The organism is Lentzea sp. NPDC004789 (assembly GCF_053601075.1).
Window position 1 is genome coordinate 1 of sequence record NZ_JBSGBE010000025.1, and the last position, 115343, is coordinate 115343.

The 115343-nt window shown below is 69.0% G+C and carries 103 protein-coding genes and 3 tRNA genes (1 of these 106 running past the window's edge); 46 read left to right on the plus strand and 60 right to left on the minus strand.

Features of this window, described 5'->3' with window-relative positions; translation table 11 throughout:
- Nucleotides 1–144 precede the first annotated feature (144 nt).
- From ndk to ACWEIJ_RS39150, 13 genes are all read right to left on the minus strand, one after another.
- Nucleotides 145–555: a nucleoside-diphosphate kinase gene (gene ndk / locus ACWEIJ_RS39090; RefSeq protein ID WP_030468130.1), complete on the minus strand. Its 411-nt coding sequence runs from the start codon at nt 553–555 to the stop codon at nt 145–147.
- A gap of 73 nt (nt 556–628) precedes the next feature.
- The gene (locus tag ACWEIJ_RS39095; RefSeq protein WP_449842326.1) at nt 629–2071 is read right to left on the minus strand and encodes a DHA2 family efflux MFS transporter permease subunit; all 1443 of its coding nucleotides are present in this window, start codon (nt 2069–2071) and stop codon (nt 629–631) included.
- 40 nt (nt 2072–2111) lie between these two features.
- Entirely contained in the window at nt 2112–2594 is a 483-nt protein-coding gene (locus tag ACWEIJ_RS39100) for a MarR family winged helix-turn-helix transcriptional regulator (RefSeq protein WP_449842327.1), read from the minus strand.
- A 50-nt stretch (nt 2595–2644) separates the two neighbouring features.
- The gene (gene pulA / locus ACWEIJ_RS39105) at nt 2645–8044 is read right to left on the minus strand and encodes a pullulanase-type alpha-1,6-glucosidase (protein ID WP_449842328.1); all 5400 of its coding nucleotides are present in this window, start codon (nt 8042–8044) and stop codon (nt 2645–2647) included.
- 94 nt (nt 8045–8138) lie between these two features.
- Entirely contained in the window at nt 8139–9383 is a 1245-nt protein-coding gene (locus tag ACWEIJ_RS39110) for a hypothetical protein (protein ID WP_449842329.1), read from the minus strand.
- 21 nt (nt 9384–9404) lie between these two features.
- Nucleotides 9405–10913, minus strand: coding sequence for an alkaline phosphatase D family protein (locus ACWEIJ_RS39115; RefSeq protein WP_449842330.1), 1509 nt, complete (start codon nt 10911–10913; stop codon nt 9405–9407).
- A gap of 79 nt (nt 10914–10992) precedes the next feature.
- Complete coding sequence (locus ACWEIJ_RS39120) at nt 10993–11691, minus strand: ESX secretion-associated protein EspG (protein WP_449842331.1); 699 nt, start codon at nt 11689–11691, stop codon at nt 10993–10995.
- A 1-nt stretch (nt 11692) separates the two neighbouring features.
- On the minus strand, nt 11693–12988 hold the full coding sequence (locus ACWEIJ_RS39125) for a hypothetical protein (protein ID WP_449842332.1): 1296 nt from the start codon (nt 12986–12988) through the stop codon (nt 11693–11695).
- The gene (locus tag ACWEIJ_RS39130; protein ID WP_449842333.1) at nt 12985–13599 is read right to left on the minus strand and encodes a DUF3558 domain-containing protein; all 615 of its coding nucleotides are present in this window, start codon (nt 13597–13599) and stop codon (nt 12985–12987) included. Before ACWEIJ_RS39130 ends, ACWEIJ_RS39125 begins: the two co-directional genes overlap by 4 nt.
- A gap of 4 nt (nt 13600–13603) precedes the next feature.
- Nucleotides 13604–13909, minus strand: a complete 306-nt coding sequence (locus tag ACWEIJ_RS39135; RefSeq protein WP_449842334.1) for a PE domain-containing protein — start codon at nt 13907–13909, stop codon at nt 13604–13606.
- A 294-nt stretch (nt 13910–14203) separates the two neighbouring features.
- Entirely contained in the window at nt 14204–14596 is a 393-nt protein-coding gene (locus ACWEIJ_RS39140; protein WP_449842335.1) for a DUF4233 domain-containing protein, read from the minus strand.
- Nucleotides 14593–15924 carry a bifunctional tetrahydrofolate synthase/dihydrofolate synthase gene (gene folC, locus ACWEIJ_RS39145; RefSeq protein WP_449842336.1) on the minus strand — a complete coding sequence of 444 codons (1332 nt, stop codon included), beginning with the start codon at nt 15922–15924 and terminating at the stop codon, nt 14593–14595. Before folC ends, ACWEIJ_RS39140 begins: the two co-directional genes overlap by 4 nt.
- Before the next feature lie 31 nt (nt 15925–15955).
- Nucleotides 15956–18574 (minus strand): valine--tRNA ligase, encoded by a 2619-nt coding sequence (locus ACWEIJ_RS39150; RefSeq protein WP_449842337.1) that lies wholly within the window; start codon nt 18572–18574, stop codon nt 15956–15958.
- A 158-nt stretch (nt 18575–18732) separates the two neighbouring features.
- Here ACWEIJ_RS39150 and ACWEIJ_RS39155 point away from each other — a divergent pair, with 158 nt between their 5' ends.
- Together ACWEIJ_RS39155 and ACWEIJ_RS39160 are read left to right on the plus strand one after the other, a co-directional pair.
- Nucleotides 18733–19644, plus strand: coding sequence for a hypothetical protein (locus tag ACWEIJ_RS39155; protein ID WP_449842338.1), 912 nt, complete (start codon nt 18733–18735; stop codon nt 19642–19644).
- A 147-nt stretch (nt 19645–19791) separates the two neighbouring features.
- A complete protein-coding gene (locus ACWEIJ_RS39160) occupies nt 19792–22080 on the plus strand; it encodes an FdhF/YdeP family oxidoreductase (RefSeq protein WP_449842339.1) in 2289 nt (762 codons plus the stop codon).
- A gap of 66 nt (nt 22081–22146) precedes the next feature.
- Here ACWEIJ_RS39160 and ACWEIJ_RS39165 read toward each other — a convergent pair whose 3' ends face one another.
- Genes ACWEIJ_RS39165 through ACWEIJ_RS39175 form a run of 3 tightly spaced genes read right to left on the minus strand, consistent with a single transcriptional unit; the run spans nt 22147 to nt 25159 of the window.
- Complete coding sequence (locus tag ACWEIJ_RS39165; RefSeq protein WP_449842340.1) at nt 22147–24339, minus strand: glycosyl hydrolase family 28 protein; 2193 nt, start codon at nt 24337–24339, stop codon at nt 22147–22149.
- Nucleotides 24340–24399: 60 nt separating this feature from the next.
- The gene (locus tag ACWEIJ_RS39170) at nt 24400–24579 is read right to left on the minus strand and encodes a hypothetical protein (RefSeq protein ID WP_449842341.1); all 180 of its coding nucleotides are present in this window, start codon (nt 24577–24579) and stop codon (nt 24400–24402) included.
- Nucleotides 24580–24601: 22 nt separating this feature from the next.
- Nucleotides 24602–25159 (minus strand): winged helix-turn-helix domain-containing protein, encoded by a 558-nt coding sequence (locus ACWEIJ_RS39175; protein WP_449842342.1) that lies wholly within the window; start codon nt 25157–25159, stop codon nt 24602–24604.
- A 72-nt stretch (nt 25160–25231) separates the two neighbouring features.
- On the opposite strand from ACWEIJ_RS39175, the gene ACWEIJ_RS39180 reads away from it, so the two are divergent.
- Entirely contained in the window at nt 25232–25828 is a 597-nt protein-coding gene (locus ACWEIJ_RS39180; RefSeq protein WP_449842343.1) for a DUF2238 domain-containing protein, read from the plus strand.
- On the opposite strand, the gene ACWEIJ_RS39185 is transcribed toward ACWEIJ_RS39180, so the two are convergent.
- The gene (locus tag ACWEIJ_RS39185; RefSeq protein ID WP_355450346.1) at nt 25773–26264 is read right to left on the minus strand and encodes a hypothetical protein; all 492 of its coding nucleotides are present in this window, start codon (nt 26262–26264) and stop codon (nt 25773–25775) included. The genes ACWEIJ_RS39180 and ACWEIJ_RS39185 overlap by 56 nt on opposite strands.
- A gap of 59 nt (nt 26265–26323) precedes the next feature.
- Nucleotides 26324–27838, minus strand: a complete 1515-nt coding sequence (locus ACWEIJ_RS39190; protein ID WP_449842344.1) for a phytoene desaturase family protein — start codon at nt 27836–27838, stop codon at nt 26324–26326.
- A gap of 65 nt (nt 27839–27903) precedes the next feature.
- Between ACWEIJ_RS39190 and fdhD the strand changes: the two genes are divergently transcribed.
- Genes fdhD through ACWEIJ_RS39205 form a run of 3 tightly spaced genes read left to right on the plus strand, consistent with a single transcriptional unit; the run spans nt 27904 to nt 30769 of the window.
- On the plus strand, nt 27904–28731 hold the full coding sequence (fdhD, locus tag ACWEIJ_RS39195) for a formate dehydrogenase accessory sulfurtransferase FdhD (protein WP_449842345.1): 828 nt from the start codon (nt 27904–27906) through the stop codon (nt 28729–28731).
- Nucleotides 28718–29848 carry a CaiB/BaiF CoA transferase family protein gene (locus ACWEIJ_RS39200; RefSeq protein ID WP_449842346.1) on the plus strand — a complete coding sequence of 377 codons (1131 nt, stop codon included), beginning with the start codon at nt 28718–28720 and terminating at the stop codon, nt 29846–29848. The genes fdhD and ACWEIJ_RS39200 overlap by 14 nt, the downstream gene beginning before the upstream one ends.
- 39 nt (nt 29849–29887) lie before the next feature.
- The gene (locus tag ACWEIJ_RS39205) at nt 29888–30769 is read left to right on the plus strand and encodes an alpha/beta hydrolase (protein ID WP_449842347.1); all 882 of its coding nucleotides are present in this window, start codon (nt 29888–29890) and stop codon (nt 30767–30769) included.
- Here the strand turns inward: ACWEIJ_RS39205 and ACWEIJ_RS39210 are convergent.
- From ACWEIJ_RS39210 to tig, 7 genes are all read right to left on the minus strand, one after another.
- Nucleotides 30766–32067, minus strand: a complete 1302-nt coding sequence (locus tag ACWEIJ_RS39210) for a serine hydrolase domain-containing protein (protein ID WP_449842348.1) — start codon at nt 32065–32067, stop codon at nt 30766–30768. The two genes, ACWEIJ_RS39205 and ACWEIJ_RS39210, sit on opposite strands and share 4 nt — an antisense overlap.
- A gap of 18 nt (nt 32068–32085) precedes the next feature.
- A complete protein-coding gene (locus ACWEIJ_RS39215) occupies nt 32086–33405 on the minus strand; it encodes a serine hydrolase domain-containing protein (RefSeq protein WP_449842349.1) in 1320 nt (439 codons plus the stop codon).
- Between the two features lie 22 nt (nt 33406–33427).
- Nucleotides 33428–34006, minus strand: a complete 579-nt coding sequence (locus ACWEIJ_RS39220) for an RBBP9/YdeN family alpha/beta hydrolase (RefSeq protein WP_449842350.1) — start codon at nt 34004–34006, stop codon at nt 33428–33430.
- 86 nt (nt 34007–34092) lie between these two features.
- On the minus strand, nt 34093–35373 hold the full coding sequence (gene clpX, locus ACWEIJ_RS39225) for an ATP-dependent Clp protease ATP-binding subunit ClpX (protein WP_355442022.1): 1281 nt from the start codon (nt 35371–35373) through the stop codon (nt 34093–34095).
- Between the two features lie 241 nt (nt 35374–35614).
- Entirely contained in the window at nt 35615–36229 is a 615-nt protein-coding gene (locus tag ACWEIJ_RS39230; protein ID WP_154697940.1) for an ATP-dependent Clp protease proteolytic subunit, read from the minus strand.
- A 35-nt stretch (nt 36230–36264) separates the two neighbouring features.
- Nucleotides 36265–36849: an ATP-dependent Clp protease proteolytic subunit gene (locus tag ACWEIJ_RS39235; protein ID WP_030468158.1), complete on the minus strand. Its 585-nt coding sequence runs from the start codon at nt 36847–36849 to the stop codon at nt 36265–36267.
- A 186-nt stretch (nt 36850–37035) separates the two neighbouring features.
- Entirely contained in the window at nt 37036–38385 is a 1350-nt protein-coding gene (tig, locus tag ACWEIJ_RS39240) for a trigger factor (protein ID WP_449842351.1), read from the minus strand.
- Nucleotides 38386–38580: 195 nt separating this feature from the next.
- On the opposite strand from tig, the gene ACWEIJ_RS39245 reads away from it, so the two are divergent.
- Nucleotides 38581–39321 (plus strand): hypothetical protein, encoded by a 741-nt coding sequence (locus tag ACWEIJ_RS39245; RefSeq protein ID WP_449842352.1) that lies wholly within the window; start codon nt 38581–38583, stop codon nt 39319–39321.
- Between the two features lie 292 nt (nt 39322–39613).
- Nucleotides 39614–40513 (plus strand): LysR family transcriptional regulator, encoded by a 900-nt coding sequence (locus ACWEIJ_RS39250; protein ID WP_449842353.1) that lies wholly within the window; start codon nt 39614–39616, stop codon nt 40511–40513.
- Between the two features lie 149 nt (nt 40514–40662).
- Here ACWEIJ_RS39250 and ACWEIJ_RS39255 read toward each other — a convergent pair whose 3' ends face one another.
- Entirely contained in the window at nt 40663–41652 is a 990-nt protein-coding gene (locus ACWEIJ_RS39255; protein WP_449842354.1) for a LacI family DNA-binding transcriptional regulator, read from the minus strand.
- A 113-nt stretch (nt 41653–41765) separates the two neighbouring features.
- Between ACWEIJ_RS39255 and ACWEIJ_RS39260 the strand changes: the two genes are divergently transcribed.
- From ACWEIJ_RS39260 to ACWEIJ_RS39295, 8 genes are all read left to right on the plus strand, one after another.
- Nucleotides 41766–43031 (plus strand): ABC transporter substrate-binding protein, encoded by a 1266-nt coding sequence (locus tag ACWEIJ_RS39260; RefSeq protein WP_449842355.1) that lies wholly within the window; start codon nt 41766–41768, stop codon nt 43029–43031.
- Between the two features lie 10 nt (nt 43032–43041).
- Nucleotides 43042–43911: a carbohydrate ABC transporter permease gene (locus tag ACWEIJ_RS39265; protein WP_449842356.1), complete on the plus strand. Its 870-nt coding sequence runs from the start codon at nt 43042–43044 to the stop codon at nt 43909–43911.
- A complete protein-coding gene (locus tag ACWEIJ_RS39270) occupies nt 43908–44729 on the plus strand; it encodes a carbohydrate ABC transporter permease (RefSeq protein WP_449842357.1) in 822 nt (273 codons plus the stop codon). The genes ACWEIJ_RS39265 and ACWEIJ_RS39270 overlap by 4 nt, the downstream gene beginning before the upstream one ends.
- Before the next feature lie 6 nt (nt 44730–44735).
- Nucleotides 44736–45854: a glycoside hydrolase 5 family protein gene (locus ACWEIJ_RS39275; protein ID WP_449842358.1), complete on the plus strand. Its 1119-nt coding sequence runs from the start codon at nt 44736–44738 to the stop codon at nt 45852–45854.
- A 4-nt stretch (nt 45855–45858) separates the two neighbouring features.
- Nucleotides 45859–48768, plus strand: a complete 2910-nt coding sequence (locus ACWEIJ_RS39280) for an alpha-mannosidase (RefSeq protein ID WP_449842359.1) — start codon at nt 45859–45861, stop codon at nt 48766–48768.
- Between the two features lie 110 nt (nt 48769–48878).
- Nucleotides 48879–50363, plus strand: coding sequence for a PKD domain-containing protein (locus ACWEIJ_RS39285; protein ID WP_449842360.1), 1485 nt, complete (start codon nt 48879–48881; stop codon nt 50361–50363).
- A 15-nt stretch (nt 50364–50378) separates the two neighbouring features.
- On the plus strand, nt 50379–51842 hold the full coding sequence (locus ACWEIJ_RS39290; protein ID WP_449842361.1) for a hypothetical protein: 1464 nt from the start codon (nt 50379–50381) through the stop codon (nt 51840–51842).
- Between the two features lie 77 nt (nt 51843–51919).
- Nucleotides 51920–52096, plus strand: a complete 177-nt coding sequence (locus ACWEIJ_RS39295; RefSeq protein ID WP_449842362.1) for a hypothetical protein — start codon at nt 51920–51922, stop codon at nt 52094–52096.
- A 117-nt stretch (nt 52097–52213) separates the two neighbouring features.
- Here the strand turns inward: ACWEIJ_RS39295 and ACWEIJ_RS39300 are convergent, their stop codons facing one another.
- The 3 genes from ACWEIJ_RS39300 to ACWEIJ_RS39310 are packed head-to-tail and all read right to left on the minus strand — an operon-like array spanning nt 52214 to nt 56019.
- On the minus strand, nt 52214–53167 hold the full coding sequence (locus ACWEIJ_RS39300) for an ABC transporter substrate-binding protein (RefSeq protein ID WP_449842363.1): 954 nt from the start codon (nt 53165–53167) through the stop codon (nt 52214–52216).
- Nucleotides 53168–53179: 12 nt separating this feature from the next.
- Entirely contained in the window at nt 53180–55102 is a 1923-nt protein-coding gene (locus tag ACWEIJ_RS39305; protein ID WP_449842364.1) for an ABC transporter permease, read from the minus strand.
- Nucleotides 55102–56019 (minus strand): quaternary amine ABC transporter ATP-binding protein, encoded by a 918-nt coding sequence (locus ACWEIJ_RS39310; protein WP_449842365.1) that lies wholly within the window; start codon nt 56017–56019, stop codon nt 55102–55104. Before ACWEIJ_RS39310 ends, ACWEIJ_RS39305 begins: the two co-directional genes overlap by 1 nt.
- A 363-nt stretch (nt 56020–56382) precedes the next feature.
- On the opposite strand from ACWEIJ_RS39310, the gene ACWEIJ_RS39315 reads away from it, so the two are divergent.
- Nucleotides 56383–57327 (plus strand): ABC transporter substrate-binding protein, encoded by a 945-nt coding sequence (locus ACWEIJ_RS39315; protein ID WP_449842366.1) that lies wholly within the window; start codon nt 56383–56385, stop codon nt 57325–57327.
- On the opposite strand, the gene ACWEIJ_RS39320 is transcribed toward ACWEIJ_RS39315, so the two are convergent.
- Nucleotides 57324–59090: a hypothetical protein gene (locus ACWEIJ_RS39320; protein WP_449842367.1), complete on the minus strand. Its 1767-nt coding sequence runs from the start codon at nt 59088–59090 to the stop codon at nt 57324–57326. The genes ACWEIJ_RS39315 and ACWEIJ_RS39320 overlap by 4 nt on opposite strands.
- A gap of 19 nt (nt 59091–59109) precedes the next feature.
- Here ACWEIJ_RS39320 and ACWEIJ_RS39325 point away from each other — a divergent pair, with 19 nt between their 5' ends.
- Nucleotides 59110–59847: an alpha/beta hydrolase family protein gene (locus ACWEIJ_RS39325; protein WP_449842368.1), complete on the plus strand. Its 738-nt coding sequence runs from the start codon at nt 59110–59112 to the stop codon at nt 59845–59847.
- Nucleotides 59848–59926: 79 nt separating this feature from the next.
- On the opposite strand, the gene ACWEIJ_RS39330 is transcribed toward ACWEIJ_RS39325, so the two are convergent.
- Nucleotides 59927–60000, minus strand: a tRNA-Pro gene (locus ACWEIJ_RS39330).
- Between the two features lie 63 nt (nt 60001–60063).
- On the opposite strand from ACWEIJ_RS39330, the gene ACWEIJ_RS39335 reads away from it, so the two are divergent.
- Nucleotides 60064–60134 (plus strand) — tRNA-Gly (locus tag ACWEIJ_RS39335).
- A gap of 539 nt (nt 60135–60673) precedes the next feature.
- On the opposite strand, the gene ACWEIJ_RS39340 is transcribed toward ACWEIJ_RS39335, so the two are convergent.
- On the minus strand, nt 60674–61228 hold the full coding sequence (locus ACWEIJ_RS39340) for an NAD(P)-dependent oxidoreductase (protein ID WP_449842369.1): 555 nt from the start codon (nt 61226–61228) through the stop codon (nt 60674–60676).
- Nucleotides 61229–61285: 57 nt separating this feature from the next.
- Between ACWEIJ_RS39340 and ACWEIJ_RS39345 the strand changes: the two genes are divergently transcribed.
- Nucleotides 61286–61588, plus strand: coding sequence for a winged helix-turn-helix transcriptional regulator (locus tag ACWEIJ_RS39345; protein ID WP_449842370.1), 303 nt, complete (start codon nt 61286–61288; stop codon nt 61586–61588).
- Nucleotides 61585–61920 carry a VOC family protein gene (locus tag ACWEIJ_RS39350; RefSeq protein WP_449842371.1) on the plus strand — a complete coding sequence of 112 codons (336 nt, stop codon included), beginning with the start codon at nt 61585–61587 and terminating at the stop codon, nt 61918–61920. The genes ACWEIJ_RS39345 and ACWEIJ_RS39350 overlap by 4 nt, the downstream gene beginning before the upstream one ends.
- 13 nt (nt 61921–61933) lie before the next feature.
- On the opposite strand, the gene ACWEIJ_RS39355 is transcribed toward ACWEIJ_RS39350, so the two are convergent.
- Nucleotides 61934–62059, minus strand: a complete 126-nt coding sequence (locus ACWEIJ_RS39355; RefSeq protein WP_449842372.1) for a hypothetical protein — start codon at nt 62057–62059, stop codon at nt 61934–61936.
- Nucleotides 62060–62142: 83 nt separating this feature from the next.
- Here ACWEIJ_RS39355 and ACWEIJ_RS39360 point away from each other — a divergent pair, with 83 nt between their 5' ends.
- Nucleotides 62143–62490 carry a histidine triad nucleotide-binding protein gene (locus tag ACWEIJ_RS39360; RefSeq protein ID WP_449842373.1) on the plus strand — a complete coding sequence of 116 codons (348 nt, stop codon included), beginning with the start codon at nt 62143–62145 and terminating at the stop codon, nt 62488–62490.
- Here the strand turns inward: ACWEIJ_RS39360 and ACWEIJ_RS39365 are convergent.
- Nucleotides 62471–63118: an MBL fold metallo-hydrolase gene (locus tag ACWEIJ_RS39365; RefSeq protein WP_449842374.1), complete on the minus strand. Its 648-nt coding sequence runs from the start codon at nt 63116–63118 to the stop codon at nt 62471–62473. The two genes, ACWEIJ_RS39360 and ACWEIJ_RS39365, sit on opposite strands and share 20 nt — an antisense overlap.
- Complete coding sequence (locus tag ACWEIJ_RS39370) at nt 63115–63774, minus strand: 2-phosphosulfolactate phosphatase (protein ID WP_449842375.1); 660 nt, start codon at nt 63772–63774, stop codon at nt 63115–63117. Before ACWEIJ_RS39370 ends, ACWEIJ_RS39365 begins: the two co-directional genes overlap by 4 nt.
- Before the next feature lie 27 nt (nt 63775–63801).
- Between ACWEIJ_RS39370 and ACWEIJ_RS39375 the strand changes: the two genes are divergently transcribed.
- Together ACWEIJ_RS39375 and ACWEIJ_RS39380 are read left to right on the plus strand one after the other, a co-directional pair.
- Nucleotides 63802–64254: a ribose-5-phosphate isomerase gene (locus ACWEIJ_RS39375; RefSeq protein ID WP_449842376.1), complete on the plus strand. Its 453-nt coding sequence runs from the start codon at nt 63802–63804 to the stop codon at nt 64252–64254.
- Nucleotides 64247–65047 carry an Fpg/Nei family DNA glycosylase gene (locus ACWEIJ_RS39380; protein WP_449842377.1) on the plus strand — a complete coding sequence of 267 codons (801 nt, stop codon included), beginning with the start codon at nt 64247–64249 and terminating at the stop codon, nt 65045–65047. The genes ACWEIJ_RS39375 and ACWEIJ_RS39380 overlap by 8 nt, the downstream gene beginning before the upstream one ends.
- A 66-nt stretch (nt 65048–65113) precedes the next feature.
- Here the strand turns inward: ACWEIJ_RS39380 and ACWEIJ_RS39385 are convergent, their stop codons facing one another.
- The 5 genes from ACWEIJ_RS39385 to ACWEIJ_RS39405 all read right to left on the minus strand — a co-directional run bounded on the left by ACWEIJ_RS39385 (nt 65114) and on the right by ACWEIJ_RS39405 (nt 70194).
- Nucleotides 65114–65866 carry a hypothetical protein gene (locus tag ACWEIJ_RS39385; RefSeq protein ID WP_449842378.1) on the minus strand — a complete coding sequence of 251 codons (753 nt, stop codon included), beginning with the start codon at nt 65864–65866 and terminating at the stop codon, nt 65114–65116.
- 56 nt (nt 65867–65922) lie between these two features.
- A complete protein-coding gene (locus tag ACWEIJ_RS39390; RefSeq protein ID WP_449842379.1) occupies nt 65923–67137 on the minus strand; it encodes a GNAT family N-acetyltransferase in 1215 nt (404 codons plus the stop codon).
- Between the two features lie 41 nt (nt 67138–67178).
- Nucleotides 67179–68531 (minus strand): aldehyde dehydrogenase family protein, encoded by a 1353-nt coding sequence (locus ACWEIJ_RS39395; RefSeq protein ID WP_449842380.1) that lies wholly within the window; start codon nt 68529–68531, stop codon nt 67179–67181.
- Between the two features lie 170 nt (nt 68532–68701).
- Complete coding sequence (locus ACWEIJ_RS39400) at nt 68702–69547, minus strand: DNA-3-methyladenine glycosylase family protein (protein ID WP_449842381.1); 846 nt, start codon at nt 69545–69547, stop codon at nt 68702–68704.
- A gap of 38 nt (nt 69548–69585) precedes the next feature.
- Complete coding sequence (locus tag ACWEIJ_RS39405) at nt 69586–70194, minus strand: mycothiol-dependent nitroreductase Rv2466c family protein (RefSeq protein ID WP_449842382.1); 609 nt, start codon at nt 70192–70194, stop codon at nt 69586–69588.
- A 163-nt stretch (nt 70195–70357) separates the two neighbouring features.
- Between ACWEIJ_RS39405 and pepN the strand changes: the two genes are divergently transcribed.
- From pepN to ACWEIJ_RS39420, 3 genes are all read left to right on the plus strand, one after another.
- Nucleotides 70358–72919, plus strand: a complete 2562-nt coding sequence (pepN, locus tag ACWEIJ_RS39410) for an aminopeptidase N (protein ID WP_449842383.1) — start codon at nt 70358–70360, stop codon at nt 72917–72919.
- Between the two features lie 61 nt (nt 72920–72980).
- Nucleotides 72981–74183 (plus strand): hypothetical protein, encoded by a 1203-nt coding sequence (locus tag ACWEIJ_RS39415; RefSeq protein WP_449842384.1) that lies wholly within the window; start codon nt 72981–72983, stop codon nt 74181–74183.
- A gap of 9 nt (nt 74184–74192) precedes the next feature.
- The gene (locus tag ACWEIJ_RS39420; RefSeq protein ID WP_449842385.1) at nt 74193–74861 is read left to right on the plus strand and encodes a GNAT family N-acetyltransferase; all 669 of its coding nucleotides are present in this window, start codon (nt 74193–74195) and stop codon (nt 74859–74861) included.
- 1 nt (nt 74862) lies between these two features.
- On the opposite strand, the gene ACWEIJ_RS39425 is transcribed toward ACWEIJ_RS39420, so the two are convergent.
- From ACWEIJ_RS39425 to ACWEIJ_RS39435, 3 genes are read right to left on the minus strand one after another with little or no spacing between them, the layout of a single operon-like run.
- A complete protein-coding gene (locus ACWEIJ_RS39425; RefSeq protein ID WP_449842386.1) occupies nt 74863–75342 on the minus strand; it encodes a DUF5130 family protein in 480 nt (159 codons plus the stop codon).
- Nucleotides 75329–75574 (minus strand): aa3-type cytochrome oxidase subunit CtaJ, encoded by a 246-nt coding sequence (gene ctaJ / locus ACWEIJ_RS39430; RefSeq protein ID WP_449842387.1) that lies wholly within the window; start codon nt 75572–75574, stop codon nt 75329–75331. Before ctaJ ends, ACWEIJ_RS39425 begins: the two co-directional genes overlap by 14 nt.
- 20 nt (nt 75575–75594) lie before the next feature.
- Entirely contained in the window at nt 75595–76785 is a 1191-nt protein-coding gene (locus ACWEIJ_RS39435; RefSeq protein ID WP_449842388.1) for an MFS transporter, read from the minus strand.
- Between the two features lie 228 nt (nt 76786–77013).
- Between ACWEIJ_RS39435 and ACWEIJ_RS39440 the strand changes: the two genes are divergently transcribed.
- A complete protein-coding gene (locus ACWEIJ_RS39440; RefSeq protein ID WP_449842423.1) occupies nt 77014–77547 on the plus strand; it encodes a DUF2345 domain-containing protein in 534 nt (177 codons plus the stop codon).
- Between the two features lie 17 nt (nt 77548–77564).
- Here ACWEIJ_RS39440 and ACWEIJ_RS39445 read toward each other — a convergent pair whose 3' ends face one another.
- Entirely contained in the window at nt 77565–78137 is a 573-nt protein-coding gene (locus ACWEIJ_RS39445; protein ID WP_112275528.1) for an HNH endonuclease, read from the minus strand.
- Between the two features lie 247 nt (nt 78138–78384).
- Here ACWEIJ_RS39445 and ACWEIJ_RS39450 point away from each other — a divergent pair, with 247 nt between their 5' ends.
- From ACWEIJ_RS39450 to ACWEIJ_RS39465, 4 genes are all read left to right on the plus strand, one after another.
- A complete protein-coding gene (locus ACWEIJ_RS39450) occupies nt 78385–80481 on the plus strand; it encodes a prolyl oligopeptidase family serine peptidase (RefSeq protein WP_449842389.1) in 2097 nt (698 codons plus the stop codon).
- 41 nt (nt 80482–80522) lie between these two features.
- Nucleotides 80523–81407 (plus strand): mechanosensitive ion channel family protein, encoded by an 885-nt coding sequence (locus ACWEIJ_RS39455; RefSeq protein ID WP_449842424.1) that lies wholly within the window; start codon nt 80523–80525, stop codon nt 81405–81407.
- An 87-nt stretch (nt 81408–81494) separates the two neighbouring features.
- The gene (locus ACWEIJ_RS39460) at nt 81495–81878 is read left to right on the plus strand and encodes a globin (protein ID WP_449842390.1); all 384 of its coding nucleotides are present in this window, start codon (nt 81495–81497) and stop codon (nt 81876–81878) included.
- A 57-nt stretch (nt 81879–81935) separates the two neighbouring features.
- On the plus strand, nt 81936–83528 hold the full coding sequence (locus tag ACWEIJ_RS39465) for a glycoside hydrolase family 13 protein (RefSeq protein ID WP_449842391.1): 1593 nt from the start codon (nt 81936–81938) through the stop codon (nt 83526–83528).
- Between the two features lie 238 nt (nt 83529–83766).
- Here the strand turns inward: ACWEIJ_RS39465 and ACWEIJ_RS39470 are convergent, their stop codons facing one another.
- The 3 genes from ACWEIJ_RS39470 to ACWEIJ_RS39480 form a co-directional block, all read right to left on the minus strand.
- Complete coding sequence (locus ACWEIJ_RS39470) at nt 83767–84900, minus strand: low temperature requirement protein A (protein WP_449842392.1); 1134 nt, start codon at nt 84898–84900, stop codon at nt 83767–83769.
- Nucleotides 84901–84975: 75 nt separating this feature from the next.
- Nucleotides 84976–85602: a hypothetical protein gene (locus tag ACWEIJ_RS39475; RefSeq protein ID WP_449842425.1), complete on the minus strand. Its 627-nt coding sequence runs from the start codon at nt 85600–85602 to the stop codon at nt 84976–84978.
- Nucleotides 85595–86026 (minus strand): acyl-CoA thioesterase, encoded by a 432-nt coding sequence (locus tag ACWEIJ_RS39480; RefSeq protein WP_449842393.1) that lies wholly within the window; start codon nt 86024–86026, stop codon nt 85595–85597. The genes ACWEIJ_RS39475 and ACWEIJ_RS39480 overlap by 8 nt, the downstream gene beginning before the upstream one ends.
- Nucleotides 86027–86126: 100 nt before the next feature.
- Here ACWEIJ_RS39480 and ACWEIJ_RS39485 point away from each other — a divergent pair, with 100 nt between their 5' ends.
- A complete protein-coding gene (locus ACWEIJ_RS39485; RefSeq protein WP_449842394.1) occupies nt 86127–86609 on the plus strand; it encodes a DUF2975 domain-containing protein in 483 nt (160 codons plus the stop codon).
- Nucleotides 86610–86629: 20 nt separating this feature from the next.
- Here ACWEIJ_RS39485 and ACWEIJ_RS39490 read toward each other — a convergent pair whose 3' ends face one another.
- The 4 genes from ACWEIJ_RS39490 to ssb form a co-directional block, all read right to left on the minus strand.
- On the minus strand, nt 86630–91573 hold the full coding sequence (locus ACWEIJ_RS39490; RefSeq protein WP_449842395.1) for an NAD-glutamate dehydrogenase: 4944 nt from the start codon (nt 91571–91573) through the stop codon (nt 86630–86632).
- Between the two features lie 272 nt (nt 91574–91845).
- On the minus strand, nt 91846–95646 hold the full coding sequence (locus tag ACWEIJ_RS39495) for a hypothetical protein (RefSeq protein ID WP_449842396.1): 3801 nt from the start codon (nt 95644–95646) through the stop codon (nt 91846–91848).
- Between the two features lie 18 nt (nt 95647–95664).
- A complete protein-coding gene (ettA, locus tag ACWEIJ_RS39500; RefSeq protein ID WP_449842397.1) occupies nt 95665–97341 on the minus strand; it encodes an energy-dependent translational throttle protein EttA in 1677 nt (558 codons plus the stop codon).
- A 270-nt stretch (nt 97342–97611) separates the two neighbouring features.
- Nucleotides 97612–98007, minus strand: a complete 396-nt coding sequence (ssb, locus tag ACWEIJ_RS39505; RefSeq protein WP_449842398.1) for a single-stranded DNA-binding protein — start codon at nt 98005–98007, stop codon at nt 97612–97614.
- Nucleotides 98008–98260: 253 nt separating this feature from the next.
- Here ssb and ACWEIJ_RS39510 point away from each other — a divergent pair, with 253 nt between their 5' ends.
- From ACWEIJ_RS39510 to ACWEIJ_RS39520, 3 genes are read left to right on the plus strand one after another with little or no spacing between them, the layout of a single operon-like run.
- Nucleotides 98261–98875 carry a TetR/AcrR family transcriptional regulator gene (locus tag ACWEIJ_RS39510; protein ID WP_449842399.1) on the plus strand — a complete coding sequence of 205 codons (615 nt, stop codon included), beginning with the start codon at nt 98261–98263 and terminating at the stop codon, nt 98873–98875.
- Complete coding sequence (locus ACWEIJ_RS39515; RefSeq protein WP_449842400.1) at nt 98868–99791, plus strand: ATP-binding cassette domain-containing protein; 924 nt, start codon at nt 98868–98870, stop codon at nt 99789–99791. The genes ACWEIJ_RS39510 and ACWEIJ_RS39515 overlap by 8 nt, the downstream gene beginning before the upstream one ends.
- Nucleotides 99792–99799: 8 nt before the next feature.
- Entirely contained in the window at nt 99800–100597 is a 798-nt protein-coding gene (locus tag ACWEIJ_RS39520) for an ABC transporter permease (protein WP_449842401.1), read from the plus strand.
- Here the strand turns inward: ACWEIJ_RS39520 and ACWEIJ_RS39525 are convergent.
- Together ACWEIJ_RS39525 and ACWEIJ_RS39530 are read right to left on the minus strand one after the other, a co-directional pair.
- Nucleotides 100594–102525 carry a cytochrome c oxidase assembly protein gene (locus tag ACWEIJ_RS39525; protein WP_449842402.1) on the minus strand — a complete coding sequence of 644 codons (1932 nt, stop codon included), beginning with the start codon at nt 102523–102525 and terminating at the stop codon, nt 100594–100596. The two genes, ACWEIJ_RS39520 and ACWEIJ_RS39525, sit on opposite strands and share 4 nt — an antisense overlap.
- A 10-nt stretch (nt 102526–102535) precedes the next feature.
- Nucleotides 102536–103708, minus strand: a complete 1173-nt coding sequence (locus ACWEIJ_RS39530) for an MFS transporter (protein WP_449842403.1) — start codon at nt 103706–103708, stop codon at nt 102536–102538.
- Nucleotides 103709–103772: 64 nt separating this feature from the next.
- On the opposite strand from ACWEIJ_RS39530, the gene ACWEIJ_RS39535 reads away from it, so the two are divergent.
- On the plus strand, nt 103773–104861 hold the full coding sequence (locus ACWEIJ_RS39535) for a LacI family DNA-binding transcriptional regulator (RefSeq protein WP_449842404.1): 1089 nt from the start codon (nt 103773–103775) through the stop codon (nt 104859–104861).
- Between the two features lie 127 nt (nt 104862–104988).
- Nucleotides 104989–105061, plus strand: a tRNA-Arg gene (locus ACWEIJ_RS39540).
- A gap of 57 nt (nt 105062–105118) precedes the next feature.
- On the opposite strand, the gene ACWEIJ_RS39545 is transcribed toward ACWEIJ_RS39540, so the two are convergent.
- The 3 genes from ACWEIJ_RS39545 to ACWEIJ_RS39555 form a co-directional block, all read right to left on the minus strand.
- The gene (locus ACWEIJ_RS39545) at nt 105119–106027 is read right to left on the minus strand and encodes a LysR family transcriptional regulator (RefSeq protein ID WP_449842405.1); all 909 of its coding nucleotides are present in this window, start codon (nt 106025–106027) and stop codon (nt 105119–105121) included.
- A 47-nt stretch (nt 106028–106074) separates the two neighbouring features.
- On the minus strand, nt 106075–107058 hold the full coding sequence (locus tag ACWEIJ_RS39550; RefSeq protein ID WP_449842406.1) for a DUF3883 domain-containing protein: 984 nt from the start codon (nt 107056–107058) through the stop codon (nt 106075–106077).
- 86 nt (nt 107059–107144) lie between these two features.
- A complete protein-coding gene (locus ACWEIJ_RS39555; RefSeq protein WP_449842407.1) occupies nt 107145–107294 on the minus strand; it encodes a hypothetical protein in 150 nt (49 codons plus the stop codon).
- A 103-nt stretch (nt 107295–107397) separates the two neighbouring features.
- Here ACWEIJ_RS39555 and ACWEIJ_RS39560 point away from each other — a divergent pair, with 103 nt between their 5' ends.
- The gene (locus ACWEIJ_RS39560; protein WP_449842426.1) at nt 107398–107712 is read left to right on the plus strand and encodes a methyltransferase domain-containing protein; all 315 of its coding nucleotides are present in this window, start codon (nt 107398–107400) and stop codon (nt 107710–107712) included.
- Here ACWEIJ_RS39560 and ACWEIJ_RS39565 read toward each other — a convergent pair.
- Complete coding sequence (locus ACWEIJ_RS39565) at nt 107660–108433, minus strand: DUF3152 domain-containing protein (RefSeq protein WP_449842408.1); 774 nt, start codon at nt 108431–108433, stop codon at nt 107660–107662. The genes ACWEIJ_RS39560 and ACWEIJ_RS39565 overlap by 53 nt on opposite strands.
- A gap of 80 nt (nt 108434–108513) precedes the next feature.
- Between ACWEIJ_RS39565 and ACWEIJ_RS39570 the strand changes: the two genes are divergently transcribed.
- The 3 genes from ACWEIJ_RS39570 to ACWEIJ_RS39580 all read left to right on the plus strand — a co-directional run bounded on the left by ACWEIJ_RS39570 (nt 108514) and on the right by ACWEIJ_RS39580 (nt 111494).
- The gene (locus tag ACWEIJ_RS39570) at nt 108514–109179 is read left to right on the plus strand and encodes a response regulator (RefSeq protein WP_449842409.1); all 666 of its coding nucleotides are present in this window, start codon (nt 108514–108516) and stop codon (nt 109177–109179) included.
- Complete coding sequence (locus ACWEIJ_RS39575; RefSeq protein ID WP_449842410.1) at nt 109176–110903, plus strand: sensor histidine kinase; 1728 nt, start codon at nt 109176–109178, stop codon at nt 110901–110903. Before ACWEIJ_RS39570 ends, ACWEIJ_RS39575 begins: the two co-directional genes overlap by 4 nt.
- A gap of 66 nt (nt 110904–110969) precedes the next feature.
- Nucleotides 110970–111494, plus strand: coding sequence for a dihydrofolate reductase family protein (locus ACWEIJ_RS39580; RefSeq protein WP_449842411.1), 525 nt, complete (start codon nt 110970–110972; stop codon nt 111492–111494).
- A 1-nt stretch (nt 111495) separates the two neighbouring features.
- Here ACWEIJ_RS39580 and ACWEIJ_RS39585 read toward each other — a convergent pair whose 3' ends face one another.
- Entirely contained in the window at nt 111496–112302 is an 807-nt protein-coding gene (locus ACWEIJ_RS39585; RefSeq protein WP_449842412.1) for an NAD(P)/FAD-dependent oxidoreductase, read from the minus strand.
- 50 nt (nt 112303–112352) lie between these two features.
- Here ACWEIJ_RS39585 and ACWEIJ_RS39590 point away from each other — a divergent pair, with 50 nt between their 5' ends.
- Complete coding sequence (locus ACWEIJ_RS39590) at nt 112353–112913, plus strand: helix-turn-helix domain-containing protein (protein WP_449842413.1); 561 nt, start codon at nt 112353–112355, stop codon at nt 112911–112913.
- A 32-nt stretch (nt 112914–112945) separates the two neighbouring features.
- The gene (locus tag ACWEIJ_RS39595) at nt 112946–113215 is read left to right on the plus strand and encodes a DUF2277 domain-containing protein (RefSeq protein ID WP_109640747.1); all 270 of its coding nucleotides are present in this window, start codon (nt 112946–112948) and stop codon (nt 113213–113215) included.
- On the opposite strand, the gene ACWEIJ_RS39600 is transcribed toward ACWEIJ_RS39595, so the two are convergent.
- On the minus strand, nt 113212–113427 hold the full coding sequence (locus ACWEIJ_RS39600) for a hypothetical protein (RefSeq protein WP_449842414.1): 216 nt from the start codon (nt 113425–113427) through the stop codon (nt 113212–113214). The two genes, ACWEIJ_RS39595 and ACWEIJ_RS39600, sit on opposite strands and share 4 nt — an antisense overlap.
- Nucleotides 113428–113783: 356 nt before the next feature.
- On the opposite strand from ACWEIJ_RS39600, the gene ACWEIJ_RS39605 reads away from it, so the two are divergent.
- Together ACWEIJ_RS39605 and ACWEIJ_RS39610 are read left to right on the plus strand one after the other, a co-directional pair.
- The gene (locus ACWEIJ_RS39605) at nt 113784–114434 is read left to right on the plus strand and encodes a hypothetical protein (protein ID WP_449842415.1); all 651 of its coding nucleotides are present in this window, start codon (nt 113784–113786) and stop codon (nt 114432–114434) included.
- Between the two features lie 100 nt (nt 114435–114534).
- A complete protein-coding gene (locus tag ACWEIJ_RS39610; RefSeq protein WP_449842416.1) occupies nt 114535–115266 on the plus strand; it encodes a class I SAM-dependent methyltransferase in 732 nt (243 codons plus the stop codon).
- Here ACWEIJ_RS39610 and ACWEIJ_RS39615 read toward each other — a convergent pair.
- A protein-coding gene (locus ACWEIJ_RS39615) for an HNH endonuclease family protein (RefSeq protein ID WP_449842417.1) crosses the window boundary here: on the minus strand, nt 115247–115343 show its 3' portion. The gene runs 551 nt beyond the window's last position; the window shows 97 of its 648 coding nt (coding positions 552–648); the start codon falls outside the window, past its right edge; it ends in the stop codon at nt 115247–115249. The two genes, ACWEIJ_RS39610 and ACWEIJ_RS39615, sit on opposite strands and share 20 nt — an antisense overlap.

The following is a 115343-nucleotide window of genomic DNA, read 5'->3' on the forward strand; positions in this document are numbered from 1 at the left end:
ACCACCCCCCCCACCCCCCCCCCCCCCCCCCGGCGGGGGGGGGGGGGGGGGGGGGGGGGGGGGCCCCCCCCCCCCACCCCTGAAACGCGACCCGCCCAACGCAACGTGACCACTCGCAAAAGTCGCGGACCGCAACGGCAACCGTCAGAGGTTCGGGAACCAGATCTTGATCTCCCGCTCGGCCGACTCGGCCGAGTCCGACCCGTGCACCAGGTTGTACTGGACCTCCAGCCCGAAGTCCCCGCGAATGGTCCCGGGCGTGGCCTTCTCAACGGGGTCGGTCCCACCGGCGAGCTGGCGGAAGGCCGGAATGGCCCGAACACCCTCGACCACCAGCGCCACCAACGGCCCACCGGTGATGAAGTCGACGAGGTCGTTGTAGAACGGCTTGCCGTCGTGCTCCGCGTAGTGCTGCTCGGCGGTGGCGCGGTCGGCGGTGCGGAGCTCCAGCGCGGCGAGCTTCAGGCCCTTGCGCTCGATGCGGGCGATCACCTCGCCGACCAGACCACGCTCAACGCCATCGGGCTTAACGAGAACCAGGGTGCGCTCGGACACGACGGTACAACTCCTTGCAAAACAGGAACGGGAAGTGCCGACAGGGTAGCGAACGCCACACCGGCCACAGCGGCTAGTGCACCAGCACCGGCCCGGAATCCCGTGCGACGACGACCTGCCGCAGCACGAACACCGCGAGCCCGAGCGCCACCGCGACGAGCCCGGCGCTGATCCAGAACGCCAGGTGGAAGCCCGAGGTCAGCGCCTCCGACCGCCCGACGCCCGAAGCCAGCAGCGACGACGTGTACGCGGTCGAGGTGGTCGCCAGCACCGCGAGCCCCAACGCGCCACCCACCTGCGCGGTCGTGTTCACCAGGCCGGAGGCCAGGCCGGCCTCGTCGGGAGAGGCACCGGACATCGCCAGCGTCATCAAGGCCGGGAACGACAGCCCCAGACCGATGCCGAGCGGCGCCACCGCGGGCAGGATGTCCGCCAGGTAGGACCCGTCGACCGGCACCTGCGTGAACACCACCATGCCGACCAGCATGAACACCAGGCCCACGATCAACATGTTCCGCTCGCCGAACCGGGAGTTCAGGCGCGCCGACAGCGACACGGAGAACACCGCGATCGCGCCGGCCACCGGCATGAACGCCAGGCCGATCTCCAGCGGCGAGTACGACAGCACGAGCTGCATGTAGAGCGTGCCGAGGAAGAACAGGCCGAACATGCCGGCGACCATCGAGATCTGCACCAGGTTCGCCCCGGTCACGTTGCGGGACTTGAACACCCGCAACGGCAGCAACGGCTTCGCAGCGGTCCGTTGGCGCACAACGAAACCGGCCAGCAACGCCAAGGCCACCGCACCCAAGCCGAGCGTGTGCGCAGAGCCGAAGCCGTAGTGCTCCGCCTTCACGATCGTGTACACGCCGAGCATCACCGCGGCGACGATCAGCAACGCGCCAAGGACGTCCGCCCCCTCGCGCAGGCCCAGCCCCACCGACGAAGGCACGAGCCGCACCGCCGCAACGGCCGCCACGATGCCGATCGGGATGTTCACGAAGAAGATCCAGTGCCACGACATGGAGTCCGTGAGCACGCCACCGAGCAACAGGCCGATGGACGCGCCTGCCGCCGCGACGAAGCTGAACACGCCGATGGCGCGCCTCTGCTCGTCGGGCTCGGGGAACATCGTCACGACCATGCCCAGCGTCACGGACGTGGCCAGCGCACCGCCGGCGCCTTGCACGAAGCGAGCGGCGATCAGCATCTCGGAGCTGAAGGACACGCCGCACAGCAGCGACGCGACCGTGAAGACGCCGAGGCCGATCAGGAACACCTTCTTGTGCCCGATCAGGTCGCCCAGACGACCGGCGAGCAGCAGCAGACCGCCGTAGGCGATCAGGTACGCGTTCACGACCCAGGCGAGGCCCGCCTGGCCGAACTTGAGGTCTGCGTCGATCGCGGGCAGAGCCACGTTCACGATCGTCTGGTCGAGAACGATCATCAGCATGCCGGCGCACAGCACGATCAGCGCGAGCCAGCGCGAGTCGGTCTTCGGTCCCCCTGGATTCATAAGAGAGACCGTAGCAGATAGTTTTGTACGGGACTATCTATTACCCAACTGCATGACGCAGAGCACGCTTGCGCGGCGGCTTCTCACACGGCATCGGGGCGCTCAACCGGCCTTCCAACAGCCGCGTCAGGCCCTTGACCAGGCCTTCCCGCTCGTCAACCGGCAGCGAACCCAGGACGCTCTCGTAGACGTCGGCCACGACCCGGTCGGCCTTCGCCGTGATCTCGCGGCCCAGTTCGGTCACCACGACGACGCGCGCACGACGGTCCGTGGGCGAGGGCTGCCGCTCGGCGTACCCGGCCTGCTCCAGGGCGTCCAGCGTCACGACCATGGTCGTCTTGTCGATGCTGACCTCGTCGGCGATCTCCGACTGCGTACGCCCCGCGTCGAGCGCACTGGACAGCACGCAGCGGGCTCGCGGAGTCAGTCCGATCTCCGCGAGCCTCGCCGTCAGTTCCGTCTCCAGCGCGTGCCCGGTCAGATGCAGCAGCATCATCAGGTCAGTACACCCCGTCGTGCCCATGAGCACTACGGTACCAAATAATCTAGGCAGCAAACTATTTGCTGACCTGACTACCTCTCCAGCACGACGACCGAGCGCGCCGCCCCGGGCCGCTTCTCGCTGGTCAGCGGCTTCCAGTCGCCGGCGGGCAGCGTCACGGCCTGGTCCGCCGGGTACGGGTTGATCACCACGACCAGCCCGCGCCGAGCGGGATCGACGTCCGGCCCGACCGTGTCGTCGAGGTGCATGACGATCACACCGGACGCCGCGGCCGGGAACGACACCTTCTGCTGGACGAGGTCCGCGGACCCCAGCGAGAAGAGCGGTGACGACTTGCGGATCCGCAACAGCTCCAGCGTCGCGTCCAGCGAGGCCTTCATGTCCGCTGACGACGGCTTCACCGCGCCCAGCAACGGTTTCGCGTACGGCCACTTCGACTCGTTGTCGGCCTTGGGCGGCAACCCGCGACCGAAACCGTTGTCGCGCAACGACGGGTCGTAGGAGTTGAACCAGTCACCGGAGTCGTAGCTGTTGCGGTCCAACGACTTCGAGCGCAGGAACTCGCTACCCGCGAGCACGAACGGCCGTCCCTGCCCGAGCAGCACCGGAGCCAACGACACCGTCTGCATCTTCACGCGATCAGCAGCAGACGTCTCAGGCTTCAGCTTGTAGGCCAACGCGTCGAACAACGTCTCGTTGTCGTGCGCGTCGACGTAGGTGATGGCCTCCAACGGCTGCCCGGTGTACCCGGCGGCAGTGCCGTTGTACTTGACGTCGCGCCCGGACACCACCGGTCCGGCCGTCGACCGGAACCGGTACGAGGCGAGGTTGCCCGCCATGCCCAGCTTCACCAGGTCGCTGTAGTTCTCCAGCCGCGCGGCCACGTCACCGTTGGCGGGCGAGGAGTTCACGTCCCCGGCCAGACCGGAACCGAGGCCCTGCACGCGCGGGTCGTCGTCGAACGGCCCGCCGCCGCGCACCGCGTCACGCAGCCGGTCGCTGAACGTGCCGATGCCCGTGCCGGCCATGTTCGCCTGCGTGGCCTGCTCGAACCGGGCGTTGCCGGCGACCTCGCCGAAGTCCCAGCCCTCGCCGTAGACGCCGATCCGGCGCCCGTCCACGCCGTCCTTCTCGACGGTCAGCGCGTCCAGTGCCGCCCGCACCGCGAGGATGTTCGCCTTCGGGTGGTGACCCATCAGGTCGAACCGGAACCCGTCGACCTTGTAGTTGCGCGCCCACCGCACCACGGAGTCCACGACGAGCTTGCCCATCATCGCGTTCTCGGGCGCCGTGTTCGCGCAGCACGTGGAGTTCGCGACCGAGCCGTCGAGGTTGAGCCGCTGGTAGTAGCCGGGCACGACCTTGTCGAGCACGGACGTCGGTGCGTCGCCGAACGCCGCCGTGTGGTTGTAGACGACGTCCACCACGACACGGTTGCCGTTGTCGTGCAACGACTTCACCATCTCGCGGTACTGCTTGGACCGCGCCCAGCCGTTCTGCGCGTCCGCCGTGGCGTACGAGCCCTCCGGCACGTCGTAGTGGAACGGGTCGTAGCCCCAGTTGAAGCCGTCCTTCGCCGCCACCGCGCCGACGCACGCCTGCTGCTGGTCGGAGTCCGGCGCGAACGAGGGCAGGTCGCACGCGGGTTTGGCCTGGTCCTCGCGCTTCTCGGGGATGGTCGCGATGTCGAACGTCGGCAGCAGGTGCACGGTGTCCATGCCCGCGGCGGCCAACGCGCCGAGGTGCTTCATGCCCACCGAGTCGCGGTGCGTGAAGGCCTTGTAGGTACCGCGTTCCGCTTCCGGCACGGACTGGTCGTTGATCGAGAAGTCCCGCACGTGCAGCTCGGTGATGGCGCCGCCCATGCCCCGCGCGACGTCCTTCGACCAGCCCTGCGGCATGGTCCGGCCGTCCTTGAGGTCCGCGAACTGCGAGTGCGTCGAGTTCACCGACAGCGCGAGGGAGTACGGGTCGGTGACCACGACCGTGCGCTGCCAGTTGGTGACCTCGAACTGGTAGTACTTGTTCTTCCAGGCACCCTTGGCGGACCACGAGCCCGACGCGTCGTCGCGCTGCAGCTGCACCACCTTCGCGGGCTCACCGGAAGGTGTGTCGAACAGCCGCAGCTTCACGTTCTGGACCGTCGGTGCCCACAGCCGCACGGCCACGCAGTCGCCGTCGAACGTCGGCCCGAACGTCAGTTTCGTCGCCGCCGCGGCGAACCGGTCGTCGAGCACGCCCGCGATCTGCACCCCCGTCCGGTGCCGGATCGCGCCGCCCGCGTCGACGTGCACGGCGGAGAGCTTGTCCCGCAAGGCCTCGTCGACGAACCCGCGCACCGCGAACACCGGCTTGCCCTTGAGGTGCGGGAACTGCGCCGGCACCTCCTCGGTCGTGGGCGCGAGCCGCAGCACCCGTGAGCCGTACTCCAACCGGTAGCCGTCGGACTGGACGACCGGCACGTCCCAGACGACCTTGTCGCGCGAGATCCAGATCGCCTTGGCCTTGGTGAGATCGTCGTCCGCGGCGGGACCGGCGTTCGGCGGCAGCAGGTAGTTCTCCGTGCCCTGCAACTGCCACACCTCGTTCCCCTTCTGCCCCAGGTCGAGGAACTGGTCGGGCCCGGGATCCTTGGTGTCACCGCGGTGAACGATGTAGCTGAGACCGGCGGCACCAGCCGCGAGCGGCACGGACCAGTACACGCCGAACTGGTCGCGTCCGTCCGGCACCCGCGACTGGGTCCAGCCCGGCGACGGTTCCGCGGACCCCGTCCAGTGGTACATCGTCCAGTCCGCGTAGTCGCCGTCCGCGCGGTGGTAGTGGATCACCGCGCGGTTCTCGGCGGCGGCCTTCGTAGCGTGCACCTTGCCGCCCGCGACCCACGAGTGGCCACTCGTGAACTTGCCGGACGCCTCCACGGTCGTCCCGCGCACGACGGAGAAGTCGGTGGTGGGCGGGAGTTCCGCGATGCCGTTCGTGAACGGCACGTCAGCCCGTCCGGCAACGCGCACGACGGCTCCGGTCGCGTCACCGAGGTAGTGCACGACCGCCTTGCCGGTCGCTGCCTGCTCGGACGGGTGCACCGCCGCATCGCCCTGCTTCAGCCACACCTCGGGCGTGACGCTCGGGTCGACGAACCGGTCCCCCGGCGTGTCCTTCTCGTCGCCCTTGTGCGCGATGATCCCGACCTGCTTGGCGCCCGGCTTCAGCTTGATCCACGCGAAGCGCCCGTAGGCGTCCTCCCCCGCGAACGGCAGCGGCGCGTTCCAGTCGACCGGCGTCTCGACGTCACCCCAGGCGTGCAGGCCCCAGCCGTCGTAGGAGTCGCGCTGGTAGTGCACGACCAGCCAGTCCGGGCTCTTCGTGCCGGGTTCGGGAACCGGCGGCGCGGCCACGAGCGACACGAACGCCCCGTCCGCACCGATCTCGCCCGACTTCGCGACCACGCGCAGCTCGACGCGCTTGCCGGCGGCCGCGCCCGGAAGTGCCGGCAGATCGGCGAAAACCCGGTACGGCGCGGCGTCGTCGGTGCCGAGCACGGTCCAGTCGGACGTGCCCTCGACGCGTGCCGCGAACGTGGCGGCCGCGTTGGGCGCGGTGATGCCGTCCGCGCGCAGCTCGACCCGCTTGTCCAGCACGGTTCCGGCGGCCGGGGCGACCAGCACCGGCGCCGGCTTCGCCGCCTTCACCTCGCTGGTTCCCTTGAGCACCAACGCCGACAGCGCGGGCACGGTGACCGTGACGCGGCCGTTCTGGACCTGCGCGTTCTCGAACGTGCTCGACGAGACCGGGACGGTCACGGTCGCGGGCGAGGTGCCGGCGTTGGCGACGACGAGGCTCTCCCGGCCGAGGATGCGGCTGAACGCGAACACGTCACCGTCGGCGTACCGGAGCACCTGGTTGCCGTCGCGCCACACCGGGTCCTGGTCGACCTGCGCGGCGAGGGCCTTGAGCTGCTGGTACAGCGGGTGAGAGGGGTTGAAGTTGTCGACAGCGCCGGTCCGGTCGGAGCCGATCAGCTTCTCCGCCATGTACTCCGGCGTCTTGGACGCGAACATGTCCTGGCGCGCCAGCTTGTCGCCGCCCGTGCCGGCGAAGCCCTGCTCGTCGCCGTAGTAGACGACCGGGTTGCCGCGCCACAGGTACATCAGCGTGTTGCCGAGCTTGAGCCGTTGCAGCAGTTCGTCGTCGGAGATGCCCGGCCGGTCGTTGCGGATCATCCACGCGATGCGGCCCATGTCGTGGTTGCCCAGGAACGTGGGCAACGACGAGGCGTTGGAGTCGGCGTCGGTGTAGCGGTCGTCGTCGAGCAGCACCTCGCCGAGCCGCTGCGAACCCTTGCCGGACAGGAAGCTCTCCGCGCTGCTCTGGAACGGGAAGTCCAGCGTCGCCTGCATCTTGCCGGTGGTCGTGTACTTCGAGGTGTTCTCCGGTGAGGAGTCGTAGACCTCGCCGAACACGAAGAAGTCCTTCTTGCCCTTGCGGTTCGCGTACTGCTTGACGTACGGCGCGAGGGCCTGCCAGAACTCGATGTTGACGTGCTTGACCGTGTCGACGCGGTAGCCGTCGATGTCGAGCGTGTCGATCCAGCTGGTGAAGATGTCCTTCATGCCGTTGACCACGCGCGGGTGCTCGGTCATCAGGTCGTCGAGGCCGGAGAAGTCGCCCTGCTCGCTGGACTCGCCGGAGAACGTCGAGTCACCGCGGTTGTGGTACAGCGTGAGGTCGTTGAGCCACAACGGGAACTTCGTCGGACCGTTCTTGACCGGCGTGTACGGGAAGGACTTCTTCGCGTCGAGCTTGGGGAACGTGGACTTGCCCGCGTAGTCGGCGATGTCGAACGGCTTGCCGTCGGCGTCCAGGTACGGCTGCGCACCCGTGGACACGTACGCGTTCTTGCCCTCGGCGTACTTGATCACGTCGGCGGTGTGGTTCGCGACGATGTCGAAGAACACCTTGATGCCGCGCTTGTGCGCGTCGCGGATCAGGTCGCGCATCTCCTGCGTGGTGCCGAAGTGCGGGTCCAGCTTGGTGAAGTCGACGGTCCAGTACCCGTGGTAGCCCGCCGAATCGCCCTGCACCCACCGGTTGAGGAACATCGGCGTCATCCAGATCGCCGTGATGCCCATGCCGTCGAGGTAGTCGAGCTTCTGCCGCAGGCCCTTGAGGTCACCGCCGTGGTAGAAGCCCTTGTCGGCCGGGTTGAAGCCGTTCTCGGCGCTGGTGGAGCGGCCGCGGTCGTTGCTCGGGTCGCCGTTGGAGAACCGGTCGGGCATCACGAAGTAGAAGCGCTCACCTCGCAGGTCGTCGCGCTTCGGCGGCAACGCGAGTTTCACGTCCCCGTCGCGCACACCGGGCGCGATGTCCACCACCTCACCGACGGCCAGGCGTTGCTTCGGTTGAGCAACGGCCTGGACCGGTGTGAGAGGCAGCAGAACCAGTGCAGCGAGCGCGGCGACGACCCGACGCATCGCGACCTCCTTGTCGCAACTTCTTGCAGGGTTGCTGCACGAAACCACGAGAAACAGCGGTAAACAATACGTCGAGCTTCGCAAATATTTGCAATCAGCCTGCCGGACGCTTGTACGTGATCGCCAGCCTGAGCGGGTGCGTCCGCCACTCGTTGACCGCCACTCCCGCGATCATGCCGATGCCCTCGACGTTCTCCGGTGTCGCGGGCGCGGCGCGGCTCGGCGACCCCGCCAGCGGCCCTTCGGTTGGCGGCGGCGAGAACTGGGCGACGGCGACCTGCTGTCCCTCGTGCTGCTGCACGGCCAGCAGGACGTGCGGGTTCGCCTGCTCCCCTTGGCTCTCGATCGGTTCGAGCGAAAGGTACTCGCCTCGTTCCGCCGCGACACCGGCCATCCGGCCCGCCCACGCGAAGGCTTCCGACACATCTTCGTTCGAGAGCTGGGCGTCCGCTTCCGGCAACGTCACCGGCACCAGACGCGTGCCGTGCGCGGTCATCTCCCCGTTGGTGGTGAACCGGTCCGGGATCATCGCCTCACCGGTCTCGACGTCGATCATGAGCATGTCGCGGAACCGGGTGGCCGCGAGCGGCGACCGGCCCATGAGACCGCGGCCGAGCATCTCCCTGAGCTTCGGATCGGTCATCCGCCAGTACGTCGTCTGCTCACCGATCTGCAGGCCGACGAAGTCCTTGACCGGGAGGCTGGGCAGTGCGGTCATGAGCCGCTGGCCGGGTGCGACCGGCGGTGGTGGCGGCTGGACCTGGAACGGCGGAAGAGCCGCGAACTGTGGATCCAGCCGTGCCGTGCGGACCACGTGGTGCGCCCACGCCCGCACGCGCGACAACGGGTGGTCGGGGAACCTCGCGTCGTACCGCGGATCATCGCCCGCGTGGAACGGCAGCACGCCCTGCAGCTCCGGCGCGTACGGGTGCGGCCTGACCCAGTTCTGAAAGCCGATCTCCGCCGCCAGCACGCCTTCCCGGATGCCGGTCGTGCCGCGCTCGATCGCGCCGAGCTGCAGCACGGCGCTGCAGGTGGCCTTGGGGACCGTGAAGGAGCAGTGGAAGAGCTGCCCGCCCTGCTGGTTCGGCAGCGGCATCTTGACGATCCGCAGCAGCGCCGGCACCCCGGCGAGCCCGACGACGTGCGCCTCGATCAGGCAGCCGACCTCGCCGTCGATCCTGGCGAGGTCGTGCCTGAGCTTGGGCAGGTCGTCCAGCCCGGCCGGCAGGTCCGGCACCATGTTGTAGTAGGTGAGTTCCGCCTGGTCACCGCTCGGGTGCTGCCAGACGTTCCGGTTGACCTGACGGAAGCCGGTGGTGTCGAACGAGATGGGCACCCACCGACCCTACGGCGAACCTCAGAGCGCCTTCAGCGTTTTGGACCAGAGCGACGCGCCGGTCGCGTCACGCAGCCAGACCGTGAGCTCGTGCTGGTTCGCCTCGACCTCGCCGAAGTGCTGGAACCCGTCCAGCGGCGAGGTGTTGGCGGCGGGCGGCGCGTGCACGAACACGGCCTCCGGGCCGAACGTCGGGTCGAGGGTGTTCGGGCCGAACGCGCCGGCGTGCAGCGGACCGGAGACGAACTCCCAGAACGGGTCGAAGTCGCCCACGGCCGCGCGGTCCGGCGAGTAGTGGTGGGCGGCGGTGTAGTGGACGTCGGCGGTCAGCCACACGGTGTTGCGGACGCGGCGCTTCTTCAGTTCGCGCAACACCCACGCGAGCTCGTGCTCTCGGCCGTTGGGCGCGCCGGGCAGACCGTTCGCGACGGCCTCGATGTCGGGGCCGTCCGGCACGACGAGGCCGAGCGGCAGGTCCGCCGCGATGATCTTCCACGTGGCGGTGCTGCGGGCGAGGCTCTCCACGAGCCACTTCGCCTGCGCCGCACCGAGGATGTGGCCCGGCTGGTCGCGCGGCGCGGTGTTCTTGTCCTTGTAGGTGCGCATGTCGAGCACGAAGATCTCGACGTTGCGGCCGTAGGAGAACCTGCGGTACACGCGGCCGTCGACGGCGCGCTGCCGGTCGATCGGCATCCACTCGTGGAACGCCTGGAAAGCCCGCTGCGCCAACACGTCCACGCGCTTCTCGGTGTACTGCGGGAGGTCCAAAATCTCGCCGGGGTACCAGTTGTTGAGGACCTCGTGGTCGTCCCACTGCGCGTAGGTGGGTACCTGGGCCGCGAAGCGCTTGAGGTTCTCGTCGAGCAGGTTGTAGGCGAACTGGCCGCGGTACTCGTCGAGCGTTTCGGCCACTTTGGACTTCTCCGCCGTGACGAGGTTGCGCCAGATCCGGCCGTCCGGCAGCGTCACCGACTCCTTCATCGGGCCGTCGGAGTAGACGCTGTCACCGCTGTGGATGAAGAAGTCGGGCTTGCGGTCGGCCATGGCCTTGAAGACCGGCATGCCGCCGATGTCGGGGTTGATGCCCCAGCCCTGGCCGGCGACGTCACCGGACCACACGAACCGGACCTGCTCCCGGCCGAGCGGGGCGGTGGTGAAGCTGCCGGTGACGGGCTCGCTGCAGGTGCGGCCGTGCAGGTCCTCGGCCGTGACGCGGTAGTGGGCGGTGCGGCCGGGCAACAGGTGACCGACCCTGACCTGCCCGGTGCCGCCGGTCTCCGGCGTGAGCAGCGGGCCGCGGAAGCGGCGGGAGAAGCGGAACCCGGGGTCGTTGGACACCTCGACGAGCATCCGGGACGGACGGTCCGCGCGAGTCCACACGATGCCGCCGTCCCAGGTGACGTCACCGGACTGCACGCCGTGCGTGAGGATCGGACGGTCGGTCTTGGCGAGGCCGATGCCCGAGGGCACCAGCGCCGCGGCCGTGCCGAATGCGCCTGCCTTGAACAACGTGCGACGGTCGAAGGTCATGCGCGGTTTCTAGTCGGCCGTTCTGGCCGGTGGTGAAACCGCAGATGAACTTCGACCGCCGCAGCTCGCCCAGCGGCGGTCACGTCAGGCGCTTGAGCCAGTCCGTGATGATCTGCCGCGACGCGGGCGTGGCGTGCACCCACGTCTGGTGGTTCTGGTCGGTGTACTTGACCACGAGCCAGCGCCCGTCCTCGAAGTCGATCGTGGTGAGGAACGTCTTGGCGCGCTGCCTGCCCTCACCGTTGCGCCTGGCCGCGTACAGCTTCGCCGTGCCCTTGCGGGGCTGGGCGAGCAGCTGCCGCAACGACGTCGACGGCGACGCCTTGCCCGGCTGGTGCACGTTGATCTCCGACGCGTGCACGTTGATCGACGCGCCGCGGCCGGGAGGAACGTCCGGCAGCTGCATCGCGAGCACCTCCGGCGCGTTCTCCGGACGGATCGGGTGCAGCTGCACGAACCCGTTTTCGTGCACGGCGAGCACGCCGTGCTGCGAGTTCGCCGCCACCATCACCGGCCGCGTCTCGCTCGGCGTGAGCGCGATCCACGCCGAGTAGTCCTGGTCCGCCTTGGCGATCAGGTGCAGCGTGCCCCGCACGTCCGGGTGATCCAGCCCGACCCGGCGCAGCTCGCCGATCACGTCGCGTTCGATGACCGCCCGCTCGTCCTCGGTCTCGCCGGGCGAGTCGACGGACAGCGCCGGGTGGTAGTCCCCGAGCCGCTCCTGCTTCCAGAGCACGTCGAACGCGAGGTCGGACAGCTGGATGGACGACCGCAGCACGTCACCCCCCGATCGTCGGCGGCGCGACCATCGGCATGTCCCCGATGATCTCGTTGGTGTTCTCCTCGGTGACGAGGTAGTCGGCCGACTTGTGCTCCAGGTCGTCCTCCCCTTCACCCTTCTGCCCGTGGCCGCCCATGCCACCCATGCCGGCGGCGCCACCCCGGCCCGCCGCACCGGCCGCACCACGCCCGGCCGCGTTCGGCCCGCTCTCGCCCATGCCGCCGAACACCCCGGCCTTGCCACCGGGCTGCTGCCCGCTGCTGCTGCCGGTGCCCAAGCCTCCGACACCACCGCGACCGGACGCGGACCCGGCCCCGCCACCGAACTTGCCGGCGCCGCCACCGACCTTGCCCGCGCCGCCGCCGAACTTCCCGGCCGCACTGCCACCGGGACCACGCCCGCCACCGGGACCGTTCAGGCCGCCGGGGCCGACGGGGACACCGATGGGCGGGATGCCCGTGTTCGGCGGGCGCTCGATCACACCGCCGACGGGCGGCTTGCCGGCGCCGCCGGGGAGGTCACCGGTCTTGAGGCCACCGTTGAGGTCCGCGCCGACGGCTTGGGACGTCGTGGTGTCGTTGCCGCCGGTGTGGCTGGTGGGCGGGGTCCAGTTGCCGCCGCTCGGCTGACCGGTGCCGGTCGAGCTCGGGTAGTTCGAGCTGCTGTGCGGGCGGCTCGTGCCACCGACGTTGTTGCCGGTCTTGTCCTGGCCGTCGTCGCCGCCGGTGTCGGCGATCTCGATGTTGAGGGTGTCTGCCGTGACGCCGGGGAACTGCTGCGGCAGCTCGCCCTTGTTGGTGCGGGCCGCGCCCTGGAACTGGGAGTAGACCTGACGGTTGTGCGACTCGTCGCTGTTGTACTGGTTGGCCGCGTCCTCGGTGTCGGTGTCCCACGGCGTGATGTCGTCCCAGAAGCCGGTCTCCGGCTTGTTCTCCGGGATGTTCTTCAACTGACCTTTGTTGTAGTTGAACTGGTAGACCTGGTTGGCCAGCGAGCGGTCCGCCTGACGCAGCGACTCCTGCATCTGCACCATGGCCTGGCTGATCGGGTTCGCCGCCGCCTGAGCGGCATCGGCGCTGGCGCCACCCCACGCCTCGCCCAGCGTCTCACCGACCCGCCTGAGGCGGGCCTCGACCCCGGCGTAGGTGCTTTCGAGCTCAGCCGCCTTGTCCGACGCCAGCTGCGTGCTGGTGGTGCCCGGCCCTGAGGTCATCAACGTGTAGATCTGGTGCCCGGACAACGCGTCCGCGCGGGTGTTGTCCTCGGAGAAGCAGTTCGGCGCGGGCCGTGTCATTTCGCACCTGCCTTGATCGTCGTGATGACCTGGTTGGCGAAGTCGGTGACGGCGGCGCACGGTTCCGAGTAGCGCGTGCCGCCCTTGTCGATCTGAATCAGGAAGGAGAGGACCTGCTTGTCCGTGACGCCGACGTCCAGCGAGCACTGTCCCGACTTGCGCAGGTCAGCGGCCGAGTTCAGCACCGCGGGGTAACCCTGGACGGGCGGCTGCGGCTCCCACAGCTCCATGTTCGCCTTCGCGCCGTAGAGCGCGTCGAGCCCTTCGACGCCCTGCAGGAACACGACGCTCGGGCTCGCCTTGCTCGGGGTCTTGCTGCCGAGCCAGATGCACGCCTTGCCCGGCGCACCGGGGTTCGGCTCACCCTTGATCCCGGGCAGTCCCAGCGCCTCCAGCTGTGCCGCCGTGACCACGGAGCACGGGTCGGCCTCGGAGCGTTCGTACGCCAGCGGCGTCTTGACCTTCGGCGCCCCGTTCGGCGTGGTGTCACCGGAGGAGGCAGGCGTGCTCGACGGCGTCTGCGTAGGCGTACCGGTGGTGCCACCACCGCCACAACCGGCCAGAACGGCAAGGGCAGCGGCGATACCGATGGCAGTGGTTCGGATGCGCAACAGCTCAGTCCTTCGGCTTGAGGTTGGCCTGGTTGCCCTCTTCGGTCTGCTCGTACTGCCGGAGAGTCGCGTTCAGGTTGTCGATGCGGGTGGTGAGCGCGTCCACCAGCTGCTGGTTGGACTGCAGGTGCATCCTGCCCGCCGTCACCGCGGCCTGTGCGTACACCTGGCTCGGCACGTCCTTGCCCGCGGCCTGCACCTTGACGAGTGCGTCGCCGGCCGCCTGGGCCTTCTTCACCTCATCGCGGATGGACTCGTACTCCTTGATGGCAGCGCGCAATGTGTCGAGATCAACCTTGGTCCCGCTCATCCCCAGTACCCCTTCGTGCAGATTCGTGCGTCCAGGAGCATAGCGCCGGGTCAGCGGCCTTGTCCGGGCTTCAAAGCACGATCGAGTGAACAAGGCGAAGTGTCAGCGCGACATTGCGACAAGCACGAGTACGAAGAGCGATCTGCGTCGTTCAACGACGCTTTTCGTCAGCGCCGCGAAAGCCACCACCAACAAGTTTCATTTTCAAATAGTTGCGCGCAGGCGCCACGAACGGCATTCACCGCTGCCTTTCCGGTTATCTCTCGCCCTGTGGGCCCGGAAACGCGGCGTGACCTACTCGGCGGGCTGTTGCTGGGCCGGCAGGCGGCCCTCCGCCATGCGCTTGAGCAGGTCCTTGCGCAGCCACAGCATGTAGACCCACACCAGGGCGAAGATCACGCCGATCACGCCGAGCGCGGGCAGCAGCAGCCAGGTCGCGATCAGCAGCACGTGCAGGGCCACGACAGCGGGGATCGCCCACGGGCGGCGGACGAAGGCGCACATCGCGATGAAGAGCGCGATGAAGCCGAACGCCACCCAGCCGACGAGGGTGCCCACGCCGCCGTGCAGCTTGGCGATCACCGGGAGGGCCAGGGCGACGACGATGACCTCGAGGATCAGGGTGCCGGCCATGATGCCGCGGAAGGCCTTGAGCGGGTCCTTCTTGAGAGGGGCCGGGGTGGTCATGCCGGCTCCTTTCCGAACAGGGCGCGGGCCTCGCCCGCGGTGACGACGGAGCCGGTGACGATGACGCCGCCGCCGGACAGCTCGTCCTCGGTGAGGTGGATGGCTTCCTCGATGGCGTCGTCCAGGCGCGGGCGAACCTCGAAGCGGTCCTCGCCGAAGATCGGGACGGCGAGGCCGGCCAGGACGTCCGGGTCCATGGCGCGCGGGGACGAGTTGGTGGTGATCACCAGTTCCTGCACGACCGGTTCGAGGGCGGAGAGGATGCCCTCGGCGTCCTTGTCGGACATCACGGCCACCACGGCGACGAGCTTGCGGAAGCCGAACTCGGTGTCCAGCGCGCGGGCCAGTGCGGCGGCGCCGTGCGGGTTGTGCGCGGCGTCGACGAAGATGTTGGGCGCGGACTTCACCCGCTCCAGGCGGCCCGGCGTGATGACCGTGGCGAAGCCCTGGCGGACCGCTTCCACGTCCAGCCGGCGGTCGGCACCGGCACCGAAGAACGCCTCGACGGAGGCCAGTGCCAGTGCGGCGTTCGCGGCCTGGTGTTCGCCGTGCAGCGGCAGGAAGATGTCCTCGTAGACGCCGCCCAGGCCCTGCAACGTGATCAGCTGGCCGCCCACGGCCACCGAGCGCGAGACGACGCCGAACTCGCTTCCGAAGCGGGCGACGGTGGCGTCGACCTCGGCCACGCGTTCCAGGATGACCTTCATGGCCTCCGGCGTCTGCTCGCCGACGATCGCGACCGCGCCCGGCTTGATGATGCCGGCCTTCTCGGTGGCGATGTCCTCGATGCGGTTGCCGAGGTACTCGGTGTGGTCGAGGCCGATCGGCGTCAGCACGGCGATCTTCGCGTCCGCGATGGACGTCGCGTCCCACGTGCCGCCCAGGCCGACCTCGACGACCGCGACGTCGACCGGCGCGTCCGCGAAGGCCGCGTAGGCCATGCCGGTGAGCACCTCGAACTTGCTCATCCGGATCTCGGAGCGGGAGTCGACCATCGCGACGTACGGCTCGATGTCGCGGTAGACCTCGACGTAGCGATCAGGGCTGATCGGCTGGTTGTCGAGGCTGATGCGCTCGGTCGCGAGCTGCAGGTGCGGGCTCGTGTACCGGCCGGTGCGCAGGCCGATGCGCGAGAAGAGCGCATCGGCCATGCGCGACGTCGACGTCTTGCCGTTGGTGCCCGTCAGCTGAACCACCGGGTAGTTCGTCTGCGGGTCGCCCAGCACGTGCGCCAGCGCCTTGATCCGGTCCAGCGACGGCTCGAGCTTGGTCTCGGGCCACCGCTGGTTGAGCTCGTTCTCGACGTCGAAGAACTCGTCGAGGTTCACGTCCAAAGGAAACGCCTCCGCCTAAAAATGGTTACAGCGCGGCCAGGCGCTCGTTGATGCGGGCGATGTCGGCCTCGGCGGTGGCCTTGCGCTCCTCGATCTTGGCCTTGACGTCGGCGGGCGCCTTGGCGAGGAACGCCTCGTTGCCCAGCTTCTTCGTCGTGCCGTCGAGCTCCTTCTGCGCGACCGCGAGGTCCTTCAGCAGACGCTTGCGCTCGGCCACGACGTCGATCGCGCCGGACAGGTCCAGTTCGACCTTCACCGCGCCCTTGGGCAGACCGACCTCCAGCGTCGCCGAGACGGTGAACTCGTCGCCCGGCTCGGTCAGCCGCGTCAGCGACCGGACCGACGGCACCTGGTCGACCAGGCCGACGCAGCACGCGCCGCGGACCTTGCCCGCGACCTTCTGGCCCGGCTTGAGGCCCTGCTCCGAGCGGAACCGGCGGATCTCGGTGGCCAGCTTCTTCAGCCCCTCGATCTGGGCCAGCGCGTCGGCGTCGCGCTCACCGCCGGAGGCCTGCGGCCACGCGGCGATGACGAGCGACTCCTCGCCGGTCAGCGCGGTCCACAGCGTCTCGGTGATGAACGGGATCGCCGGGTGCAGCAGGCGCAGCAGGACGTCGAGGACGTGGCCCAGGACGGACTGCGTCGAGGAGACCCGGCCGTCGGCGATCTGGACCTTCGCGATCTCCAGGTACCAGTCGCAGAACTCGTCCCACGTGAAGCTGTAGAGCGCCTCGCAGACGCGCGAGAACTGGAACGCCTCGAAGTTCGAGTCCACAGTGGACACGAGTTCGTCCAGGGTGTCCAGGATCCAGCGGTCGGCCGCGGTCAGCTCGTCGCGGGCGGGCAGCGGACGGGCGACCGTCGCACCGTTGGCGAGCGCGAACCGGGTGGCGTTCCACAGCTTCGTGGTGAAGTTGCGGGAACCGGCCGCCCACTCCTCGGCGACGGCCATGTCGGAACCGGGGTTCGTGCCGCGCAGCAACGTGAACCGGGTGGCGTCCGCGCCGTAGCGGTCCATCCAGTCCAGCGGGTCGATGCCGTTGCCCTTGGTCTTCGACATCTTCTTGCCGAACTGGTCCCGGATCAGGCCGTGCAGGAAGACGTGGTCGAACGGCTGGACGTCGTCCATCGCGTACAGACCGAACATCATCATCCGGACGACCCAGAAGAACAGGATGTCGTAGCCGGTCGAGAGGACGGACGTCGGGTAGAACTTCTTCAGGTCCTCGGTGGAGTCCGGCCAGCCCAGCGTGGAGAACGGCCACAGGCCCGACGAGAACCACGTGTCGAGGACGTCCTCGTCCTGACGCCAGCCCTCACCGGTGGGCACCTCGTCGTCCGGTCCGACGCAGACGACCTCGCCGTTCGGGCCGTACCAGACCGGGATCCGGTGCCCCCACCACAGCTGGCGCGAGATGCACCAGTCGTGCAGGTTGTCGGTCCAGTCGAAGTACCGCTTGTTCAGCTCGGCCGGGTGGATCTTGGTGCGGCCGTCGCGGACGGCGGCGGAGGCCTTGGCGGCGATGCCCTCGACCTTGACCCACCACTGCAGCGACAGGCGCGGCTCGATGACCGTGTCGCACCGCGAGCAGTGCCCGACGGCGTGGACGTACGGCCGCTTCTCGGCGACGATCCGGCCCTCGGCGCGCAACGCGGCGACGATCGCCGGACGGGCCTCGAACCGGTCGAGTCCCTCGAACGGGCCGTGCGCGGTGATGGTCGCGCGGCCGTCCATGATCGTGAGGTTCGGCAGGTCGTGCCGCTGGCCGATCTCGAAGTCGTTCGGGTCGTGCGCAGGCGTGACCTTGACCGCGCCGGTGCCGAACTTCGGGTCGACGTGCGTGTCCGCGACGATCGGGATGCGGCGGCCGGTCAGCGGCAGTTCGACCTCGGTGCCGATGAGGTGCTGGTAGCGCTCGTCGTCCGGGTGGACGGCGACCGCGGTGTCACCGAGCATCGTCTCGGCGCGCGTGGTCGCGACGACGATCGAGTTCTCGCCGTCGCCGTAGCGGATCGAGACGAGCTCGCCGTCGTCGTCGCTGTGGTCGACCTCGACGTCCGACAGCGCCGTCTGGCAGCGCGGGCACCAGTTGATGATCCGCTCGGCCTGGTAGATCAGGCCGTCGTCGTACATCTTCTTGAAGATCGTCTGGACGGCGCGCGACAGCCCCTCGTCCATGGTGAAGCGCTCGCGCGACCAGTCGATGCCGTCGCCGAGCCGCTTCATCTGGTCGAGGATCTTGCCGCCGTACTCCTCTTTCCACTCCCAGACGCGCTCGACGAACTTCTCGCGCCCGAGGTCGTGCCGCGACATGCCCTGCTTCGCGAGGTCGCGCTCGACGGCGTTCTGGGTCGCGATGCCCGCGTGGTCCATGCCGGGCAGCCACAGGACCTCGTAGCCCTGCATGCGGCGACGCCTGGTCAGCGCGTCCATCACGCTGTGGTTCATGGCGTGCCCCATGTGCAGGCTGCCGGTGACGTTCGGCGGGGGCAGCACGATCGTGAACGGCGGCTTGTCGCTCTTGACGTCCGCCTCGAAGTACCGCCGGTCGACCCACCGCTGGTACAGCTCCGCCTCTACCTCCGCCGGAGTCCACGCGGCGGGGAGGTCAGGACGCTGGGTTGCGGTGTCGAGTTCAGTCACAGCTGTCAAGTCTACGGAGGCGGGGGTATCGACTTGAAACGAGATACCTGCTAACGGGCGGAGCAGCACGTAGCATCCCCGCACCGCGGTACCGCCTGGGGGGAATCGCGGACAACCCGGACGCCTCCACGTGCGTGGTGTTCGGTGTACCGAACCGCTTGGGGGAGAACGTGCCGTACGACATCGAGGACCACCCGGACCTCAAGGACGCGGCGTGGCTTCGCGCCGCGAACAGACGCGCGAAGCGGGAGATCCGCAGGCAACGCCGCCAGGCGCGCATGCACCGGCACGGCCGCACGGTCGTCATCGCCGTCGCACTGGTCGCCGTCGGCGCCGCGGTCTTCGGCCTGTACAAGGCCGGGACGTTCAGCCAGGCCGCGCTGCCCCAGGCACTGGTGCCCACGATCACCACGCAGCGCCAGGGCGTCGACGTCGAGCACCCGTTCGCGGGCACGCCGGCCGAGCAGTGGGCCGACGGCGAGAAGGGCATCGTCGTGCCCGACCAGAACCCGGAGTACGCGGCGGGCTACGAGGCGGCGCGCAAGGCTCTCGTCGTGGGGCACCTGGACCCGAGAGTGCTCGTCGACCACGACGTGGAGCCGTTCGTGTCGATGCTCGCCCCTTCGCTGCGGGACGCCTGGCGGAACAACCCGAACAACGGCTCCGTGGTGACCCGGCTGAAGAAGGGCAACAAGCTGCTGCCGAACGGGATCAAGGTCGACGGCCGCATGTGGCCGGGCCGCGACCAGTACGGCCGCCCGCTCGTGCACACGAGCTACCGGTTCGCCTACGCCTTCGACCCCGGCTACCAGAAGTCGATCTTCGACCAGTACGAGATCGTCGCGCTGGTCCGCTCCGACACGGACTACCAGCTCGCCGAGGACGGCGTCTGGACCGTCGCGAGCAACGGCTTCCTCTACTCGATGGCGTGCGAGGCGTCGAAGCAGGGCTTCCTCGCCCCGCTGTTCACCGAGAAGCGGCAGCTGCCCACCGCCGAGGAGGCCAAGCGCAAGCCCGAGGAGTGGTTCGCGGCGGACACCCCGATCCCCACCACCAGTGGCTGTAAGTGATCACTCTTTCAGAGGTGCCGCACGAAGGTGACGGCGATCACAATTGCCGTCACGGACCGTTCAACCCCTTGGGGCCCGTGACGACGACGCCGCCGCGTTCTTCGGGGGCGCTGGCGGCGCCGACGTCGATCAGCGAAGAATGAAGCCATGAGCAGCAAGCCCCCGCAGCACGACGTCGACGAGTCCGCGCTCGAAGTCAGCACCCCCAAGACATGGGCGGCGGGTATCCCCGGCGTGCTCGTGTCGCTCGACCGCGCGGTCGAGCAGATGGGTGTCAGCCGGACGGTCAAGACGTTGCGCCTGCTCAACCAGCGCGAAGGGTTCGACTGCCCCGGTTGTGCGTGGCCGGAGCCGCAGGGCCACCGCAAGATGGCGGAGTTCTGCGAGAACGGCGCCAAGGCGGTCGCCGAGGAAGCGACGAAGCGGCGGATCGGGCCGGAGTTCTTCGCCGAGCACTCCGTCGAGAGCCTCCGGACGAGGACCGACTACTGGCTCGGCCAGCAGGGCAGGCTCACCGAGCCGATGGTGCTCAGGCCCGGCGCCACGCACTACGCGCCGATCAGCTGGGACGCCGCGTTCACGCTGGTCGCCGAGGAGCTCAACGCCCTGTCGTCACCCGATGAGGCGATCTTCTACACGTCCGGCCGCACCAGCAACGAGGCCGCGTTCCTCTACCAGCTGCTGGTCCGCTCGTTCGGCACCAACAACCTGCCGGACTGCTCGAACATGTGCCACGAGTCGTCCGGTGCCGCGCTGAACGAGACCATCGGCATCGGCAAGGGCTCGGTGTCGATCAAGGACTTCGAGCTCGCCGACCTCATCGTGGTCATCGGCCAGAACCCCGGCACGAACCACCCGCGCATGCTCAGCGCGCTGGAGGACGCGAAGAAGAACGGCGCGAAGATCATCGCCGTCAACCCGTTGCCGGAAGCCGGGCTGATGCGGTTCAAGAACCCGCAGAACGTCGCGGGCGTCGTCGGCCGCGGCACCGCGCTGTGCGACGAGTTCGTGCAGATCCGCGTCGGCGGCGACCAGGCGCTGTTCCAGGCGATCGGCCACCTGCTGCTGCAGTGGGACAAGGTCGACCGGGAGTTCATCAGCGCGAAGACCCACGGCTTCGACGCCTACGCCGAGCACCTCGCCGAGCTCGACTGGGACGCCGTGCTCACCGCGACCGGCCTGACCCGCGAGCAGATCACCCGCGTGGCCGGCATGTTCGTCGACTCGCGGCGCACGATCGCCTGCTGGGCCATGGGCCTCACGCAGCACAAGCACAGCGTGCCGACGATCCGCGAGGTCGCGAACGTCATGTTCCTGCGCGGCATGATCGGCAAGCCGGGCGCGGGCCTGTGCCCCGTGCGCGGCCACTCGAACGTGCAGGGCGACCGCACGATGGGCATCTACGAGAAGATGCCGGAGAAGTTCCTGCTGGCGCTGGAGAACGAGTTCGGCATCCCGGTGCCGCGCAAGCACGGCTTCGACACCGTCGACGCCATCAACGCCATGCGCCACGGCCGCGGCAAGGTGTTCATCGCGATGGGCGGCAACTTCGTCAGCGCCACCCCGGACACCCCGGTCACGGAGAAGGCGCTGGAGCAGTGCTCGTTGACCGTGCACGTCTCCACGAAGCTCAACCGCTCGCACGTGGTGCACGGGAAGACTGCGTTGATCCTGCCCGCGCTCGGCCGCACCGAGAGCGACGTGCAGCACTCGGGCGAGCAGTTCGTGACGGTCGAGGACTCGATGTCGGTCGTGCACCGCTCGCGCGGCCGGCTCAAGCCCGCGTCCGACCAGCTGCTGTCCGAGATCTCGATCGTCTGCCGCCTCGCCCGCAAGGTCCTCGGCGCCGCGCATCCGGTGGCGTGGGAGGAGTTCGAGAAGGACTACGACGTCATCCGCGAGCACATCTCGCGGGTGGTGCCGGGCTGCACCGACTACAACACGCGTGTGCGTCAGCCTGATGGTTTCGTGCTGCCGCACCCGCCGCGCGACTCGCAGGAGTTCGCGACGGCGACCGGCAAGGCGAACTTCACCGCGTCGCCGATGACGGTGATCGAGGTGCCCGAGGGCCGCCTGCTGATGCAGACCCTGCGCAGCCACGACCAGTACAACACCACGATCTACGGCCTGGACGACCGCTACCGCGGCGTGAAGGACGGTCGGCGCGTGGTGTTCGTGAACCCCGACGACATCGCACGGCTCGGGTTCACCGACGGCCAGATGGTGAACATCGTGTCGGAGTGGAAGGACGACCCGACGGGCGTTGTGGAACGCCGCGCCGAGTCGTTCCGGATCGTGTCCTACCCGACCGCGCACGGGTGCGTGGCCACGTACTTCCCCGAGGCGAACCCCTTGGTGCCGCTGGACTCCAAGGCGGACATCTCGGGGACGCCGACCTCCAAGTCGGTGATCGTGCGCCTGGAAGCCGCTATTTGACGATCACCGTGAGTGGCGGCGGTCCCCCGAAGGGCGACCGCCGCAACTCACGGTCGCGCTTCTCTTCTATTTGACGATCACTGTGTAGTTGCTGCCACCACCGTTGGGTCCCAGCTGGACCTCCCCCGCCGGGAAACCCTTGGCGTACAGGCGGAAGGTCTTCGGGGACCCTTCGGTGTTGACCAGCTGCAGACCGCTGTCGAGCCACCGCGAGTCCATCCACGACCGCTTGCCGAGCCGCGTGTCGACCGCGACGTAGACCACCGCGTCGCGGTTGATCGTGAAGCGCGCCAACGGGTTCTGCGTCGCCGACTTCGAGTCGTTGGCGGTGCGGATCCACTGCGCGCCCGCGACCTCGGCCGGCACCGCGCTGAACGTGAAGTCGCGGTCGCCGTACTGCGCGACACCGGTGCGCAGGCCGGTCTGCAACGACCAGTCGCCCGCGTTCCCCGTGTCCGCGACCGAAAGCGCACTGAGCTGCAGCTCGTCCGGCGCGGTACCGATGGTGAGCCTCGCGGTGGCCGACTTGGTGATCGAGCCCGCCGTGCCGGTCACGGTGATGTCCGCCGTGCCCGCCGGGGTGTCCGGCAGTGTGGCCACGGTCATCACCGAGGTGTCACCGGGGTCGACCGTGCCCGGGTTGAACTGCAGCACGGCACCGGGCGGGACGTTCGAGGCGTCCAGCGCGATCGGGCCGGGCGAACCCGTGCCGCTCGTGCGGATCGCGAACGACGCGGTCTGGCCGGGCTGGATCGTCCGCGCGGCCGGGTCGACGGTGAGGCTGAAGTCGTTGCCGACGCCGCACTTCTCGGTCGACGACGTGTTCTGGATGCGCGGCGAGCCGGAGTTGCGCACGCAGAAACCGTTGGTGTTGCGGAAGAGGAAGTCGGTCGGGCTGTTCGTGCCGCGCTCGAAGGCGAACGTGTCGAACGTGATGTCGGTGGAGTTGTCGGTGATCACGGCGGGCCTGCCGTCGTTGTTCGTGAACGACACCCCGCTGCCGTTGAGGAACTTGATGCGGTCGGCGTAGCGGATGTACCACCCGTACGCGGGCCGGGTGCCGATGCTGTTCGGGTTGTAGTTGGTGCGGTCGTTGCTCGGCGGGTTGGTCGACGTCGTGCCGCTGCCACCGGGCACGTTGATCTTCACGTTGCGGAACGTCACGTCGGTGACGTGGCCGTCCTGGTCACCGTGGATCGTGGGGCTGAACCCGCCCGAGGCGCCGTTGATCGTGATGTTGTCGTAGGTGATGTTCTTGACCGTGCCGACACCGGGACTGTTGCCGCACCGTTTTCGCGCCCCGACCTTGATCATGATCGGCGACTTGACGTTGGTGACGGTGATGTCCTTGTAGTGCACGTCGGAGATGACCGCGCCGTCCATCGACACGAGGCCGAGCCCGGACTTGTTGGAGCCCTTGATGTCGATGCGCTGGAAGTCGTAGCCGGTGAAGTCACCGCACGTCTCCGAGCCGAACATCAACGCGTTGCAGCACCCTGCGCTGAGCTTCGTGTCGTAGACCTTCACGTTGCCGTTGGGCAGCTTCTGCCCGAGCGCGTAGTCGCTTTTGAACACCAGGGCGTCGTCGTTGCCGGCGAAGCTGCCGTTGGTGATCGTCACGTTGGTGGTGCTGATGATGTTCCACCCGTCGCGATCGCTCGCGGTGTCGACCGTCAGGTGGTCCGACACGACGTTCTTGCAGCCGTTGATCAGCATCGCGAAGTGCCCGCCGCGGCGCAGCTTGATGCCGCTCACGGTGAGGTTCTCGCAGCGCGTCAACGAGATGATCTTGTCGGCCTGACCGCTGTCCGGGTTGCCGGTGATCAGCGCGCCGCCGCCGTCGATCGTGCCGGCGCCGACGAAGCCGATGTTGGTCAGCCGGTCGCCCCAGATCATCGCGTTGTGGAAGTGGCTGTGCCCGTAGTCCTGGTACTTGTCGTTCGGGTTGGGCTCCGGCTTGTCGTAGCCGCTGCCGCTCGCGCCCATGATCGTGGCACCCCCGTCGAGCTGCAGCGTCACGTTGCTCTTCATGTGGATCGAGTTCGGCGAGCGGTAGGTGCCGGACGGGAACCGCACGGTTCCGCCACCTGCCGCGTTCGCCGCCGTGATCGCCTTGTCGATGGCCGCCGTGTCGTTGGCGCTGCCGTTGCCGGCGGCGCCGTAGTCCTTGACGTTGAACTCCGCCGCCTGAGCGGGTTCTGCGAGCACCGCGATGCCCAACAGCGCTGCCGTCACCGCCATGCCGAGTCTGCGCAACACGCTTGTCCTCCCCGGTTGAAACGCGGGTGAAAACCTTTACAGCGGCGGCGAGTGCACACGCTACGCCGGTCGCACGCGGCCGAACAGCCTCCAGCGGCGACGACCTGACGCGAGCAGTCCTCCGCCGACCCGGCCTTCGGGCTCCTCAGGTGCGCGAACGAGCCGTCGGGCGGCAGCGTCGGCCTCCAGCTCGGCCTGCTTCATCTTCGCGATAGCAAACGCCTGGTCGTACGACAACATGACAAATCCCCTCAGTTCGCAGTTACTCGGTTCCGACCGTGTGACTCAGGAAGAACCTGACCGCCCGCGCACCCTCAGGCCGCAACGACGGGTCCAGGCGGCGTTCGTCGTACTTGTCCAGCAAGGCCCGCAGTTCGGCCACGTACGCGACCGCCTCTTCGGCGGTGATGAACTTGACGGTGCCCTCCGTTCCGACCGCCTGGCGCCACTCCGCGGACAGGTGCTCCCACTGCCGCAAACGCTCCCGAGTGCGTTCGAACTCCTGGTCCAGATAGGCCATGGAGGCCGCCTCGGCCGCCATCGCCGCCTCCCCCTCAAGCCCTTCGGACGAGATCGACTGACGCTTGGGAACGATCTTCCACGGCTTCTGCCTGCCCGGACCCTCCACCTCGGCCACGAAGCCGTACTTGGACAGCATGTTCAGGTGGTACGAGCAGCTCGCGACGCTCTCGCCGAGCGCCGCCGAGCACTGGGTCGCAGTCCGCGGCCCTTCCTCGGTGAGCAGCTGGAGCAGCTTCCACCGGAAGGGGTGCGAGAGCGCCCGGAGCGCCTTGGGGTCGGTGATCGGAGACTCCGTCATGCCTCCACCGTACGCGTATCAACAAACCTTTAGCAAGGTTCCTTGATATATAAATCCTGATATAAATCGCGCATGACACGGGGGAAGTGGTGGCTGCTGGGGGCGTTCGGCGCGCTGGTCGCGGTGACGTGGATCAACCCGCGGTGGCCCGCCGAACAGGCGTTGCACAGCTCGTTGACGGCCGTGGCGCTCATCGCGCTGTGGCTGCTCAGGAAGCGCTTGGACACCGCACGGTGGGCGTGGGCGCTGCTCTTCCTCGCCCTGCACACGATCGCGGCGCGGTGGCTCTACTCGTACGTGCCGTACGACGAGTGGACGAACGCGGTGTTCGGCGTGCGACTGTCGGAGGTGTTCTCCTGGCACCGCAACAACTTCGACCGGCTCGTGCACTTCTCGTACGGCGTGTGCCTGACGGCGGTCCTGCGGCAGAAGTGGTGGCGCTCGCTGGAGACCGTGCTGGCGACCAGCGCGGCCTACGAGCTGCTGGAGTGGGCGATCGCCATGACGCTCGCCCCGGACGTCGCCGAGGCCTACAACGGCCAGCAGGGCGACATGTGGGACGCCCACGCCGACATGGCGATCGCGGCACTCGGTGCGCTCGTCACAGCGCTGGTCACCAGTCTGGTGAGTTACGCGCGACGGCGGTCACCAGTGGCAGCGACTCGATGACCGGCACGCGCAGCAGCTCGGCGGGCACGTCGGGGTCGCGGACCGGTTCGATGAGTTCGCGCAGCAGCGCGCCGACCACGTCGTCAGCGGTCTGGTCGACCTCGTGGATGAGGTCGCGCAGCTGATCCGCGGCGTCGTTGAGGATCCGCGGACGCTGCGGCTCCTCCAGCATCAGCGCCGCCAGCCGCAGCACCCGCCGGCACACGCGCAGGCGCAGGCTCCGGCTGGCCGACTCGCGCCCGCCCGCGAGGCCCAGCCGGCCGCGGGTGCGCTCGATCCACGGCTCGACGGTCTCCCTGCGCCAGATCGGGCCCGACGCGAGCTCCGCGTCCGGCTCGGGAATGCCGTGCGAGCGGCGTTTGCGCCACACCGCGACCAGCTGCCGGCTCAGGCCCATGGCGTCGGCGATCTCCGCGATCCCGTAAAAGTCCCCCACGCCCACTACTGTAACCAGAGATTACGGCGCCTGTCATCAAAAATATCATTGCAAAAATGTCAGCCGCGTTCCAGAACGGCCCGCGCCGCGTTGTGGCCGCCGATGCCGCTGACCCCGCCGCCGCGCCGGGAGCCGGCACCGCAGACGAAGACGTTGTCCACGTCGGTCTCGACGCCCCACTTGCCGACCTCGTCGCCGGTCTCGGCGAACGGCCAGTCGAGATCTCCGTGGAAGATGTTGCCACCCGGCAGTCCGAGCTCCTCCTCCAGGTCCAGTGGTGTGCGCGCCTCGATGCACAACTCACCGTTCGCGTCGCGCGCCAGGCAGTCCTGGATCGGCTCGGCCAGGTGGGCGTTGAGCTGGTCGAGGTAGCGCTGAACGAGCTCGTCGCGCAGCTCGTCGTTGCGCCCCTCGAACAACGACGCGGGCAGGTGCAGCCCGAACAACGTCAACGTCTCGTGCCCCGCGAGCGACGGCCCGAGGATCGACGGGTCGGTCAGCGAGTGGCAGTACATCTCACCCGGCAGCACCGACGGCACCTGACCGGCGGCGCTCTCCAGGTACGCGGTCTCCAGCTGGTCGTAGGACTCGTCGAGGTGGAACGTGCCGGCGAACGCGAGCCGGGGGTCCACTCCGGACTTCAGCTCCGGCAGCCGGCGCAGCAGCATGTTGATCTTCAGCTGACAACCGGGTGTGTCGTGGACTTCCTTGCCCCGCAACCGTCCCAGCACCGAAGGCGCCACAGTGGACAGCACGAACCGGGCTTCTGCCGTGGTGTCGCCGTGGACCACCGATGCGCTCTTGCCGTCCGACTCGATCGACGTCACCTCCGCGCCCGTGACGATCTCGGCCCCGGCCTCGCGAGCGGCCCGTTCCAGCTCGGCGGTCACCGCGCCCATGCCGCCGACCGGGACCTTCCACTCACCGCTGCCGTTGCCGATCACGTGGTAGAGGAAGCACTTGTTGGCGCGCAACGAATGCAGCGATGTGTGCGTGCCGATCAACGCGTCGGTGGCGACGACACCGCGCACCAGGTCGTTGTCGAACAGCTCCTGCAAGGTCGCGCCGATCGGCCGTTCGAAGACCTGGTCCCACAACCGGCCGCGCGCCACCGCGTCGACGTGCACCCGCAGGTGTTCCCGCGACACCAGCGGTTCCAACAGGGTCGGCGCCAGGGCCCTGGCCATCAGCTCCAGGTCCGCGTACCAGCGCTGCCACCGCTCCCAGTCGTCCAGCGACCCGCAGACGGCCTCGAACGACGCCACCGTCGCCTCGCCCGGCGACCGCTCGACCAGCAGCCCGGAGCTGCCGTTCGGCGTGTAGGAGGACGCCGCGCGGGACCGCAACGCGAGGTTCAGCCCGAGGTCGGACACGATCCGGTCGGGCAGCAGCGACACCAGGTAGGAGAACCGCGAAAGACGGGCGTCGACGCCTGCCCACGGTGACGCGCTCACGGCCGCGCCGCCGACGTGCGGCAGCTTCTCCAGCACCTTGACCGACCTGCCGGCCCGTGCGAGGTACGCGGCCGCCACCAGCCCGTTGTGGCCGCCTCCCACGATCACGACGTCGTCCATGCCCCGAGATCCCTCCCACGTAGCCTGGTCGGTGGGGAACATAGCGGTCCGAAGGAGATGTGCACATGGGCCGAGTGACGGTGCGCCGAGCGGTGGAACGGCTGTCGCCGAACGGTCGGCGCCGCCGGGTGGACGCACTGGCCGCCGAGGAACCGCTGGAGCTGAGGGTCGACGGGAAGGCGTTGGCCGTCACGATGCGCACACCGGGCCAGGACGTCGAGCTCGCGCACGGCTTCCTGCTCAGCGAGGGCGTGATCGGCTCGGCGGAGGACGTCTCGGTCGCGCGGTTCTGCGAGGGCACCGGGCCGGACGGGATGAACACCTACAACGTGCTGGACATCGCGCTGGCCGACGGGGTGCCGCCGCCGGACACCGGCGTGGAGCGGAACTTCTACACCACGTCGTCGTGCGGGGTGTGCGGGAAGGCCGCGCTGGACGCCGTGAAGCTCAAGACGCGGTACTCCCCCGCCGCCGACCCGGTTCAGGTCACCGCGGAGGCGCTGACGGGCTTCCCGGACGCCTTGCGGGAACGGCAGAAGGTGTTCGAGAGCACCGGCGGGCTGCACGCGGCCGGGCTGTTCCGCGACGGCGAGCTGCTGGTCGTGCGTGAGGACGTCGGCCGGCACAACGCCGTTGACAAGGTGCTGGGCTGGGCCGTGCTGCAGCACCTGGTGCCGTTGACCGGCGCGGTGCTGATGGTGTCCGGACGGGCGTCGTTCGAGCTGGTGCAGAAGGCCGCGATGGCCGGGGTTCCGGTGCTCGCCGCAGTGTCGGCGCCGTCGTCGCTCGCCGTGGAGCTGGCCGAGGAGCAGGGCATGACGCTCGTCGGCTTCCTGCGCGGCGACTCGATGAACGTCTACACCGGAGGGGAGCGCGTGCTTGAGACCGCTTGACGGCGTCGTGGTGGTGAGCCTGGAGCAGGCCGTCGCCGTGCCGTACGCGACGCGGCTGCTGGCCGATCTCGGGGCACGCGTGATCAAGGTCGAACGACCCGGCGTCGGTGACTTCGCCCGGCACTACGACTCGGCGTGCGGAGAGGTGTCGTCGTACTTCGCGTGGACGAACGTCGGCAAGGAGTCGGTGACGCTCGACCTCTTCCACCCGGACGGCCGTGAGGTGCTCGAACGGCTGGTCGCGCGTGCCGACGTGTTGTTGTGCAACCTGTCGCCGCGGGTCTGGGCGCGCCTGGCGCTGGAGCCGCCCCCGACGCTGATCGTGGGCGAGCTGTCCGGTTACGGCTGGGACGGCCCGTACGCGGACCGCAAGGCGTTCGACGCGCTGGTGCAGTCCGAGGCCGGGCTGGTGTCGCTGACCGGCGAGGGCGACGTGATGGCCCGCGCCGGCATCTCGGTCGCGGACATCGCGGCGGGAGTGCAGCTGCACGCGGCGGTGCTGGCGGCATTGCTGCGGCGGTCGCGCACGGGCGAGGGAGCACGGTTGCGGCTGTCGCTGTTCGAGGCGATGGCCGAGTGGATGCACCAGCCGATGCTCTACGCCGCCGGGACGGGTGTCTCCGCCCCGCGTTCGGGCGCGCACCACCCGAGCATCGCGCCGTACGGGCCGGTGGCGTGCGCGGACGGCGCGGTGCACCTGGCCGTGCAGAACGACGGCCAGTGGCAGCGGCTGTGCGCGCTGATCGGGCTGGAGCCCGAGGAGAGGTTCGCCACAGTGACGTCCCGCGTGGAGCATCGCGCGGAGCTGCAAAAGATCCTCGAACGGGCGTTTTGCGACCTCACCGCGGCCGAGTTGCTGACCGCTCTGGACACCGCCGACGTGCCTGCCGCGCTGACCAGGCCGATCACCGACCTGCCCACCCACCCGCAGCTCGACACGTGGGTTGACGTGCAGGTTCCCGGCGGAACGGCCAGGATGCTGCCGCCGCCCGTGACCGGGTTCGAGTGGTCACCGGGTGCGGTGCCGGCCCTCGGCGCGCACAATGATCACGTGTTGAGCTGGCTGGGCTATTCGGGTGAGGAACTGTCTGCCTTACGCGTGCGTTCCGTCCTCTGAGAAGGAAACGAGGAACGGTGCCCACGCGATGAGGTGAGCATGGGGGACCAGAAGTTCGGCCGCCGCGGCCTCATCGCGGCCATCGGCGTGATCATCGCGACAGCCGCCGGCGCCGCGACGTACGTGTCGTCGTCCCCTGCGGCCACTCCGCAGCAGATCGCGACCTCGGACCGCATCAACCGCGTGCCGGGAGCCAAGCCGACCATCCGCGTCGAGCGCGTGTACTCGGCCGCCCGCCACCGCGACGTCACCCTCGCCTTCTACCTCCCGGCCGGCGCCAGCCCCCGCGGCCTGCCGATGTCGATCCTGCTGCACGGCCTGCACGGCGACGCCCGGCACGCCGCCATCGGCGACCTGGCCGACGTGCTGGCCTCGGCCGTCGCGAAGGGCTCCGTGCCCGCGTTCGGCTTCGTCGCGGTCGACGGCGGCGACAACTACTGGCACGAGAACGTCCCCGGCGACGACCCGATGGCGATGCTGCTCGACGAGCTGCCCGGCTGGCTGAAGGAACGCGGCTACGGCGAGCCCTTCGCCGTGACGGGCGTGTCCATGGGGGGCTTCGGCGCGTTGCTCTACGCGCGCCGCCGTGCCGAACGCGGCGACCCGATCGCGGCCACCGCCGCCATCTCCCCCGGCCTGATCACCACGTGGCCGGAGATGGCCAAGCGCAAGGCGTTCAAGAACGAGGGCGAGTGGGCCTCGCTCGATCCGTTGCGCCACCTGCAGGCGACCGGCCCGACCGCGCTGGGCGTGTGGATCGGCGACCACGACCGGTTCATCGACGGCACCCGGCAGTTCATGCGCGAGGTGCGGCCCGAGGTCGGCACGGTGAAGTCCGGTGGGCACGACGACGGGTTCTACCGCAAGGTGACGCCCGACGTCGTGCAGTTCCTCGCCAAGTACGCCAAGCGCGCCGTCTAGACCCGCAGCGCCGCCCGGCTCCAGTGCACCCAGCCGACGCGGCCGTGCTCGTCGCGGCCGCCCAGCGGGAGCACGCCGCTGCGGTCGACGGCGATCAGCAGGTCGTCGGTGAGGTGCTCGAACTCCCGTTCCTCCGTCGGGACCAGCGGCGCGGTGAGCGGGTCGCGCCCCTCCCGCCGCACCTTCACCCTGCCGTGCTCCGCCGGGGTGATGTGCACGTCGACAGCGGTGCTGCGGTAGACCCCGACGACCTTCGCGTGATCGACCGGCTTCGGCTGCGCCGGTGTCTCGGGCAGCTTCCGCCTGCGCACACCCGCCAGCTCCCCGAGCAGGTGGTCGAAGACCGCCCCGAACAACGGCGCCGCCTCGGTGTCGCCGTTCGTCAGCACCGCCACCGCGACCCCTGCCGCCGGAACAACGCGCAGCACCGACACGTACCCGATGGTCATGCCGGTGTGGCCGATCACCTCGCCGCCCTCGAAGTTGGACAGCTCCCAGCCCAGACCCCACCACCACTCGCCGGTGCCGAAGTCGGGATGAGTGACCTGCTTCTCCCGCATGGCGTCGAACTCGGTGGTCTCCAGGTGCATCCGCACGAACTCCAGCAGTTCACGGGCGGGCATCGCGAGCACCGACCCGGCCGCCACCTCCGACTCGAACAGGTGCTCGGCCACCGGCTCACCTTTCAGGTGCCCGTCCGCCATCTCGTACCGGTCGTACTCGGCACGTGACACCGCGACGTCGCGCAGCCCGAGCGGCTCGACCAGCCGCTCGCGCAGGACGGTCCGGAAAGGCTTGCCGCGCAGCACTTCGACGATCCGTCCGAGCACCCCGTACCCGCTGTTGCAGTACGAGTAGAGCTCGCCGGGCGGGGTCACCTGGCCGGCGTCCGCGAGCCCGTCGACGAAGCGCGCCAGCATGTCGTCACCGGAACCCGTGTCGAACCTGAAGTCGCCCTCGAAACCGGCGGTGTGGCAGAGCAACTGGCGTGGCGTGACGACCTTCGCCGCCTGCTCGTCCGCGAGCCGGAACTCGGGCAGCACGTCGCGCACCGGCCGGTCGAGGTCCAGCAGTCCCTCGTTCACCAGCTGCATGACCAGCGTGGCGGTCCACACCTTGGTGATCGACCCGATCTGGAACAGCGAGTCGCTCGTCACCGGTTCGTTCGTGAGCTTGTTGCGCACACCCGCTGCCACGTCGACGATCTCGCCGTTGTGCAGCACGGCCACCTGTGCACCAACGCCGCCGTGCTCGTCGAGCAGCTCCGGCAGCCTGCGTTCGATCCACTCACTGATCATGTTCCCCCCCAGAGGTTCTCAGACCCGGACCGCGGCCTGGCCGTGGTGCAGCCAGCGGACCCGCCCGTGCTCGTCCTGTCCACAGAGGACGAGCACCGCATGCCGCCCGCCCACCGGTTCCACCGAGATCAGGGCATCCGCGCGGAGGCCCGTGTACTCGCGTTCTTCTTGTGCCGTCAAGGCTTCCGCCACGCGGTTGCGCGGCTCGTGGCGCACGCGGACGCGACCGGGCGCGCCCGGTGTCACGTGCACGTCGAGGTGGCCCGAGCGGTACGTGCCGACGACCTTGTCGACGTCCACGGGCAGAGGTGTGGCCGGCGGCGTGGGGAACGGCGGCAGGGTGACGCCGACCAGCTCTGCCAGCAGGTGGTCGTAGATCGCCTGCACGAGCGGGACCGCACGGCCGCCGTTGGTCAGGACGGCCACCGCCACGCCCGCCGCGGGGATGGCGCGCAGGACCGACTGATAGCCCATGACGAGGCCCGTGTGGCCGATGCCCCGCACCCCACCCGCGTAGTCGAGCAGCATCCAGCCGAGACCCTGGTGGCCGCCGAAACCGAAGTCCGACGGCGTGGCCTGGGCCTCGCGCATGGCGGCGAAGGTCGTCGTCTCCAGGTGCATGCGCACGAACGCGAGCAGGTCGCGGGCGTTCATCGCCAGGACGCGGCCCGCTGGGGCGTCCCACTCGCGGAACCGTTCACCCACGGGCTGCCCGCGGAGGTGGCCGGAGGCGACCTCGTGTCCGGCGTACTCGGCGTAATGCGTCGCGACGTGCGTGAGGCCCAGCGGCTCGACCAGGTGCTCGCGCAGCGCGGTGTGGAACGGCTTGCCGCGCACCACCTCCACGAGCCGGCCCAGCACGACGTAGCCGGCGTTGCAGTACGAGTGCAGCTCGCCCGGCGGGCTGACCTGCGCGGCCTGCGCCAGTTGGGCGACGTAGGCGGCGATCGTGTCGGGACCGTCGGCGTCCGCCTCGACGAACCTGTCGCCCTCGAAGCCCGCGGTGTGGGTCAGCAGCTGACGTGGCGTGACGACCTTCGCCGCCTGCTCGTCGGCCAGGCGGAACTCCGGCAGCACGTCCCGCACCGGCCGGTCGAGGTCGAGCAGGCCCTCGTGGACCAGCTGCATGATCAGCGTGGCGGTCCAGATCTTCGTGACCGAGCCGATCTGGAACAGCGAGTCCGAGCTCACCGCCACGCCGGTCTCGACGTTCAGCACGCCCGCGGACGCGTCCCAGACCTCGCCATCGGCCAGCACGGCGACCTGGGCGCCCACGACGCCGTGTTCCGCCACGAGCTCAGGCAGCCTGCGGCGCAGCCACTCGGCTGTGGTGTGCACGTTCCCCCCAGAAATGACGTTCCTAGCGCGGCGAGAGCGGCACCGTCTTCGACCGCACCCACTTCAGCACCGCGGGCCACTCCCCGTAGCCCGCGTCGGTGTTGATGTGCGCCGCGCCCGGCAGCACGTCGACCTCGATCCGCAACGCCTCGGCCAGCTGCTTGGACTCCTGCATCGAGCAGTACGGGTCGGTGTCGCCTACGACGAGGCGGGTGTCGGTGGCGGCGCGGCGCAGGCCGGCGGGGTCGAGCGGGGCCGGGAAGAACGACTTGATGGCCGGCTCGGGGTAGTTCGGGGCGGGCGGGGCCACGAGCAGCACGCGGTCCACGTGCCCGATGTTCTCGCGGGCGGCGTGGTGCAGCCACAGGTAGCAACCGAGCGAGTGGGCGACGACGACCCGTTCGCGGTCGGTCGGCGCGGCTTCGAGGTGGGTGTCGAGCTCACGCAGCCACGTGGTCAGGTCGGGCTGGTCCGGATCGCTGAAGTGCGGCATGTCCGCGAGGCCGCCGTGCTCGGAGACCGTGCGGGCGAGCCAGCTCTGCCAGTGGTCGGGGCCGGAGCCGGTCCAGCCGTGGAGGATGAGCACGTGAGGCAGCGACATGCCCCCACCTTAGAACGCCGGAAGGGCGCCCGGCCGGAACCGGACGCCCTTTCGGAACGATCAACTACGCCGACTCGGCGAGCGCGCTAGGCCGACTTCTCCCGCCGCTCCCGGCGCGAGGGCTGCCGGGCCACGATCGTCGGGTTCACGTTCTCCTTCACCGTCTGCTCGGTGATCACGACCTTGGCGACGTCCGTGCGGCTCGGGATGTCGTACATCACCGGGAGCAGGACCTCTTCCATGATCGCGCGCAAGCCCCGGGCACCGGTTCCGCGCAGGATCGCCTGGTCGGCGACCGCTTCGAGCGCGGTCTTGGTGAACTCCAGCTCCACGCCGTCCATCTCGAAGAGCTTCTGGTACTGCTTGACCAGCGCGTTCTTCGGCTCGGTGAGGATCTGCACCAGGGACGGCTTGTCGAGGTTCGTGACGGAGGCGACCATCGGCAGACGCCCGATGAACTCGGGGATCAGGCCGAACTTGATCAGGTCCTCCGGCATGGAGTCGGCGAAGTAGTCCGCCGCGTCCACCTCGGCCTTGCTGCGCACCTCGGCACCGAAGCCCAGGCCGCGCTTGCCCACGCGGTCCTGAATGATCTTCTCCAGGCCCGCGAAGGCACCGGCCACGATGAACAGCACGTTCGTCGTGTCGATCTGGATGAACTCCTGGTGCGGGTGCTTGCGGCCGCCCTGCGGAGGCACCGACGCCGTCGTGCCCTCCAGGATCTTGAGCAGCGCCTGCTGGACGCCCTCACCGGACACGTCGCGCGTGATCGACGGATTTTCACTCTTTCGAGCGATCTTGTCGACCTCGTCGATGTAGATGATGCCCGTCTCGGCGCGCTTCACGTCGTAGTCGGCGGCCTGGATGAGCTTCAGGAGGATGTTCTCGACGTCCTCGCCGACGTACCCGGCCTCCGTCAGCGCGGTCGCGTCGGCGATGGCGAACGGCACGTTCAGCATCTTCGCGAGCGTCTGCGCGAGGTAGGTCTTGCCGCAGCCCGTGGGGCCCAGCATCAGGATGTTCGACTTCGCGAGCTCGACGCCGTCGTCCCGACCCTCACGCCCGCGGTCGCCCGCCTGGATGCGCTTGTAGTGGTTGTAGACGGCGACCGAGAGGGTCCGCTTCGCCTCGGACTGGCCGATGACGTACTGGTCGAGGAACTCGTGGATCTCGGCGGGCTTCGGCAGCTCGTCGAGCTTCACGTCGCCGGCTTCGGCCAGCTCCTCCTCGATGATCTCGTTGCAGAGATCGATGCACTCATCGCAGATGTAGACGCCGGGGCCGGCGATGAGTTTCTTCACCTGCTTCTGGCTCTTTCCGCAGAAAGAGCACTTCAGCAAGTCGCCGCCGTCACCGATACGCGCCATGACCGCTGACCTATGTCCCCTCCGGCGCACACCTGCTGTAGTGCGCCTGCTGACTTGCTGTGGCAGTCCCACTGGCTGTGGGTGCTGAGCCCGTTCTCCTGACGGTACCTGGCCTACCCCGTTTCAGGGGAGGACCAGCGTCCCCCCGACGCGCCGATCAGGCCAGTTAACCGGTCACATCGGCGTGTCGGGTGGGCACGGAATGCCCGAAGGCTGGGTTCCCAGCCTTCGGGACGGGCCCTCAGGACTTGGCGGAAAGCTTGCGGTAGGGCAGCACCGAGTCGACGATGCCGTACTCCTTGGCCTCGTCGGCCGTGAGGATCCGGTCGCGCTCGATGCTCTCGCGGACCTCCTCTGCCGTCCGGTTCGTGTGCCGCGCGAGGGTGGACTCCATCAGGCGGCGCACGCGCTGGATCTCGTTCGACTGGATCTCCAGGTCGGACACCTGACCGTACGCGCCCTCCATCGAAGGCTGGTGGATCAGGATTCGCGCGTTCGGCAGCGCGTGGCGCTTGCCGGGCGTGCCGGCGGCCAGCAGCACCGCGGCGGCCGAGGCGGCCTGGCCGAGGCAGTACGTCTGGATGTCCGGGCGCACGAACTGCATGGTGTCGTAGATGGCCATCAGCGAGGTGAACGAGCCACCCGGCGAGTTGATGTACATCAGGATGTCGCGGTCCGGGTCCTCGGACTCGAGCACCAGCAGCTGCGCCATGACGTCGTTGGCCGAGGCGTCGTCAACCTGCACGCCGAGGAAGATGATGCGCTCCTCGAACAGCTTGTTGTACGGGTTCGACTCCTTCATGCCGTAGCTGGTGCGCTCGACGAAGGACGGCAGCACGTACCGCGACTGAGGCATGTGGAACTGGCTCACTTGAGGTCTCCTAGCTGACGTCAGTTGCTCGAGCCGACCGGCTGCGCGCGGGTAACGACCTTGTCGACGAAGCCGTACTCCAGCGCTTCCTGCGCCGTGAACCAGCGGTCGCGGTCGGAGTCCTGGATGATGCGCTCGACCGGCTGGCCGGTGTGCTCGGCGATCAGCTCGGCCATCTCGCGCTTGGTGCGCGTCAGCATGTCCGCCTGGATCGCGATGTCCGCGGCGGTACCACCGACACCGGCGGACGGCTGGTGCATGAGGATGCGCGCGTGCGGGAGGGCCTGGCGCTTGCCGGGGGCACCCGCGGAGAGCAGGAACTGCCCCATCGAGGCCGCGAGACCCATGGCCACCGTCGCCACGTCCGGCTCGATGAGCTGCATCGTGTCGTAGATGGCCATACCCGCCGTGACGGAGCCACCCGGCGAGTTGATGTAGAGGGTGATGTCCTTCTCGGGGTCCTCAGCGGCCAGCAGCAGCAGCTGAGCGGTGATCTGGTTGGCGATGCCCTCTTCGACCTGCGATCCCAGGACGATGATCCGCTCGCGGAGCAGCCGCTCGTACACCGAGTCGTTGAGGTTCATCCCGGCGGTGGCCGACCGCATCTCGGGGGTCGGGAAGGAGTGCTGCGTCACGTCTGCCTGCCTAACTCCAGGTGGAACGAATCTGGATGCGAAAACTCTCTGCGACCGACCTTAACGAAGGCGGGCGGCGTCAGATGCCCGACACCGCCCGCGTTCGCTCTAGGCAGTATTTTCGGCGCTCACCCGCTGGCGGGAGAGCAGCCTGGATCACTCGCCCGCGTTGTCCTCATCGGACTTGGTCTCGCCGAAGAGCTCGTCGAGATCCAGCTTCTGACCGGCGGTGTCGCTCACCGAGGCCTGGCGCACGACGCTCGCGAGCGCCTTGCCCCGGCGGACGTCGGCGAAGATCGCGCCGAGCTGGCCCGACTGCTGGGCGCGCTTGACGTACTCGTCGGGGCTGATGCCGAAGCGCTGGGCCTGGTAGATGATCCGCTCGGTCAGCTCGCCGTCGGACACCGTGACCTGCTCGGCGTCGGCGATCGAGTCGAGCACCAGCTGCGTCTTGACGGCCTGCTCGGCGGCCTTGCGCAGCTCGGCGTCGAACTCCTCCTCCGACTGGCCCTGCTCGGTCAGCCACTCGGCGAACTTGGCCTCGTCGTGGTCGAACGCGTGCACGGCGTCGTGCTTGCGGGCGTCGATCTCGCCCTGGACGATGCCCTCGGGCAGCGGGACCTCGGTGGTCTCCAGCAGCGCCTCGAGGACCTTGTCGCGGGCCTGGACGCCCTGCTGCATCTTCTTGACGCGGCCCAGGCGGGTGCGCAGGTCGTCCTTGAGCTCGTCGAGCGTGTCGAACTCGCTCGCGAGCTGCGCGAACTCGTCGTCGAGCTCGGGGAGCTGACGCTCCTTGACGGTGTTCAGCACGACGGTGACCTCGGCCTCGCGGCCCTGGTGCTCGCCGGCGACCAGCGTGGTGTTGAACGTCTTGGTCTCGCCCTCGGACGCGCCGACGAGAGCCTCGTCGATGCCCTCGACGAGCTGGCCGGAGCCGATCTCGTAGGACAGGCCGCTGGTGCGCGCCTCCTCGACCTCCTCGCCGTCGACCGTGGCGGACAGGTCGACGATGACGAAGTCACCGGTCTCGGCGGGACGCGTCACGCCGGTCAGGGTGCCGAAGCGGGCGCGGAGCTCGTCGAGCTGCGTGGTCACGTCCTCGTCGGTGACCTCCTGCTCGTCGACCGTGACCTCCAGCTCGCCGAACGCGGGCACGGTGATCTCGGGACGAACGTCGACCTCGGCGGTGAACTCGAGCGTCTCGCCGTCCTCGATCTTGGTCACCTCGAAGTCGGGGCGGCCGAGCGTGCGCACCTCACCGGCGGAGACCGCCTCCAGGTACTTCGCCGGGATGGCCTCCTGGATGACCTCGTCCAGGACCGGTGCGCGGCCGATGCGGCTCTCCAGCACCTTGGCCGGGGCCTTGCCCGGACGGAAACCGGGAATGCGAACCTGCTTCGCGAGCTTCCGGTACGCCTGGTCGAAGTTCGACTTGAGCTCGTCGAACGGCACCTCGACGTTGATCCGGACCCTCGTCGGGCTCAGGTGCTCGACGGTGCTCTTCAACGTGGACTCCTCGTAACGAACAAGAACGTGCAGACAGCCGGTACCGCCTCAGCAGGCGCCCGGATTCCCAGCGAGTCTAGGCGAGAGCCGCGCTGTGACCGCCGCCACCCCGCTTTCGGACGCCGTGACCGGACTGTGAGCCGCCCCCACTTGGCTGCGGGACGACGACCAGGACCGGTTCACAGGGGGAACACCATGAAGCTCACGGGCACAAGACTTCTCGCCGCGACGATCACCGCCGCGACCCTGCTCTGCATCACCACCGCACCGGCCCAGGCGGCCGACCCGCGTGAGGCGACCGCCGCGCCGTACGCGTTCATCGGCACCAACGGCCAGGAAGCCATCACCATCGAGAACCAGCGCTGGAACGTCCCCGAGCACGTCTCCGGCCGCACGCCCGCCCACCAGGGCTGGTCGATCCACCTCTCCGACGAGAGGCTGGGCGCGGGCCTGCCGAGGCAGGACTTCCGGGCCCGCGCGGGCCAGACCGAACCGAGCATCCACGCCGGCGCGGAGGGCTTCCTCTCGATCATCGACCAGAACACCACCGACGTGCCGTTCGTGGTCGTCAAGCTGCCGAGCCGAAACGTCGTCTGCGAGGGCTTCGAGGAGGTGCCCCTCATCAGCCCCAGGCTGTTCGTCCGCAAGCTCGACGGCGAACTGCACGAGGCCGCCGACCCGTGGGTCGCCGCGGACGCCGAGGGCGTCACCTCGGCCGACAGCGCGACCGACGCCACGAGGTACCGCACGTCGGTGGAGGTCAAGCCGGTGACGGCCACCACCCCGGTCACCCAGTACGCCCCCTTCGCGAAGTACGCGGGCCGCCAGCGGTTCCGCGCGAGCGGCTACGAGATCGTCCTGACCCAGCGCCACGTCGACTCCGGCGCCACGCAGACCTACCGCCTGCTCGCCGCCGCGGGCGCCGTCTCCTGCTAGCCGTCTCCACCGCTCAGCGCCGTCGACCTCCCCAGGGGCGGCGGCGTTTTTGTTCGCGTGGCGAAAGGCTTCACGGAAAAGAGTCACCCAGCTACGGCCCGTAAAACCGGCCTTCACAATGTCACTCTTTCGGCCGCAACCACGATTCCCGACCGATCAAGATGACTCCGTTAGCACTAATCTCCCGCGCGCGACCGACAGGTAGCGTTGCTACGCCCGCACCATGCGTAACAGGACCACGGGAACGAACGAGAAAAAGTCGTCGCACCGATTTACTCCGAGGATCCGCCTGATGGAGACACGCCAGCTTCTCGCGTTCACAACCGTGGTACAGACCGGCAGCTTCACCAAGGCCGCAGCCACGCTCAATTGCTCGCAGCCGACCATCACCACCCGCATCAAGGCCCTGGAGGAGGGTCTCGGGGTCGTCCTTTTCCGCCGCCTCCCGCGCGGTATCCAGATGACGTCCGCGGGCGTAGAACTGCTCCCGTTCGCGCGAAACATCATCAACCTCACCGAAAAGGCCCGAAAAGCCATAACGATGAACGGTGAGCCGCACGGCAAACTCGTCATCGGCTCCGCACAGAGTTTGACCGACTACCGTCTGCTACCACTCATCGAATACATGTGCTGGCGCTACCCGTCCGTCCAACTGTCGCTGCACTCGCGCAACACCCTGAACAACCTGAACTCGGTCCGCGACGGCGCCCTCGACTGCGCGTTCTTCATCGGCGCCATCGAACCCCGCGAAGGCCTGGAGACAACCGTCCTCTGCCCCGAGCCCCTGGTCATGGTCGCGGGCCCGAACCACGTGCTCACCCAACGCCAGTCCCTCACCGAGGACGACCTGACGAGCAGCACCCTGATCCGAGCCGAGAACGGCGCCTCCTACCACGAACTCTTCGAGAACTCCCTCGGCTACGACGACACTCGCGCCCCCGTCCTGGAACTCGACTCCGTGGACGCCGCCAAACGCGCAGTCGCCGCAGGCCTCGGCATCGCCCTCATGCCGGAGGTCACCGTCGCCAACGAACTCTCCGACGGCAGGTTGGTCCGCTTGCCCTGGTCCCCGGCTTTCCGCGTCTACACGCAGTTCGGCTGGCGCCAGGACAACTCGACGAACCCGGCGGTAACGGCCCTCGTGTCCGCCGCGGCCCAGGTGGTGAGCGACCAGGTCGCCTCCCTGACCTGACCGGGGTCCTCGCGACGGCGCCTGATCCGCGAAGCCGAAGGCGAGCGGCGATGGCGCAGCCGAGCCGTCTTTCCACACGAACCCGGTGGGGTGGTCCCGTCACGATCAGGCACGACTCGTGACGGGACCGCCCCACGCCACGCGCCCACCTACGCAACCGGCGCACCCCCAGTACTCCCCCGAACCACCAACTCGGGCAACACGTCCTCGACATCCACCGGCGCAGCCCCCTCCAACACCGCCAGCAAAGCCCGAGCCGCCCGAGCCCCGAACGCAAAGGTGTCCCGGGACAACGCGGTCAACCGCCCGTGCTGACACAGCACCGAGTCGTCCCAAGCCACGATCGACAACTCCGAAGGCACCGAAACCCCCAACGAGGCAGCCACCTCAGCCCCGGCCACCGCCATCACGTCGTTGTCGTAAACGATCGCGGTCGGCACCACGTCCGAGCCCAGCAACTCCCGAGTGGCAGCAGCCCCGGACTCGGCCGTGTAGTCCCCCGCCACGATCACACCGTCCACAACGGACGCGGAAAACGCGGCATCGCGGCGCACGGTGTGCAACAACGACGACAACCCGGCCACCCGGGCGATCCGCCGGTGCCCCAACGACTTCAGGTACTCCACCACGGAGGTCATGGCCGCGTAGTCGTCGGCCCACACCGAGGCCAACGCCCCGTGATGGCCGGCCCCGCCGACGACGACCGCCGGCAGTCCGAGCGAGGACATCAGCTCGACCCGCGGATCCGACACCAGCAGATCCACGAGGAACACGCCGTCGACGCGGTGCTCGGCCCACCACCGCCGGTAGAGCTCGATCTCCTCCGCCCGCGACCCCACCACCTGCAGCAGCAACGCGGACGACATCTCGGACTGCATCCCGGCGATCAGCTGGAAGAAGAACGCCTCGTCCCCCAGCGCCCGCGGCGGCCGCACCAGCACCAGACCCACCGCGTCGGCCGAGGCGGACGACAGCGCGCGGGCGGTGACCGACGGCCGGTAGCCGAGGGTTGAGGCCACCTCCAGCACGCGGGCCCTGGTGGTCTCGGAGACCCCGGACCGACCGTTCAGGGCGAGCGACACCGCCCCCTTCGACACCCCGGCCGCGGCCGCGATGTCCTTGATGGTCGGCCTCTTCACGCAACGCCCTTTCCGCACCCACGCCCTGTCCGGAACAGGACAACAAGACGTCCGGAGGCTAGCCGGAGATAAACCGGTTTAGCTAGGGTCCGCGACCAAGGAGGTGGGTGTCAATGAAGAGGCGCACGTTCCTCGCGGGCCTGGCGGCCCTGCCTGTCGCAGGGTCAGCGGCGGGCTGCGGACTGTCCGGCAACACCGCGAGCAACTCGTCCGCGAGCGGGCAGGTCACCGGTGAGATCACGTTCCAGACGTGGTCGCTCAAGCCCAAGTACACCGACTACGTCAACGGTGTCATCGACGCGTTCCAGAAGCAGCACCAGGGCACCTCGGTGAAGTGGGTCGACCAGCCCGCGGACGGGTACCTGGCCAAGGTCATGGCCGACGCGAGCGCGGGCAGTCTGCCCGACGTCATCAACGTGCCGCCGGACCTCAGCTTCCCGCTCGCCAAGGCCGGTCAGCTCGTCGACCTCGACCAGGCGCTCAAGGAGGCCGAGCCCGAGTACCTCGGCAACGCCTGGCAGGCGTTCGAGATCCCCGGCAAGGGCGGCTGCTACGGCTTCCCCTGGTACCTCAACACCGGGCCGATCTTCTACAACAAGGCGCTGTTCAGCCAGGCGGGCCTGGACCCGGACAAGCCGCCGACGAACTTCAAGGAGCTCGAAGAACAAGCCCTCAAGCTCGCCGAGAAGAAGATCGCGATGCTCGGCCAGACCCCGAGCATCGCCGACTTCGGGCTCTACGGCGTGAAGGTGTTCGACAACGACAAGTTCACCTTCAACGAGCCCAAGGGCGTCGAGTTCGTCGAGAGCTACAAGCGGATGTACGACGCGGGCGCGCTCATCCCCGAGGCGCTCACGCAGAACTACACCGGCGCCGGCGCGAAGTTCATGGCGCAGCAGACCGCGCTCAACCCCGGCAGCGCCTACGACCTCGGCAAGTTCAAGACCGACGCGCCGAGCCTCTACGCGAACATCGGCATCACCAAGCCCATCACGAACACGGGCAGCGCCAACATGTTCCTGCACGGCGTGAGCGTGCCGAAGAGCAGCAGGAACCAGGCGACGGCGCTGGCGTTCGGCCGGTTCGTCACCAACGCCGAGAACCAGGTGAAGTTCGCCAAGCTCGCCTCGATCTTCCCCAGCACCTCCAAGGGCGGCGACGACCCGTACTTCACCACCGAGGACGGCAGCGACGAGGCACGCGTGCGCGTCGCGGCGGCCAAGCAGCTCAAGACCGCGGTGAACTACACGCCGGTGCAGTTCAGCGACCAGATGCGCGAAGCGCTGCTGCAGCAGCTGGCCGACGCCATGCTCGGCAAGAAGTCGCCGAAGCAGGCGCTGGACGACGCCGTCGCCGAGTGCAACCGGCTGCTCAAGTGACGCCCGGAAAATGACGCACAGGCCCTACACGCCGTGGCTGTTCCTGTTGCCGGGGCTGGCCGTCTGCCTGATGTTCACGATCTTCCCGTTCCTGAACATGATCGTGCTCTCGTTCACCGACGCGAGCGCGCTCGGCGGCGGCCGGTTCACCGGTGCGGACAACTTCGTGCGCATGGCCGGGGACCCGAAGTTCTGGGTGGCCGCGCGCAACAGCCTGCTCTACATGGTGTGCGTCGTGCCGCCACTCGTGCTGTTGCCGCTGCTGATCGCGATGCTGGCGCAGAAGGTCGTGCCGGGCATCGGGATCTTCCGCACGGCGTTCTTCACTCCCGTGATCGCGTCCGCGGTCGTGGTCGGCCTCATCTGGACGTGGCTGCTGGACAGCCGCGGCCTGGTGAACAGCGTCGTGGAAGCGTTGGGCGGCACCAGAATCCCGTTCCTCACCGACTCCACGCTGCTACTCTTCAGCTCGATGCTCGTGACGGTCTGGCGCGGCCTCGGCTACTACATGGTGATCTACCTGGCCGCGCTCGCGAACGTGCCGAAGGACCTGCACGAGGCCGCGATGGTCGACGGCGCGGGACCGGTGCGCCGCTTCTGGTCCGTCACCGTGCCCGCGCTCCGGCCGACGATGGTGCTGATCGCGGCACTGAGCGCGGTCAACGGGTTCCGCGTGTTCTCCGAGATCTACCTGCTGTCGGGCGGCACCGGCGGACCTGGCGGGGCGAGCACCACGATGGTGATGCTCATCCAGTCGGTCGGCCGCGGCCTCACCGGCGAGGTCGGCTACGCCTCGGCGCTGAGCCTCGTGCTGTTCGTGATCCTGCTGGGCCTGCTGCTGATCACCCTCAAGCTCAACCGCCGGGAGGACCAGCTGTGAAGCCCGCCCGGTTACATTTCGCCCTCCGCTACCTCGGGCTGCTCAGCATCCTCGCGATCAGCATCGGCCCGTTCCTGTGGCAGTTCGCCACCAGCATCAAGGGACCGGACGAGGACGTCTTCGTCCCCGACTTCATCCCGGACGACCCCACGTTCAGCAACTACGCGGCCGTGGCCGACGTCGTGCCGGTCTGGACGTTCGCGCTCAACTCCCTCGGCGTGGCGAGCGTCAACGTCGTCACGAACTGCCTGGGCGCGGCCATGGCCGGCTACGCCCTGGCACGGCTGAAGTTCCGGGGCCGGAAACTGGCCGCGGTGATCTTCGCGAGCAGCATCCTGGTGCCGTTCGAGGCCATTCTCATCTCGCTGTTCCTGGTGATGCGCGGGCTCGGCCTCACCAACACGCTCACCGGCGTCGTGCTGCCCGGCTCGATCGCCGCGCTCAACGTCCTGCTGCTGCGCAACGCCTTCCTCGCACTGCCCGCCGAAGTCGAGGAGGCCGCGATCATCGACGGCGCCAACGCGTGGCAGCGGTTCACCCGCCTCGCGCTGCCGTCGGTGAAGGGCACGCTGGTCGTGGTGGCGCTGTTCTCGTTCATGTTCAGCTGGGACGACTTCCTCTGGCCGCTCGTGGTGCTGAGCGACCAGCAGAAGTACACGCTCACCATCGGTCTGGCCTACCTCCAGGGCACGTTCGTGCAGAACCAGCGGCTGGTGGCGGCGGGCACGATCATCGCCGTCCTCCCGCTGATCCTGCTGTTCCTGTTGCTGCAGAAGCACTTCTTCCGCGGAGTCGGAGAAGGCGCGATCAAGGGATAGAGACAAGTGCGTTTCGGCGTGAACTACACCCCGTCGACCGGCTGGTTCCACCACTGGCTCGACTTCTCCATCGACGACGTCAAAGCCGACTTCGAGTCCATCGCCGCGCTGGGCCTCGACCACGTGCGGGTCTTCCCGCTGTGGCCGGTGTTCCAGCCCAACCGCGGCCTCGTCCGCCCGAAAGCGGTCGAGCAGCTCGCCCAGCTGCTCGACGCGGCCGGCGAGAGCGGCCTGGACGTGCAGGTCGACGTCCTGCAGGGGCACCTGTCGAGCTTCGACTTCTACCCGTCGTGGGTGCAGACCTGGCACCGCCGCAACATCTTCACCGACCCCGGCGTGATCAGCGGGCAGAGGTTCTACGTCCGCACGCTCGCCGAAGCACTGCGGGACAAGCCGAACTTCCTCGGCTTCACGCTGGGCAACGAGGTCAACCTGCTGACCGAGTCGAACCCCTGCACACCCCAGCAGGCCGGTGAGTGGATCGACGCGCTCCTCGCCGAGTGCGCCGAGGCCGCACCGAACCACCCGCACGTGCACTCCGAGTACGACGCCGTCTGGTACGAGAGCGAGCACGCGTTCCTGCCCGAGCACGCCGCCACCAAAGGCGCGATGACGACCGTGCACTCGTGGGTCTTCAACGGCACGGCACAGCGCTACGGGCCGCTCTCCCCCGAGAGCGTCCACCACGCCGAGTACCTGGTCGAACTGGCCAAGGCGCACGCGGAGGACCCGGACCGGCCGGTGTGGCTGCAGGAGGTCGGCGCCGCCCAGCCGGAGATCAGCGCCGAGCAGGCACCGCGGTTCGCCGAGCAAACGCTTGCGAACGTGCTGACCTGCTCGAACCTGTGGGGCGTCACGTGGTGGTGCTCGCACGACGTCGACCGTGCGCTGGTGGACTTCCCCGAACGCGAGTACGAGTTGGGCCTGTTGACGACGGAACGCGAGGTCAAGCCGCTCGGGGAGGCGATCGCCAGGATCGTGCGCGAGGCGACACCCGCACCGGCCGAGCGCACGCCGATCAAGCTGCACGGCGACCGGCCCTCGTGGGGACCTGGCGGAGCTTTCTTCGAAGAGTGGATGACCCTCGCACGCGACGGCGTGCGGGCCTCGATCGAGCTGGGGTGAAGACGTGCACGACGAACGCGCGCTGCTGGAAGAGCGACTCAACCGCACGCTGAAGGAACGCATCCGCCCGGCGATCTACGGCGAGACCGCGCCGCTGGACCTGGCCGTGTGGCACGTGCCGGACGAGCCCGTCCCGGTCGCCGAGGCCCTGCGGGCCACCTACGAACCGGCGAGCGTCGGCGACGCCTGGGGGGCGCCGTGGAGCACCAGCTGGTTCCGGCTCACCGGCGAAGTTCCGCCGGCGTGGCAGGGCAGGCAGGTCGAGGTCGTGCTCGACCTCGGCTTCACCCACCCCGGTCCCGGCTTCCAGTCCGAGGGCCTCGCCTACAACGCGCAGGGCGAGCCGATCAAGGGCGTCGAACCGCGCAACACCTACCTGCCCGTCGACGGCGAAAAGGTCCACTACTACCTGGAAGCCGCGGGCAACCCGACGATCCTCGACTTCCACCCGTTCCTTCCGACCCCGCTGGGCGACAAGGAAACGGCGGGCACCGAGCCGCTGTACCGGATCCGCAAGGCCGAGCTCGCGGTGTTCCAGCCACAGGTCTGGCACCTGATGCTCGACATCGAGGTGCTCCAGGGCCTGATGAAGGAGCTGCCGGACCACGACCCGCGCCGGCACAAGATCCTGCACGCGCTCGACCGGGCGATGGACGCGCTCGACCTCAACGACGTCGCCGCCACCGCCGACCTGGCCCGCGAAGAGCTCGCCGGAGTGCTCTCGTTGCCGGCCACGGCCTCCGCGCACCGGATCTCCGCGATCGGCCACGCGCACATCGACTCCGCCTGGCTGTGGCCGCTGCGCGAAACCGTCCGCAAGTGCGCGCGCACGTTCTCCAACGTCACCAGGCTGATGGACGAGTACCCGGACTTCTACTTCGCGTGCTCGCAGGCGCAGCAGTACGCGTGGATGAAGGACCACCACCCGCACGTGTGGGACCGCATCCGCGCGAAGGTCCGGAGTGGACAGTTCGTGCCGGTCGGCGGCATGTGGGTCGAGTCGGACACGAACATGCCCGGCGGCGAGGCGATGGCCCGCCAGCTGGTGCACGGCAAGCGCTTCTTCCTGGACAACTTCGGCGTGGAGACCGAGGAGGTCTGGCTGCCGGACTCGTTCGGCTACAGCGCCGCGCTCCCTCAGCTGATCAAGCTGAGCGGCTCCAGGTGGTTCCTCACCCAGAAGCTGTCGTGGAACCAGATCAACCGCTTCCCGCACCACACGTTCTGGTGGGAGGGCATCGACGGCACCCGGATCTTCACGCACTTCCCGCCGGTCGACACCTACAACTCGTCGCTGAGCGGCGAGGAGCTGGCACGGGCGTCCCGCCAGTTCGCCGAGCACGCCAAGGCCTCCCGGTCGCTCGTCCCGTTCGGCTACGGCGACGGCGGTGGCGGCCCCACCCGCGAGATGATGGAGACCGCGCACCGCGTCGCGAACCTCGAAGGCTCGCCGACGGTCGAGGTCGAGCCGCCGCGCGACTTCTTCCAGGCCGCGCAGGACGAGTACCCGGACGCGCCGGTGTGGGCGGGTGAGCTGTACCTGGAGAAGCACCGCGCCACCTACACCACCCAGGCCAGGACCAAGCAGGGCAACCGCCGCAGCGAACACCTGCTGCGCGAGGCCGAGCACTGGGCGACCGCGGCGGCGCTGGAAGGGCACGAGTACCCCTACGACGCGCTCGACCGGTTGTGGAAGACCGTGCTGCTGCACCAGTTCCACGACATCCTGCCGGGCAGCTCGATCGCCTGGGTGCACCGCGAGGCCGAGGCCACCTACGCGAAGGTCGCCACCGAGCTGAAGGCCATCACGGCGAAGGCCATCGACGCGATCAAGGGCGATGGAGAGGACGAGCTGACGTTCGACGTCCTCGGTGGCGACGCGCCGCAGCCGTTCGTGGCGCCGGAGAACGGCGTGCTCGACAACGGCCTGCTGCGCGTCACCGTCGACGAGGACGGCATCGTGCTGTCCGTGCTGGACCTGGAGAACGACCGCGAGGTCCTGCCGCCGCACGGGTTCGCCGGCCTGCCGCAGCTGCACCGCGACAACCCGAACCAGTGGGACGCCTGGGACATCGACCCCTTCTACCGCAACTGGAAGGCCGACCTGATGCCGTCCGAGCGCGTCGACGCCCACGACGGTGTCGTCGTGCGGGCGAAGTTCGGCGACTCGGTGCTCACCCAGACCATCCGGCTGCGGCGGGGCGCCCGACAGGTCGACTTCGACACCGAGGTCGACTGGCAGGAACGCGAGAAGCTGCTCAAGATCGCCTTCCCGCTCGACCTGCGCGCCGAGGTCTCCACCGCCGAGACCCAGTTCGGTCACCTGCACCGCCCGGTGCACACCAACACCTCGTGGGAGGCCGCGAAGTTCGAGATCTGCGCTCACCGCTTCCTGCACGTCGGCGAACCCGGCTACGGCGTCGCGGTGGTCAACGACTCCACCTACGGCCACGAGGTCACCCGTACGACCCGCGAGGACGGCGGCACCACCACGACCGTGCGGCTGTCGTTGCTGCGGGCGCCGAGGTTCCCCGACCCCGAGACCGACCAGGGCGAGCACCGCTTCCGCTACGCCCTCGTGGTCGGCGCGGGCATCCCCGAGGCCATCGACGCCGGGTACCGCGTCAACCTGCCACCTCAGACCGTCCGCGGCTCCCGCGCACCACAACCGCTGGTGCGCACCGGCAACCCGGCGGTGCGGGTCGAGGCCGTGAAACTGGCCGACGACCGGTCAGGTGACGTCGTCGTCCGGCTCTACGAGGCCCACGGCGGCCGTGCCCGGACGTCCCTGAGCACTTCCTTCTCCTACGCGGGGATTCAGGAGACGGACCTGCTGGAACGGCCCCTGGCCGACGCGTCGGCGGAACTCGTGCTGCGCCCGTTCCAGGTGATCACCCTGCGGTTCACGCGGTAGGCCGATCGGAGCAAATCGGGGCGGGGTGGGCAACCGGCACCCGCCCCGGTGCGTTAGGGGGCAGGTGTCCTCGCAGTGGGAGGCGAGGACGGAAGAGGGGGACGTTTCGCATGCCTGCCCTGAGATCGCGCGGCCTGGTCGCGCTGGCCGCCGCACTTCTGCTGGGGGTGTTCGCGCCCGGCATCGCGCACGCGGCACCACCGGCCAACGACGACTTCGACGCGGCGACGGCGATCACCGCACTGCCGTTCACCGCCGAGCAGAACACCACCGAGGCGACCAAGGCCGCCGACGACCCGTACTGGTGCCAGTCCTACGACGTGCGGGGCACCGTCTGGTACCGCTACACCGCCACCAGGAACGCCATCCTGCGCGCCACGTCGGCCGGCAGCGACCGGGACATGATCCTCGCCGCCCACACCGGCCTGCGCGGTGAGCTGCGCGGCGTGGACGGCGCCTGCAGCACCGGCACGCGGTACCCGATGACCTTCCGCGTCACGGCCGGCACCACCTACTACTTCATGATCAGCGGCTACGACTCGCCCGGCGGCGCGCTGAAGTTCTCGCTCGACGAGGTCGCGCCCGCGGCCAACGACGACTTCGCGGCCGCGCAGCCCGTCGCCGCCCTGCCGTTCACGGCGACACCGGACGTCTCCGTCGCGTCCTTCGAGGCCGACGAGCCCGATTCGACGTGCGTGTACGACGAGCAGACGCCGTCCGTCTGGTACTCCTACACGCCCACCGGGGACGCGATGTCGTTGGTGGCCAACGCGACCGGTGACAGCGCCGCGGTCACGGTGTACACCGGCAACGACATCACGACCCTCAGGCAGGTCGCCTGCGTCCGGGACAGCACCTGGCCGCCCGCGGTGTTCCGGACGGCCCCAGGTACGACCTACTACCTCCGCTTCACCGCCACGCCGCGCAACTACCAGCAGGTGTCCTTCAGCCTCACCGAGGCACCGGCGTTCACCCCGTACATGATCGTCACCCCGAACCGGCCGACCGTGTTCGGCGAGGCCGTGTTCCAGGCGGGCTCGTACGGCAGCATCGACGGCGAGATCACCGCGTCGTGGGACTTCGGCGACGGCACGACCGCCCCCGCGACGAAGGACGCCGTGCGGCACCTGTACAAGGCGGACGGCACCTACCAGGTCACCATGCGCGCTACCAGCGCCGACGGCCGCACCGCCACCAGGACCGGATCGGTCGGCGTCGAGACCCACGACGTCGGCATCACCAAGTTCTCCGTGCCGACCTCGGCGCGAGCGGGCCAGAGCAAGCCCATCACCGTCCAGGTCGCGAACACGCGGTACCTGGAGAAGGCCACCGTGACGCTGTACCGCAGCGAAGGTACGTCGTGGACCCAGGTCGGCACCTCCGCGCTCGAAGTGCCCGCACACCCCACGCGCAAGGTGCAGGTCCCGTTCTCCTACACCTTCACCCCGCAGGACGCGGTGGTCGGCAAGGTGTCCTTCCGGGCGGTGGTCTCGCTCGACTACCCGAGGCAGGACGCGCGCCCGGCGGACAACGAGGTCATCTCGCTCGCCACGACCGTGCGCCCCGCCGCCGTCACCAGCGCCGTCGCGAACTGAACCGGGGGAACAACGATGAGAATCATGATCGCGGCCCTGCTGACGGCCGTGGTGACGGCCTTCGCGCCAGGCCTGGCCCACGCCGCCGAACCACCCGCGAACGACGACTTCGACAACGCCACCACGATCACGTCGCTGCCGTACCGCGGAACGCTCACGACCGCGGGTGCCACGAAGGCGCCCGACGACCCGACCGCGTGCTACTACTACGGCACGGATTCCGTGTGGCTGAAGTACACCGCACCCGAGGACGCCATCCTGCGCACGACCGTCACCGGCCAGCCCTTCCTGGCCGTGTACACGGGTGCACGCGGCTCACTCGCGATGGTGCCGGGCACCTGCGCGTCCACGCAGGGCAACAACGCCACCTTCCACGTCAAGGCCGGCGAGACCTACTACTTCGCGCTCGCGGAGTACTACGCCGGCTACGGCAAGGACTTCACGATCGACGTGATGACCGTGCCCGCCGAACCCAACGACGACAGGGCCGCCGCGACGACCACCGGGTTCCCGGCAACGCTGGAGGGCGACCTGCGGCGGGCCTCCTCCGAGCCCGACGAGCCGCGGTCGAGCTGCGCGCCCGGCGCGGACCGGTCGGTCTGGTACCGCTACACGCCCGACCGCACGCGTTCGGTCTACCTGAAGCGGCTGGACTACCACTACTCGGCGCTGAGCGTCTTCCGCGCGAGCGATCTGTCCGAAGTGGACTGCGCGGTCACCGGTTCGTCCAGCGGTTCGGTGTTCACCGCGACCGCGGGAGAGTCCTACCTGATGCGCGTCGCCGGGGAGCCCGAGACCGCCGGCTTCTACAAGCTGAGCCTCGTGAACGCGCCCGCGATCACCCCGTCGTCGTCGAACTACCCCGCGGAGCCGTCGGTGTTCGACGACATCGCCTTCTCCCCGTACGCGGGCGACCAGCTCGGCAAGGACCTCGTCAGCGGCGAGATCCAGTTCGGTGACGGCACCTCCGCGCCGATCACCGGCAGGGACGCGATCCACCACCGGTACGCCGCGGACGGCGACTACCGGATCAAGGTGTCCGGGTCCACGAAGGACGGTCGCTCCGGCTCGTCCGAGCGGGTGCTGAAGGTCCAGACGCACGACGTGACGCTGTCCGGCTTCTCCGTCCCCACCACCGCGCGAGCGGGCGAGACCAAGCGGCTCAAGGTCTCGGTGGGCAACACCCGCTACGACGAGGACGTCACCGTGACGCTGCAGGTGCAGTCCGACAGCGGCTACTACGAGGAGTTCGGCACGCTCACCCAGCACGTCGCGGCCTCGCCGACCGGCAAGGTCGAGTTCCCGTTCGCCCACACGTTCACCGCCGCCGAGGCGGCCCGGGGCAAGGTGACGTTCAAGGTCGTCGCGAACCTGAGGTACCGGTACGACGGTGACGACAACCCGAAGGACAACGAGCTGGTCGCCGTCACGACGGTGCGTCCGGGCGCCGGGGTAAGGGGTCTCGCGAGCCAGCCTTAGGTGATCTTCCGATGCCAGGGGTCACCCCTCAGCAGCACTCTCATCCTCGTCGGAGAACGAACTGAGGAGTGAGTCAGATGGAGTGGACGCCCGAGGCGATCAAGGCGGAGATGGACTACCGGCAGGCCGCCCTGCGGGAGGACGCCCGCCGCGTCCAGGAGTTCTACCGCAACGGCGGCAAGCCGCGGTCGTGGTGGCACCGCATGACGCATCGGCACGAGCCTGAGGTCCCCAGCGGACAACAGGCTGCATGATGCCGGGGGTAGTCGTAGGGGTGGTTCCTCTCGTCCAGGAACCACCCCTACGACCGTTCAGCCCTTACGAGACCCTTACAAGCCCTTACCGAGCCTTGTTGGGCCTTACCGGCCGGCTCAGGCCTTGGCCGTCCACGCCTTGACCTTGTCGGCGTTGGCCTCGACCCACTTCTTGGCCGCGTCCTCGGGCTTCATCTTGTCCTCGGCGATGTACTTCGCCACGGTGTTCTGGTCCTGGTTGGTCCACTTGAAGTTCTTGACCAGGTTGAACGCCGGGCCGTTCGCGTCGGCGAACTTCTTGGACACGATCTTGTCGAGGTCGTAGTCCGGGTAGTCGCAGGCGACCTTCTCGGCGTCGGCGTCACAGCCCGCCTTGTACTCGGGCAGCTTCACCTTCTCCAGCTTGACCTCGTTGAGCAGCCACTGCGGCGAGTAGAAGTAGCCGATGACCCACTTCTTGTCCTTCTCCGCCTGGCGGAAGGCCTGGATCAACGCGGTCTCGCTGCCGCCGTAGACGACCTTGTAGTTGAGGTTCAGGTTCTTCACCAGAGCCTCGTCGTTGGTCACGAACGACGGGTCGCCGTCGAGCAGCTGGCCCTTGTCACCGGACTCGGACGTCTTGAACTGGTCCGCGTACTTGTTGAGGTTGTTCCAGTCCAGGATGTCGGGGTGCTCCTTGGCGAGCCACGGCGGCACGTACCAGCCGATCTGCCCCTTCACACCCGTCGAGCCCGCGCTGACCGCGGTCTTCTGCTCGTCGATGTACTTCTTGCGCAGGTCGTCGTGGCCCCAGTTCTCGACCACGGCGTCGACCTCACCGGTGCCGAAGCCCTGCCAGGCCACCTCTTCCTTGAGCTCCTTCTTGGTGACCTTGCACTTGAGCTCCTTCTCGGCCACGTACGCGAGCACTGCCGCGTTCGCCTCGTAACCGACCCACGGGTTGACCGCGAGGTTGAACGTGCCGCAGTCGCCGGCCGCGCCCGCTGAAGAGTCGCCGACCTTGGCGCCACTGCAACCGGCCAGCGCAAGCGCTCCCACGAGCACTGCTCCCAGCACGCTGTGCCTTGCCACTTCCACAACCTCCTAGTTGGTCCACCGCTTGGCGGCCGCCTGGGTGAGGCGGTCGAGCATCACGCCCAGCACGACGATCGCCACGCCGGCCGCAAGCCCCTTGCCGTACAAATTGCTCTGCGAGAAACCAGCCACCACGTCGTAGCCCAGCGCACCGGCGCCGACGAGGCCACCGACGACGACCATCGAGAGCACGTAGATCAGGCCCTGGTTGGCGGCGAGCGTCAACGCCCCGCGCGCCATCGGCAGCTGCACCTTCACGATCGTCTGCCACGAGCTGGAACCCAGCGCCGTGGACGCCTCCACCGTCGCGGGCGAGACAGCCCGCACACCGTCCGCGATGATCTTGATGGCGACCGGCGCCGCGAACACCACGGCCGCGATGATCGCCGTGAACCTGGTGGCGGCGAACAGCGCGAGGAACGGCACCAGGTACACGAACGCCGGCATGACCTGACCCGCGTCGAGGACCGGCCGGATGACCCGGTCCGCGCGCCTGCTGCGCCCCATCCACACGCCGACCACGACACCGAGGACCATCACCATGATCGTGGCGACCAGAGTGGACGCCAGCGTGATCATCGAGTCCTGCCACAGACCGGTCGCGACCAGCAGACCGACGCACACGGCGGACACGATCGCGGACCGGACGCCGCCGATCAGGAACGACAGCACGACGATCACCAGCGCCACCAGGAACCACGGCGACTCGGCCAGCAGCGCCTGCAACGGGTTGATCAACGCGAACGTGACGAAGTCCTTGAAACCACCGGTGATGAACGGCAGCGAGTCCTGCGCCCACTCCGTCACCGCGGTCGCGCCCTTGCGGATCGAGCTGCCGAACTCCACGTCCGCCGGGAACTCCGCCGCCCACAGGTAGGTGTAGGAGAAGTAGACGGTGACGGCCGTGACGCCGAGACCGCCGAACAACGCCCAGCGCGGCAACGTGCGGCGTTCGGTCGCGGCGGTGGTCACGCGGTCCAGCACGATCGCCAGCACCACGATCGCCAGACCGGCGTTGAACGCCGTGCCGACGTCGAGCGTCTGCAACGCCTTCACGACCGTCTTGCCGAGACCCGGCGCGTCGATCAGCGCGGCGATCGTCACCATCGACAGCGCAGCCATGATCGTCTGGTTGACGCCGAGCACGATCGTCTTGCGCGCGGACGGCAGCAGCACCTTGACCAGCGTCTGCGTCCGCGTCGCGCCGAGCGACTCCGACGCCTCGACGGTGTTGTGCGGCACCGAGCGGATCGCGTGCGCGGTGATCCGGATCGCCGGCGGCGCCGCGTAGACGAGCGTGGCGATCGTGGCCGACGCCGGACCGATCAGGAAGAACAGCGTCAGCGGCGCCAGGTAGACGAACGTCGGCATGGTCTGCATGAAGTCGAGCACCGGCTGCATGACCCGGTTGGCCCGATCGGACAGACCCGCCCAGATGCCCAGCGGAATGCCGAACAGCAACGAGATCACGACCGCGGCCAGCGTCAGCGCGAGCGTGTCCATGCTCTCCTGCCACAGACCCTGCAGACCCAGGAACACGAAGCCCGCGACGGCCAGCAGCGCGACCCGCCAACCGGCGACCACGAGACTGACGAAACCCGCGATCCCGACCACGCCGAGCCAGCCGATCACCGGCACCGGCCGGCCGAACGACGGCTGCGCGATCAACGCCTGCACGAACGTCACGAACTCGTCGATGACGAGCCGGATCTCGTTGAAGAAGTACAGGAACACCGGGTTCGAGTTCCTGGACGCGCCGACCGCGTCGTTGACGCTGTTGATCCACCGGTGCAGCGGGGTCAGCTCGGACGCGTCCAGCGGCAACGTCCCGAAGTTGCGCAGCACCAGCCACAGCACGAGCCAGGCGAGCACGATCCCGCCGACCACCACGACCTTGCGCGGCACCTGCCGCGGCGCCGCAACGGCGACCATCACGCCTCCCCGGCGACGACCCCGAGGATCTCCTCGTCCGCCACCACACCCAGCAGTTCGCCGTCCCGCACGACCTTCACCGGCTTGTCGGCGCTGAGCACGCTGCGCACGGCCTCGCGCACCACGGTCTCCGGCGACAGCTCCGGCCCGTCCAGCTCGTCGTCCGGACGCGGCGGACGCATGATCCACTTCAACGTCAGCACGTGCGAACGCGGCACGTCCTTCACGAAGTCGCGCACGTAGTCGTCCGCGGGCGCGCCGACCAGCTCGTCACCGGTGCCGACCTGGACGACCCGGCCGTCGCGCATGATCAGGATCCGGTCGCCCAGCTTGAGCGCCTCGCTCAGGTCGTGGGTGATGAAGACCATCGTCTTGCCGACCTCGCGGTGCAGCCTGATGACCTCCGACTGCATGTCGCGGCGGATCAACGGGTCGAGGGCCGAGAAAGGTTCGTCGAAGAACAGAACATCAGGATCACCGGCGAGCGCGCGAGCAAGACCAACGCGCTGTTGCATACCGCCGGACAGTTGATCCGGATAGGACTTCTCGTAGCCCGTTAGACCTACGAGGTCGATCACTTCCTGCGATCGCTCCCCACGTTTCGCCCGTGGTACCCCGCGGATTTCCAGCCCGTAACCGACGTTGTCCGCGACGGTCCGATGTGGCAGCAACCCGAAGTGCTGGAACACCATGGAGAACTTGTTCCTGCGCAGGTCACGCAGACGTTTGGCGTCAGCTGCGAGAATGTTCTCGCCTTCGAACATGATCGTGCCCGAGGTCGGTTCCACCAACCTCGTCAGACAACGGACCAGTGTGGACTTGCCGGAGCCGGACAGGCCCATGACCACGAACATCTCACCCGGAGCGACCTCGAAGTCCACTCCGCGCACGGCGGCGACCGAACCTGTGCGGTCCATCAGCTCCGAGCGTGACAACGATTTCAGCTCGTCCGATGCCACCACTTGAGACGCGTTGGAGCCGAACACCTTCCACAGGTCCCTGACCGAAATCACGGGATCCACGCCAAACCACTCCGAACCTGTTGCGGAACACTTGCGGGCTGTTGCGGACTGCGCACAACGTTTCTCGATGCGCGACAGCATCGCCCTCCGCACGGATACGGTCAAGGGCCGATACAAATTCGATCCTTTGTGGACAACCAATCATCCCATGACTTGACTGTCGTCGATCGAACGGGAAAAGCTGAACTGAGCGGTCTCCTGCACCGCTGTCCCCTCGACGAGGAGCTGTTCGTGCAAGCCCCCAGAATCGCTCTGGCAATGACACTCGTGTTGACAATTGCCGGATGCGGCAGCGGATCGACGTCATCGTCGGCACCGCGCACCAGTTCCACCGCACCGACCGAACCCTGCGGCTCCATCACCATCGCGGTCAACCCGTGGGTCGGGTACGAGGCCAACGCTGCCGTCATCGCCTACCTGGCCGAGAAGCGGCTCGGCTGCAAGGTGACGAAGAAGGAAGTCGACGAGCAGACCGCCTGGCAGGGCCTCGACTCCGGCGAGATCGACGTGATCCTGGAGAACTGGGGTCACGAGGACCTCAAGCAGAAGTACATCGACGAGAAGCGCACCGCCGTGCGGATCGGCCCGTCCGGCAACAAGGGCGTGATCGGCTGGTACGTGCCGCCGTGGATGAAGAAGACGTACCCGGACATCACCAACTGGCAGAACCTCAACAAGTACGCGGACATGTTCAAGACCGCGCAGTCCGACGGCAAGGGCCAGGTCCTCGACGGCGACCCCTCGTACGTGACCAACGACGAAGCGCTGGTGAAGAACCTGGGCCTCAACTACAAGGTCGTCTACGCGGGCAGCGAACAGGCGCTGATCAAGGCGTTCCGCCAGGCCGAGGAGAAGAAGACCGCGCTGATCGGCTACTTCTTCGAACCGCAGTGGCTGCACCTCGACATCGAGCTGGTCAAGGTCGACCTGCCCGAGTACAAGGCCGGCTGCGACGCGGACGCGGCCAAGGTCGCCTGCGACTACCCGCGCTACGAGCTCGACAAGATCGCTTCCAAGAAGTTCGTGGACAAGGGCGGCCCCGCGGCCAGGCTCGTGCAGAACTTCCAGTGGAGCAACGACGAGCAGGACACGGTCGCGTCGTTCATCGCCAAGTACAAGATGTCGCCCGACGAGGCGGCGAAGCGGTGGGTCGAGGCCAACCCCGACCGCGTCGAGGACTGGCTCACCAAGGCCAAGCCCTAGCCGCGCACCACCCTTGACCACCACTTCTCGTCGGGGCCGGAGATGTCCTCGACGCTGAGCCTGCGGACGGACCCGGCTCGCTTGAGCCGGGCCTCCAGCTGGTCGCAACGCTGGGCGAGCCTGCGGTAGATCTCCACGACTGCCGTCTCGGGCTCGCCCCGCTGTCTTTCCACGGTCCGCCAGTTCCCGAGGAACTCGAGCGTCAGATCCGCGACGGCCTGACCGGCCTGAGCGGTCAGCTCGTCGACGGGCGTGGCGAACCGGCCCGCGTGAAACGCCAGGTTCCGCGTGACGTAAAGCCATTCCAGCACCGCCGCGGCGGTGTCCTCCTGCTCCTGCAACCACCGCGCGAGGGCACGGGAGTCGGCGAGCCTGGCCCGCCAGAGCTCGACCAGGTCCCGCACCAGTCCACCCTCGTTCTCGGCCAGCGCCGTGACGGCGTCCTGCGCGGCCTTGAGCTGTCCTTTCGGGCGGTTGTGCGGGATCAGCACCTCCAGCCAGGCGTCCACGGACCTCAGGTGGTGCTTCACCCCGGTCGTCGGAACGTGAGCGTCGAGCTCCGCACGCAGCCGGCTGTCGTGATTGGTCACGATCACGTGCAGGCTGACCAGGTGCTGCCGCAACATCTGCAGCGCGCACGCCTTCGCCAGCCACCCGATCCTGCTCGGATCCAGACCGGTCGCCTCCAGCGCACTCCACGCGAGCCCCGCGCTGGCCATCGGCGCCCTGCTCGCCTGGACCTGCCTGGCCAGGTTCGCCACCCGCATCGCACTGCGCAGCTCAGCAGGCCAGTACGCGGTGAGCGGGTAGGCGTTGTTGAGCGTGCGCTGATGCTCGGTACCGCGCGTGACACGCCCGGTCGGACCGCTGACCTGCCACAGCGGCGCGATGCTCAGCTCGGTGAGCCGCTCCCCCGCCGCGTACTGGTCGAGCACCTCACCGAGCACCCGCCTGCCGAGCAACGCCGCCGTGTGCGCGTCCGCCGCCTCGACCGGCAGCCGCACCAGCACCGACGAGCCGTCCACGGCGTCCTTGAGGAAGTCGTCCTTCGGCAACCTGTTGCGGTGCAACGGTTCCTGCCTCGCCTCCGGCAACAACCCGTCCAAATGCCGCAACACCCGTGCGCCGCGCACCACCAACGCCACCACGTGCCTGCGCGGCCGCGGCCAGAGCACCTCGTGCAGATCCGTCGGATTCTTGAGCCACCGCAACAGGTCGGCACGCAGATGCCTCCCATCCCGGCCGTGCACCGCCACGACGACCGCCACCTCCGCGATCATCCTGGCGCGCAGCGGAAGCTCCACCCCGTTCCACAGTGGAGTGATCCACTGCTTGACCGCCGCCTCCAGCGCCCGCGGGTCGAGCTTCCGCGCCGCCGCGGCCGCGACCTGAGGATCGAACCTCTGCCCGTCCGCCACGATGGCCGCGTCGACCTCCAACAGCGTCCGCCGCGCCTCCTTCAGTTCCGCGGCGCCACCATGCGCATACGCGGGCTTGGCGGCGTCGACGCACGCGAGCGACGTGGTGACGATGCGCCGCAACAGATTCCACCGCGGCTGATCCTCGGTCACGTGACTGTCGAGCGCGGTCCGCGCCCGCGTCACCGCCAGAAACGCGCTGTTGAGCCCCGCCACGTGCTCACCGAGATGCGCATCGGGATCAAGCGCGCGCAGCACACCCTGCAGCAACGCCCGTTGCCCGCGGTCGAGCCCGGCATCGTCGAAGGCCTGCCGCAACCGGGCATCGAGGTACTGGTAGCGCACGTGACGCACCATAGAGGTCATGGACAACCGGAAAGCCGTCTTCGCGGGCATCCACGGTCAGCCGCTGGCAGGCAGCCTCGAACTGCCCGCAGGAGACATCACGGCGACCGCGGTGTTCGCCCACTGCTTCACCTGCGGCAAGGACTCGGTCGCCGCCACCCGCATCTCCCGCGCCCTCGCCGACCGCGGCGTCGCCGTCCTGCGCTTCGACTTCACCGGCCTGGGCCAGTCCGGCGGCGACTTCGCCAACACCACCTTCACGTCCAACCGCGACGACCTCGTCTGCGCCGCCAACCACCTGCGCGACACCATCGCCGCACCAAGCGTCCTCATCGGACACTCCCTCGGCGGCGCCGCCGTCCTGGCCGCCGCCACCCGCATCCGGGAAACCCGTGCCGTCGTCACCATCGGCGCACCCGCCGACACCACCCACGTCCAACACCTGCTCGGCCCGGCCACAGCGGAGATCGAAACCCGCGGCAGCGCCGAAGTGCAGCTCGCCGGACGACCGTTCCGGATCAGCAACGACTTCCTGCACGACATCAAGCACCAGAACCAAACCGCGTGCATCGCAGGCCTCAACCGCGCACTGCTCGTCATGCACTCACCACAGGACGACCTGGTCGGCATCGACAACGCGCGCATCATCTTCGACGCCGCCCGCCACCCCAAGTCATTCGTGTCACTCGACGGCGCCGACCACCTGCTGACCACCCGCGCGGACGCCACCTACGTCGCCGAAGTGCTCGCCGCCTGAGCCAGCCGCTACCTGCCGCCCCGCACGCCCTGAGATGCGAAAACCCGCAGCGCAAGACGCCACGGGTTTCGCCAACCGATCGGGGCGACAGGATTTGAACCTGCGACCCCCCGCTCCCAAAGCGGGTGCGCTACCAAACTGCGCCACGCCCCGGTTGGAACAAGCTTACCGCCCTCCGCTAAGGTATTGACCGCAGCCCCTACCAGGGGCGGCAACGCGGGCGTAGCTCAATGGTAGAGCCCTAGTCTTCCAAACTAGCTACGCGGGTTCGATTCCCGTCGCCCGCTCGCGGCCGAGGCCGACGAGTGTCTGCGGAGAGCGCAGACCCCCGTCGGCCTCTCGTGTTTTTATCTGGGGGCCGAGCCCCCAGACCCCCAGCCGGGGGCTCGCCCCCGGACCCCCATATGAGTTGGGTCACAACTTGGGAGATTGAGTCGCCTTTGGCGGGGGTCACCTTTGGCTGGGGCTTTGGTGATGGGGCGCCTTGGGTGGACGAGTTGCCTTTGGCGGGTGGATCGCCCTTGGGTGCGTGGTCACCTTGGGCGGACAAGTCGCCTTGGCTGTTCGAATCGCCTTGGGCGATCCGGCCGCCTTCGCGGTCGAGTCGCCTTAAGGCATGCGGTCGTCCCGGCTCGGGTCGGCTGGGGATTTCGGTTGGTGGCGGATGGGGTTGTGACGCCGTGTCGCCACAGCGCCCAACCACACAGCGCCACGCAACGCCTTCGGCCAGCGCCGCGGGACGCCATCACCGTCGACCGTGTCGTTACACCACGCCGTCGAACCAGGCTGGCGCGCCGTGCCCGTTCCGTCAGGCTTGAGGTCTGGGTCAGGATGAGGAGACGCCCAGTTGGGTTTGGTGGTGGGTGGGGTGTTCCAGTTCGTCCAGGACGGCCAGGGCGAAGTCCTGGTAGGTCAGTTGGTCGGACGGGTTGGCCTTGCCCAGGCGGTAGCGGCCGGTGGGGGTGCCGCCGAACATGCCCACTGGGCTCATCACCAGCCAGTTCGCGGCGGAGTTCGCCAGCACCTGCACGCCGGCTGCGTGGCCCAGGCAGAACGGGCGGTGCTCGGGTGGGAAGTCCGGGGAGTCCACCGCTCGCACGCCCGGTGCGGTCTCCAGGAGCGGGTAGATGCCGATCACGATGATCCGGCCGGCACCGGACGCCACCAGGGCGCGCGCCGCCTCGGTGTAGAACTCCGCCGGATCTCGCGACGGGTCGAACACCGCGCTCACCGCGACGTCGTAGCCCGCGGCCACCTCGGCCGCGGCCTGCACGCCGGGATTCCTGCCGATCTTCGTGACCTCGTGGCCACGCGCCTCCGCCACTGCCGCGATCTCGCGGCCGGCCTGTCCGTACGCGCCGAAAACAACGATCTTCGCCATGAGCGCGACGGTAGGGTGCGGGTGTCCGGTTTCCGCAACGATATCGGGGGTGAGCAGGTGAAATGCGAGCACGGAGAACTCCCGTACCGCATCGGTGACAAGTGGACCGCGCACGTGTTGCGAGGGCTGCACGGCGGGCGTCGGCGGTTCACGGAGTTGCGTGCGGAGATGCCGGTGGTGACGGCCAAAGTGCTCACCGAGACGTTGCGGGCCATGGAGCGCGATGGCGCGGTCACGCGGACCGAGTACGACGAGAACCCGCCGCGCGTCGAGTACGAGCTGACCGAGCAGGGGCGCAAGTTGCTGGGACTGCTCGACCTCTGCTGCGAGTGGGCCCGAGAGAACCTGGTGAAGACGTGAGGCTGGAACAGATCGTCGTCGACAGCAACGAGCCCGCCCGCCTCGTGCGGTTCTGGGCCGAGCTGCTCGGCGGCGAACCCGTCGAGCGCGCCCACGGGTGGGCCCACGTCGAGCCGCCCGGCTGCCCGCGGATGTCGTTCCAGCCCGTGCCGGAGCGCAAGGACGTCAAGAACCGGCTGCACCTCGACTTCGAGGTCGACGACATCGAGGCCGCCGTCGTGAAGGCGGTGAACCTCGGCGCCACCCGCGAAGGCGTGGTCGTCACGGACGAGCAGGGCAGCTTCCAGGTGATGCGCGATCCCGAGGGCAACGAGTTCTGTTTCGTCCACTGAGGAAGAACGAGGGCTACTGGACCGCCCGCCACAGCGCCTCACCGAAACGGATCGCGAGGATCACGAGCAGCACGCCGATCGCGAAACTGATGAGGCACCGAACGATGACCAGCAGTTTGGCGCCCTTCACCCCAGCCATGATTCATCCCTGGCGGGCCAGAACAACAGAGCCCAACGGGCCCAATACCGTGCTGATGGCCCCGGCCGACTACCGTGCCGGGGGTGACCGACAGCGCCCCTGATTGCCTGTTCTGCCGCATCGTCGCGGGCGAGATCCCGGCGACCGTGGTGACGGAGACCGACGCGACGCTCGCCTTCCGCGACATCGACCCCAAGGCGCCCACGCACGTGCTGGTGATCCCCAAGGAGCACCACCGGGCCATCGGCGACGTCGACCCGGTGCTCGCGGGGCAGATCCTCGCCACCGCGCACCAGGTCGCCAAGGCCGAGGGCATCGACGAGTCCGGCTACCGGCTGGTGTTCAACACCGGCAGGGACGGCGGCCAGACCGTCTTCCACGTGCACTGCCACGTCCTGGGCGGCCGCGGCCTCACCTGGCCTCCGGGTTAGCGGCCGGGATCGCCATCTCCCGGACGAACCGGACGTCGACCGGGTTGCCGTGGCCCGGCACCACGATCCGCGGGTTCAGCTCCAGCATCAGATCCAGCACGTGCCGCCAGTTCGACGGCGTCGCGTCCGAACCCGCCTGGGCCTCCGCGCCCTCCTCGACGAGGTCGCCCGCGAACACCACCCCGACGTCCGGCACGTGCACGACCACGTCGTGCGAGCTGTGCGCGGGACCGAAGTGGTGCAGGTCGACCCTGCGCCCGCCGACGTCCAGCGTGACGGTGTCGCGGAACGTGTGCGTGGGCGCGATCAGCGTGCCCTCGAACGGCTCCGGGTAGTACACCGCGCGACTGTCGAGCAGCGACTCGTCGATCACGCAGTCCTCGTGCGCCCACACCTCGCACGGCAGGAACGCCTCGGTCGCCAGCACGTGGTCGAAGTGGTTGTGCGTCAACACGATCCGGGACGGATGCACCCCTGCCGAACGCAGCTCGGCGGCGAGCGCCGGGTCCATCCCGGAGTCCACCAGCAGCGCATCACCGGATCCGGTGACGAGTCCCAGCGTGAGGTCGAGCTCGCTGTGCCGCTTGATGAACACCCCATCGGCGATCTCGATCAGCGCCTCGGTCACCCGAGCACTCCGTCGACCAGCACCGGCACCGCAGCGCTGACCCCGAGCTGCACCGCCAGCTCCACGTCCGCCGCGTGCCCGTGCGCGATCAGCTCCTGCCCGGATCCGCACGCCCGCACGGCAGCCGCCACGTCGGTGTTGCGGAACGCCGTCACCGCGAGCTGAGCCTCGGGCGAGGCGGAACCGGACAGCTCGGCCAGCACGGCGCCCGCGCCCAGGTAGTCCTCGACGCACGGCCGCAGCGGACCGAACGTCTCCCCCACTCCCGCCATGTTGAGGCCCCACCGCTCGCCACCGGGGATGACGCCGATCGTGCCGCCCAGTTCCTGCGCCCGCTTCGCCACCGCCGGAGCGTTGCGCAGACAGGCCGCGAGCACGTGCGCGCCGGTCTCGGCAGCCAGCGCGCACAGGTTCGACCCGTTCGGGGACGGCAGCTCCACCAGGCCGGTCGCGTCGACGAGTGATGCTGGTCGCAGCGTGCCGTTCCGCGGCTTCCAGCGCGACGGCCGGACCTGGCCACCGTTGCCGACCACCAGGTCGACGGAGGTCGTGAACGACAACACGTCCACCACGACCAGCACGTCACAGCCCCGCAGCACGTCGACGCCCTCAGGCCCCCACTCCAGCTTCAGCTGGTACCCCTCCTGAGCAAACATGTCCGCCAGCGTGCCAGACTCCCGGACGTGCGCGTTTATCTGGCAGCAGACCACGCGGGCTTCGAGCTGAAGTCCCACCTGATCACGGCTCTCAAGGAGCAGGGCTACGAGGTCGTCGACGTCGGCGCCCACGAGTACGACGCCCTCGACGACTACCCGTCGTTCTGCATCGACGCCGCCGAGCAGGTCGTCGCGAACCCCGGCAGCCTCGGCGTGGTGATCGGCGGCTCCGGCAACGGTGAGCAGATCGCCGCGAACAAGGTGAAGGGCGCCCGCGCGGCACTCGCGTGGAACGTCGACACCGCCCAGCTCGCCCGCCAGCACAACGACGCCAACCTCGTCGGCATCGGTGCCCGGCAGCACACCGCCGAGGAGGCGACCGAGATCGTCTCGGCGTTCCTCAAGACCGAGTTCTCCGGCGATGCCAGGCACCAGCGCCGCATCGACCAGGTCGGTGACTACGAGAGCAAGCGTGCCTGAGGGCCACACGCTGCACCGCCTCGCGCGGCTGCACCAGCGCCGTTACGCGGGCAAGCCGGTGTCCGTCACGAGTCCACAGGGCCGCTTCTCCGCGTCCCTTGTGGACGGACGCAAGCTGGTCCGCGCCGAGGCCCACGGCAAGCACCTGTTCCACGTCTACGGCCCCGACGCCATCGTGCACGTGCATCTCGGCCTGTACGGCACGTTCACCGAGTCGCCGTTGCCGGTCCTGCTCCCCGTGGGCCAGGTCCGCATGCGCATGGTCGGTGAGACGCACTGGACGGACCTGCGTGGCCCGACGGCGTGTGAAGTGCTCAACAGGGACGAGGTCAAGGCGATCCGCGAGCGGCTCGGGCCGGACCCGTTGCGCAAGGACGCCGATTCGGACCGCGCCTACGAGCGGATCATCCGGTCGAAGCAGCCGCTCGCCGTGCTGTTGATGGACCAGAAGGTCCTCGCGGGCGTCGGCAACGTCTACCGCGCCGAAGTCCTCTTCCGGCACAACGTGAACCCGCTGCTGGTCGGCAACAAGGTCAGCCGTGAGCTCTGGGACGCGTTGTGGGACGACCTCGTCGTGCTGATGAAGGACGGCGTCAAGGTCGGGCAGATCAACACCGTCCGCCCCGAACACATGCCGCGCGCCATGGGGCGTGCGCCGCGCGTGGATCGGCACGGCGGTGAGGTGTACGTCTACCGCCGTGCCGGGGAGCCGTGCCTGGTCTGCGGCACCGAGGTCCTGACCGCGGAACTGGCGGCGCGCAACCTCTTCTGGTGCCCGGTCTGCCAGCCCTGAAATTTTGGTCGGTGGGTGGGTTGGGGGCCGGCTGGAAAGTGCTCATTTGATGAGCACTTAAACCGGTCAGAAGTCGAAACCGCCCATGTCGCCGAAGTCGAAGCCGCCGGCGTCACCCATGTCCGCGCCCCCGAAGTCACCACCGAAGTCGCCACCGCCGAAGTCACCGAACGTGTCGCCGCCGAAGTCCCCGGCGCCCATGCCGTAGTCACCGATGCCGTGCATGCCGGAGAACATGGCGTCCATCAGCAGGAACGTGCCCACGCCCCAAGCACCGGCCACGAGCGCGGGCTTCCACCACGGCTCGGAGTACCAGCCACGCGGCACCGGACGTCCGGCGACCATGCCGCCGGGGTAGTAGTAGGGCGTGCCGGCACCGGAGTGCGGCGACGCGGCGTACTGGTGGCCCTCGACGGTGACCTGACGGTCCTCGCTGACGGCACCGGCCTGCTTCTGGCCCGCGTTCTCGGGCAGCGCCGGACCGGGGTCCATGCCCATCGCCTCACGCGCGGCGCGGACGTAGTGCAGGCCCTCCATCGCGGTCTCGGTGACGAGCCGCGCCTGCGGGATCGTGCGCGCCTGCTCCATCTGCGACCCGGCGGCGGTGAAGCGCTCGGACGCGTCGGCCAGCGCCTGCGTGGACGCGGCGTTCGAGCCCGTGAGGCTCATCACCTGGCCGCCCAGCCGCTCGACCCACCGGCGGGCCTCCGCCTTGGCGTCGTCGAGCTCCCGCGCCTTGCGCGCGTTGCTCTGGCTGACCAGGTAGAACACGCCCGCGATCAGCAGAACGAGTACAACCACCCACACGATGGTGCCCACGGCTTACCTCCCACACCCGGTAAACCGTCAACGAGTAGACGCTGGCCGTAGTTCCGTCAGAACACCTCAGGGCAATGCGGCTCATACGCACCGAGGAACGCCATCGTCAGCGCATCCACATGTCCTGGTGTGTGCTCAACCACACGATGTGCCCGCCTGAGGACGGAAAGCCTTACCCCGCCGAGGTAAGCGCTGCCGAGCGACGCGATGTCGAGCGACACGTCCGCCGGGTCCTCGGTGCGGGACACGACCGCTTCCCCGCCCTTCACCGTGAAGCGCCAACGGCCGGTGTTCCACGGGCAGAACGAGTCCTCGACAGCGAGCACGGTGTCCACATCGGACGAATAGCGCCGCAGCGGCAGAGCCCGGTCGACGTCGACGATCCGCAGCCACAGCGCGTCGCCGAGGTCGCGGCTCACGTGCCGCGGGTTGTCGACCATGTGCAGGATCGGGTCGTCGGTGGCGGTGTAGAACGAGATCTCCGCCGCCAGGTCGATGTCCAGCAGGAACCGGTACAGGTCGACGTACGCCTGCTCGGTCTCGCACACCAGCTCCCGCACGTGCAGCTCGTCAGCCGGCCCGCGCGAGCTGCCGCCGCCCTTGACCCGGAACACCACGTACCCCTCGGGGTGCAGGCAGTACCGGTAGGAGGTCAGGCCGTCGCGGTCGATCTCGCGGTCGGCGAGCTGGACGTCCCAGGTCGCCTCGACCCGGCTCAGCCAGCCGACCCGCGTGCGCCGCACCCGGTCGTGCACCTCGCGCATGAACGGCAGCGCCTCCTCGCGGGTCACCTGCCGGATCCGCGTGCCGCTCACCGAGACGCCGGGGTGGAACGGCATCCGCGTCGGCATCGTCATCCGGTTGATGCTGGTGGCGAGCTCGCCGTAGCCGAACCGGCGGTAGATCGAGCCCTCCGACGCCCAGAGGATCGCGATCGGTTCACCCGACTCGTGCATGCCGTGCAGCTGCGTCCTCATCAGCAACGACGCGACGCCGCGCCGCCGGTGGCCCGGTTTGACCGTCACGACGGTCACCGCGCCGACAGGTGCCTGCAGGCCGCCGGGGACGGTGATCTCCCTGGTCAGGATCCCCGCCGTGCCGATGATCTCGGCACCGTCGAGGACCGCGTGCGCCCGGTCGTGTTCCAGGACCTTGAGCCACTTGCTGTCCACGCCTCGGGGGTCGTCGAGGAACGCCCACGCCATCACCCGCGAGAGCTCCGGGATGTCGGCTTCGGTGACGGTCCTGATGCTCAGCGCCGAGTCAGCCATGGCAGCAGTGATACGCCGCCACGGCCGTCCTCGCAGCTCAATTACCGCTGGATCGACTTGATCTCGCAGAACTCGTCCAGGCCGAACCTGCCGAACTCACGCCCGTTGCCCGACTGGCGGTAGCCGCCGAACGGCGCGCTCGTGTTGAACGCGGCCGCGTTGATGTCGACCTGGCCGGTGCGCAGCCGCTTCGCCACCCGCATCGCCCGGTCGCCGTCGGCGGAGAACACGGCGCCCGCAAGGCCGTAGATCGTGGAGTTCGCGATGCGCACCGCGTCGTCCTCGTCCACGTACGGCATCACCGACAGGACCGGCCCGAAGATCTCCTCCTGGGCGATCGTCATCTCCGGCGTGACGCCGCCGAACACCGTCGGCGCGACGTAGAACCCGTGGGGCAGCGGCGCTTCCGGCCCACCGGCGGCCAGTTGCGCTCCTTCCTCGACCCCCTTGCGGATGTACCCGACGACGCGGTCGCGCTGCGCCTTCGACACCGCCGGCCCGATGCGCGTCGAGGGCTCGCTCGGGTCCGCCGGCGCGTACTTGCCCGCCGCCGCGGCAGCCAGCTGCACGGCCTCGTCGTGCCGGTCCGCGGGCACGAGCAACCGCGTCCACGCGCTGCACGCCTGGCCGTTGTTCATGAACGAGTTCGCGACCGCGATCTTCACCGCACGCCCGAGGTCGGCGTCGTCCAGCACGATGCACGCCGACTTGCCGCCCAGCTCCAGCGCGACCCGCTTGACCGTCTCGGACGCCACCGCCGACACCCGTCGTCCGGCACGCGTGGACCCGGTGAACGACACCATGTCCACGTCCGGGTGCGCCGCCAGCGCCTCACCGACGACCGGCCCGGTGCCGTGGACGACGTGGAACACGCCTTCCGGGGTGGCCGCGGTGACGATCTCGGCGAGCAGGTCCGCGGTCTTCGGCGCGAGCTCGCTCGGCTTGAGCACCACGGTGTTGCCCGCGGCGAGCGCCGGCACGACCTTGGCGACCATCTGCTGCAGCGGGAAGTTCCACGGCGTGATGGCGGCGACGACGCCGATCGGTTCGCGGAAGATCAGCGAGTTGCCGATCTCCTCCGGCTCGAAGTAGCCGCTCTCCAGCACGTCCGCGACCCCCTGCGCGATGGCGACGGGGTTCGCGACCTGCACCTTCTGGCTGAACGTGATGGGCGTGCCCATCTCCGCCGTCATGGTCCGTGCGAGCTCGTCGGAACGTTCCTTCAGCCCGTCGATGATCGCTCGGACGATCTTCGCCCGCTCGTCCACCGAGGTCTGCGACCACGCAGGGAAGGCGGCCAGCGCCGCGGCCACGGCCGTGTCGACGTCGGCCGGTGTGCCTTCGGTGAGCGTGCCGATGACTTCCTCGGTGGCGGGGTTGACGACCTCGATCACGAGAGTCCTCCAGGCGGATGTGACACCAATCAGCTGACAACGGGTCAGCCTGTCACATCGGCTGGCGGGGGTCACGTTCGAGAGGGGGTGGCACGGGAAAATACGCGACCGAGGCGCACGGCGGCACAGCGCGATGGCACGCGGCAGCGATCCACCTGGCCCAGCGGCGCTCAACGGGCCGAAGCTGCCATCACACCTCCCAGCCGCCGCTCACGCAGCACCCGGAGGTGCACGGCCGCCCACGTCCGATACGGCCGCCACGCCTCGGACACCTCGGCCAGCGGTCTGCCGTACCGGTGCGCGACCTCGTCGGTGAGCCGGGCTTCGTTGTGCGGCACGGCGTCCGGGGCGTTCGCGCCGCGCAACACCACCAGCTCGGCCGCGAACGGCCCCAGGCCCTTGACCTGCTGCACCGCCAGCACGGCCGCCGCCGGCTTCATCGCGCGCAACGTCGCCGCGTCGAGGAGACCGTCGAGCGCCGCCTCTGCCACGGCCCGCAGGTACTCGGGCTTGCGGCCGGGCAGGTCGAGGTCCATCGACCGCAGCACGGCCGGTGCCGGGAACACGCCGTCGACGGCCAGCTGCGCCTTCACCTTCGCCGCCTGCACCATGCTGGTCCGCTGCGACAGCACCGACCACGCCGCGGCCTCGTACGGCGAGTAGAACCCGCACGGGCGTAAGCCGGGCAGCTCCTCCTGCGCCGCGGCGATCACCGGGTCGCGCGCACCGACGTCCGGCCACGCGCGTCCGTCGACGTCGAGTGCCAGGAACCGGCACACCTGCGCCGCCGCCAGGTCGAGGTCGCCGGCTCCGGACAGCGCTAGAACGGCAGTGGCGCCGCGCTGGGTCACGGAGACCGAAGCACGGCGCCACTCACCCTCGACCAGGAACGTCGACTGCAGCGCCTCGCCCTCGCGCTCGGGCAGCGCGGACGGGGTGAAGCCCTCCCAGAACAGCCGGGACGTCGCGAGCGACCAGGGGCCCTGAACTGCGATTTCGATGCGGTGGTGTGCCATGTCTCAAGACGGTAGCGAGCACCACCGACAAAAAACGGTCAGCTGAAGTCCAGCTCGCCCGTCCTGGTGCGCTTGAGCTCGAAGAAGTACGGGAAGCCGGCCAGCATACGCGCGCCGTCGAAGACCGTGCCCGCCTCCTCGCCCCGCGGGATCTTCGTCAGCACCGGGCCGAAGAACGCGACACCGTCGATGTGGATCGTCGGGGTGCCGACGTCCATGCCGACCGGGTCCATGCCGCGGTGGTGCGAGGCCCGCAGCTCCTCGTCGTACTCGGTCGAGGTGGCGGCCTCGGCGAGCTCGGCCGGCAGTTCGGCGTCGGCCAGCGCGAGCTTGATGACCTCGGCGAAGTCCTTGTTGCCCTCGTTGTGGATCCGGGTGCCCATCGCGGTGTAGAGGCGCGGCAGCACCTCGTTGCCGAACTTCTGCTCGGCGGCGATCGCGACGCGGACGGGACCCCAGCCCTTGGTCATGAGCTCCCGGTACTGCTCGGGCAGGTCGCGGCCCTCGTTCAGCACGGCGAGGCTCATGACGTGGAAGCTCAGGTCGATGTCGCGGACCTTCTCCACCTCGAGGATCCACCGGGAGGTGATCCAGGCGAACGGACAAAGAGGGTCGAAGTAGAAGTCGACCTTGGCCTTCTCAGCCATGAGTGCCCCTTCAGTCACAGTAGGTGGGCTTATCGCCCCATCAGCCCAACGAGATCACCCTCTCATCTCTTCCCGCACGCCCGTTCCGTGATTGGATGCGGGAGTCATAACCATTCCCGACGACGTCAGCGCGTAACCACACGCGCGGCAGACGAGGTGACCAGTGGCCGCGCCCAACCTCACCCGCGACCAGGCTCAGGAACGTGCTGAGCTGCTGGAAGTGGAGTCCTACCGGATCGAGCTGGACCTGACCGACGGCGGCGGAAAGCCGGGTACGGACACGTTCCGCTCCACCACCACCGTGGTGTTCCGCAGCCGGACTCCGGGTGCTTCCTCGTGGATCGACATCGTGGCGGCGACCGTGCACCGCGCTGTCCTCAACGGCAGCGAGCTCGACGTCTCCTCCTACCGCGAGGAGGACGGCATCAACCTGCCGGACCTCGCGGAGACCAACGAGCTCACCATCGAGGCCGACTGCCGGTACATGAACACCGGCGAGGGCCTGCACCGGTTCGTCGACCCGGTCGACGGCGGCGTGTACCTGTACTCGCAGTTCGAGACCGCGGACGCCAAGCGCATGTTCGCGTGCTTCGACCAGCCCGACCTGAAGTCCGTCTACTCGATGAAGGTGACGGCGCCGCACGACTGGAAGGTCATCTCGAACGGCGAGATCATCGCCACCGAGGACGGCGAGGGCGGCGCGGACGTGCACACGTTCGCCACCACCAAGCCGATGTCGACCTACATCGTGGCCCTGGTCGCCGGGCCGTACGCGGAGTGGCGCGACGAGTTCGTGGAGGGCGACTTCCGGATCCCGCTGGGCATCTACTGCCGCGCCTCGCTCGCGCCGCACATGGACGCCGAGCGGCTCTTCACCGAGACCAAGCAGGGCTTCGGGTTCTTCCACAAGGCGTTCGGGGTGCAGTACCCGTTCGGCAAGTACGACCAGTGCTTCGTGCCGGAGTTCAACGCGGGCGCGATGGAGAACGCGGGCTGCGTCACGTTCCTGGAGGACTACGTCTTCCGCAGCCGCGTCACCCGCTACCTCTACGAGCGGCGCGCGGAGACCGTGCTGCACGAGATGGCGCACATGTGGTTCGGCGACCTGGTGACCATGCGCTGGTGGGACGACCTGTGGCTGAACGAGTCGTTCGCCACCTGGGCGTCCGTGCTCGCGCAGGCGGAGGCCACCGAGTACCGGCAGGCGTGGACGACGTTCGCGAAGATCGAGAAGTCGTGGGCGTACCGGCAGGACCAGCTGCCCTCGACGCACCCGGTCGCCGCGGACATCTCCGACCTGCAGGCGGTCGAGGTCAACTTCGACGGCATCACCTACGCCAAGGGCGCTTCCGTGCTGAAGCAGCTCGTCGCGTACGTCGGGCTGGAGAACTTCCTGGCGGGCCTGCGGGTCTACTTCGCCAAGCACGCCTGGGGCAACGCGACCCTGGCCGACCTGCTCGGCGCGCTGGAGGAGGCGTCCGGCCGCGACCTGTCGTGGTGGAGCGCGCAGTGGCTGGAGACGACCGGCCTGAACCTGTTGCGCCCCAAGTTCACCGTTGACGCCGACGGCCGCTTCACCGAGTTCGCCGTGCTGCAGGGCGGCGCGCGTCCAGGTGCCGGCGAGCTGCGCACGCACCGCATCGCCGTGGGCATCTACGACGACGACGGCTCGGGCAAGCTGGTCCGCACGCACCGGCACGAACTGGACGTGACCGGTGACCGCACCGAGGTGCCGGAGCTCGTCGGCGTGCACCGCGGCAAGATCGTGCTGGTCAACGACGACGACCTCACGTACTGCACGATGCGCCTCGACCCGGACTCGCTGGCCGGGCTGATCGACCACATCTCCGACATCGCCGAGCCGCTGCCGCGCACGCTGTGCTGGTCGGCCGCGTGGGAGATGACCCGCGAGGCCGAGCTGAAGGCCCGCGACTTCGTGAACCTGGTGCTCGGCGGTCTGCACGCCGAGTCCGAGGTCGGTGTCGTGCAACGGCTTCTGCTGCAGGCCCAGACCTCGCTGTCCTCCTACGCGGACGACTCGTGGCGTGCCGAGGGCTGGCGCCGGTTCGTCGCCAAGACCCTGGAGCTGGCCAAGTCCGCGGAGCCGGGATCGGACCACCAGCTGGCGTTCGTGAACGCACTGGCCTCCTCGGTGCTGGACGAGTCCACTTTGGATGTCCTGCGCGGCTGGTACGACGGTTCGGCCGTGCTGGAGGGCCTCGACGTCGACACCGACCTGCGCTGGCGTCTGCTGCAGGCCCTCGTGGCCCACGGCAAGGCGGACCTGCCGGAGATCAACGCCGAGGAGGAGCGCGACCCGACCTCCACCGGCCACCGCCGCGCGCAGCAGGCCCGCGCGCTGCGCCCGACGGTCGAGGCCAAGGACGAGGCCTGGGACCGCGCGGTGAACGACGACGAGCTGCCCAACGCGGTCAGCGAGGCGATCATCGCGGGCATCTCGCACCCCGGTCAGAAGGAGCTGCTCGCGCCGTACGTCGAGCGCTACTTCGCCGACGTGAAGGGCGTGTGGGACCGGCGCACGTCCGAACGCGCGCAGTCCATGGTGGTCGGCATGTTCCCCGCCTGGGCGATCGCGCCGTCCACTGTGGAGGCCGCGGACGCGTGGCTCGCGGACGAGCACCCGCCGGCGTTGCGCCGCCTGGTGTCCGAGGGACGTGCGGGCATCGTGCGCGCCCTGGCCGCGCAGGAGTTCGACCGCTCCTGACGTTTCCCGAGGCCCCGCAACGCGTTCGCGTGTTGCGGGGCCTCCGCGTAACGTCGGCACCGTGCCGATCCGGGACGAAGACCGCCGTGCCGCGCTGACCTCGCTCTGGTCCCGGACACCCGGCTTCAAGCACAGCAGGTGCAGCGAGCGGATCCTCACCGGCGACTCACCCGGTGAGATCGAGCAGGCGGCGTCCGAAGTGCGGTCGGCGGACTGCGGAGTGTTGCTCGTGCCGACCCGCTCCTCTGAGGACGTCGCTGCGCGCCTCGGCCGGCACGGCCTGGTGGTGCGGCCACCGAAGGTGCTGCTGCGACGAGACTTGGCAGGCCACCCGGCGCCACCGGTGCCCGCCGGGTTCGAGCTGCAGGTCCTGCAGGACGACGCCATCGAGGTGTGCGTGACGCACCACGGCGTCATCGCTGCCCGAGGGTTCGTGACGGTCGAGGGACAGGACGCGGCACTGCACTACTTCGGGACGTCCCGGAACCGCGAGGGTCTGGGTCTCGCGACCGTCGTGATCGGCGCGCTCGTCGGCGAAGCTCTCGCGGCCGGCGCCACGACGGGAGCCCTGGCCGCGTCGGAGGACGGCGCGCACGTCTGCGCGAAACTGGGCTGGCACGAGCTGGCGGACGTCGTCGTCGCGATCAACGACGAGCGCCATCGCGACCAAAGACACTTCCTGGACCTGGGAGAAGTGCTGCGACGCTGGCAGAGGTGCTGGACGACGGCGTGGCAGCTGCCGCGGTCACCGGAAGGGCACAGCGCCCTGCGCGCCCACCTGGACGACGTTCTCCACCTGTTCGTGACCAACGACGGCGCGACCCGTTTCCACCTGAGCCAGATCTCGTTGCACGAGCACCAGCCGTCCAGGCTGACCATCCCCACCCGCAGGGCCGAGAAGGCGATCGCCCACGCTCATGAGCGAGGCCTGCGCGTGCTGCCGCGGGAGAAGCTCCTGAGCCGCCCACTGGCAGGGCACCCGACGCCACCGGTCCCGGAGGACTGCGCACTGACCGTCACCCGAACCCATCTCATCGAGGCCCGGATCACCCGTGCCGGCCAGGAGATCGCGCGCGGCCGGGCCGCCGTGTTCCACCAGGACGCGGCCTTTCTCGACGTCAGCGGCGAACCGGCGGACGTGCTCATGGGCGTCCTGGCTCGGGAGGCACTGGCCGACGGTGCGACCACCGGACTGCTGATCTCCGCAACGGCCCTGTCCGGCTGGCGGGACGAAGCCGACATCGTGACAGCGCTCAACCACTGAGGGAAACCCATGAACATCAGCGCTCTGGCCGAACGCTGGCACCGCGGCTGGATCGCGGCCGACGGCCTCACCTCCGAACGCCGTGACGGCCACCTGGTCGTCCACGTGAACCGGTCGCGCCGGCAGTTCGAGTGGATCATCACCGACGAGGACGACGTCACCGCGGTGGCCGGGGCCGTCGCCACCACCGCGGAACCGAACTGGCTCAGCGTGTTGACGCACGCGCCGCAGAAGGTGACCGCGGCGGTCGAAGCGGCCGGGATGACCGTGGCCAGGCCGGACGAGACGTTCATGCAGCGCCTCCTCGCCGACCACCCGGCACCGGAACCGCCCGCGGGCTACGTCGTGGAGGTGCGGCGGACGCCGGTCATCGGCGTTCAGGTGCTCAAGGACGGCGAGGAGGCGGCGAGCGGGCTCATGGCCGTCGTGGGCGAAGACGCTGTCGCGCACCGCATCGGGACCGTGGAGGCGCACCGGCGGCGTGGGCTCGGCAGCGTCGTGATGGGCGCGCTGGTGCGGGAGGCGGTGAAGGCCGGCGCGAAGACCGGGTTGCTGTTCTCGTCCACCGAGGGCGTGCACCTGTACCGCACGCTGGGCTGGGAGAAGATCTCCGACCTGGTCGTGGCGCGAAACGCGAAGGCCCTCGGCCAGGAAGCCGAGGGCCTGCCGACGAGCTGAGTCAGGAACGCGGTGCGTTGCCCGCCTGGTCGGTCAGCATGCGCAGGCCCGACACCAGGCCGCCCGCGAGGTCGCCCTCCTTGAAGGACGCCACCATGCTCATCACGGCGAGCTTGGCGCCGCGGTCGGGGAGGCGGCGGTGCGACTCCTCGCCCGTCACGACCTCGACGACGCGCTCGCCCGGTGACACGGCCACGAGGACGTGGTGCGCCGGACGGTTGGTGGAGGCGTGCAGTTCCTCGGCGCGCTCGCGCGAGGACGCGCCCAGCTCACCCAGGTACACGCTGAAGTCCAGGCCCGTGACACGGCTGGAGAGGGTCAGCGCCTCGTCCAGCTGCGCGAGCTGGGTCGGCGTGAACGGCAGCTCCGGCGCGTGCGGTTCGTACATCTTCGCGGCGGACACGCGGCCGCTGTTCGTCACGACCGCGCCGAGGGGCAGCGTCGACGGGTCGACGGCCTCGATCGCCTTACCAGTTGCCACGGGCGCCTCCCTTGGCGGTCGAGCCCGACGCGGCGGGCTCGGCGGTGCTGTGGTGGTCCGAGCTCAACCCGGCAGGGTTCGCGCTCCACCACACCGGGGCGTAGCCCCACTCCTGGCCGGGCCGGTACCGGGGAATCCGGGTGGCCTTTGGCCTCACCGTCAGCAGCGCGATCACGCCGTACAGAGCCAGCGGGATCAGCGCGAAGACGAGGACGGTCTCCACGATGGTCACGGCGGGTACGGTAGCCGAACTCAGCCGCGCGTGAGCGGCCGGGCCAGCGTGATCGCGGTCAATCCCACGATCGTGCCCGCCACGACGTAGACGGCACCCAGCGAGGTCGCCGACGCGAGTGGACCGGCGAGGCCCGCACCCAGCGGCGACAGGCCCCACGCGAGCACCCGGTAGGCGCTCGTGACGCGGCCCATCATCGGGCCTGGTGTGAGGCGTTGCCTGCGGGTCGCGGACAGCACGTTCCAGCCCGCGGACGCCACGCCGAACAGCACGCACGCCGCCACCGCGACCACCAGCCACGGCACGAGACCGAACAACGCGAACGCCGCGCCCAGCAGCGCGAGGAACCCGACCATCACCGGGCCGGCACCCCACCGCGACGCGAGCCGCGGCGACAGCCAGGCGCCTAGCAGAGCACCCGCCGCCATGCACACGACCAGGCCGGGAACCACCGGTTCGGCGAGGCCCAGCACCTGGATGGAGTAGAGCGCCAGCATGGCGTTGACCGCGGCCGCACAGACAGCTGTGATTGCCACGGCAACTACCAGTGACCGCAGGCCAGGGGTCCGCACGAGGAACCGCGCGCCCTCCGCCAGCCGTCCGCGGAGATCACCGCCTGAGCGGTCCGGAGCAACGTCTGGCACGCGGGACACCAGCACCGCCGCCACGACGAACGACGCCGCGTCCAGCGCGAAGCAGGCCGCGGGCGCCCACCAGAACAGCACGGCGGCGGCCAGCGGGCCCGCGAGGTCCATGCCGATCGTCTCGACCGCGACGAACCTGCCGTTCGCCGCCTCCAGCTCGTCCGGGCCCGCCAGTTCGACCAGCAGCACCTGCGACGCCGAGTCCGCGAACGTCTCGGCGGAGGTCAGCACGAAAGCCGTGGCGCACAGGACGACGACCGTGGCGTGTCCGGTGTGGACCGCCAGGGCGAGCAGTCCGGTCACCCCGCCGCGCAGCCAATGTGCCACCACGACAACGGTTCGCGGTTTCCAGCGGTCCACGAACGCGCCAGCGGGCAACGCGACGAGCAACCACGGCAGCGTTGTCGCGACGGCCACGGCGGACGCCGCGAGCGGATCGCGCGTGCTCGCGGCGGTGAACAACGGCAACGCGACGATGCGCACGCCGTCCCCGACGAGCGACACCGCCCAGGCAGCGGTGAGGGCTCGGAACCCGCGTCCGCGCACGCCTCCAGCGGTATGACGCATGTCACGTTCCATCAGTTTGAACGCTACAGAGCGTGTCCATACCGGCCAGTAAGGGCAATGAGTGCTCTCGTGCGGCGCAGCGGTTACACCCGGTCAGGCCTCACCCGGTCGGATGCGAACGGGTGCCGGTTTGGGGTCTTGTTCCCGGAACACCCACCTCTTAGCTTTTCACCTATACGGCTCTTGCGCAGCCGTACCGAGCGTCCTGGAGGACACAAAATGTTCACGATGACCCGCCCCCAGGCCCTGTCCGTCACTCTTCCGAAGTACAAGGACGATTCAGTGCGCATTACGGCAAGTGACTCCGTTCGCATCACGGCGCGTGACTCCGTTCGGATCACCGCGGCCGATTCGGTGCGCATCACTGCCGCAGACTCGGTGCGCATCACGATGGCAGACTCCGTTCGCATCACGGCGAGCGATTCGGTCAGGATCACCATGTCCGATTCGGTGCGAATCACTGCCCGTGAGGACTCCGTTCGGATCACCGCCCGGCAGGACTCGGTCAGGATCACGGCGCGTGAGGGCTCGGTCCGCATCACGATGGACGACTCGGTCCGGATCACGGCTCAGGACGACAGCGTCCGCATCACCATGGACGACTCCGTGCGCATCACGGCGCACGACGACAGCGTCCGCATCACCGCCCAGCGCGACGACTCCGTGCGGATCACCGCGCACGACGACAGCGTCCGCATCACGGCACTCGACGACTCCGTGCGCATCACGGCACGCCAGAACGACTTCAGCCTCGCGGCCTGACCCAGCCGGAAGGCGGATCAGGCCGCGGGTTCGCCCAGGTACGGCAACCACTGAGGATCAGCCTCGGCCACCCCGGCGAGCAGCCGCCAGTGAGGTCCACGCGGCGCCGCGGGCACGACGCGCAGCCGCCACCCCAGTTCGGACAGCAGTTTGTCCGCCTTGCGGTGGTTGCACTTCGCGCAGCAGGCCACGCAGTTGGTCCAGGTGTGAGGTCCGCCACGCGAGCGAGGCACGACGTGGTCGATCGTCTCGGCCCGCCCGCCGCAGTAGGCGCAGCGATAACGGTCACGGTGCATGAGCCCGGCACGGGTCATCGGCACGCGACCGCGATAGGGAACGCGGACATAGGTGCTCAGCCGGATCACGGACGGCACGAGCACCTCGGACTTCGACGAGTGCAGCACCAGCCCGGAGGCGTCTCCGTGCACGACTTCGGCCTTGCCGCACACCACCAGCACGACCGCCCGGCGCAGTGACAGGGCCGTGAGCGGCTCGAACGTGGCGTTCAGCAGCAGAACTTTGCGTCTTCCCCAGGGGAAAACCGCCGGCGTCGGACCGGAACCTCCCCCGTCTCGATCTCCATCCGGCACCGCCCGCAGCTCGGGCTGATTTCGGCATGGGGGGACCGTCGGCGCCGTCTCGCCAGGTGACGAGGCGCCGATAGGGGTCGGTTGTCGGTCTGGCACGCGACCACCTCCACCGGTTCAGCCATAGGAGACCACACTTACCAGCAAAAAATCACGTGTGATAAGTGACGCGTCATGGATGTGTGATCAAACCTGGGGTTAACCAGCTCCGTATCGGAGATGGTTTTCATCGCCCGCTACTCTTGACAAGGTGACAGAGGCTCCTTCCACACCACTGCCTGCGACGATCACCTACCCGATCGCCGAGCGGCTAAACCTCGTCGAGCAGATTCACGGTCGTGACGTCGCCGACCCGTACCGCTGGCTCGAGGACACGAGCGATCCCCGCACCGAGTCGTGGTCGCAGGCGCAGGACGTGCTCGCACGCTCCTGGTTGGACGCGATGCCCGGCCGCGCCCGCCTCGACGCGAGGCTGAAGGAGCTGATGCGCACGGGTTCGGTCTCCACCCCGGCCTGGCGCGCGGGCAGGGCCTTCTTCACCCGCCGCGGCCCCGAGCAGGACCATCCCGTCGTGATGGTGCGCGAAACCGACGGCACCGAACGCGTGCTGCTCGACGTGAGCGCGCTCGACCCATCGGGCCGCACGACCCTCGACAGCTGGTCCCCGAGCCTCGAAGGCGAGCGCCTCGCGTACCAGGTGTCGGTCGGCGGCGACGAGCACTCGCTGCTGCACGTCATCGACGTCGACTCGGGCGAGCTCATCGAGGGCCCGATCGACAGGTGCCGCTACTCCGCGATCGGCTGGCTTCCCGGCGGCGAGGAGTTCTTCTACGTGCGCCAACTCGACCCGGCGCTGCTGCCCGAGGACGAGAAGCTGTTCCACCGCCGCGTGTGGCGCCACCGCGTCGGCACGGACCCGGAGACCGACCTCAACGTCCACGGCGACGGCCAGGCGCACACCTTCTACTACACGCTGAACGTCTCGCACGACGGCCGTTGGCTGGTCGTGAGCGGCGCACCCACCACGATGAAGCACGACTCCGTGTGGATCGCGGACCTGCACGGCGACGGCGCGCTCAAGCCGGTGATTCTGACCGAGGCCGGCGTGCAGTGCTCGGCTTTCGTCGCCCGTGACGGCAGGCTGTACCTGCACACCAACCACAACGCACCCCGGCAACGTCTCTGCGTGGCCGACCCGGCGAACCCCACCGAGTGGACCGAGCTGATCAGCGAGGAGCAGGACTCCGTGCTGGACGGCGTGCGCTGGCTGAACGGCGACCTGGTCGTTCTGCGCACCCGGCACGCGGTGTCCGAGCTGCACCTGCACGACGCCGCGACCGGCGCGCACCAGCTGGAAATCCCGCTGCCGGGCACGGGCTCGCTGCACGGCATGTCCGTTGTGGACGCCGCCACCGACCACGACCAGGACACGGTGTGGTTCGGGTGGACGGACTTCGTGACGCCGCAGTCGGTGTACCGGTTCTCGAAGTCCTCTGGCGAGACCGTGCTGCACGAGGCCGCACCTGGGCGCGTCGAGCTGCCCGCGGTGACGACGCAGCAGATCGCGTACACGTCCAAGGACGGCACGACGGTCCGCATGTTCGTGGTGAGCGGCGAGCAGAAGCCCGACCTGCCCCGTCCCGCGCTGCTCACCGGCTACGGCGGCTTCGCGATCGGCCGCGGCCCCGGCTACAGCGCGACGACGCTGGCGTGGGTCGAGGCGGGCGGCGTGTGGGTGCACGTGTCGTTGCGAGGTGGCGACGAGGAAGGCGAGGAGTGGCACGTCGCCGGTATGCGCGCCAACAAGCAGAACGTGTTCGACGACTTCCACGCCGCCGCGGAACGCCTGGTGCGCGACGGCTGGACCACACCGCAGCAGCTGGCGATCATGGGCGGCTCGAACGGCGGCCTGCTCGTCGGCGCCGCGCTGACCCAGCGCCCCGAGCTGTACGCGGCCGTGGTGTGCTCAGCGCCACTGCTCGACATGGTGCGCTACGAGAAGTTCCTGCTCGGACGGTTGTGGGCCGAGGAGTACGGCAGCGCAAGCGTTTCCGAGGAGCTGGACTGGCTGTTGTCCTACTCTCCGTACCACCGCGTCGAAGCCGATGTTGAGTACCCTTCCGTGTTGTTCACGGTGTTCGAGTCGGATTCTCGTGTGGACCCCAACCACGCCAGGAAGATGTGCGCGGCACTGCAGCACGCTTCGACCAGTGATCCGGCCAAGCACCCCGTGCTGATCAGGCGCGAGACCGAAGTGGGTCACGCGGGCCGATCGGTCAGCCGGACGGTCGCTCTCGCCGTGGACCAGCTGACGTTTCTCGCGAATGCCACCGGCATGGAGTTGTAGGAGGGCACGACCACGTGCTGACGACGAGTCCCGTTGATGACATCGGAGACAAGACCACCCGTGCGGTCACGTTCTTCGAGCAGCACGGTCCGGACATCATCGCGGGCGCGATCAAGATCGTCGTGATACTGATCGTCGCCTTCGTGCTGCGGGCCGTGCTGCGCAAGATCATCGACCGGATCACCACGCCCGGCAAGGAGGGCAAGAAGCCGGGCTTGCTCAAGCCGTTGCGCGAACGCGCACCTCAGGCGCTCGGGAACCTGGTCTCCGAGCGCCGGGAGCAGCGCGCGAAGACGATCGGCTCGGTGCTGAAGTCGCTCGTCACGCTCATGATCTTCGGAATCGCGTTCCTGGAGATCATGATCGTGGTCGGGATGGACATCACGCCGGTGCTGACCTCGGCGGGCATCCTGGGCGTCGCCATCGGTTTCGGTGCCCAGAACCTGGTGAAGGACTTCCTGTCCGGCATGTTCATGCTGCTCGAGGACCAGTACGGGGTCGGCGACGTCGTCGACCTCGGCCCGTCGATCACCGGCACCGTCGAGGCGGTCGCACTGCGCACCACGACGATCCGCGACACGGGCGGCACCGTCTGGTACGTCCGCAACGGCGAGATCCTGCGCGTCGGCAACTCGTCGCAGGGCTTCGCGGTCGCGGTCGTCGACCTGCCGCTGAGCTACGGCGCCAACCTCGCCGAGGCGACCAAGGTGCTGGAGCGCAAGGTCGCCGAGGTCGCCGAGATGGATCCGGTCAAGGCGGACATCACGGCCAAGCCCGAGGTGCTCGGTGTGGAGAAGTTCACACCGGACAACATCACGCTGCGGGTGACCGTGAAGACGCGGCCCGGCCGCCAGTGGGCGGTCCAGCGCAACCTCCGTGCGCAGCTCATGCCCGCTCTGGAGGAGGCCGGCTTCACGGCCAAGTGACGGCCGAGCGGCGTCGAACACCCATTCGAGACGGCCAATCGCCGGGGCGCCCTGCACGCGGTGGCCCGCGTGAGTCAGGATGGTCGTGTGGGCAACCCCGTGAACTTCTTCGAACAGGTCGGTGGAGAGGAGACGTTCCACCGCATCGTCGCGCGCTTCTACAAAGAGGTGAAGGCCGACGAGATCCTCCTGCCCCTGTACCCGGAATCCGACCTCGGACCTGCGGAGGAGCGGCTGCGGCTGTTCCTGATGCAGTACTGGGGAGGCCCCCACACCTACTCGGAGAACCGGGGCCACCCGAGACTGCGGATGCGCCACGTGCCGTTCAAGATCGGACCGATCGAGCGCGACGCGTGGCTGCGCTGCATGCGGATCGCCGTCGACGAGGCCGGCCTGGACGAGGCCCACCGCAAGCAGCTCTGGGACTACCTGGAGATGGCCGCGAACAGCCTGATGAACAGCTGGTCTTGATCGACCATCACCCGATCGGGTCCTTTCGCAGCGAGACGAATGGCAGGATGACCCCCCGTGCGACGATCCTCCGACCTCACCCCCGAGATCGCCGAAGAGTCAGTCTGGTGGCGTGACGCCGTCTTCTACCAGGTCTACGTGCGCTCTTTCGCCGACTCCAACGGCGACGGCGTCGGCGACCTCGACGGCATCCGGTCCCGCCTCGGCTACCTGGAACTGCTCGGTGTCGACGCCCTGTGGCTCACCCCGTTCTACCGCTCCCCCATGGCCGACCACGGCTACGACGTGGCGGACCCGCGCGACGTCGACCCGCTGTTCGGTGACCTGGCCGCGTTCGACCGGCTGGTCGCGGACGCCCACGAGCACAACATCCGCGTGACCGTCGACCTGGTCCCGAACCACACGAGCGACCTGCACGAGTGGTTCCAGGAGGCCCTGCAGGCCGGTCCCGGCAGCATGGAGCGGTCGCGCTACATCTTCCGCGAGGGCCGCGGTTTCGACGGCTCCCAACCGCCGAACAACTGGGTGTCCGTCTTCGGCGGCCCCGCCTGGACCCGCGTGCCCGACGGCCAGTGGTACCTGCACCTGTTCGCGCCGGAGCAGCCCGACCTCAACTGGGAGCACCCGGAGGTCCGCGCCGATCTGGAGCACACGTTGCGGTTCTGGCTGGACCGCGGCGTCGACGGCTTCCGCATCGACGTGGCGCACGGCATGGCCAAGCCGGAAGGCCTGCCGGACATGGAGATCCGGGTCCAGGTGCCGGGCGTGCTGTCCGACGACGCGCACGACCCGCGGTTCGACAACGACGGCGTGCACGAGATCCACCGCATGATCCGCAAGGTCATGGACGGCTACCCCGGCACCATGGCCGTCGGCGAGATCTGGGTGAAGGACGACGAGCGGTTCGCCGCCTACGTCCGCCCCGACGAGCTGCACCTGGGCTTCAACTTCCGCCTGGTCGAGGCCGACTTCGACGCCGACGCGGTCCGTTCGGCGATCGAGCACTCGCTGGGCGCCGTGGCCCTGACCGGCTCGCCCGCCACCTGGACGTTGTCCAACCACGACGTCGTGCGGCACGTGACGCGCTACGGCGGCGGCGCGCTGGGCGAGCAGCGGGCCCGCGCGATGACGCTGGTCGAACTGGCGCTGCCGGGCGTGATCTACCTCTACAACGGCGAAGAGCTCGGCCTGCCGAACGTGGAGCTGCCGGACTGGGCCCTGCAGGACCCGACGTGGGAGCGCTCCGGCCACACCGAGCGCGGCCGCGACGGCTGCCGCGTGCCGATCCCGTGGGAGGGCACCACGCCGCCGTTCGGCTTCTCCTCGGCGGTCAACACCTGGCTCCCCCAGCCGAACGAGTGGGACCACCTCACCGCCGAAGCGCAGCTGGAGGACCCCGGTTCGATGCTGTCGCTGTACCGGGAGGCCTTGGAGCACCGCAAGACCAACGCCGCGTTCTCCGGCGACGAGCTGGAGTGGTACGGCGCCCCGGCGGGCTGCTTCGCGTTCAGGCGCAAGGGCGGTGGTCTGATCTGCGCGCTGAACACGTCCGGTGCGTCCGTGCCGCTTCCGCCCGGTCAGGTGCTGCTGTCGTCCGGCTCGATGGACGGCGACCAGCTGCCGCCCGACACCGCGGTCTGGTTGGTCTGAGCGGACTGTCAGACCGTCTGACCACGTTGGGTTCTCCCGATTCGGTGACCCTCGTGGCCTGGGGCGGGCGTGTCCGACGCGTCCGCCCTGCAGGTCCTGCTGACGATCTCGGCGTGGATTCCTGGACCGGCCGGCGCCGGCAAAGCCCACGGCTCCGAACCCGAAACTGTCAGACCCTCTGAGTACGTTGAAACGCAGGGGTTCCCAGCACGGGGGTACCCCTGCGTCAGCGTGCGCGTCAGGCTCGCAGCTTGGCCTCGACCGCCAGCAAGGCACCGAAGACGGCGACGAGCGCGGCGACCTGAGCGATGGCGAGCCACAGCCCGATGGGCACCGTCGCCAGCGCGGCGAGCAGAGCGATGATCCGCCACGTGTTGGTGCCGATCTTCAGCTGCGCGCGGAAGTAGATCTCACCCAGCAGGAAGATCGCCGCGCCGCCGCCCAGCGCCAGCGCTCCGCTGAGGTGCAGGTGCTCGGTGGCGTGCCCGATCGTCTTCTTCACGCCGACCGCCACGACCACGATGCCGAGCAGGATCGGCGCGTGCGCCCAGCCGAACGCGGACAGGGCGGCCTTCGCTCGTTGGGCGGGCGTCATGCTCTGGAGGCTGTGCTCCGCGCGCACGTCCTGCTCGTGGCCGAAGTAGCACCACCACAGCTGGTAGACGAGCGTCAGACCGAGCAACGAGGCGATGACGAGCTGCAGGTTGAGCGGCAGACCCGCCGCGCCGATGCCGATCGCGATGACCGACTCGCCGAGCGCCACGATGACCACCAGACCGTGCCGTTCCACGAAGTGCGCCGGCCTGATCCGGAACTCCCCGTGCCGCCGGTTCAGGTACGGCGCCGTGACCATGATCACCACGGCCGCGACCCACGCCACCGCTCGCCACGTGCTGGGCAGGAAGCCGCCGGCGAGGATGAGGACCGCCGACCCGATGTTGAACGGCGCCTGCGCGGCCATCGCCTTCGCCGAGCCGGGTCCGCCCGCCGAGATGTACAGGCCGGAGTGCACCAGGTTCACGATCAGGTAGCCGAGACCGAACGCGACCCCGGCGCTGCCGAAGGCGTTGGGGATCGCCAGCGCGATGACCAGGAACCCGCCCATGCCGGCCATGATCAGCAGCCGCCGGGAGGTCGTGTTCGGCGGCACCGTGTTGGTGAGCCAGAGGTACCCGAGGTAGATCCAGAGGATCACGGACAGCATGATCACGACCCTGGCGAACCCCAGCGGCGAGGTGTCGGCGGCCAGCGTGCTGGTCAGCTGCGTGATCGTGAAGACGAAGACCAGGTCGAAGAAGAGCTCCAGCGTCGAGACCCGGTACTCGGGTTCGGCTGTCTCCCCGACGACTGTCTCGGAGGTTTCGGCGGACACGCGCGACATCGTGCCACGCGCATCCGCTTGCGGCGCAGCGAATTCGCCAAAGGAGAACCTTCAGTTAACTGGAGGTCACACGAGCAGCGGGAGCATCGAGTGCCGGCGCCGGACCACCGCGCCAAACTTGGCGTCGATCCGCAGCCACGAGTCGGTCGCGGTCACCCGCACCTCGCCGTCCTCGCCGAGGAAACCCATGCCCGACAACGCGAACAGGCACCGCAGCGGGATCTTCACGTCCAACCCGGACCCGCTGACGGTGAGCACCGTCTGGTCGAGCAACGAGGCGGGCGGCGTGCCGTGCGGGCCGGTGTTCTCCCGCGCCACGGCGACACCTTCGTCCGCGAGCTTCGCCACGACCTCGACGGGCAGCCGGTCGACCAGCAGCCAGCCCTCCGCGGGCGGCAGGGCCGAACGCCACATCAGGTCCTTGGCGGGGCCGGGATCGATGCGCTCGTCCCGCATCACCGCGAGCCCGGTCAGCAGCTCCGAGCCCGACACCGTGACGTCGGCCGGATTCGCCTGTCCCGCAACGGTTCGCGTGGCGAGCGTGTCGAACGGCGTGGCGACCCACGCGTCCAGCAGCTCGGCGTTGCGGTTGCGCAGCCGCACCACGGACTGCCCGTCCAACCGCACCGCCCGCGCGGCGAACGCCCCGAGGTCGTCTCTCTCGGCCGCGTCGGCCAGCACCAGCTCAGGCACCATTACCCCCTGCCCGCCACCCGGCGAGAAAGTCGCGCTCGGCCTCGGTCAACCGACGTGGCCGCGCGGTCGTCACGTTGTAGGGCACCATCAGCGTCTCCGCCTTGGTCACCACCGGGCTACCCGCTCCCCTGCTGCTGCGCACCACGTAGTCCAGCGTGAACGACGCGGACTTCAGCTCGCGCACGGACATCTCGACGAGGATCTCCTCGCCGGTGAACACGATCGGCGCGAGGTAGTCGACGAACAGCTTCGCCACGACCATGCCCTCGGCCATCTCCTTCACGCCGTGGCGCGCGGCCTCGGTGAAGAGCAGCTCGATGCGGGCCTCTTCCAGCAATGTCACCGTGTTCGCGTGGTTGACGTGACCGAACGCATCCATGTCCGACCATCGCGGCCGCACACCAGTGACGAAGACACCCATGCAGGGACCCTACCGCCCGCGAACCTTCACGGGATCTCCACGCCAGCCGATTGAAAGTCGATATCCAGCTCTCGATACTCGATCTGTGTACCGCGCACTCGTGATCATTCTGCAGGCCCTGCTCGCCCTCGCGTTCTTCGCCGGGCTGTACGTGCAGGTGGTGGTGATCCCGACGGACGCGGCGAAGGCGGTCGCGTTCTTCCCGCCCTACGAGTCCGTACGGGTGCCTTTTGTGACGGCCGAGACCGTCTTGGTCGCGTGTGGTCAGGTCGTGACGCTGGCGTTGGGCGGCGTGCTGCACCGGGCGGGCAAGGGCACGCTGTTCACGTCCGGTGCGCTCCGGTGGACGAACACCCTGGTCGGAGCTGTCGCCGCCGCGACCGCGGTGCTCGGCTGGGTGTGCGGCTATGTCTTGACCACCGACATTCCCACGCCCTTCGACGGCATGGAGCTCGTCGCCCTGTGGATGGCGACCGCTACCGGCACGCTCGTCGCGGCCGGTCTCGCATTGCTGCTCCTGATGGTGCGGTACTGGCACCGTCTCGCGATCGCCGAGCGTGCTGAGCTGGAGCAGGTCGTCTGACCTGCTCCAGCTCTTCCGCACTACCTGACCATGCTCCGCACCTGACGTGCGGCGACGGACAGGGTGGCCAGGTCCAGCTGGTGCACCCGGTTGATCTCCTCCAGCGCACCGCGCGAGCGAGCCAGGCGGGAGGCGTTGGCCTGCTCCCACTTGGTGATCTTCTCGCTCGCCGTGTCGCCCAGGTCGCTCGCCCTCAGCACGTCGAGGGTGATGGCCCGCAGCGACGAGTAGAAGTCGTCGCGGAGAGCCAGGCGGGCCAGGGCGTGCCAGCGGTTGCCGCGTTCCAGGCTCGTCACCGAATCCAGCATGTGGTCGATGTCGAGGTGGTCGGACAGCGCGAAGTACAGCTCGGCGGTCTCCCGGTGCGAACGCTCCGGGCCCATGCCACCGGCCGGGCCGATCTCGCGTTCGGCCAGCTCGGCGATCTCGGTGACGTCGAGCAGGCCGTACATGTAGAGCAGCGCCGCGACCTTGCGGGCCAGCTCCGCCGGGACGCCCTGTTCGACGTACCGGTCCGCCTTGCCGGCGACCACGTCGTACTCCTTGCCCTGCAACAGGTCCAGAGCGGAGGGGCTGAGCTCCTCGACCACCTTGCGGAAGCGGTTGATCGTCGAGCCCACCGCGATCGGCTGCGGCCGGTTCGACAGCAGCCAGCGGGACGCGCGGTCGAGCAGCCGCCGGGTCTCCAGGACCATGCTGTCCTGGACCTCCGTCGCCACCGCGTTGTCCAGCGCCTGGATCTCCCGCCAGATCGCCGGCAGGTCGAAGACCTCGGTGACCACGGCGTAGGCGCGGACCGCGTCGGTCGCCGACGCGCTCATCTCCTCGGCCAGGCGGAACGCGTAGGACACGCCACCGCCGTCGACGACCTCGTTGACGACCACCGTGGTGATGATCTGCTTCGCCAGCGGGTGGTTCGGGATGGCGGCGCCGAAACGTTCGCGCAGCAGCGTCGGGAAGTAGTCCGGCAGCTTGTTCTTGAACGTGTCGATCGTCGGGATGTCGCTCGCGAGCAGCTCTTCCTTCAACGTGAGCTTGGTGAACGCGAGCAGCGTGGCGAGCTCCGGCGAGGTGAGGCCCTGGCCGGCCTTCTCCAGCGCCTTGAACTCCGCGGCGCTCGGCAGCGCCTCCAGCTGACGGTCGAGCGCGCCGCGCTCCTCGAGGTCCGCGACCAGACGCGCGTGCACCGAGAGCATCGGGGCGGCGTGCGCCCGGCTGACGCCGAGAACGTTGTTCTGCGAGTAGTTGTCGGCCAGCACGAGCTCGCCGACCTCGTCGGTCATCTCGGCGAGGACCTCGTTGCGCTGCTGCTGCTCCACCGAGCCCTCCCGGACCAGGTGGTCCAGCAGGATCTTGATGTTGACCTCGTGGTCGGAGCAGTCGACACCGGCGGAGTTGTCGAGCGCGTCGGTGTTGACCTTGCCGCCGGTGCGCGCGAACTCGATGCGGCCGCGCTGGGTGAGACCCAGGTTGCCGCCCTCACCGACGACCTTGACCCGCAGGTCGGCGCCGTTGACGCGGATCGCGTCGTTGGCCTTGTCGCCGACGTCGGCGTGCGACTCGGTCGACGCCTTGACGTAGGTGCCGATGCCACCGTTCCAGAGCAGGTCGACCGGCGCGAGCAGGACGGCCTTCTTCAGCTCCGGCGGCGACAGCTTCTGCACGCCCTCGGGCAGCCCCAGCGCGACGCGGGCCTGCTCGGAGATCGGGATCGACTTCGCCGTCAGCGGGAAGATGCCACCGCCCTCGCTGATCAGCGAGCGGTCGTAGTCGTCCCACGACGAGCGCGGCACGTTGAACAGCCGCACGCGCTCGGCGAACGAGCTCGCCGCGACCGGGTTCGGGTCGATGAAGATGTGCCGGTGGTCGAACGCGGCCACGAGCCGGATGTGCTCGGACAGCATCATGCCGTTGCCGAACACGTCACCGGACATGTCGCCGATGCCGACGACCGTGAACTCCTCGGTCTGCGTGTCCAGGCCGAGCTCGCGGAACGACCGCTTCACGCTCTCCCACGCGCCCTTGGCCGTGATGCCCATGGCCTTGTGGTCGTAGCCGATCGAGCCACCGGAGGCGAACGCGTCGCCCAGCCAGAAGCCGTAGCTCTGGCTCACTCCGTTCGCGATGTCGGAGAACGTCGCGGTGCCCTTGTCCGCGGCCACGACCAGGTACGTGTCGTCGCCGTCGTAGCGCACGACCTGCGGCGCGGGCACGACCTCGTTGTTGATCAGGTTGTCGGTGAGGTCGAGCAGGCCCGAGATGAACATCTTGTAGCAGGCGATGCCCTCGGACATGAAGTTCTCGCGGTCGATGCCGGGGTCGCCGGTCGCCGGGACCGGGCGCTTGACGACGAAGCCGCCCTTGGCGCCGACCGGCACGATCACGGCGTTCTTGACCGCCTGCGCCTTGACCAGGCCGAGGATCTCCGTGCGGAAGTCCTCGCGGCGGTCCGACCAGCGCAGACCACCGCGCGCGACCGAGCCGAACCGCAGGTGCACGCCCTCGACGCGCGGCGAGTACACGAAGATCTCGAACTTCGGCCGCGGCAGCGGGAGGTCCGGGATCGCCTGCGGGTCGAGCTTGACCGACAGGTACGGCCGCGCGTTGCCGTCCGCGTCGCGGAAGAAGTAGTTCGTCCGCAGCGTGGCGTTGATCAGCGTGAGCAGGCTGCGCAGGATCCGGTCCGCGTCGAGGCTCGTCACGTCGTCGATCAGCTTGCCGATCTCGGTGACCATCGTCTCGGTGCGGTCGGCGCGCGTGTGCTCGTCGAGCCGCGGGTCGAACCGGGCCTCGAACAACGCGACCAGCGCGATCGCCACGCTCGTGTGGCCGAGCACCGCGTCCTCGATGTAGTCCTGCGAGTACGGCGTGCCCGCCTGCCGCAGGTACTTCGCGTACGCGCGCAGCATCGCGGCCTGCTGCCAGGTGAGCCCGGCCTGCAGCACCAGCGAGTTGAAGCGGTCGACCTCGGCCTCACCGCGCCACACGGCGGCGAACGCGTCCTGGAACCGCACCCGCACGTTCTCGAGGTCGGACTCCGACAGCTGTTCGAGCGACTTCTGGTCGATGCGCAGGCCGAAGTCGTAGATCCAGCACTGCACGCCGTCTTCGCGCGCGATCTCGTACGGCCGCTCGTCGACCACGATCACGCCCATGCGCTGCAGCATCGGCAGCACGTCGGACAGCGTGATGCCGTCGCCGGTCACGAAGAGCTTGAACCGCCGCTCCCCCGCCTCGGCGTCCTCGGGCACGTAGAACACCATGTCGAGGTCGCCCTCGGCGAGCGCCTCGATGCGCCGGTAGTCCTCGAGGCCGATGCTCGCCGGGAAGTCCTCCTTGTAGGCCTCCGGGAAGACCGAGGCGAACCGCTGCCCCTGCTCGGTCGCCGACTCCGCACCCAGCTCGAAGCTGTCGCCGACGACGGCCTCGACCATGCGGTCGTCCCAGCTGCGGACGGCCTCGGCGAGCTTGGTCTGGATCGCGTTGGTGTCCGGCTCCAGCGTGCGCGCCGGATCCGTGTGCACCATGAAGTGCACGCGGGCCAGCGCGGACTCGCCGATCCGCGCGCTGTACTCGAGGTTCAGGCCGCCGAGCTCGGCGAGCAGCACCTCCTGCATCGCGAGGCGGCTCGTCGTCGTGTAGCGGTCGCGCGGCAGGTAGACCAGGCACGAGAAGAAGCGGCCGTACGGGTCACGCCGCAGGAACAGCCGCAGCCGCCGCCGTTCCGCGAGCGCGATGACGCCCGTGGTCGTCTGGTAGAGCGTGTCCGCGTCCACCGAGAACAGCTCGGTGCGCGGGTAGTTCTGGATCACCTCGAGCATCCGCTGCCCCGAGTAGGACTGCAGTGGGAAGCCGGCGCGGTGGATCACGTCGCGCACCCTGCGCTCGATCACCGGGATGTCGAGCACGTCCTCGTGCAACGCCGTGGTGCTGAAGATGCCGAGGAACCGGTGCTCACCGGAGACCTTGCCCTCGGAGTCGAACGTCTTCACGCCCACGTAGTAGGGGTAGACGCTGCGGTGCACGCTGCTCTGCGCACTCGCCTGCGTCAGCACGAGCAGCTCGGGGCTCAGCGCCTGCGCGCCGTTGTCCGGTCCGGCCGTGAGGCTGCGCGCGGCGAGGCTGTCCTGGCGCAGCACGCCGAGACCGCTCGCGAGCACGGCCCGCAGCGCCGGTTCGCCGTCCTCCTGCACCAGCTCGTACTGCCGGTAGCCCATGAAGGTGAAATGCCCGTCCGCGAGCCACTGGAGCAGCCTCGCGGCGTCCGTGGTGGCCTCGGAGGAGTCCTTCTCCAGCTGCTCGGCGAGCTGCGTCGCCGTGGTGACCATGCGGTCGGTGTCCTCGACGACCTCGCGGACGTCGGTCAGCACCGTCAGCAGCCGGGTCTCCAGCTCACGGGCCCGATCGGCGTCCGTGATGAGGTCGACCTCGATGTTCATCCACGACTCCGCCAACGCGTCGGCGGGCGGGTCGGCCGGGTCGGCGGTGGGCAGCACCTCGATGCGCTCACCGGTCACCGGATCACGGCGCACGACGACGATGGGGTGCACGACGCGCTGCACCTGCACGCCACCACGCGTGAGCTCGGAGGCGACCGAGTCCACGAGGTACGGCATGTCGTCCGTCACGACCTGGACCACGGTGACCGGACACTGCCACCCATCAGTGGCCCGTGTCGGATTGAGAATGCGCACGGCGGCACGTCCGGGAACGCGGCTCGCGGCAAGCTCGTAGTTCGACCGCACCGCTCCAACCAGGTCCACCGGGTCGTCGTCGTTGACTTCCTCGGCGGGCACGTGCCGGTAGAAGAGGCGGATCAGATCAGCGAGTTCGGGGGCATTGGCGGCGGCCCGTTCGATCAGCTCGTCACGGACCTGCTCAGGACTGGCCGGTCGACTTCCACCGTCCGCGGTCGGGGCCGCGGAGGCGTCGTCGATACGGGTCGGGGCTCCAGTCGAGGTCATCTTCAGGCGACTCCACGCTATCCGGCACCTCTGTGTGCCGGGTCCGACCCCACCCTAGATGGGAAGGCGGCCGTCACCGGCAACGGGAGGGGCACTGACGGACCACTGAATCGAGGGCTGAATCGAGTCACATCATCAGTGGTTCCAAGGCATTCCGCATCGTGGACGCACCCGGTGGCCCCGAGGGCCACCAGGCCTGTCCTGCGGCACATCCGATCATGGGCCCGGCCACCGCCGAACCGGGAAAGCGGCACGCTCGCACGTGCCGGACCTCACACTCCGGGCAAGGTCCAACCGGGAGGGCCGTCCCCCGTAACGGGACGGATGGGCCCGGTCGTCTCACTGTCCGACACGCCGACCGGAACGATCGGGCCGGTCTTCTCCTCCGGCGCCTCCGGACCCGCCGCGGACGGCTGTTCCGGAAGTAAGTAGGAGTCCGCCGGCCGCGCGAACTCCGGCGGCTCGCCTGCCCGAAAGAGGGAATCAGCTCCAGGTTCTGATCCGGGGTTGAAGAGCGAGTCCGTGCTTTCCGGGGCTTCGGCGTTCTGGTCCCGCGGGCCGGACCACTCCGGGGCGGCCAGGTCGGCGGCCTCGAACTGCTGCTCGTCCGAGCGGCGCCCGGTCTCGTAGGCGACGAGCGCTTCCGCGAGCAGGTCAGCGAGGCTCAGATCGCTCGGCTTGCGCCTGCTGCTCGGACGACCTGCCCGTGCGCCGGACTCGTCCTTGGTCTCGGCGGGTTGGTGCTCGGCTGCCTCGGTGGCACCGAGCTGGGCCGAGCCGTGGGGTGGGGTCTGCTCGGACTCCGCGGCGAAGAAGTCGTACTGCGGCGTCGAACCGGGCTGGGCCGGAACCGCCGAGTCCGGTTCGGCGGATGCTGCAGCGCCGAAGCCGGCACCGGCGGACATGTCCTCGCTGGAGCCGGCGTCCGCGCCTGAGTCGGAGAACATGTCCGAACCGAATTCGACGACGCCGCCGGAGTCGGACGGCCTGCCCGAGCCGAAGCCTCCACCCGCGCTGGAGTCCGCGGGTGCAGCGGCAGCGGTGGTCGTCGCCGGGCCCAGTCCGGTGTCCGCGGCCGGGTCCGCCGGCTGTGACGAGGTGCCCAGGCCTGACGGTTCGGCGTAGTCGGGCCGGGTGGCCGGGTCGGTCGTCGGGCCGGTCGACATCCTCACGATCGGGTCGACGTCGAAGTCCGGCCCGATCTCGAAGTTGGCCCATCCCGCCGGATCCGGCCGGTTTTCCTCGTCGGCCGGGCTGGTGGCGGGCCGGCCGTATCCGGTGTCGCTCGCCGGATCGACTGGCGCCGACGGGTCGGGCTGGGTGCCGAAACCCGTCTGGATGCCGAAGTTCGGTTGCGTGCCGAAAGTCGGCTGAGTCCCGAAGCTCATCTGAGCGCCGAAGGTCGGTTGCGTGCCGAAGCTCGCCTGGGTGCCGAACCCCTGCTGCGTTCCCGGACCGGCTGGGCCGCCGAAGCCTGGCTGGTCCTGGGACGGGGTCACGCGGACCGGGGTGGTCGGGACGTTCGAGGTGTCGTCCTCCGGTTCCACGTCCGCACGGCTCAGGAACGTGCTCGACAGCAGGTCCGGCTCTGGCGGCTGCGGGATCTCGTGAGGGGTGGGCACTGACGGGATCGGGTCCGGGACGGGCGGGAACGGCCGCTGCTCCGGGTCCGGTTCGGAGTTCGGGTCCGGGTGCTCCGCCGGGGTGGGGGGCGTTGGGATCGACGCCGTCGACCACCGGGAGGCGTTGAAGTCGACGCTGCTGTAGTCGCCGTCCGGGAGCTTGCGCTCGTCGGGGTCGGCGGGGGCCGCCGGGAAGCCCGCAGCCGGGGTGTACAGCGGGTAGGCCGGGGCCGGGTCGTCCAGGTGCGGGCCGAAGTCCGGGGCCGCCGGGGCGCGGTTGAACGCCGCGGACAGGCCTGGGCGGGCCGCGCGGTCGCCGGTGTTCGGGTCGGCGAAGTAGTTCGGGGCGTCCTGGTCTGCGCCGCCGTAGTAGCTCTGGGACGCCGTGGACTGCGAAGTGTCGTCCTGGCGCAGGCGGGACGGCGGCTCCACCCGCCACGACGAGGAGTCCGCGGGACCTTCGGCGTCCGGCGCTCGGCGGCGGCCGCCCGCGCGCAGGCCCTGGGCCTTGAGCATGTCCAGCACGCTCTCCGGCTGGGATCTCGACGCCTCTTCGCGGGCGGACCCTTCACCGGCGGACGCACGGGCTGCGGACTCGCGCTCGGCGGCTTCACGTTCAGCGGCCTGGCGCGCGGCTTCCTCGCGCGCGGCCTCTTCTCGGGCGGCAGCCTCACGGGCGGCGGCCTGGCGGGCAGCCTCCTCACGGGCGAAAGCTTGGCGGGCGGCCTCCTCGCGGGCCGCCGCTTCCCGGCGCGCTGCTTCTTCTCGGGCAGCGGCTTGGCGGGCGGCCTCGGCGGCGTCGCGTTCTGCCTGGGCGCGTTGTTCTGCGCGGGCCTGACGTTCCGCCTCGATCTGGCGGCGGGCCTCGCGCTGCAGCTCCATGAGCTGCTGTTCGACCTTGCGCTTGCGTTCCTGGTCCGGGGTGAGCTGCGGCTCGGGGGCGGCCGATGATTCGGCGACGGTGGTGGGCTGGTCCTCGTCGATCTCGCCCGCGGCCACTCGGGCCGCGCGGCGGCGGCCGCTGACCATGGCGCCTGCGGAGGCGATCAGGCCGGAGGCCGGGACGGTGCGGTCGGAAGACGGCTGGGGTGCGGGTGGGGGTTCCAAGGGCTCCGGGGTTTTGTCGTCGGGCTCGCCGAACGGCTGGACCATGCGCCAGCGATCGGCGGCATGTTGGCGTGCCGCGGACAGTCCCTCCACGGTCATGTCTTCGGCAGCTCGGCGCACGCGCTTGACCTTCAGGCCGTCGCCCTTGCGGACCTGGACCGGGCGCCACTGGCGCAGTTGTTGCTTCAGGGCGGCGGACAGGACGCCGTCGGTCACCACCTGCATGCCCTCGACGGGGCGGAGCAGGCTCGCCAGCTGCTGGTGCAGATCGGCGGGCTGGCGGTGGACGCCGGAGAACTCGGCGGCGAGGCGGGCGCGCACCGCGTAGACGGCGCGGGCCCTGCGGCGTTCGGCGGCGTGGGCGGAGCGCAGGTTCGTCAGTGCGTCGGCCAGCTCGCCGGACACCTCGTGCACGTGCGCGAGCGCGAGCAGGCTTTCCGCGAGAAGGGTGTCGAGCTGATGGCGTTCGGCGCTGGCCGCGGCGTCGCGCAGCATTTCGCGGGCGAGCGCGACGCGGCCTGCGGGGAGGTGCACGCGCGTCGCGAGAGCGAGACGCAGCCAGCCCGAGGTGGAGGCGGACGGAGCGCGCACCGGGCGGTCGAGCAGCGGGGTGCCGACCTCGCTCGCGTCGAGGAGGCGGTTGGCGTCCATGAGCGACAGCACCAGCTCCAGCGTGAGCCGGCCGACGCCCTGGCCGCTGTCCGCCGACGGGTCGGCGAACCTGCCGAGCAGGTCGAGACCTTCCCTGGCGGCACCGATGGCGGCCGCGATGTCGCCCCAGCGACGGTGCTGGGCTGCCTGCACCGCGCGGATCAGGCCGCGCAGCAGCAGGCGGGTGTCCTCGTCGAGCGTCGTGTCGGCGACGTAGAGCTGGTCCGCCTCGGCGAGCGCCCTGGTGGGCTCGTCGCCGCGGCCGACCGTGACCAGGCATTCGCTGGCCTGCACCAGAGCGGAAGCCCGCAGCTCCGCGGGCACGTCCGACGCTTCCAGCACGGGCGTCACCGCGGCGAAGCCCGTCAGCGGTGCGCCTACAGACCGCGCGCACGCCGCGAGTTCCACCCGCAGCAGCCACGCGGTCTCGTGCTCACCGGCGGCCTCGGCCGCCTTCAGCGCGTCGATCGCCCGGTCGGCGATGCGGACGCCGCGGCCCACGCGGTTGCCCGCGAAGACCACCAACGACTCGGCGCGGAGCCGGTCGGCCTCGTCGTGCCGGGCGGAGGCGAGCGCAAGTGCGCGCTCACCCAGCACCAGAGCGAGCTCCGGTGCCCGCCAACGCAGCCGCCAGGCGGGCACGACCAGCGTGCTCACCTCGACGTCCGCCTGCGTCTCGCCCCTCGCCGCCACGACGTCGCCGTTGCCCTCTCAGTCCCGTGTCAGCTTGCGATACGTGACACGGTGCGGACGGGCCGCTTCGGCACCCAGACGCTCGATCTTGTTCTTTTCGTAACCTTCGAAGTTGCCCTCGAACCAGTACCACTGCGACGGGTTCTCGTCCGTGCCCTCCCACGCGAGGATGTGCGTGGCGACGCGGTCGAGGAACCACCGGTCGTGGGAGATCACGACGGCACAGCCGGGGAACTGCTCAAGAGCGTTCTCCAGCGAGCCCAGGGTCTCGACGTCGAGGTCGTTCGTCGGCTCGTCCAGCAGGATCAGGTTTCCGCCCTGCTTGAGCGTGAGCGCGAGGTTCAGGCGGTTGCGCTCACCACCGGACAGCACGCCCGCGGGCTTCTGCTGGTCCGGGCCCTTGAAGCCGAACGCGCTGACGTACGCGCGCGACGGCATCTCGACGTTGCCGACGTGGATGTAGTCGAGTCCGCCGGACACGACCTCCCACACGTTCTTCTTCGGGTCGATGCCGCCGCGGTTCTGGTCGACGTACGACAGCAGCACCGTCTCGCCGACCTTCACGGTGCCGGCGTCGGGCTGCTCGAGGCCCACGATGGTCTTGAACAGGGTCGTCTTACCGACACCGTTCGGGCCGATGACACCCACGATGCCGTTGCGCGGCAAGGTGAACGACAGGCCGTCGATCAGCACCCGCTCGCCGAAGCCCTTCTTCAGCTTGTCGACCTCGACCACGACGTTGCCCAGACGCGGGCCCGGCGGGATCTGGATCTCCTCGAAGTCGAGCTTGCGGGTCTTCTCCGCCTCGGCCGCCATCTCCTCGTAGCGGTCGAGACGCGCCTTGGACTTGGCCTGGCGGGCCTTGGCGCCGGAGCGCACCCACTCCAGCTCGTCCTTGAGGCGCTTCTGCAGCTTCTGGTCCTTCTTGCCCTGCACCGCGAGGCGCTCGGCCTTCTTCTCCAGGTAGGTGGAGTAGTTGCCCTCGTAGGGGTGGGCCTTGCCGCGGTCGAGCTCGAGGATCCACTCGGCCAGGTTGTCGAGGAAGTACCGGTCGTGGGTCACGGCGAGCACGGCGCCGGGGTACTGCGCGAGGTGCTGCTCCAGCCACAGGACGCTCTCCGCGTCCAGGTGGTTGGTGGGCTCGTCGAGCAGCAGCAGGTCGGGCTTGCTCAGCAGCAGCTTGCACAGCGCGACACGGCGGCGCTCACCACCGGAGAGCTTGGTGACGTCGGCGTCCGGCGGCGGGCAGCGCAGCGCGTCCATCGCCTGCTCCAGCTGGGAGTCGAGGTCCCACGCGTTGGCGTGGTCGAGCTCCTCCTGGAGCTTGCCCATCTCCTCCATCAGCTCGTCGGAGTAGTCGGTCGCCATCAGCTCGGCGATCTCGTTGAAGCGGTCGAGCTTCACCTTGATCTCGCCCAGGCCCTCCTGGACGTTGCCGAGGACGGTCTTCTCCTCGTTGAGCGGCGGTTCCTGCTGGAGGATGCCCACGGTGTAACCGGGGGACAGGTAGGCCTCACCGTTGCCAGGTGTGTCCAGCCCCGCCATGATCTTGAGCACGCTCGACTTGCCGGCGCCGTTGGGACCGACCACACCGATCTTCGCGCCGGGGTAGAACATGATCGTGACGTCATCGAGGATGACCTTGTCACCGTGCGCCTTGCGCACCTTTTTCATGGTGTAGATGAACTCGGCCATGGCGGCGATCGTAGAGCGGTGCTCAGAGGCTCCTGACCTCGGTCGCCGACAAGCGCGCGTTCACCCCCGGAACGAGCGTCACGCGGCTCGGTGACCAGCCCGTTCCATTCGAACGTGAACGACCCTCGGCGATCGGTCCTCAGCGGCCCCGACCTACGAGCTTCCCTCCTTCGTGGATCGCAGTGCGTACATCTTCACCGGCCGCGCTGCCGGATCGGGTGGGTTCGGGAACTCCCGGTGTTCGTTTGCCCCGAACGGCGCAGGAACGAACTAGAACGGGACGGCTTCCTCGGCGAGATCTTCCCCGACCCGCGGTTCAACGACCGGAGCCGAGCCCAGTGACTGCACCCGGCTCAGATCCAGCCCGACGTGCAGCGCGTCGAGGCTGACCGATGATCGTTTGACGTTGTCCTGCTCGTAATAACGCATGCGCAGCTTGCCCTGGACGATCACGGGATCACCCTTGGACAGCGTGGTCTTCACGCTGTCGGCGAGCTTGCGCCAGCACGAGACGCCGAGCCACACCGACTCGCCGTCCTCCCAGTCGCCCATCGACGTGTTGTAGCGGCGCTCGGTCGACACGACGCGGAAGTACGCGTTCGACTTGCCGTCCTCGCCGTGCTTGTACGTGACGTCGCTCGTGACAGTGCCAACAACGGTGATCACGGTGGAATTCCAGGACATCGGTTCGCCTCCAGGGGTGCGGGGTGCCGGTCCAGGTTGCTCCGGGGAGCGGGTCGGGCGGGCGGGGTGGACGGGGATCTGTGGATTACTCGCGGGTTGTGGACAGGTCGCGATCTTGAGGCGCCTCGAACCGCGAAATTGTCGGGCCTGTGTGCTAGGGCGGCGCTCGAACCAGACGAATGAGTGAGCGCCCACTCATTGACATGAGTGAGGACTCACTCATACAGTGGCGGACGTGTCAGAGGAACCACGCCGCCGCCGCGCCCCCGCGATGAGCCCGGAGGATCGCCGTGAAGCGATCGTCCAGGCCACGCTGCCGCTCGTCGTGAAGGCCGGCGCGAACGTCACCACCAGCCAGATCGCCACCGCGGCCGGCATCGCGGAAGGCACGGTGTTCCGCGTCTTCAAGGACAAGGCCGAGCTGCTCGACGCGGTGATCCAGCGCGCACTGCTCTCCGACGACGAAGTCGCCGCCATCAGCGCGATCCCGGCAGATCTGCCGTTGGAGGAACGTCTGGTGGCGGCGGTCGAGTCGGTGCTCGGCTACCTCGACCGCATGTGGGGCGTCATGGGCGCCCTGCGGGAGTCCGGCTGGCAGCCCAGCCAGGACGACCACGAGAAGCACAAGGGCCCGCCCGTCGGCATGCAGCGGATCTCCAACGCCGTCGCGGGGATCTTCGGGGACGCCGAGATGCGCACGACCGCCGAGCACGCCGCCCGTCTGCTGCTCGGTTTCGTCTTCACCAACCGCCTGCAGGGCAGGGGTTTCGGCGACACGACCGTCGAAGCGCCGCAGCTCGTCGAGCTGTTCCTGCACGGCGCACTCAAATCAGGGGGAGCAGATGTCTGAGCTCATGATCGAAGCCACCGAGGTGAGCAAGAGGTTCGGTGACGTGCACGCCCTCGACGGCGTCAGCGTCACCGCGAAGAAGGGCTCCGTGCTCGGTCTGCTGGGCCACAACGGCGCCGGCAAGACCACGCTCGTCAACATCCTCACCACGATGCTGCCGCCCTCCGGCGGCAGCGCGCGGGTCGCCGGGTTCGACGTCGTGAAGCAGAGCCACGAGGTCCGCAGCCGAATCGGCCTGACCGGCCAGTTCGCCGCCGTGGACGAGCAGCTCAGCGGCCACGACAACCTCGTGCTGATCGCCCGCCTGCTCGGCGCCAGCCGCAAGCAGGCCCACCAGCGCGCGGACGACCTGCTGGAGCAGTTCGACCTCACCGACGCCGCCAAGCGCAACGCCAGGACCTACTCCGGCGGCATGCGGCGCCGGCTCGACCTCGCCGCCAGCCTGGTCGGCAGCCCGGAGGTGCTGTTCCTGGACGAGCCGACCACCGGCCTCGACCCGGCCAGCCGCCTGGCGATGTGGGAGATCGTCGAGAAGCTCGTCGCGGACGGCACCACCGTGCTGCTCACGACGCAGTACCTGGACGAGGCCGACCGGCTCGCCGACACGATCACCGTGCTGTCCCACGGCAAGGTCGTCGCGTCCGGCACCTCGGCCGAGCTCAAGGCGCAGGTCGGCCAGCGCACGGTGACCGTCACGCTCGACTCGGCGTCCGATGTGGACACGGCGCTGAAGGCCATCAACGCGGTGGGACTCCACCCCGTCGCCGAGGGCCTCACGCTCACCACGCCCGTGAGCGCGTCACGCGACCTCGCGACCGTCGTGCGCGCGTTGGACGACAACGGCTTGGAGGCGCACGAAATCGGCCTCGCCGAGCCCACCTTGGACGACGTCTACCTCACTCTCGCCGCGAACTAGGGGGAACCATGGCGACCTTGACCTGGCACGGCAGCAGCTACCCGACACAGGTGCTCGTGCTGACCGGCCGTTCACTCAGAGCGTTGTTGCGCACGCCCGCACTCGTCTTCTTCAGCGTGCTGCAGCCGCTGATCATGCTGACGCTGTTCAGCCAGATCTTCAGCAGCATCACGTCGACGGCGAACTTCCCGCCGGGCATGACCTACATCAACTTCCTGCTGCCCGCGATCCTCGTGAACACCGCGATGCAGTCCTCTCTCGCGTCCGGCATCGGACTGGTGCAGGACATGTCGAACGGTGTGCTCGCACGGTTCCGTTCACTGCCCATCCGCCCGAGCACGGTTCTGCTGGCGCGCAACCTCTCCGACGCCGTGCGGACCGCGTTCCAGCTCCTGCTGATGATCACGTTCGGCGTGCTGGTGTTCGGGTTCCGGCCCGACGGCGGCATGCTCGGCACCCTCGCCGCGCTCGGCCTCGCACTGGTCGTCGGATGGGCGCTGAGCTGGGTGTTCATCGCGATCGCCGCCTGGGTGCGCAAGGCGGAGCTGATGCAGACCGTCGGCTTCCTGGCGATGTTCCCGCTGATGTTCGCGTCCAGCGCGTTCGTGCCGGTGGGCGGCCTGCCCGGCTGGCTGCAGGCGGTCGCGAAGGTCAACCCGCTGACCTACGCGGTCGACGCCGCCCGCAGCCTGGCGCTCGCCCACCCGGTCACCGGTGTGGTCGGCGCGCTGGTCACGAGCGGCGCGATCGCGGCCGTCGGCGCGTTCATGGCGATCCGCGGGTTCCGCCGGCCGCTGTCGATCTAGTCCTTTCCGGCCATCTTCCGGAGCATCGCGTTGTAGGCCTCGAGGTCGGCGTCGCCATCGGCGTCGGCCTTGCGGTCCAACCGCTTCGCCTCACGGGTGTCCTGCCGCGCCCACTGCGCGAGCAGGGCCACCATCACCACCAGCAACGGAAGCTCCCCCGCCGCCCACGCGATGCCGCCGCCGAGTCGCTGGTCCTCCAACAGGTTCTGCACCCACGGCAACGCGAGCCCGCGGTAGAACTGCTCGCCGATGACGGTCTGCGAACTCATCAGCACGACGCCGAAGAACGCGTGGAACGGGATCGACGCGAACAAGAGCCCCAACCGGCCGAGCGGCGGCAGCTTGTTCGGTGCGGGGTCCACACCGATCACGGGCCAGTAGAAGACGTACCCGGCAAGGATGAAGTGGGCGTTCATCGCGAGATGCGCCCAGTGGAACGGCAACGCGGCTTCGAACAGCCCCGAGAAGTACAGGGCGTAGAACGAACCGACGAACAACGCCAGCGCCACAAAGGGGTTCGTCAGCACACGCGCGACCGGTGAGTGCACGAACGCCAGCACCCACTCTCGTGGCCCCGGCACCTCTTTGTTGACCGGCAACGCGCGCAACGCCAGCGTGACCGGTCCACCAAGGACGAACAGGATCGGCGTCAGCATGGACAGCACCATGTGCGCTTCCATGTGGACGCTGAACATCGCCGGCGAGTACCGGCCCATGCCCGACGACGTCGCGAAGAGCAGCGCGAAACAGCCGCACAGCCACGCGACGGTCCGGCCGACCGGCCAGGTGTCACCGCGCTTGACGAGCCTGCGCACACCGAGCACGTAGAACAGGGCGAGCGCCAGTGCGGCCGTGCCGTAGATCAGGTCGAACCGCCAGTCGAACAGGATGCGCGCCAGCGTCGGAGGCCCGTCGAGGTCGTAGCCGATGGCGATCTCCGTGCGGCTGGGCAGTTCGAGGGTGCCGCTCGGCGGAGGCGTGCGAGCCAGCGCCACCGCGAGCCCGATGGTGAACATCATCAGCAGGACTTCGAGGCCGGCGAGCTTGAGCAACGCCTGCGGCCTGCCGTCGGCGACGCCCTTCACGCCGCGTTCGCGCTGGAAGTAGCCGAACACGCCGAGCAGCAGCAGACAGGCCACCTTGCCGAGCGTCAGCCAGCCGTACGTCGAGGTGACGAGGTCGACCGGGGTGACGCGCACAAGCGCGTTCACCACACCCGAGACCGCCATGACGATCCAGCAGACCAGCGCCAACCTGGAGAACCGCGCGGCGGCGAGGGGCAGATGAGCACCGCCACGCCGGCCGTGCGCGAGCAACGCGATGAGGCCACCGACCCACAACACGGCGGCGATGAGGTGGAACAAGAGACTGTTCGTCGCCATGTCGTGCGAGCCGCCAGACGACGAGTGGCCGGTGACGGCGACCGGCACCAGCGCGAAAACCGCCAGGAACAGCAGGACCGTCGTCCAGCCCCACGTCAGCACCAGACGACAGCCCAGCGCGATCAGGGCCACGATGATCGCCGTCAGCAGCCACGCCTTCGACTGCTCCAGCAGCATCGTCGTCGCGATCATCTGGCTGAAGGTGAACGAGTTGACCGGCCGGTCGATCGCGGACGCCGTGGTGAACGGTACGGACAGCACGGCGCCAAGAAGCCACACGAGCGCGAACCACCCGGCAGTGCGCATCGCCGCGTAACCGTCGGCTGCGAGAGTGCCGGACTTCTGCGGTGGCACGAGGAACGCCGCCAGCAGCAACGAGCCGATGGTCACCACCGCGCCGGTCTCGGTCAGCACGCGCACGACCAGCAGCCCAGCCGGAGGATTGCCCGAGAGCGCGCTCAGCCCGACGGCGGCGAGTGCCGCCACCGCGAAGCCGATGACGACGAGGGGCACCAGTCCCGTTCTGGTGGAGCGTTCAATTGCCACGTCCAGGAGCCTACGACCCCCGGTGAACGCGCCGTGTGAGACGTTCGCGCCTCGCCATCCAGGACGCCGGGATGATCAGCGCGGTGACCAGCGCCACGAACCCGAGGGACACCACGAGAGAGCTCACGTGCGCCAGCCCGCCCACGATCGGCGGACCCGCGAGGAACCCCGTGTAGGCGATCGTCGTCACAAGGCCCAGCTCGCGCTCGCCACCGCTGCCGTCCGCACGTTTGCCGGTCTCGCTCGCGAGGTCCATGACCACGGGGAACGAGAACGCGAGCCCCAGCCCGGCCAGCCCGAACCCGAGGTAGCCGAACGCCGGCAACGGCACCACGACCGCGAGCGTCAGACCCGTTGCCGCGAGCCCACCACCCGCGGCGAGGAGGCGGTGCGGGCCGAGCGTGCGTTGAATCGGTTCCCCGAACCAGCGTGCCAGTGCCATCGCGACGGAGAAGCCCGCATAGGCGTATGCACCCGCCGCGTCACCCATGCCGCGCTCACGAACCATGAACAACGCCGACCAGTCCGCCGCCGCCCCTTCCGCAATGGCACTGCACAGTGCGACGCTCGCCAACAGCCAGAGGACCGGGCTCTTCAGCACATTGGTGCGTTCGGTGACCTCTTCCCTATGGCGCTCCCCTACTCCTCCGGGGACGTCCTTCGCGATGAATGCGGTGACGACGACACCAGCCAGTGCCGCCGTGAGGAAGTGGTGCATGGGCGTCCAGTGCGCCTGAGCGGCGGCAGCGCTGCCCAACGACCCGAAGAGGCCGCCGAAGCTGAAGCCGGCGTGGAACTGCGGCATCAACGGCCGTTGCAGATCGCGGACGACGACGACCGCGGCCATGTTCATCGACACGTCCATCGCGGCGACGCTCGCGCCCAGTGCGATGAGGATCAGCCCGAGCTGCACCGGTGACCGCGATAACGCGAGCACGGGCAAAAGGAGCGGACTGAGGAGGCTGCTCGCTATCAGCACCTTGCGCGACCCGTGAACAGCGCAGATCCGTGCTGCCAAGGGTGCCGTGAGGGCCAGGCCGACGCTGGCTCCGAGCAGTGCCAGGCCGAGACTGCCGGGTTCGGCGCCGACCTGCTCGGCGAGCGCGGGCACGCGAGCGGCCCAGGTGCCGAAGACGGCGCCGTTCAACAGGAAGACGACGAACGTGGCCAGCCGTGGGGACATGCATCCCAGCATGACTGAAGCGCTTCAGTAACGCCAGCGGTTTGGGTCCGATCTCTCGCCTACGATGCTGTTCGTGGACTCCGATCGCCGACGCAGGCCGACGCTGGACACCGTCGCCGCCGCGGTCGGGGTTTCCAGGGCCACGGTGTCGAACGCGTACAACCGACCAGACCAGCTGTCGTCGTCGTTGCGCGAACGCATCCTCGAGACGGCGCGCTCTCTGGGCTATGCGGGCCCAGACCCCGTTGCCCGCTCACTGGCCACACGCTCGTCAGCGGCCGTGGGCTTCATGCTGCCGCAGGGCCTGTCCGGCGCGTTCTCCGATCCGGCGCTGTCGATCGTGCTCGACGGCCTGGCCTCGACCGTGGACGGCCACGACCACAGCCTGGTCCTGATGCCCGGCGACGCCACCGGCGGTCCGCGCCCCTCGATCGTGGCACGCGCGCAAGCGGACGTGATGGTGGCCTACTCGCTGCCGGACTCCGCCCCGGCCCTGGACGCGGTCGCCGCCCGCGGACTGCCCCTGGTGGTGATCGACCAGCCGGTGCTGCCGGACTCGGCACGAGTGGAGGTGCAGGACCACCTCGGCGCGTCACAGGCCGCGTCACACCTGCTGAGCCTGGGCCACACCCGTTTCGGCGTGCTGATGTTCGCGCTGCGCCCGGACGGAGCATCCGGACCGGTTTCGCCTGAGCGCCGTTCGGACGTGCCGTTCCGCGTGAGCCGCGACCGGCTGGGCGGCTACCTCGACACTTTGGAAAAAGCCGGGGTGAAACCGGACAATGTTCCGGTGTGGGAGACCCGCGGCAGTGATCGCGAACTCGGACGTCTCGGCGCGCGGTGGCTCCTCACCCGCACGCCGCGCCCGAGCGCACTGCTGTGCGCGTCGGACCAACTGGCCTTCGGCTGCCTGCAGGCGGCCCGCGATCTGGGCCTGACCGTCCCCGGCGACATATCCGTCGTCGGCTTCGACGACGTCCCCGAAGCGGCCTACAGCGACCCGCCGTTGACTACTGTGCGTCAACCCCTGGCCGACAAGGGCCGCCGCGCGGGCGAACTGGCCCTGAAATTACTGGCCGGAGGCAGACCGCCCCGGCCCACCAGACTCGACGTCTCGCTCGTTCAGAGAGCCTCCACGGCCCCGCCGAAGTGATAAGCGTCACGTTTAGGGCGTTTTCGTCACCCGTTCGGACGTAGGGCGGAAACGGACGATCGACTCCGGACGATGTGTCCGGTGGGGGCTCCGGCGACCACACATCGTGGCTGCCTGGTCTCCTCAAGCCTCCGTAGCTCAGTGGAGAGAGCGAGGGACTTCTAATCCCGAGGTCGCAGGTTCGAATCCTGCCGGGGGCGCTCGAAGCAGGTCCCGCTGTGGAGATCATCCGCAGCGGGACCTTTCTGTTCCGAGGATCACGGGCGTGAACCCTGGCCGGCGTCGCAGCCGGTGCGGCGCGACTGCGTCACCTCCAGGCAGCACCGCACGAAGTCGGCCACCGCGTCACCGGCGTCCGGCGACCAGGCGACGCCCACCTCGCTCGGCCTCACGCCGGTCACCGGCACGTAGACGACGCCCGGCCGCCTGTACAGGCGCGAGGCGGAGGCCGGGACGAGTGCGATGCCGCGACCGTTGGCGATCGCGCTGAGGAACTCGTCGGGGCGTTCGGTGACGGCACCGACGTGCAGCTCGCGACCGTCCCTTTCGGACGGTGTCGGCCAGTGGTCGCACCACGTTCCCTTGAGCGACGGGGTTACGACGATCGGATCGTCCCACAGCTCCGGGAAGGCTATGCGGTCGCGTTCGGCCAGCGGGTGCGTGGACGGCAAGGCCGCGCAACGCGGTTCGTCGAACAGCGGCTGCACGCCGAAGGACTCCTCGCCCGGGAAAGGCAGGCGCAGCAAGGCGACCGGCACTTCGGCGCTCGCCAGGCCCGCGGTCGGGTCGGTCCACTGCGCCGGCCGCAGGTCGACCTGCCAGCCCGGCCGGCGTTTGCCGAACTCGGCGACGGCGGCTTGCGCGACCTCCGTGCCTGCCAGGAAACCGACGCGCAGCACGCGGGCGGCGCTTCTCGTGTCGCGCACGGCGGTGTCCCAGCCGGCGAGCACCGGTGGCACTCGTGCGGCCAGGGTGTGGCCGGCTTCGGTGAGCTTCATGCCGGTGTTGGACCTGGTGAAGAGTCGCACGCCCAGTTGCGATTCCAGATGTTTGAGCTGTTTTGTGAGCGACGGTTGTGACACGAAGAGCCGATGCGCCGCGCGTGTGAGGTTGCCTTCCTCGGCGATGGCGGCGAAGTACCGCAGCAGTCTCGTGTCCACGTCCATGTCGTCAGGTTATGGAGCCGGGTATTGGACGGGCATGAACTCCTGGATCACTCCGGAAGCGTGTAGCGGTACCGGGTTGGGGCCAGCTGGTCGTCGTCGGGACTCCAGTCGGACCACACGCGCAGCTGCCCGCCGGACAGCGCCCACTGGCCGACTCCTTCGTTCACCGCGCGGATCTGGTCCACCACAACGAGATCCGTGGGGTGGTTGCGGGCGTGGTACACCTCGTTGACGGTCAGTTCCACACCGGTCCGCCACGAGGTGCTGCCTTTCACCTCGACGTGACGTTCCGGTCCGATCCCCAGCACCCGCAGGTCGTACGGCTTGCCGAGCTCGTCGATTCGGGTCGCGCCTTGGTCGAAGTAGTGCTGCTTGGCCATGTCGACGGAGTAGCGCTCGATGGCCAGCTTCAGCGTCACGTCCTGCAGACGTCCGTGCGTCGAGGGTGCGCGGAGGTCGATGTTGGCGGGTTCGACGGCGCCGAGGTTGGCGAGGTCGGGGATCCTGCGCACCAGTTCCGCGGGGAACTTGGTCAGGTACGCCTGGGCCGCGCGCACCTCGTGTGAGCTGTAGAAGATGAACGGCAGGTACAGCGGGTCGCCGAAGCGCTCCTTGAGGTCCGCGAAGACCTCCTCCAGCAACGGCCGCAGCTCGGCGATTCGCGACCGGTCCAGCGGATGTTCGAGACGGTGAAGACCTCCGCACTGCATGCGCCAGCCACGGCCGATTGTCGGTACACCACGCGCACGGCCGCGTGTGCCGCGCGCTTGCCAGACGTAGTTGTCCTCCTCCGACAGCGGTCCGGTCACCTCGGACCAGCCGACCAGCGCCGGACGGCCGAGCAGCGTGCGGTGCCAGTGGAAGACGACGTCGCCCGGCCGCAGCTCGGTGACCAGCGAGTACGACCACTCCTCGATCCCCGCGCCGTTCCGCTGCGGCGCGTTGACATCGGTTCCCGGGTCAGGACGGTCGGTGATCTCCATCCAGTACCGCTCGGCCGGGTCGCCCGCCCACCACGCGTTGATCTTCACGACTGCATGGTGCCGTAGGTGCCGTGTTGCGCCAACGGCTTATGGCGGCGCCATGAGCGCATGACGGAGTTGGTGATCTACGAGTTCTACGGCGCCATCGCGTCCTGTTCCGCGTCACCGCCCGGGCGGATCTGAGGGGTGAAGCTCGCCACGAACGCCGCCATCTGCGGGCCGCCCGAGCGCAACGGTTCGGCCAGGCGTGGTTCTACGACTGCCTGGGCCAGGAACGCGGCCACGACGGGAGCTTCCGCGCTTGCGGAAGCCGTCGGGGCGTAAAGGCGTGTGGTCGCGATGGGCGTCAGTCCGCAGATGGTGGCCGTGGCCAGGAAGCGCACGCGGATGTGGCCGAACGTCGAGGTGCGCCGGGCTGATGCGGGCGACGCCGATCACGAGGCCGGGGAGTTCGACGCGGCGGTGACGTTGGGGGCGTTCAGCGCCATGACGGACGTGCCGGCGGCGACTGCGAATGCCGCGGAGGCGCTGAAACCGGGTGGGCGGCTGTTCGTGTTCGACGTGCGGCTGGCCAGGAAGACGCGAGGTTCCTGCGGGCGGCCTACCGCCGGATCGCGGGGTTCGACGGCGGTGGTCGTGGCCAGGAAGGTCACGGGTACGGCCACGGGTTCGGGGTGCACACCTTGCCGTCCGGTGGGATGACGGCGCCTTGGGGGGCGCCGTCGGTGATGCGGACGATCTCGTCGTTGGACACGCTGAACGTCTGCTGCATCATCACCGGGGCCGGGGCGCCCGCGGCGCCGCACGGGCGGTGGGACTGGCCGAAGGCGTGGCCCACCTCGTGGTTCACCATGTACTGCCGGTACGCGGTGAGGTCGGGCAGGTAGGCGACGGCGCCGCGGAACCAGCGGGCCGCGCTGAGGAAGACGAGGTTGCCGTTGCGGCACGAGACGTCGACCGGGATTTCGTAGCCGCAGACGGCACGTGCGGTTTGTTGTGAGGTCAGCCTGATGTGCAGCGACGCAGGGCCGTCCACGCGTTGTACGGCGCGCTCGCCCTTCGCGGTCCAGCCGTGCGGGTTTGCGAGTGTGGCGTCGACGAACGACGCGAAGGCCTGTTCGTCGACCGTGATGCCGTCTTCGACCTCGACGGCGTAAGTGCGCAACGGGCCGGTGCCGACGACCGGGCCCGAGCCGGGGACGACGTGAAAGCTGGCGGCCCCGGAGGTGGGGAACGGCGGGCCGTCGGGCAGGTCGGCGCTGGAGGTGTACACCCGCGGCGGAGGTGGCGGAGGCGGAGGGGCCACGGACGACGACGACACCACGACGGGCGACGAGGCCGCGGTCGGGGCGGCCGCCGGCTGGGACGTGGTGAGCAGCAGTGCGGTGAGTGCGGCGGACGCCAGAACCAGGTGCACCTTCATGACGGCAACGCTCGCCGGAACTGATGAAGAACCTGTTTACGTCCCGCTTGACTGTCGTGAAGGCCTGCATACTGCGGAACGTGTGTGCCCACATCCTCGTCGCCGAGGACAACGTTCACCAGGCGGAGCTCGTGCGCCGGTACCTCGAGCACGACGGGCATTCCGTGGTGGTCGTGCACGACGGGCGGGCGGCGATCGACGAGACACGGCGGCGGAATCCGGACCTGTTGGTGCTGGACGTGATGATGCCGCTGGTGGACGGCATCGACGTGATGCGGGCCATCAGGACCGAGTCGGACGTGCCGATCGTGCTGTTGACGGCGCGGTCCACGGAGGACGACGTGCTGCTCGGGTTCGACCTGGGCGCGGACGACTACATCACCAAACCGTTCCGGCCGCGGCAGATGGTGGCTCGGGTGCGGACGATCCTGCGCAGGACCGGGCGGGCGCGGGAGACGAACGCGACCGTGCTCAAGGTCGGTGACCTGGTCGTCGACCCCATCAGGCACGAGGTGCGGATCAACGACGAGCCGGTGAACCTCACACCGGCGGAGTTCCGGCTGCTGGCGCGGATGGCCGCGCAGCCGCAACGGGTGTTCACGCGCGAGCAGCTGCTGGAGGACGGGTTCATCACGGCGCGGACGGTCGACGTGCACATGATGAAGCTGCGCCGCAAGATCGAACGGGACCCGCGGCGGCCGGAACGGCTCCTCACCGTCTACGGCATCGGGTACAAGCTCGTATGAAAAGCCTGCTGGTCCGGTTCTTCCTGTTCTCCGTGGTGATCGCGGCCGGTTCGATCGCGCTCACCGCGTGGCTCGCGAGCCAGGCCACCACCGGTGCGATCCGGCAGGAGCAGGGCGAGGCGCTCGCGACCGACGCGCAGATCTACGACGAGCTGCTGAACCTCGCGGCGACGCACCGGACCTGGGCGGAGGCGAAGTCCGATGTGGATCGTTTGGCGCAGCGGTTCAACCGGCGCATCGCGCTGACGGACCGCGACAGCAACAAGCTGCTCGACACCGGCAACGCCGGCTCGCCGCCGCTTCCGGTCAACCCGAAGGTGTCCGTCGACCCGCTGAACGTCGACTCGTGGCTGAAGCCGGGTGCGGGCAAGATCGATCCGCGGGCGGTCGGACCGTTCCGGTTGACCGACGAGGAGCACCGGACGTTGCGCGGGTACGCGGACCAGCTGCTCCAGTGCAACGACAAGATCACCATCGTGGAGGCGGCCAACGGCAGGCCGCGGCTCGCGACCGACGAGCCGGGCAAGCTGTCGCTCTGGGAGAGCTGCGAGGTCGGCAACCTGCTCTACCAGCTGACGTTGACCGAGAAGACCGCGTACGCCGAGCTCTACCGGCTGTTCAGCGGGTGCGTGAGCCGGCTGCCCGAGAAGTACGCGGTCGCGCCGAGGGAGCGGGCGATCTCGCTCGACTGGGAGGTGCTGGCCGCCCAGTACCAGGACCCGCCGATCGTCGAGTGCATGGACAACGCCCGCCGGGAGCAACTCCGGCCGTGGGTGGCGCCCTACGCGTACGCGTTCATCACCGAACCGACCGGTGGCGAGCCGTTGTCGATCGACCTGTCCACGACCGGCGCGTACCGGATCACGCTGGTGGCGCTGGGAATTCTCGCGCTCGCCGGGTTCGCGTCCTGGCTCACCGCGACGCAGCTGGTGCGGCCGATCCGCGCGCTCACCGCCGCCACCAGGCGCACCGCGGAGGGTGACCGCACCGCGCGGGTGGACGGTGGCGCGGGCGAGATCGGGGAGCTGGCCAAGTCGTTCAACGCGATGTCCGAGAAGCTCGCCGACACCGAACGGCAGCGGCAGGCGATGGTCAGCGACGTCGCGCACGAGCTGCGCACGCCGTTGGGCAACATCACCGGCTGGCTGGAGGCGACCCAGGACGGGCTGGCCGAACCGGACCCGCACCTGATCGGCATGCTGCTGGAGGAATCCCTTCTGCTGCAACGACTCGTGGACGACCTGCACGACCTCGCCCAGGCCGACGCGGGCACCCTCAGGCTCCACCCCGAGCCGATCGCGCTCGACGACGTGGTGGACCAGGTCGTCAACGCGCAGCAGAACCGCGAGATCCTGTTGCGCGCCGAAACCGCGCCGGTCCACGCGACGGCGGACCCGGTGCGGCTGCGGCAGGCGCTCGGCAACCTCGTCGCCAACGCCGTGCGCTACACCCCGCCCGGCGGAGAGGTCGTCGTGAGGCTGTACGAGGACCGGGACAACGCGGTCCTCGAAGTGCGCGACACCGGCACCGGCATCGCACCGGAGGACCTGCCGCACGTGTTCGACCGGTTCTGGCGCGCGGACAAGTCCCGCAGCCGCACCACCGGCGGCAGCGGCCTCGGTCTCGCGATCACCCGCCACCTGGTCGAGGCGCACGGCGGCACGGTGTCGGTGACCAGCACGCTGAACGAGGGTTCGACGTTCCGGATCACCCTGCCGTTGTGACGCACGACACCGATGAGTCCCGCTCAGCACGGCGGTCTACCTCGCACCGAACCCCAGGAGGCAGCCATGATCACGCACTTCGTCCACCAGTCCGCGGACGGCTTCATCGAGGGCCCGAACGGCGAGTTCGACTGGCCGTTGATGGGCGAGGAGATGTCGGCGCACTCGCTGGAGCTCTCCGGCCAGGCCGACACGCTGCTGTACGGGCGCAAGGTCTGGGACATGATGTCGTTCTTCTGGCCCCAGGCCGAGCAGCTCGACCAGTCCGAGCACACGCTGCGGTACGCGCCGATCTGGCGGGAGTCGCCCAAGGCCGTGGTGTCGCGGACGCTCACCGAGGCCGGCTGGAACACCCGCGTGTTCAACGACCCCGCGGACCTGCCGGACGAGCGGATGATCCTGTTCGGCGGGTCGGCGCTGGCCGCGAGCCTGACCGAGCGGGACATGATCGACGAGTACCTGATCTTCGTCCACCCGGTCGTGCTCGGCGGCGGCAAGCCTGTTTTCGCGCAGCCCAAGCGCTTCGACCTCAAGCTCGCCGAGTCGAAGGTGTTCGACGGCAGGGTCGTCATGCTCAGGTACCAGCGTTGATTCAAAGACCGGCGCTGACCAGGTCCATGTTGATCATTCCGGCCGCCTGGGCGCCCTGCGCGGCGGCGACGATCACGATGGCCGCGGGGTCCGTGACGTTGCCCGCCGCGTAAGCGCCCGGCACGCTGGTGCGGCCTTTGGCGTCCGTGCGCACGAACGGACCGAAGGGCGTTTCCTCCGTCTCGGCCCCCAGCGAGAGCAGGAACTCGTCGCGCGGCCTCACCGCCGCCGAGTACACGAGCGCGTCGGCGGGCACTCGTTCACCGCCGGAGATGACCGCGACCAGCCGGTCGTCCCGCACCTCGATGCCGTCCACCGACGGAACGTGCGTGACGTCGGCGGACCACTGCCGGACCAGCGCGACCTTCATCTCCTCGCCGAACACGACGAGCTTCTGGTCGCGGACCTCGTAGCCGTGGCAGTACGGGCAGCTGAAGACGTCACGGCCCCAGCGTTCGCGCAGGAAGTCCGGCACCTCGTCGACGAGGCCGGTCGCGACCAGCAGGCGCTTGCCCGTGACGACGCGGCCGGAGAGCTCGACCGCGAACCCGCCGTCGGTCTTCGTGACGCCGCGGACGGTGTCGTTGACGATCTCTCCGCCGTACCCCTCGACCTCGGCACGACCGTGCTTGAGCAGGTCCAACGGCGAGAGTCCGTCACGAGAGAGGTAGTTGTGCATGTGCGCGGCCGGCTTGTTGCGCGGCTCGGCACCGTCGACCACGAGCACGCTCCGGCGCGCCCTGGTCAGCATCAGGGCGGCACTCAGCCCGGCCGCTCCTCCTCCGATGATCACCACTTCGTAGCTCATGGTTCGAGGGTGCGGTCGACAGTCCGGTTTTGGCAAAGTAAGTTGCTGTTATGGCAACAACCGTGGGGCAACGGCTCGCCGCGTTGCGGACCGAGCACGACCTGACGCTGGCGACGTTGTCCGAGATGACGGGCATCTCGAAGTCGACGCTGTCCCGGCTGGAGACCGACCAGCGCAAGCCGACGCTGGAACTGCTGCTGCCACTGTCGCGCACGTACCAGGTGTCGCTCGACGACCTCGTGGGCGCGCCCGAGGTGGGCGATCCGCGCGTCGTCATGAAGCCCCGCGAGCTGGACCACGGCCGCGTCGGCATCCCGCTGACCAGGTCGATCGGCCCGTTGCAGGCGTGGAAGATGATCATCAAGGACGCCGAGCTGCACGAGCCGCGCGTGCACGAGGGCTACGAGTGGTTCTACGTGCTGAGCGGGCGGATCCGGCTGCGGATCGGCGACAAGGAGGTCGTGCTGCGCGCCGGCGAGGTGGCGGAGTTCGACTGCCGGCAGCCGCACGCGCTCAGCAGCGCCGACGGCAGCCCCGCCGAGATCATCAGCCTGTTCGGCAAGCAGGGAGAACGCATCCACACCCGCGCCGCGCCGCCACAGCGGTCGTAGTGCGACTCCGTCGCAGCGGTCATAGTGGAGCCATGTGCCGAAACATCCGGGTGCTCCACAACTTCGAACCGCCGGCGACCTCCGACGAGGTGCAGGCCGCGGCGCTGCAGTACGTGCGGAAGGTGAGCGGGGCGGCGAAACCGTCGGCGGCGAACCAGGCCGCGTTCGACAAGGCGGTCGCCGCCGTGGCCGCGGCCACCCAGGAGCTGCTCGACGCGTTGGTGACGACGGCGCCGCCGAAGGACCGGGAGGTCGAGGCCGCCAAGGCCAAGGCACGCGCCGCGGAACGGTACGGACGTTAGTTGCGGACGCGGGTGTCCAGGTACATGCAGATCAGCTTGGCCGCGACGCCCGCGGAACCGACGATGAACGCCTGGTCGGGGCCGAGCGTGACGGCGATGGCCCACAGCAGCAACGCGATCAGCACCCAGATGACCGTCAGCTGCAGCGCGTGCGGCCAGTGAGCGGGGTGGACGAGCCACGCCATCGGCTGCCGCGGCCGCGGAACTTCCACGTCACCCGCTCTATCGGGTGAACGCTCCGCCTTGACCGCCATCTCACTCCCTCGCCGCGATTACTCCTGCTGGACCTATTCTGCTGAGTTGATCTTCTACGGAGGGTTACTTCCGCTCGTCGTGCGGTGAGCGTTGCGTGAGCATCGCCGAACGGCAGACGAACGGTCATCGGCGTGATCGGCTGCCAGTCCGTCACCGTCCGTTTACCGAATGAGGCCCAGGCCACCACTTTGAGTGGTGCCTGCCGATGTATCGCTCAACTCTACGTAGTCGTTACACCGTTCGGAGCAGTACCGTTTTTGTCAGACCCCTCGGATAACGTCAGGGACAGAGAGCGGTACGAGGGGAGAAAGCGTTGCCGGACAACAACGTCAGCGTCACCGCACTGTCGTTCACCGAGTACGTCATGAGCGGCCAGCGTGGACGCATCAACATCGTGTCGGAGCAGCGGGGGATGTACCTGACCGACGACCCCAAGGTGTGCGGGTTCTACAACCCGATCCGCGACGCCATGCGCCGAGCGGTCAACTCGACCGAACCCGAACTGGAGCTGAAGAAGGCGATCCTGAACGCCAACCGCACGGGTCAGCCGCGGGCGTTCGAGGAGATCGCCGACGGGTTCCTGCCGTGGCTCGCGTCGTTCAGGGCCACCGGGGTGCCGGTCGAACCGGCGACCTACCGGGTCGGCGACCTCACCCTGAAGGTCCGGCCGCACCTGGGGTTGCGCAAGAAGGACGGGTCGACCTACGCCGTGCTCGTCCACACCAAGGAGGTGCCGCTGACCAGGGAAGCGGCCAACGTCGGGCTGCGGATCCTGCAGCACACGATCGACGAGACGCTGCCGGGGGCGACGCCGATGGTGCTCGACGCGCGGCGGGGCAAGGCGTACCAGATGCCGGTGCGGACGAACCTCGGCAAGCTCGACGTCCTGATCGCGGCCGAGGCCATGGGATACGTGACGCACTGGCAGCTGTCCGGGCTGTTCGAGTCGGTGCGCGCCGTCTAGGACGGCCGGCGACGCGGCCCGTCCGGGGGGTCGGGCCGTGTCGTTCTGCTGTCGGCGGAGTTCCCGGCACGGGTGCGGCGGCTCGGGCAGTGTCGAAGCCATGAGCACGACCGGACTCGGTTTCAACGGCGAAGTAGCCGACTACTACGCGAGGTTCCGTCCCGGTTACCCACCGCCCGTGATCGACGCGCTGGTCCAGGAGCTCGGGCTCACCGGGAAGCACCGCGTGCTCGACCTCGGATGCGGCACCGGCCAGCTCGCCGTGCCGCTGTCGGCGCACGTCGGGCGCGTGGTCGCGGTCGATCCCGAACCGGACATGCTCGCGCACGGGCCGAGGCTCCCCAACGTCGAGTGGCGGCTGGGATCGGACGCGGACGTGCCGGGACTCGGCCGGTTCGACGCGATCGTGGTCGGGCAGGCGCTGCACTGGATGGACCACGAGAAGCTGTTCCGCGACGCGGACACGGCGAAGTTCGCGATCATCGCGAACGGCACGCCCCTGTGGCGCCAGCACCCGGCGATCCGGCAGGTGCTCCAGGAGTGGTTCGGCCACCCGGTGACCGCCGACTGCGGGACGGACGCCGATGCGCGCCGCCGGTACGCCGCCGCACTGGAGGCCGCCGGGTACACGCCGCACGAGTGGACGATCAGCCACACCCACGAGCACACGATCGAAGAGCTGGCGGGCAGTCTGTTCTCCGCGATGTCGCCGGAGACCCTGCCGTCACCGCGGGACCGCCCGCTGTTCCAGGAGAAGCTCCGCCGGGCGCTGCGTGCCGACGGCTACGTCGAGCCGATCACCGTTGCGGTGATCAGCACCGTGCCAGCATGACGGCCAGCGCGTCGTGCTCGGCCTGGTCCGCGGTGAGCTTGTACGTGATCTTCACCGAGATCCAGTACTGGGCGTAG

Excerpts from the sequence above, each read along its gene's own strand:
- ACWEIJ_RS39095 (WP_449842326.1), bottom strand. The coding sequence starts at position 2,071 with ATGAATCCAGGGGGACCGAAGACCGACTCGCGCTGGCTCGCGCTGATC.
- ACWEIJ_RS39100 (WP_449842327.1), bottom strand. The coding sequence starts at position 2,594 with ATGGGCACGACGGGGTGTACTGACCTGATGATGCTGCTGCATCTGACC.
- pulA (WP_449842328.1), bottom strand. The coding sequence starts at position 8,044 with ATGCGTCGGGTCGTCGCCGCGCTCGCTGCACTGGTTCTGCTGCCTCTC.
- ACWEIJ_RS39115 (WP_449842330.1), bottom strand. The coding sequence starts at position 10,913 with ATGACCTTCGACCGTCGCACGTTGTTCAAGGCAGGCGCATTCGGCACG.
- ACWEIJ_RS39125 (WP_449842332.1), bottom strand. The coding sequence starts at position 12,988 with ATGACACGGCCCGCGCCGAACTGCTTCTCCGAGGACAACACCCGCGCG.
- ACWEIJ_RS39135 (WP_449842334.1), bottom strand. The coding sequence starts at position 13,909 with ATGAGCGGGACCAAGGTTGATCTCGACACATTGCGCGCTGCCATCAAG.
- ACWEIJ_RS39140 (WP_449842335.1), bottom strand. The coding sequence starts at position 14,596 with ATGACCACCCCGGCCCCTCTCAAGAAGGACCCGCTCAAGGCCTTCCGC.
- ACWEIJ_RS39160 (WP_449842339.1), top strand. The coding sequence starts at position 19,792 with ATGAGCAGCAAGCCCCCGCAGCACGACGTCGACGAGTCCGCGCTCGAA.
- ACWEIJ_RS39170 (WP_449842341.1), bottom strand. The coding sequence starts at position 24,579 with ATGTTGTCGTACGACCAGGCGTTTGCTATCGCGAAGATGAAGCAGGCC.
- ACWEIJ_RS39175 (WP_449842342.1), bottom strand. The coding sequence starts at position 25,159 with ATGACGGAGTCTCCGATCACCGACCCCAAGGCGCTCCGGGCGCTCTCG.
- ACWEIJ_RS39180 (WP_449842343.1), top strand. The coding sequence starts at position 25,232 with ATGACACGGGGGAAGTGGTGGCTGCTGGGGGCGTTCGGCGCGCTGGTC.
- ACWEIJ_RS39190 (WP_449842344.1), bottom strand. The coding sequence starts at position 27,838 with ATGGACGACGTCGTGATCGTGGGAGGCGGCCACAACGGGCTGGTGGCG.
- fdhD (WP_449842345.1), top strand. The coding sequence starts at position 27,904 with ATGGGCCGAGTGACGGTGCGCCGAGCGGTGGAACGGCTGTCGCCGAAC.
- ACWEIJ_RS39205 (WP_449842347.1), top strand. The coding sequence starts at position 29,888 with ATGGGGGACCAGAAGTTCGGCCGCCGCGGCCTCATCGCGGCCATCGGC.
- ACWEIJ_RS39210 (WP_449842348.1), bottom strand. The coding sequence starts at position 32,067 with ATGATCAGTGAGTGGATCGAACGCAGGCTGCCGGAGCTGCTCGACGAG.
- ACWEIJ_RS39220 (WP_449842350.1), bottom strand. The coding sequence starts at position 34,006 with ATGTCGCTGCCTCACGTGCTCATCCTCCACGGCTGGACCGGCTCCGGC.
- clpX (WP_355442022.1), bottom strand. The coding sequence starts at position 35,373 with ATGGCGCGTATCGGTGACGGCGGCGACTTGCTGAAGTGCTCTTTCTGC.
- ACWEIJ_RS39230 (WP_154697940.1), bottom strand. The coding sequence starts at position 36,229 with ATGCCTCAGTCGCGGTACGTGCTGCCGTCCTTCGTCGAGCGCACCAGC.
- ACWEIJ_RS39235 (WP_030468158.1), bottom strand. The coding sequence starts at position 36,849 with ATGCGGTCGGCCACCGCCGGGATGAACCTCAACGACTCGGTGTACGAG.
- ACWEIJ_RS39245 (WP_449842352.1), top strand. The coding sequence starts at position 38,581 with ATGAAGCTCACGGGCACAAGACTTCTCGCCGCGACGATCACCGCCGCG.
- ACWEIJ_RS39250 (WP_449842353.1), top strand. The coding sequence starts at position 39,614 with ATGGAGACACGCCAGCTTCTCGCGTTCACAACCGTGGTACAGACCGGC.
- ACWEIJ_RS39260 (WP_449842355.1), top strand. The coding sequence starts at position 41,766 with ATGAAGAGGCGCACGTTCCTCGCGGGCCTGGCGGCCCTGCCTGTCGCA.
- ACWEIJ_RS39265 (WP_449842356.1), top strand. The coding sequence starts at position 43,042 with ATGACGCACAGGCCCTACACGCCGTGGCTGTTCCTGTTGCCGGGGCTG.
- ACWEIJ_RS39285 (WP_449842360.1), top strand. The coding sequence starts at position 48,879 with ATGCCTGCCCTGAGATCGCGCGGCCTGGTCGCGCTGGCCGCCGCACTT.
- ACWEIJ_RS39290 (WP_449842361.1), top strand. The coding sequence starts at position 50,379 with ATGAGAATCATGATCGCGGCCCTGCTGACGGCCGTGGTGACGGCCTTC.
- ACWEIJ_RS39295 (WP_449842362.1), top strand. The coding sequence starts at position 51,920 with ATGGAGTGGACGCCCGAGGCGATCAAGGCGGAGATGGACTACCGGCAG.
- ACWEIJ_RS39305 (WP_449842364.1), bottom strand. The coding sequence starts at position 55,102 with ATGGTCGCCGTTGCGGCGCCGCGGCAGGTGCCGCGCAAGGTCGTGGTG.
- ACWEIJ_RS39310 (WP_449842365.1), bottom strand. The coding sequence starts at position 56,019 with ATGGACCGCACAGGTTCGGTCGCCGCCGTGCGCGGAGTGGACTTCGAG.
- ACWEIJ_RS39315 (WP_449842366.1), top strand. The coding sequence starts at position 56,383 with ATGACACTCGTGTTGACAATTGCCGGATGCGGCAGCGGATCGACGTCA.
- ACWEIJ_RS39325 (WP_449842368.1), top strand. The coding sequence starts at position 59,110 with ATGGACAACCGGAAAGCCGTCTTCGCGGGCATCCACGGTCAGCCGCTG.
- ACWEIJ_RS39340 (WP_449842369.1), bottom strand. The coding sequence starts at position 61,228 with ATGGCGAAGATCGTTGTTTTCGGCGCGTACGGACAGGCCGGCCGCGAG.
- ACWEIJ_RS39355 (WP_449842372.1), bottom strand. The coding sequence starts at position 62,059 with ATGGCTGGGGTGAAGGGCGCCAAACTGCTGGTCATCGTTCGGTGCCTC.
- ACWEIJ_RS39370 (WP_449842375.1), bottom strand. The coding sequence starts at position 63,774 with ATGTTTGCTCAGGAGGGGTACCAGCTGAAGCTGGAGTGGGGGCCTGAG.
- ACWEIJ_RS39390 (WP_449842379.1), bottom strand. The coding sequence starts at position 67,137 with ATGGCTGACTCGGCGCTGAGCATCAGGACCGTCACCGAAGCCGACATC.
- ACWEIJ_RS39400 (WP_449842381.1), bottom strand. The coding sequence starts at position 69,547 with ATGGCACACCACCGCATCGAAATCGCAGTTCAGGGCCCCTGGTCGCTC.
- ACWEIJ_RS39405 (WP_449842382.1), bottom strand. The coding sequence starts at position 70,194 with ATGGCTGAGAAGGCCAAGGTCGACTTCTACTTCGACCCTCTTTGTCCG.
- ACWEIJ_RS39420 (WP_449842385.1), top strand. The coding sequence starts at position 74,193 with ATGAACATCAGCGCTCTGGCCGAACGCTGGCACCGCGGCTGGATCGCG.
- ACWEIJ_RS39435 (WP_449842388.1), bottom strand. The coding sequence starts at position 76,785 with ATGCGTCATACCGCTGGAGGCGTGCGCGGACGCGGGTTCCGAGCCCTC.
- ACWEIJ_RS39440 (WP_449842423.1), top strand. The coding sequence starts at position 77,014 with ATGACCCGCCCCCAGGCCCTGTCCGTCACTCTTCCGAAGTACAAGGAC.
- ACWEIJ_RS39480 (WP_449842393.1), bottom strand. The coding sequence starts at position 86,026 with ATGGGTGTCTTCGTCACTGGTGTGCGGCCGCGATGGTCGGACATGGAT.
- ACWEIJ_RS39490 (WP_449842395.1), bottom strand. The coding sequence starts at position 91,573 with ATGACCTCGACTGGAGCCCCGACCCGTATCGACGACGCCTCCGCGGCC.
- ettA (WP_449842397.1), bottom strand. The coding sequence starts at position 97,341 with ATGGCCGAGTTCATCTACACCATGAAAAAGGTGCGCAAGGCGCACGGT.
- ACWEIJ_RS39515 (WP_449842400.1), top strand. The coding sequence starts at position 98,868 with ATGTCTGAGCTCATGATCGAAGCCACCGAGGTGAGCAAGAGGTTCGGT.
- ACWEIJ_RS39520 (WP_449842401.1), top strand. The coding sequence starts at position 99,800 with ATGGCGACCTTGACCTGGCACGGCAGCAGCTACCCGACACAGGTGCTC.
- ACWEIJ_RS39530 (WP_449842403.1), bottom strand. The coding sequence starts at position 103,708 with ATGTCCCCACGGCTGGCCACGTTCGTCGTCTTCCTGTTGAACGGCGCC.
- ACWEIJ_RS39535 (WP_449842404.1), top strand. The coding sequence starts at position 103,773 with ATGCTGTTCGTGGACTCCGATCGCCGACGCAGGCCGACGCTGGACACC.
- ACWEIJ_RS39545 (WP_449842405.1), bottom strand. The coding sequence starts at position 106,027 with ATGGACGTGGACACGAGACTGCTGCGGTACTTCGCCGCCATCGCCGAG.
- ACWEIJ_RS39560 (WP_449842426.1), top strand. The coding sequence starts at position 107,398 with ATGTGGCCGAACGTCGAGGTGCGCCGGGCTGATGCGGGCGACGCCGAT.
- ACWEIJ_RS39565 (WP_449842408.1), bottom strand. The coding sequence starts at position 108,433 with ATGAAGGTGCACCTGGTTCTGGCGTCCGCCGCACTCACCGCACTGCTG.
- ACWEIJ_RS39575 (WP_449842410.1), top strand. The coding sequence starts at position 109,176 with ATGAAAAGCCTGCTGGTCCGGTTCTTCCTGTTCTCCGTGGTGATCGCG.
- ACWEIJ_RS39580 (WP_449842411.1), top strand. The coding sequence starts at position 110,970 with ATGATCACGCACTTCGTCCACCAGTCCGCGGACGGCTTCATCGAGGGC.
- ACWEIJ_RS39585 (WP_449842412.1), bottom strand. The coding sequence starts at position 112,302 with ATGAGCTACGAAGTGGTGATCATCGGAGGAGGAGCGGCCGGGCTGAGT.
- ACWEIJ_RS39590 (WP_449842413.1), top strand. The coding sequence starts at position 112,353 with ATGGCAACAACCGTGGGGCAACGGCTCGCCGCGTTGCGGACCGAGCAC.
- ACWEIJ_RS39595 (WP_109640747.1), top strand. The coding sequence starts at position 112,946 with ATGTGCCGAAACATCCGGGTGCTCCACAACTTCGAACCGCCGGCGACC.
- ACWEIJ_RS39610 (WP_449842416.1), top strand. The coding sequence starts at position 114,535 with ATGAGCACGACCGGACTCGGTTTCAACGGCGAAGTAGCCGACTACTAC.